Origin of the sequence: Veillonella orientalis, assembly GCF_018406505.1 — a bacterium.
Taxonomy (GTDB): domain Bacteria; phylum Bacillota; class Negativicutes; order Veillonellales; family Veillonellaceae; genus Veillonella; species Veillonella nakazawae.
The window spans coordinates 57,672-173,014 of record NZ_AP022322.1 but is presented as its reverse complement, the minus strand read 5'-3'; the positions used below and the strand labels follow the sequence as shown (position 1 = coordinate 173,014).

Annotated in this window: 95 protein-coding genes, 1 tRNA gene, 3 rRNA genes and 1 other annotated feature (2 of these 100 cut by a window edge); of the genes, 14 read left to right on the top strand and 85 right to left on the bottom strand. The window is 40.2% G+C overall.

What is annotated here, in order from left to right; translation table 11 throughout:
* The 15 genes from VEIS1202513_RS00715 to queF all read right to left on the bottom strand — a co-directional run.
* On the bottom strand, positions 1-739 hold the 5' portion of the coding sequence (locus VEIS1202513_RS00715; RefSeq protein ID WP_213467540.1) for a DMT family transporter. 203 nt of this gene lie to the left of the window's left edge; the window shows 739 of its 942 coding nt (coding positions 1-739); the start codon lies at positions 737-739; its stop codon lies off the left edge, out of view.
* Positions 740-827: 88 nt separating this feature from the next.
* On the bottom strand, positions 828-1,721 hold the full coding sequence (locus tag VEIS1202513_RS00710) for a DMT family transporter (protein WP_213467538.1): 894 nt from the start codon (positions 1,719-1,721) through the stop codon (positions 828-830).
* Positions 1,722-1,725: 4 nt separating this feature from the next.
* Positions 1,726-2,202: a NanQ anomerase/TabA/YiaL family protein gene (locus VEIS1202513_RS00705; protein ID WP_213467537.1), complete on the bottom strand. Its 477-nt coding sequence runs from the start codon at positions 2,200-2,202 to the stop codon at positions 1,726-1,728.
* A 355-nt stretch (positions 2,203-2,557) separates the two neighbouring features.
* Positions 2,558-4,624, bottom strand: coding sequence for an elongation factor G (gene fusA / locus VEIS1202513_RS00700; protein ID WP_156719389.1), 2,067 nt, complete (start codon positions 4,622-4,624; stop codon positions 2,558-2,560).
* A 134-nt stretch (positions 4,625-4,758) separates the two neighbouring features.
* Positions 4,759-5,337: a hypothetical protein gene (locus tag VEIS1202513_RS00695; RefSeq protein WP_244856277.1), complete on the bottom strand. Its 579-nt coding sequence runs from the start codon at positions 5,335-5,337 to the stop codon at positions 4,759-4,761.
* 179 nt (positions 5,338-5,516) lie between these two features.
* Positions 5,517-6,653: a [FeFe] hydrogenase H-cluster radical SAM maturase HydE gene (gene hydE / locus VEIS1202513_RS00690; RefSeq protein ID WP_229025314.1), complete on the bottom strand. Its 1,137-nt coding sequence runs from the start codon at positions 6,651-6,653 to the stop codon at positions 5,517-5,519.
* Positions 6,640-7,383, bottom strand: coding sequence for a YaaA family protein (locus VEIS1202513_RS00685; protein ID WP_213467536.1), 744 nt, complete (start codon positions 7,381-7,383; stop codon positions 6,640-6,642). The genes hydE and VEIS1202513_RS00685 overlap by 14 nt, the downstream gene beginning before the upstream one ends.
* Positions 7,361-7,963, bottom strand: a complete 603-nt coding sequence (locus tag VEIS1202513_RS00680; protein WP_213467535.1) for a hypothetical protein — start codon at positions 7,961-7,963, stop codon at positions 7,361-7,363. Before VEIS1202513_RS00680 ends, VEIS1202513_RS00685 begins: the two co-directional genes overlap by 23 nt.
* 260 nt (positions 7,964-8,223) lie before the next feature.
* Complete coding sequence (locus tag VEIS1202513_RS00675) at positions 8,224-9,483, bottom strand: Nramp family divalent metal transporter (protein ID WP_213467534.1); 1,260 nt, start codon at positions 9,481-9,483, stop codon at positions 8,224-8,226.
* 19 nt (positions 9,484-9,502) lie between these two features.
* Entirely contained in the window at positions 9,503-10,255 is a 753-nt protein-coding gene (locus VEIS1202513_RS00670; RefSeq protein WP_213467532.1) for a hypothetical protein, read from the bottom strand.
* Between the two features lie 203 nt (positions 10,256-10,458).
* Positions 10,459-10,549, bottom strand: a tRNA-Ser gene (locus VEIS1202513_RS00665).
* 96 nt (positions 10,550-10,645) lie between these two features.
* On the bottom strand, positions 10,646-11,254 hold the full coding sequence (gene epsC / locus VEIS1202513_RS00660; RefSeq protein WP_213467531.1) for a serine O-acetyltransferase EpsC: 609 nt from the start codon (positions 11,252-11,254) through the stop codon (positions 10,646-10,648).
* 100 nt (positions 11,255-11,354) lie between these two features.
* Positions 11,355-12,269 (bottom strand): cysteine synthase A, encoded by a 915-nt coding sequence (cysK, locus tag VEIS1202513_RS00655; RefSeq protein ID WP_155086845.1) that lies wholly within the window; start codon positions 12,267-12,269, stop codon positions 11,355-11,357.
* A gap of 213 nt (positions 12,270-12,482) precedes the next feature.
* Positions 12,483-13,169, bottom strand: coding sequence for a hypothetical protein (locus tag VEIS1202513_RS00650; RefSeq protein ID WP_244856274.1), 687 nt, complete (start codon positions 13,167-13,169; stop codon positions 12,483-12,485).
* Positions 13,170-13,344: 175 nt separating this feature from the next.
* Positions 13,345-13,842 carry a preQ(1) synthase gene (gene queF, locus VEIS1202513_RS00645; protein WP_213467529.1) on the bottom strand — a complete coding sequence of 166 codons (498 nt, stop codon included), beginning with the start codon at positions 13,840-13,842 and terminating at the stop codon, positions 13,345-13,347.
* Between the two features lie 300 nt (positions 13,843-14,142).
* Between queF and VEIS1202513_RS00640 the strand changes: the two genes are divergently transcribed.
* Positions 14,143-14,889 carry a stalk domain-containing protein gene (locus VEIS1202513_RS00640; protein WP_213467528.1) on the top strand — a complete coding sequence of 249 codons (747 nt, stop codon included), beginning with the start codon at positions 14,143-14,145 and terminating at the stop codon, positions 14,887-14,889.
* A 137-nt stretch (positions 14,890-15,026) separates the two neighbouring features.
* Here the strand turns inward: VEIS1202513_RS00640 and VEIS1202513_RS00635 are convergent, their stop codons facing one another.
* From VEIS1202513_RS00635 to VEIS1202513_RS00525, 23 genes are all read right to left on the bottom strand, one after another.
* Positions 15,027-15,422: a hypothetical protein gene (locus VEIS1202513_RS00635; RefSeq protein WP_005387504.1), complete on the bottom strand. Its 396-nt coding sequence runs from the start codon at positions 15,420-15,422 to the stop codon at positions 15,027-15,029.
* A gap of 119 nt (positions 15,423-15,541) precedes the next feature.
* Positions 15,542-17,155, bottom strand: coding sequence for an AsmA family protein (locus VEIS1202513_RS00630; protein ID WP_213467526.1), 1,614 nt, complete (start codon positions 17,153-17,155; stop codon positions 15,542-15,544).
* Positions 17,156-17,442: 287 nt separating this feature from the next.
* Positions 17,443-17,805 (bottom strand): P-II family nitrogen regulator, encoded by a 363-nt coding sequence (locus tag VEIS1202513_RS00625; protein WP_105086369.1) that lies wholly within the window; start codon positions 17,803-17,805, stop codon positions 17,443-17,445.
* Between the two features lie 38 nt (positions 17,806-17,843).
* On the bottom strand, positions 17,844-19,121 hold the full coding sequence (locus VEIS1202513_RS00620; protein WP_305847107.1) for an ammonium transporter: 1,278 nt from the start codon (positions 19,119-19,121) through the stop codon (positions 17,844-17,846).
* 246 nt (positions 19,122-19,367) lie between these two features.
* A complete protein-coding gene (locus tag VEIS1202513_RS00615) occupies positions 19,368-21,200 on the bottom strand; it encodes a carbon starvation CstA family protein (RefSeq protein ID WP_105094545.1) in 1,833 nt (610 codons plus the stop codon).
* A gap of 246 nt (positions 21,201-21,446) precedes the next feature.
* Entirely contained in the window at positions 21,447-21,839 is a 393-nt protein-coding gene (locus tag VEIS1202513_RS00610) for a HisA/HisF-related TIM barrel protein (RefSeq protein ID WP_105086366.1), read from the bottom strand.
* Positions 21,840-21,851: 12 nt separating this feature from the next.
* Positions 21,852-22,478 carry an imidazole glycerol phosphate synthase subunit HisH gene (hisH, locus tag VEIS1202513_RS00605; RefSeq protein WP_213467524.1) on the bottom strand — a complete coding sequence of 209 codons (627 nt, stop codon included), beginning with the start codon at positions 22,476-22,478 and terminating at the stop codon, positions 21,852-21,854.
* Positions 22,479-22,531: 53 nt separating this feature from the next.
* Positions 22,532-23,608, bottom strand: a complete 1,077-nt coding sequence (gene hisC, locus VEIS1202513_RS00600) for a histidinol-phosphate transaminase (protein WP_213467523.1) — start codon at positions 23,606-23,608, stop codon at positions 22,532-22,534.
* Between the two features lie 66 nt (positions 23,609-23,674).
* Complete coding sequence (gene hisE, locus VEIS1202513_RS00595; protein WP_213467522.1) at positions 23,675-24,001, bottom strand: phosphoribosyl-ATP diphosphatase; 327 nt, start codon at positions 23,999-24,001, stop codon at positions 23,675-23,677.
* A gap of 95 nt (positions 24,002-24,096) precedes the next feature.
* Complete coding sequence (hisI, locus tag VEIS1202513_RS00590; protein ID WP_213467521.1) at positions 24,097-24,411, bottom strand: phosphoribosyl-AMP cyclohydrolase; 315 nt, start codon at positions 24,409-24,411, stop codon at positions 24,097-24,099.
* A gap of 127 nt (positions 24,412-24,538) precedes the next feature.
* On the bottom strand, positions 24,539-25,297 hold the full coding sequence (gene hisF / locus VEIS1202513_RS00585; RefSeq protein ID WP_213467519.1) for an imidazole glycerol phosphate synthase subunit HisF: 759 nt from the start codon (positions 25,295-25,297) through the stop codon (positions 24,539-24,541).
* 94 nt (positions 25,298-25,391) lie between these two features.
* Positions 25,392-26,111, bottom strand: a complete 720-nt coding sequence (gene hisA, locus VEIS1202513_RS00580) for a 1-(5-phosphoribosyl)-5-[(5-phosphoribosylamino)methylideneamino]imidazole-4-carboxamide isomerase (protein WP_213467518.1) — start codon at positions 26,109-26,111, stop codon at positions 25,392-25,394.
* A gap of 26 nt (positions 26,112-26,137) precedes the next feature.
* Entirely contained in the window at positions 26,138-26,728 is a 591-nt protein-coding gene (hisB, locus tag VEIS1202513_RS00575; protein WP_213467516.1) for an imidazoleglycerol-phosphate dehydratase HisB, read from the bottom strand.
* Between the two features lie 121 nt (positions 26,729-26,849).
* Positions 26,850-28,127, bottom strand: a complete 1,278-nt coding sequence (gene hisD, locus VEIS1202513_RS00570) for a histidinol dehydrogenase (RefSeq protein ID WP_213467514.1) — start codon at positions 28,125-28,127, stop codon at positions 26,850-26,852.
* 47 nt (positions 28,128-28,174) lie between these two features.
* The gene (gene hisG / locus VEIS1202513_RS00565) at positions 28,175-29,776 is read right to left on the bottom strand and encodes an ATP phosphoribosyltransferase (protein ID WP_213467513.1); all 1,602 of its coding nucleotides are present in this window, start codon (positions 29,774-29,776) and stop codon (positions 28,175-28,177) included.
* A 474-nt stretch (positions 29,777-30,250) separates the two neighbouring features.
* Positions 30,251-30,643: a hypothetical protein gene (locus tag VEIS1202513_RS00560; protein ID WP_213467512.1), complete on the bottom strand. Its 393-nt coding sequence runs from the start codon at positions 30,641-30,643 to the stop codon at positions 30,251-30,253.
* Positions 30,644-30,672: 29 nt separating this feature from the next.
* Positions 30,673-31,074: a hypothetical protein gene (locus tag VEIS1202513_RS00555; protein WP_233188355.1), complete on the bottom strand. Its 402-nt coding sequence runs from the start codon at positions 31,072-31,074 to the stop codon at positions 30,673-30,675.
* A gap of 67 nt (positions 31,075-31,141) precedes the next feature.
* Positions 31,142-32,005, bottom strand: a complete 864-nt coding sequence (gene hisJ, locus VEIS1202513_RS00550) for a histidinol-phosphatase HisJ (RefSeq protein ID WP_213467511.1) — start codon at positions 32,003-32,005, stop codon at positions 31,142-31,144.
* Between the two features lie 125 nt (positions 32,006-32,130).
* Complete coding sequence (locus VEIS1202513_RS00545; RefSeq protein WP_213467510.1) at positions 32,131-32,631, bottom strand: GNAT family N-acetyltransferase; 501 nt, start codon at positions 32,629-32,631, stop codon at positions 32,131-32,133.
* A 339-nt stretch (positions 32,632-32,970) separates the two neighbouring features.
* Positions 32,971-33,642 carry an energy-coupling factor transporter transmembrane component T gene (locus tag VEIS1202513_RS00540; protein ID WP_213467509.1) on the bottom strand — a complete coding sequence of 224 codons (672 nt, stop codon included), beginning with the start codon at positions 33,640-33,642 and terminating at the stop codon, positions 32,971-32,973.
* Positions 33,643-33,651: 9 nt separating this feature from the next.
* Positions 33,652-34,464: an energy-coupling factor ABC transporter ATP-binding protein gene (locus VEIS1202513_RS00535; protein WP_213467507.1), complete on the bottom strand. Its 813-nt coding sequence runs from the start codon at positions 34,462-34,464 to the stop codon at positions 33,652-33,654.
* Entirely contained in the window at positions 34,457-36,058 is a 1,602-nt protein-coding gene (locus VEIS1202513_RS00530; protein ID WP_213467506.1) for a tryptophan transporter, read from the bottom strand. The genes VEIS1202513_RS00535 and VEIS1202513_RS00530 overlap by 8 nt, the downstream gene beginning before the upstream one ends.
* A gap of 103 nt (positions 36,059-36,161) precedes the next feature.
* On the bottom strand, positions 36,162-36,470 hold the full coding sequence (locus VEIS1202513_RS00525) for a nucleoside triphosphate pyrophosphohydrolase family protein (RefSeq protein WP_016476084.1): 309 nt from the start codon (positions 36,468-36,470) through the stop codon (positions 36,162-36,164).
* Positions 36,471-36,666: 196 nt separating this feature from the next.
* Here VEIS1202513_RS00525 and VEIS1202513_RS00520 point away from each other — a divergent pair, with 196 nt between their 5' ends.
* The 7 genes from VEIS1202513_RS00520 to rbsB all read left to right on the top strand — a co-directional run bounded on the left by VEIS1202513_RS00520 (position 36,667) and on the right by rbsB (position 42,643).
* Positions 36,667-37,323 carry an NAD(P)H-binding protein gene (locus VEIS1202513_RS00520; RefSeq protein WP_213467505.1) on the top strand — a complete coding sequence of 219 codons (657 nt, stop codon included), beginning with the start codon at positions 36,667-36,669 and terminating at the stop codon, positions 37,321-37,323.
* A gap of 35 nt (positions 37,324-37,358) precedes the next feature.
* Positions 37,359-37,541, top strand: a complete 183-nt coding sequence (locus VEIS1202513_RS00515; RefSeq protein WP_060925011.1) for a hypothetical protein — start codon at positions 37,359-37,361, stop codon at positions 37,539-37,541.
* A gap of 315 nt (positions 37,542-37,856) precedes the next feature.
* On the top strand, positions 37,857-38,744 hold the full coding sequence (rbsK, locus tag VEIS1202513_RS00510) for a ribokinase (RefSeq protein ID WP_213467504.1): 888 nt from the start codon (positions 37,857-37,859) through the stop codon (positions 38,742-38,744).
* Positions 38,745-38,771: 27 nt separating this feature from the next.
* Complete coding sequence (gene rbsD / locus VEIS1202513_RS00505) at positions 38,772-39,185, top strand: D-ribose pyranase (protein WP_213467502.1); 414 nt, start codon at positions 38,772-38,774, stop codon at positions 39,183-39,185.
* 129 nt (positions 39,186-39,314) lie between these two features.
* Entirely contained in the window at positions 39,315-40,796 is a 1,482-nt protein-coding gene (locus tag VEIS1202513_RS00500; protein ID WP_213467501.1) for a sugar ABC transporter ATP-binding protein, read from the top strand.
* A complete protein-coding gene (locus tag VEIS1202513_RS00495) occupies positions 40,796-41,731 on the top strand; it encodes an ABC transporter permease (RefSeq protein ID WP_004697939.1) in 936 nt (311 codons plus the stop codon). Before VEIS1202513_RS00500 ends, VEIS1202513_RS00495 begins: the two co-directional genes overlap by 1 nt.
* A 9-nt stretch (positions 41,732-41,740) precedes the next feature.
* Positions 41,741-42,643, top strand: a complete 903-nt coding sequence (gene rbsB, locus VEIS1202513_RS00490; RefSeq protein ID WP_005387469.1) for a ribose ABC transporter substrate-binding protein RbsB — start codon at positions 41,741-41,743, stop codon at positions 42,641-42,643.
* Positions 42,644-42,699: 56 nt separating this feature from the next.
* On the opposite strand, the gene VEIS1202513_RS00485 is transcribed toward rbsB, so the two are convergent.
* The 17 genes from VEIS1202513_RS00485 to VEIS1202513_RS00405 form a co-directional block, all read right to left on the bottom strand.
* Positions 42,700-43,098: a hypothetical protein gene (locus VEIS1202513_RS00485; RefSeq protein ID WP_213467962.1), complete on the bottom strand. Its 399-nt coding sequence runs from the start codon at positions 43,096-43,098 to the stop codon at positions 42,700-42,702.
* 226 nt (positions 43,099-43,324) lie between these two features.
* Positions 43,325-44,653, bottom strand: a complete 1,329-nt coding sequence (locus VEIS1202513_RS00480) for an S-layer homology domain-containing protein (RefSeq protein ID WP_213467500.1) — start codon at positions 44,651-44,653, stop codon at positions 43,325-43,327.
* Positions 44,654-44,685: 32 nt separating this feature from the next.
* Positions 44,686-45,339, bottom strand: a complete 654-nt coding sequence (gene pcp / locus VEIS1202513_RS00475) for a pyroglutamyl-peptidase I (RefSeq protein WP_213467961.1) — start codon at positions 45,337-45,339, stop codon at positions 44,686-44,688.
* Between the two features lie 114 nt (positions 45,340-45,453).
* Positions 45,454-46,383: a DUF979 domain-containing protein gene (locus VEIS1202513_RS00470; RefSeq protein WP_178884145.1), complete on the bottom strand. Its 930-nt coding sequence runs from the start codon at positions 46,381-46,383 to the stop codon at positions 45,454-45,456.
* 1 nt (position 46,384) lies between these two features.
* On the bottom strand, positions 46,385-47,134 hold the full coding sequence (locus VEIS1202513_RS00465; protein ID WP_101928628.1) for a DUF969 domain-containing protein: 750 nt from the start codon (positions 47,132-47,134) through the stop codon (positions 46,385-46,387).
* A gap of 232 nt (positions 47,135-47,366) precedes the next feature.
* Positions 47,367-47,852, bottom strand: a complete 486-nt coding sequence (locus tag VEIS1202513_RS00460; RefSeq protein WP_119208347.1) for a GNAT family N-acetyltransferase — start codon at positions 47,850-47,852, stop codon at positions 47,367-47,369.
* A 349-nt stretch (positions 47,853-48,201) separates the two neighbouring features.
* A complete protein-coding gene (locus VEIS1202513_RS00455; RefSeq protein WP_213467499.1) occupies positions 48,202-50,169 on the bottom strand; it encodes an S-layer homology domain-containing protein in 1,968 nt (655 codons plus the stop codon).
* Positions 50,170-50,851: 682 nt separating this feature from the next.
* On the bottom strand, positions 50,852-52,039 hold the full coding sequence (locus VEIS1202513_RS00450; RefSeq protein WP_060925001.1) for an oxygen-binding di-iron domain-containing protein: 1,188 nt from the start codon (positions 52,037-52,039) through the stop codon (positions 50,852-50,854).
* A gap of 280 nt (positions 52,040-52,319) precedes the next feature.
* Positions 52,320-52,859: a hypothetical protein gene (locus tag VEIS1202513_RS00445; RefSeq protein WP_213467498.1), complete on the bottom strand. Its 540-nt coding sequence runs from the start codon at positions 52,857-52,859 to the stop codon at positions 52,320-52,322.
* 94 nt (positions 52,860-52,953) lie between these two features.
* Positions 52,954-53,283 carry a DMT family transporter gene (locus VEIS1202513_RS00440; RefSeq protein WP_213467497.1) on the bottom strand — a complete coding sequence of 110 codons (330 nt, stop codon included), beginning with the start codon at positions 53,281-53,283 and terminating at the stop codon, positions 52,954-52,956.
* 75 nt (positions 53,284-53,358) lie between these two features.
* On the bottom strand, positions 53,359-54,429 hold the full coding sequence (gene leuB, locus VEIS1202513_RS00435; RefSeq protein ID WP_118354226.1) for a 3-isopropylmalate dehydrogenase: 1,071 nt from the start codon (positions 54,427-54,429) through the stop codon (positions 53,359-53,361).
* A 204-nt stretch (positions 54,430-54,633) separates the two neighbouring features.
* A complete protein-coding gene (locus VEIS1202513_RS00430) occupies positions 54,634-55,125 on the bottom strand; it encodes a 3-isopropylmalate dehydratase small subunit (protein WP_105094022.1) in 492 nt (163 codons plus the stop codon).
* Position 55,126: 1 nt separating this feature from the next.
* Positions 55,127-56,386 (bottom strand): 3-isopropylmalate dehydratase large subunit, encoded by a 1,260-nt coding sequence (leuC, locus tag VEIS1202513_RS00425; RefSeq protein WP_213467496.1) that lies wholly within the window; start codon positions 56,384-56,386, stop codon positions 55,127-55,129.
* A 1-nt stretch (position 56,387) separates the two neighbouring features.
* On the bottom strand, positions 56,388-57,926 hold the full coding sequence (locus VEIS1202513_RS00420) for a 2-isopropylmalate synthase (RefSeq protein ID WP_213467495.1): 1,539 nt from the start codon (positions 57,924-57,926) through the stop codon (positions 56,388-56,390).
* Between the two features lie 180 nt (positions 57,927-58,106).
* Positions 58,107-58,310: a binding site (T-box leader), on the bottom strand.
* Between the two features lie 96 nt (positions 58,311-58,406).
* On the bottom strand, positions 58,407-58,814 hold the full coding sequence (locus tag VEIS1202513_RS00415; RefSeq protein WP_213467494.1) for a hypothetical protein: 408 nt from the start codon (positions 58,812-58,814) through the stop codon (positions 58,407-58,409).
* Positions 58,815-59,019: 205 nt separating this feature from the next.
* Positions 59,020-60,138: an IS1249 family transposase gene (locus tag VEIS1202513_RS00410; RefSeq protein WP_213466934.1), complete on the bottom strand. Its 1,119-nt coding sequence runs from the start codon at positions 60,136-60,138 to the stop codon at positions 59,020-59,022.
* A 668-nt stretch (positions 60,139-60,806) separates the two neighbouring features.
* Positions 60,807-61,439, bottom strand: a complete 633-nt coding sequence (locus VEIS1202513_RS00405) for a hypothetical protein (RefSeq protein WP_213467493.1) — start codon at positions 61,437-61,439, stop codon at positions 60,807-60,809.
* A 184-nt stretch (positions 61,440-61,623) separates the two neighbouring features.
* Between VEIS1202513_RS00405 and VEIS1202513_RS00400 the strand changes: the two genes are divergently transcribed.
* A complete protein-coding gene (locus VEIS1202513_RS00400) occupies positions 61,624-61,905 on the top strand; it encodes a type II toxin-antitoxin system RelB/DinJ family antitoxin (RefSeq protein ID WP_213467492.1) in 282 nt (93 codons plus the stop codon).
* Positions 61,906-62,200: 295 nt separating this feature from the next.
* Entirely contained in the window at positions 62,201-62,548 is a 348-nt protein-coding gene (locus tag VEIS1202513_RS00395) for a hypothetical protein (protein ID WP_213467491.1), read from the top strand.
* A gap of 150 nt (positions 62,549-62,698) precedes the next feature.
* On the opposite strand, the gene tnpA is transcribed toward VEIS1202513_RS00395, so the two are convergent.
* The 18 genes from tnpA to VEIS1202513_RS00305 all read right to left on the bottom strand — a co-directional run bounded on the left by tnpA (position 62,699) and on the right by VEIS1202513_RS00305 (position 79,195).
* Entirely contained in the window at positions 62,699-63,163 is a 465-nt protein-coding gene (gene tnpA, locus VEIS1202513_RS00390; RefSeq protein WP_105085059.1) for an IS200/IS605 family transposase, read from the bottom strand.
* A 197-nt stretch (positions 63,164-63,360) separates the two neighbouring features.
* Positions 63,361-63,834 (bottom strand): hypothetical protein, encoded by a 474-nt coding sequence (locus VEIS1202513_RS00385; protein ID WP_213467490.1) that lies wholly within the window; start codon positions 63,832-63,834, stop codon positions 63,361-63,363.
* Positions 63,835-63,860: 26 nt separating this feature from the next.
* Positions 63,861-65,756, bottom strand: coding sequence for an AAA family ATPase (locus tag VEIS1202513_RS00380; RefSeq protein WP_213467489.1), 1,896 nt, complete (start codon positions 65,754-65,756; stop codon positions 63,861-63,863).
* A gap of 238 nt (positions 65,757-65,994) precedes the next feature.
* On the bottom strand, positions 65,995-66,225 hold the full coding sequence (locus VEIS1202513_RS00375; protein ID WP_213467488.1) for a hypothetical protein: 231 nt from the start codon (positions 66,223-66,225) through the stop codon (positions 65,995-65,997).
* Positions 66,226-66,446: 221 nt separating this feature from the next.
* On the bottom strand, positions 66,447-67,193 hold the full coding sequence (locus tag VEIS1202513_RS00370) for an oxidoreductase (protein ID WP_213467487.1): 747 nt from the start codon (positions 67,191-67,193) through the stop codon (positions 66,447-66,449).
* Between the two features lie 255 nt (positions 67,194-67,448).
* Positions 67,449-67,751, bottom strand: a complete 303-nt coding sequence (locus VEIS1202513_RS00365; RefSeq protein ID WP_213467486.1) for an ArsR/SmtB family transcription factor — start codon at positions 67,749-67,751, stop codon at positions 67,449-67,451.
* A gap of 193 nt (positions 67,752-67,944) precedes the next feature.
* Positions 67,945-68,685 carry an ABC transporter ATP-binding protein gene (locus VEIS1202513_RS00360; protein ID WP_213467485.1) on the bottom strand — a complete coding sequence of 247 codons (741 nt, stop codon included), beginning with the start codon at positions 68,683-68,685 and terminating at the stop codon, positions 67,945-67,947.
* Position 68,686: 1 nt separating this feature from the next.
* Complete coding sequence (locus VEIS1202513_RS00355; RefSeq protein ID WP_213467484.1) at positions 68,687-69,454, bottom strand: ABC transporter ATP-binding protein; 768 nt, start codon at positions 69,452-69,454, stop codon at positions 68,687-68,689.
* On the bottom strand, positions 69,447-70,970 hold the full coding sequence (locus tag VEIS1202513_RS00350) for an ABC transporter substrate-binding protein (RefSeq protein ID WP_213467483.1): 1,524 nt from the start codon (positions 70,968-70,970) through the stop codon (positions 69,447-69,449). The genes VEIS1202513_RS00355 and VEIS1202513_RS00350 overlap by 8 nt, the downstream gene beginning before the upstream one ends.
* A 68-nt stretch (positions 70,971-71,038) precedes the next feature.
* Positions 71,039-71,848, bottom strand: a complete 810-nt coding sequence (locus tag VEIS1202513_RS00345) for an ABC transporter permease (protein WP_105094013.1) — start codon at positions 71,846-71,848, stop codon at positions 71,039-71,041.
* On the bottom strand, positions 71,841-72,791 hold the full coding sequence (locus tag VEIS1202513_RS00340; RefSeq protein ID WP_105094041.1) for an ABC transporter permease: 951 nt from the start codon (positions 72,789-72,791) through the stop codon (positions 71,841-71,843). Before VEIS1202513_RS00340 ends, VEIS1202513_RS00345 begins: the two co-directional genes overlap by 8 nt.
* A 231-nt stretch (positions 72,792-73,022) precedes the next feature.
* On the bottom strand, positions 73,023-73,616 hold the full coding sequence (locus VEIS1202513_RS00335; RefSeq protein WP_213467482.1) for a hypothetical protein: 594 nt from the start codon (positions 73,614-73,616) through the stop codon (positions 73,023-73,025).
* A gap of 46 nt (positions 73,617-73,662) precedes the next feature.
* Positions 73,663-74,265 (bottom strand): hypothetical protein, encoded by a 603-nt coding sequence (locus VEIS1202513_RS00330; protein ID WP_213467481.1) that lies wholly within the window; start codon positions 74,263-74,265, stop codon positions 73,663-73,665.
* Between the two features lie 136 nt (positions 74,266-74,401).
* Positions 74,402-75,160 (bottom strand): SDR family NAD(P)-dependent oxidoreductase, encoded by a 759-nt coding sequence (locus VEIS1202513_RS00325; protein ID WP_213467480.1) that lies wholly within the window; start codon positions 75,158-75,160, stop codon positions 74,402-74,404.
* Positions 75,161-75,620: 460 nt separating this feature from the next.
* Positions 75,621-76,622, bottom strand: coding sequence for an electron transfer flavoprotein subunit alpha/FixB family protein (locus tag VEIS1202513_RS00320; RefSeq protein ID WP_060924160.1), 1,002 nt, complete (start codon positions 76,620-76,622; stop codon positions 75,621-75,623).
* Positions 76,622-77,608: an electron transfer flavoprotein subunit beta/FixA family protein gene (locus VEIS1202513_RS00315; RefSeq protein ID WP_213467479.1), complete on the bottom strand. Its 987-nt coding sequence runs from the start codon at positions 77,606-77,608 to the stop codon at positions 76,622-76,624. Before VEIS1202513_RS00315 ends, VEIS1202513_RS00320 begins: the two co-directional genes overlap by 1 nt.
* Positions 77,609-77,612: 4 nt before the next feature.
* Entirely contained in the window at positions 77,613-77,891 is a 279-nt protein-coding gene (locus VEIS1202513_RS00310; protein ID WP_213467478.1) for a ferredoxin family protein, read from the bottom strand.
* Positions 77,888-79,195 carry an FAD-dependent oxidoreductase gene (locus VEIS1202513_RS00305; RefSeq protein WP_213467477.1) on the bottom strand — a complete coding sequence of 436 codons (1,308 nt, stop codon included), beginning with the start codon at positions 79,193-79,195 and terminating at the stop codon, positions 77,888-77,890. Before VEIS1202513_RS00305 ends, VEIS1202513_RS00310 begins: the two co-directional genes overlap by 4 nt.
* Positions 79,196-79,585: 390 nt before the next feature.
* Here VEIS1202513_RS00305 and VEIS1202513_RS00300 point away from each other — a divergent pair, with 390 nt between their 5' ends.
* Positions 79,586-80,047 carry an ArsR/SmtB family transcription factor gene (locus VEIS1202513_RS00300; protein ID WP_213467476.1) on the top strand — a complete coding sequence of 154 codons (462 nt, stop codon included), beginning with the start codon at positions 79,586-79,588 and terminating at the stop codon, positions 80,045-80,047.
* 141 nt (positions 80,048-80,188) lie between these two features.
* Here the strand turns inward: VEIS1202513_RS00300 and VEIS1202513_RS00295 are convergent, their stop codons facing one another.
* From VEIS1202513_RS00295 to VEIS1202513_RS00280, 4 genes are all read right to left on the bottom strand, one after another.
* Positions 80,189-80,467, bottom strand: coding sequence for a type II toxin-antitoxin system Phd/YefM family antitoxin (locus VEIS1202513_RS00295; protein WP_005387370.1), 279 nt, complete (start codon positions 80,465-80,467; stop codon positions 80,189-80,191).
* 122 nt (positions 80,468-80,589) lie between these two features.
* A complete protein-coding gene (locus tag VEIS1202513_RS00290) occupies positions 80,590-81,906 on the bottom strand; it encodes a pyridoxal phosphate-dependent aminotransferase (RefSeq protein WP_105094005.1) in 1,317 nt (438 codons plus the stop codon).
* Between the two features lie 327 nt (positions 81,907-82,233).
* Entirely contained in the window at positions 82,234-83,523 is a 1,290-nt protein-coding gene (locus VEIS1202513_RS00285) for a M48 family metallopeptidase (RefSeq protein WP_213467475.1), read from the bottom strand.
* A 217-nt stretch (positions 83,524-83,740) separates the two neighbouring features.
* Positions 83,741-84,112: a CGGC domain-containing protein gene (locus VEIS1202513_RS00280; protein ID WP_213467474.1), complete on the bottom strand. Its 372-nt coding sequence runs from the start codon at positions 84,110-84,112 to the stop codon at positions 83,741-83,743.
* A gap of 407 nt (positions 84,113-84,519) precedes the next feature.
* Here VEIS1202513_RS00280 and VEIS1202513_RS00275 point away from each other — a divergent pair, with 407 nt between their 5' ends.
* Positions 84,520-84,915 (top strand): type II toxin-antitoxin system RelE/ParE family toxin, encoded by a 396-nt coding sequence (locus VEIS1202513_RS00275; protein WP_244856271.1) that lies wholly within the window; start codon positions 84,520-84,522, stop codon positions 84,913-84,915.
* The gene (locus VEIS1202513_RS00270) at positions 84,893-85,168 is read left to right on the top strand and encodes a helix-turn-helix domain-containing protein (protein ID WP_213467473.1); all 276 of its coding nucleotides are present in this window, start codon (positions 84,893-84,895) and stop codon (positions 85,166-85,168) included. Before VEIS1202513_RS00275 ends, VEIS1202513_RS00270 begins: the two co-directional genes overlap by 23 nt.
* Positions 85,169-85,868: 700 nt before the next feature.
* Here VEIS1202513_RS00270 and rrf read toward each other — a convergent pair.
* The 8 genes from rrf to VEIS1202513_RS00230 form a co-directional block, all read right to left on the bottom strand.
* Positions 85,869-85,985, bottom strand: a 5S ribosomal RNA gene (gene rrf / locus VEIS1202513_RS00265).
* Between the two features lie 75 nt (positions 85,986-86,060).
* Positions 86,061-88,995 (bottom strand): 23S ribosomal RNA (locus VEIS1202513_RS00260).
* Positions 88,996-89,333: 338 nt separating this feature from the next.
* A 16S ribosomal RNA gene (locus VEIS1202513_RS00255) occupies positions 89,334-90,896 on the bottom strand.
* Together the 16S, 23S and 5S rRNA genes form the textbook arrangement of a ribosomal RNA operon.
* An 808-nt stretch (positions 90,897-91,704) precedes the next feature.
* On the bottom strand, positions 91,705-92,589 hold the full coding sequence (locus VEIS1202513_RS00250; RefSeq protein WP_213467472.1) for a YadA C-terminal domain-containing protein: 885 nt from the start codon (positions 92,587-92,589) through the stop codon (positions 91,705-91,707).
* 616 nt (positions 92,590-93,205) lie between these two features.
* A complete protein-coding gene (locus VEIS1202513_RS00245) occupies positions 93,206-94,006 on the bottom strand; it encodes a hypothetical protein (protein WP_213467471.1) in 801 nt (266 codons plus the stop codon).
* An 88-nt stretch (positions 94,007-94,094) separates the two neighbouring features.
* Positions 94,095-104,168, bottom strand: a complete 10,074-nt coding sequence (locus VEIS1202513_RS00240; RefSeq protein ID WP_213467470.1) for an ESPR-type extended signal peptide-containing protein — start codon at positions 104,166-104,168, stop codon at positions 94,095-94,097.
* 776 nt (positions 104,169-104,944) lie between these two features.
* Complete coding sequence (locus tag VEIS1202513_RS00235) at positions 104,945-105,733, bottom strand: hypothetical protein (RefSeq protein ID WP_005384742.1); 789 nt, start codon at positions 105,731-105,733, stop codon at positions 104,945-104,947.
* A gap of 164 nt (positions 105,734-105,897) precedes the next feature.
* Positions 105,898-113,613, bottom strand: coding sequence for an ESPR-type extended signal peptide-containing protein (locus VEIS1202513_RS00230; RefSeq protein WP_213467469.1), 7,716 nt, complete (start codon positions 113,611-113,613; stop codon positions 105,898-105,900).
* Positions 113,614-114,397: 784 nt separating this feature from the next.
* Here VEIS1202513_RS00230 and VEIS1202513_RS00225 point away from each other — a divergent pair.
* On the top strand, positions 114,398-115,343 hold the 5' portion of the coding sequence (locus tag VEIS1202513_RS00225; protein ID WP_213467468.1) for a methyltransferase regulatory domain-containing protein. The gene runs 713 nt beyond the window's last position; 946 of the gene's 1,659 nt are visible here — the first part of the coding sequence; its start codon is at positions 114,398-114,400; its stop codon lies off the right edge, out of view.

The following is a 115,343-nucleotide window of genomic DNA, read 5'->3' as shown; positions in this document are numbered from 1 at the left end:
CACCAATGAGTGTAACCCCTTCCATATAAGCATTAAAGGATACGACTGTACCAAGTATGATGATGGCGAATAATCCTAACCAGGTCATGCCATCCCAGAGGGCTTCCGATTCTACTTGTTGAAACATAGCTAAGGATAAAATACCACAGATAAACATGGCAAAGCCCACAATGGATGTGGAGCCATATTTCTTTAATAGCTCAATAGGTTGCAATGTATATACACAGATACTAGCTGCCGATACAAGCCCCCAGAATAAAGCAAGCACATTAAAGTTCGAAACATCTAGCCCTTCTTGCATGACGATACAGAGTGTTCCCACCAAGGCTAATACAATACAGAAAAACTCTGGTACAGATGGCTTTTTAAAGTATCTCAAAAACAAATAGATAATGATCAGCGTAGGCGCAACATTTTGAAGGACCGTAGCAATACCGACGCCTGAAATGGCAATGGACTTGAAGTATGAGTACTGAGCTAAAGCAATACCTAAAATACCAAATATTAATAATTTCCCTATATCCTTAGGTTCTGTAAAGATAGCGAAAATACGCTTACCATCCCTTATATACGCAAGTCCTATCGTCAATATACCTGCTATGAGCAAACGCGCTTCTAATAGCCACTCCACATTGATATGCTTTGCACTTTCAAGGAATTGTACAGATGTGCCTGAAAGCCCCCAAAGTAGGGTACCTAAAATGGCAAGGGCCATACCTTTCCATTGTTTTTCCTCCATACAACCTCCTATAACAACTACTTTCACATTATGTACAATCATAACAAAGAGGCCTCTAAACCGCAATATACAGCAAAGAGACCTCAAACTATGTGCGTTTTTCTAGAGCAATTATAATAACTGTAGCGATGATCATGGCCATGCCAATTAGCCCTAATGCACTAAATTGGTTGCCTAACAAAGCCCATCCAAAGAAAGCTGCCGAAATCGGTTCAATAGATGACAAAATGGATCCTGGAACGGCACCTATTCTCTTAACACCTTCTAAATAAGCATTAAAGGATACAATGGTCCCCAAAAAGACAACATTGAAACAGCCAATAATAGTCCATACATCCCACATAGCATACGAATTTGGCTGATGAAATAAAATAGCAGCCACAATACCACTGAGAAGCATACCAAATCCTACAATCGGCAAGGTTCCATATTTATATAGTAAATCTACAGGAGAAACACTATATACAGCGACCCCTACAGCAGATAGAAGTCCCCATACGAGCACTGCCAGTGGGAATCCCTCCATAGAAAAGCCATCATTCCCCATCAAACAAATCGTACCTACTAAGGCTAGTATAACGGAAATAATTTCCCCTTTAGAGGGCCTTTTACCATAACGGGCAAGCATATAAATAATAATCATTGATGGCGCCAAGTATTGAAGCACCGTCGCAATACCAGCCCCAGCTAAAGCAATGGATTTAAAGTATGTATATTGGCATAAAGCCATGCCAAATACGCCAAAAACGATAAGGCCTACCGTATCTTTTAAACTACGAAAGACATGGAAGATAGAATTACCATATTTAAACCATGCATAGATAACAGTTAATAGTCCTGCTGTAATTAATCGCATGGTAACTAGCCATTCCAAATTCATATCCCTAAAGTTACTTAAGAACTGTACTGAAGCACCTGATACGCCCCATAAAACAGCTCCTAATAGGGTTAGTAAGACACCTATAATTTCATATCGCTTCATAGGATTAGTCGCCTAAGAGATCTACATGTACTTTTACAACAACCTTGCGAATTTTAATAGGCTTATCATTAACAGCTAATAGTGGTCTATGGATATCAGATGGGAAGAATACTGCATAATACCCTTCTGGACAGTGGATGTGTCCTTCATCAACAGATTCGTTTGGATAGAAATAGCAATCTCGTTCTGGATAGGATTCTAGCGGTTTAACAAGACCTTTATCTACGAAAAAGCCCATATTTTCTTCCCCATCTACCATGAATTGAATATCTACATAGTTGCGATGAGACTCAGGTTTTGTAATTTCAAACAATTTTGTTTCTACATCGTCTACATTGGCGTACATCATGTCCCCTTCAATGGCATGACGGCCACCTGGCAATGCTTTCAAATCTGTATTTTTTAAGAAATCTAAAGCTCGTACGATGGCTTTAGGATAGCCCATTTTTGTATAATCTGCAGTAATGCTAGAGAAAAACATATACGATCCTTTCCCGATATATGGAAATAACACCCGATACATAAGCAATTATATTATCTTAATGTTAGCACATATATACATAAAGGACTAGCAATTCTATGATTTCCACTGCATCTATACATACCAATGATTAGGTCCCTATATTCTCCGTTATCGATTAAGCCCATCCTAATCTATTTCAAATATAGTAAAAGCCCTCCATACGCTACATATATGGAGGGCTCGTGTAAAATACTATTCAAATTTATGACTTACGTCAATTGTTATGCTATTAAGTTGTTACGATATGCAATTATCTATTCAGTTGTAGTGATTCTAACTGTATTTGATACAGTACGTGGACATGTTCTTAACTTTATTCTTGAGTCTTACGAGCAGCGATAATTTCTTCCGCTTGCTTATGTGGAACCTCTTCATAAGTATAGAACTGACGGTTAAATACGCCTTGTCCTTGAGTGATAGAGCGCAATGCAGTTACATAGTCGGCCATTTCAGCCAATGGTACTTGTGCTTTAACAACAGAAATACCTGTTCTTTCACTTTGTTCCATGCCTAATACACGACCTCGACGGCTATTCAAATCACCCATGATGTCGCCCATGAAAGCATCTGGTGCAAACACGTTAACTTCATAGATTGGTTCTAATAGGACTGGTTTCGCCTTAGGAATTACATCCTTGATAGCTTGTGACGTAGCTACTTTAAATGCTAACTCTGAGGAGTCTACGCTATGGTAAGATCCATCCAAGAGTGTCACTTGCACGCCAATCATAGGATATCCCGCAATTAAGCCTTTATCTAGGGTTTCTTTGGCACCCTTTTCCACTGCTGGTATGTATTGTTTAGGTACAGCACCACCAAAGATTTTGTCTACGAATGCAAATTCGCTTCCATCGTATAATGGGTCCACTTGAATCTTAACGTGACCATATTGACCATGACCGCCACTTTGTTTCTTATATTTAGACTCGGTTTCAGCGGAGCCTTTAATTGTTTCGCGGTATGGAATATATGGAGTCACAAGTTTAGCTTGTACGCCATATTTACGATCCATTTTGTTGAGGATATGCTCGAGATGAACCTCGCCCATACAATCGATTTGTAGTTGACGGGCCTCAGCATTTTTCACTACTACGCAAGTAGGATCTTCTTCTGCTACTTTTAGAACAGCACTAGCTAATTTTTCCTCCTCACCTTTTTTCACAGGTTCTAATGCTACTGTGTATAGAGGTTGAGGGAAACGGATAGCGTCGTATGTCACTTTAAAGTCAGGAGCAGTTAATGTATCGCCAGTCTTAGCATTAGCCAATTTCGGTATCACTACGATATCGCCAGCTTTAGCGGTAGATACAGGGATTTGTTGCTTCCCGATAAGGGTAACCATCTTGCCCCATTTTTCTTCTACACCTTGGTTTACATCATAAAGGCGGTCGCCTTCTTTTAGTTCACCAGAGAAGATACGTACAAAGCTTTGTTTGCCTGCGAATGGGTCTAACAATGTTTTAAATACAAATGCAGTTAAAGGTTTATCTACATGTACTACACATTGTTCGCCGGTTTCCGCATCAGTTGCGGTCATCACTTTTTTAGTTGCATCCGGCATGTAACGGATCATACGATCCAATACTTGATCTAGGCCAATACGAGATGTGGCACTGCCACACATGATTGGGCACACACGGCCACTAATCATCCCTTCACGCAAGCCTTGGCGAATTTCCTCTAAGGATAATTCTTCGCCTTCTAAATATTTTTCCAACAATTCATCGCTACCTTCAGCCGCGGCTTCTACGGTCATTTCCCGAATTTCTTGAGCCTTTTCGATAAGGTGAGCTGGTACAGCAATCTCTGTTGGTTGGCCGTCCTTGTAAGTAAACGCAGTCATTTTTGCTACGTCTACGACGCCTTCAAAGTTGGCGCCTTCACCGATAGGAATCTGCAATGGCATAATGCCTTTGCCAAATAATTCCCGCATTCTTTCAATAGTACCGAAGAAATCGGCACCATCCACATCCATTTTATTGATAAATGCCATGCGTGGCATTTGTAATTCAACTGCATAATCCCATGCGCGAACTGTGTCAGTTTCTACACCAGATGTGGCGGATAGTACCATCAACATACCATCGCACGCACGCAAAGCGGCACGAACTTCACCATGGAATTCATTATAGCCTGGAGTATCTACGAAGTTAACCTTGTGGTCATGCCATTCACATGGAGCCATGCCCAATTGGATTGTTACGTTACGTTTAATTTCTTCAGGTTCAAAGTCCATAATATGTTTATTGTCTTGGCCTTTACCTACGAAATCAACCGCACCAGAGGTTAACAACAAAGATTCGACAAGAGCTGTTTTACCCGCACCATCGTGGGAAACAACAGCAACATTTCTAATTTTATCACTACTGTACTCTTTCATCGGAATCGCCTCCTTAATGGCAAATTACGGCTTTTGCTATTACATTTCGACACCCAAATAGAAAAGTCCTCTTTTTCCGAAAAAATTTATCAAAAAAAGAGGACTCTTTATTAATATTAATTTATAAATCAGTATTATCTACCCACTAAAGAGGCACAGCCACTAAGAAGTGCCATGAAAAGTGCCCAAATTATAGCGAAGATTATGGACGTTAAGATACTAGCAATGAATACTTTCATCTTCGTAAGCATTACTTGTGTTGCCATAAGTTCTAAGGATACCCAAATGGATATAACAAGTAAGGCTATTGTTCCTACAAAATAGATAACACCAGCAAAAGCTCTACTATCGGATGCTAGACCTAATATGCCCATTAAAACCAAGATTATCGTATAACCAATACTAAATAATAGTACCCCATACCCTTGTAGATACCAACTAACTTTCATAATCGCCTGTACATTGTCGGTACCACCCATCTTAGTGATAACCCAGTTATATACATAGGAACCGATGGCAACCATCACAAAGGACCAGCCGATACAAATAAGCCATGCAAAGATGAACATAAAGCTGGCACCGATACCGAGTAAATAGGTTAAACCAGTAAATTCATTATGAGGGAGAAATGGAATTAACATAGTCCCAAATAAAGCCAATATAATATATGGAATAGCCCATAAGAATACAGTGCCCCAGAAACCTTTTTTCAATGTACCAGACTGTACAACTTAATCAATACCGCCTTTAAAAGGACTCGCAAATAACCGCCAAAAATCAGAATACCATTTTGTCTCCATAATACACCTCATGTAATGGGGCCCCATCTATATATAGGTAAAACTACCCCAAAACTTATAATAGAATCAATGAATTAGCTACACAGAGAAAGCTAAAACTCTCCCGTCCGTTTACCGTAGTGTTTGGAGTCACCATTTTGCTTCCACCCAACGGTATCACCGATGGACATAACGCGGCGCGTTAAGCAGTCTTTACATTTATCTGCATTATCATCTACACAAGGTTTGTTATCATATAACAAATACTTTGCCCGATGTTCCGGAATGGTAATGATAGGCATCAATATATTGGCACCTGCAGCAAGGCCTTTTTCACGGCCCAGTTTATCCAAAGCTTGTAATGCAGTAGTAGCTGCAATATTGACATCTTTCAAGAATAAGCGGGTTAAAGCAATCATCTTAAGGCCTAATTGAATACGGCGCAATTTACCAGCTTCATCATCGATGCCCATCGCTAATGCTTCTTGGCCTAGGGGCGTATCATGATGTACCACATACGGACCCATGCCGATCATGTCGATATCCATATCACGATAGAATAAGATATCGTTCACTAAATCTTCCTCTGTTTGGCCCGGCAAACCAATCATGACACCTGTACCTACTTGGAAGCCTACACGACGCAAACGACGTAAGCATTCAACGCGCGTTTCAAAGGAGTGCAATTCATCTTGAGGATGAATTTTATGATACAGTTCTTTATTTGTTGTTTCAATGCGCAATAAATAACGGCTCGCACCGGCTTCACGCATGCGGCGGTACGCCTCTTCGCTTTGTTCCCCTACGCACATCGTAATGCCCAGGGAACCATCGCCAATGGCTTTAATATCGCGAATGAGATCTACTACATAATCGACGAATATATCATCACTGCGTTCACCAGATTGGAGTGTAATAGAGCCATATTCATGGTCATAGGCCCACTGTGCCATCTTAATGATGTCTTCACGATTCATATCAAAGCGTTCCGTCTTATCATTTTCACGACGGATACCGCAGTAATTACAGTTTTTGATGCATCGGTTCGAGAACTCAATGAGGCCCCGATAATACGCTACAGGCTGTACATATTTTGCCTTTACTTCATAAGCCTTTTTATATATTAACTGCAACTCGTCTTCATCAGTTACAGACATGAGAAATCGCAATTCTTCCTCGGTTAGCCATTCATCGCCAACGAGATCTTTAGCAAGAATATCTTGCACTTGCAAACAATCACTTCCTTTCATAACGAACCGTCATCGATTCGCTTGGTATAGTAATGGAATCTATGTCAGTGACACAGGTAAACCCATTCACTTCGCGCGGCAAATCCCGCACATGTTTCACTTGTCGAGTTAAACATTCGTGAGCCATCACACCGCGACTCATTTTTGAGGACGTACTCATCTGTTTAAATGCATCGCCTCGTAACTCCCAAAATTCAACGGTCACTACCTTTGGATGGTTTACCATTTTGGCATATTCTTTAGATGCTAGATTGAGAATCCAATCTTCCTTGTGAAAGTAGGCATCTACCGCTTCACGCCACGTGTCATATAAGTTAATGCCTATCTTATCGACCATATCGAGACGATAGTCTCTAACACCCATTGTTGGCTCTACAACGCCGTACAAGGCAGACATTACAACAAGATGGCTTTCACCGAAGACCTTAGCCTCATCAGATAGGTTGCCCCAATCCAAATATTTGAAAGCAATACCATCGTAGCTTTCACAAGCAAGCCCTACAGGATGAGACGCAAAATCTTGATAAAAATCAAAGAGAGCCTGCGCCTTATCATCCTTGAGTTTCAAAGCCTTACCAAGGGCCGCCACATCTAGGGACTGTACATGTTTTACAAGGTCTTGCGTAATGTGCGGTTGAAATTGACCGTCTTGAACCGCAGTATGTACTGCCCCATTATTGTCAACAGTAGTAATCGTTTTAGTCTTACTAGGAGAGAGGACGATTTTCATGGGATAATTCCGCCTTGATAGTTTCCTCTGTCAAATTGTCGATCAACTCAGGATTCCACAACATAAGAGGCACAGCCACTACATGGCTAGCTTTCATTTCTTTACATAAATTAATGCATTCTTTAAGGTAATCAGAATCTTCATCTACAAGATCGCATACGATAACAACGTGACGACCTTTTAAATTTACACCTTCGTAGTCGATGCTGCCAGCAGATACTGTAAGCATGCCAGTTTCTAGACGACCTTCGCTCATGTCGTTCAATCGAGACATTAGAACGTGTTCGAGCATAGTAGATACAGGTGTTACCACGCGACCAATGCCGATAAGAGCCTCAGGTTGGGCGTGAACAATAACTGTTTTCTTGCGTTTATCAGTTCTAAAATCAACGAGAGCTTTTTCTAAAGCGCCAAAGAACACGAATAATTGCCAAGGATCAAAAGAACCTGTTTGGAACATGTCGATAACAGAGCCATCCTCATCCATATTTAGGCGCGTTAATAATTCCTCTGCAATGTCGTTTACTACAACACTAAAATCAGATTGCATTGCATCTTGTACTTTTACTTCGTCTGCCATTAGGTCCTCCTAATTTCTATCTATTACACTGGTGAGGGAATGTTCCCTACAGGATTTATACTATCTTTAATTGTAACATATTTTACAGCCCACATGGTTATTCATGGATACACTTTTTACATAACAACTATACCAGTTATATGACAAAGTAATTCTAATAAAACAATGTTACATGATTAATGTAACTTTATGATTAATGTAACTTTATGATTTTTGAACATCTATTATACAAAAAAGACCGCTAACGCGGTCTTTTCCTATTACCCTACAATGAGTAGGTAAATATTCATAACAGTAACAACAATACCAATGCCCCATAATAGTACATTCGTATATTTATGGTTCGCATATTGCCCCATCACCTTACGGCTACTCGTCATATAGAGCTGCAAGAAAATTGTAATAGGTAGTTGCAAACTCAAAAACATTTGAGAGATCAACAATGCTTGGAATGAATCAGTAACAAATACAATCAACAGCAATGCCGGAATGTATGTTAAAGCCAAGCCTAATCGAGTATGGAAGTCTTTCATATCGTAAGACTCACCAAACATGCCGGCAAAGATACTCGCCCCTGCCATACCTGCCGTAGCAGACGATGCAAAGCCCGCAAAGAGCAATGCGATAGCAAAGATAGTACCTGCTGCAGGGCCAATGAGAGGTCGTAACAACTCCTCCGCCTGTTCAAGCTCGGTTACTTCAATGCCATGAGCAAAGAACACGGATGCCGCCAATAAGATCATGGCAGAGTTAATCATCCATCCAATACCCATAGATAATAGAGTGTCTAGAAATTCATAACGCAATTGGCGCTTCATTACAGAAGGATCTTGCGTGTTGAACTGGCGACTTTGGATAATTTCTGAGTGCAAGAACAAATTGTGAGGCATAATAACAGCCCCTAAGATACTCAAAATAACGAGCATCGATTCATTCGGAATCTTAGGATCTACCCACCCAATGCCTGCTGCCGCCCAGTCTACATTGACCATATTGACCTCAACGAGGTAGGCCAATGCAATAAGGGATACAAAACCTGCAATAATCCGCTCCAGTTTTCGATAGGAGTTTGTAATGAGCATAACAGTACATATAACGGCCGTTAATACACTACCTATCAGAAGCGGAATGCCAAAGAGCATTTTCAATGCAATAGCAGCGCCGATAAATTCAGCCAATGCCGTCGCCGCAGCTGCAATGCCCGCTGTACTCAACACAAATCGCGATACATAGGGAGGCAAGAATTCATAGGCACATTCTGATAAGCATTGGCCCCGTACAATGCCTAAATGAGCCACATTATGCTGCAATAAAATCAGCATAATCGTAGATAGTGTTACTACCCATAAAAGTTCGTAACCATAACTGGCCCCAGCCGCAAGATTAGCCGCCCAATTGCCAGGGTCGATAAACCCTACAGTTACGATAATGCCAGGCCCTATAAATTTAAAGACCTCGCTCACCTGGTGCTTACCATTTTGGTGAACAGTAAACAACTGTTTCTTTAAGAAATCAATCATTATAACTCCTTATAAAGGGTTATAGAGTAAAGGTCATCTCCGTTTGCATGCGAGCATCGGTTTTGGATTTACTATCCTTACCACCTGTATAACGGATGCGCACATTATTATTTACTTTAACGCGAGAATCATCAATTTTGAACTTCTTCATCTTTTCTTTGATTTGCTCATCAGTTAAAGCGCGCTCCTCTGGTTTTGCTACCTCATCATTAGCCGTATCTAAAGCATCTTGTTGAGATTTAGATACTTGGTATGTTTTACCAGATTTCTTAGCCTTTTCAGCACGCTTTTCGTCTAATTTTTGACGACGGTCTTGAGTAATTTTCTTATCGCGAGCAATCCGATAGTCCATCACATCACGCATATTTTCTTGGTAAATACGCAATGCATATTGACGATCGTTTTCATTCATTTGTTCACGTTTTGTTACTACCTCATCAATAAGAGGCATAAGCTCATCTTTTGTATAGCTTGTATTACCATCAAAAACAAAACCATGTGTATCTGTAATAGCACCGTGCTTAATTAGTGTTTGTAACGCTGTATACGTCCAATCACTTGGTGTAATTACACCTGTACTCACATGGTGTTGTACTTTGCTAGAGCTACTAACCGTTTCTACATCAGCACTCACACCGTCCATCATAGGACGTGCACTTGGAATAGCAATGCTTTCAGCATGAACGAAACCAACAGAGGCAACGAGACATAATGTACCGATGCCAACAGCGCGACGAAGTAAATGTATGTGACGTGTATATTTTGTATTCATAAGAGTCTCCTTAAAATTACATTTTGTACAATCTATTATATGAAACCCCTTGTCATACGTCAACTCTATAACCTTACACGCCTGTATACATCAATATTTACAAGACCTTAAACTCATTTGAGTTCTTACACATTAAGGTCCATACCTAGTAAATATTACAATAAACAAAAAGACCTCACATCGCGTGATGTGAGGTCTCAGCATGGCGGAGGATTAGGGATTCGAACCCTAGCGACGGTAACCCGCCCTAACGATTTAGCAAACCGTCCTCTTCAGCCTCTTGAGTAATCCTCCATGCTTTACTGGGTAATCATATCATACCCAATAAGGCATTGTCAATTGTATTATTTCAACATGGATTCGATGAACCAGATTTGTTTTACTACTATATTAAATATAGTATTCTATGTAGCCATCGGGAATTTTCTTTTCCTCCGACTTACCGTTATTAGTACGACGAGGTTTACGGACATACATATTTTCTGGATCTGTTTCAAAGATAACCATGTCTTTAGGGATATCATGTTTAATAACAAGATTACAACCGATTTTTGTGCGCGCACCAATGGTAATATCCCCTAAGATTTTTGTGCCTGTACCGATGAGCACTTCGTCTTCGATTGTTGGATGACGTTTTACCTGTTTAGAGGACATCCCCCCTAGTGTAACTTGGTGGAATAGTGTTACATTATCCCCTACGATGGCGGTTTCACCGATTACAACGCCCATACCATGGTCAATAAATAAACCGCGGCCAATCGTTGCCCCTGGGTGAATTTCAATGCCCGTTACGTGACGAGAATGTAATGCCACACGACGCGCCAAGGTTGGCCACCCCGCCTTATAGAGGCGGTGCGCAAAGAAATGCCAGAATAAGGCCGTAATATGTGGATACGTCCAAATAACCATCCACACACTTGTTGCGGCTGGGTCAGAATCCATTACGCGCTTAATATTATATTGAATTTTGCCCCATAATTCACGCAAACCTTGCATCATAGTGACTCCATCTCAAATAACTCTACTCATATAACATATAGTATACAACATATGTGGTCTGTATTCCTATACATATGATGTTTTATCTATGCGAAATCCGTTATTTTACATATTCGTTATTAGCAAAATCCAAGAGGGATAAATATTTTTCTACCCCATCTGGTGCAATAACCACTATATTCGCCTTTGGTTCTTCTCGTGCAATGCGCTTAGCTGCTACGATGGCTGCCCCCGCTGAAAGTCCAATAGAAACACCGCTTTCACGCATAAAGGTTTGTACTTCGCCAAAAGCTTCTTCATCACTTACAGTTTGTACGCCGTCCATCAAGCTTTGGTCGAAGTTCTCTGGAATGAAGCCCGCACCAATACCTTGAATTTTGTGAGGACCACCCTTGCCTTCTGTAATAGCCGGAGATCCTGTTGGTTCCACTGCGATAGATTTTAGATTCGGATTATGCTCTTTCAATCGTCTAGTAACACCTGTGAAAGTACCACCTGTACCGATACCTGCCACAAATACGTCTACATTGGGCACTTGTTCTACGATTTCAGCGCCCGTAGTACGGTAATGTATATCTGGATTCGCAGGATTTACAAATTGGCCTAAAGTAAACGCATTAGGATATTTTTCTAAGATTTCATTTGCTCGTTCAAGAGCGCCCTTCATGCCCGTTTCTTTTGGTGTTAAGATGAGCTGTGCACCGTACGCCTTAATAAGTTCACGACGTTCTTTACTCATGCTTTCAGGCATAATAATTACAGTTTTAATATGTAAGATAGCGCCCACCATGGCAAGAGCAATACCTGTATTGCCACTTGTAGCCTCTACGATGATGCTATCCTCGTGAAGGCGTCCTTTTTCCTTAGCATCTTGCAACATACCAAGTACTGCGCGATCTTTCACAGAACCGCCTACATTATATTTTTCAAGTTTTACATAAATATTGGTATTTGGTAATTGATATACCGGAGTTTTACCAATCAGTTCAGTTGTTTGATTTGTGACTATACTCATCTGATTCTCCTTTTGGTGATAGATGATAAAAATCGTCCTCAGGAACATCCCAAGGACGATATGAATTTCACCTTGTTATTCTCTATACACTGGATATAACCATTTGTGTATTCTCATAAATACAATCATACTCTATCACCTGCATCTATGCATTGTCAAGAGAATGAGAACCGCTTTTAAAGCCCTAAAAATATAGGAAATAACTAGGTTTATTTATAATTTTGTCAGTGTGTCTACCACCATACCCCAAGTAACAGGCACCATAATAATAACTAGCGCGAGTCCGATAAAGATGACTGTCCCTAGTATAACGGTAAGTCGCGGAACGATAGCTATCACGGTACTATTCGCTACATTATACGCCTTATCTATGTCATAGTGTAGCGCTACATAGCCCCACAGGAATCCTGCTATCACATATATCGCTACATAAGGGTCTAGTATGATATGCGTTGATGTCATCGTTTCAACATGCATTAACCGATTGATGACTGGTGAAAGTAGCACATTAGCAAGCATCGCTATAAGCTTGAACCATATAAGGCATATAATATAAGGCCACATAGTTCTCATGGTCATCCGCAACATGTAAATCAATCCTACAATAGCTAAGCCCAACCCGCCCTTTTCATGGGCCATGTACTGTTCCATCCAGGAAGGTTGTTCTTTACCTTGATGCAGTTGGTCATAGTGAAACGATAAGTTTCTTTCACCATGAGCCAAATCGACGAGACCTAACACTTGTAGCAACACTAGAACAAAGACGATAACAACGCCTATTTGGAAGCTTTCACTAAAGAATATAGCCATCGGATCAATAGCCAGCTCACGCAGAACAGATAGATTGCCATACACATCATAAAATACAGCATATAGGCCATTCGTTATGAGTACATCCACAATAAACAGGGTCAATATAAAAATAAGATACCCATTCCACCGAGTCCATCGACTCAGATGTGATAACTTCGTATGCTCCCCTACGATTATGGATGCAGGGTGTATAGACAAGATCACACCGATCATAAAAAACATTATGAACGATGTGACCATTGTTAAATATTCGTATGCCATATTAACGGTATGCTACGCGCTCAGGCTGCATATCATGGAAATGAAGGCGCTCTTTTGCCGTCTTTTCCCAATCTGTACCAGGCTTGCCGTAGTTTGCGTATGGATCGATGGACAAACCACCACGCGGCGTAAACTTGCCCCATACCTCGATGTACTTAGGATCCATCAACTTCAAAAGGTCTTTCATGATGATGTTGATGCAGTCCTCGTGAAAGTCCCCGTGATTGCGGAAACTAAATAGATATAATTTCAAAGACTTGGACTCTACCATTTTCTTATCTGGTACGTAAGAAATGTAAATGGTCGCAAAGTCTGGTTGACCTGTCATAGGGCACAAGCTTGTGAACTCAGGACAGTTAAATTTAACAAAGTAATCGTTATCAGGGTGCTTGTTATCAAACGCCTCTAACACCTGTGGTGCATAATCAGTTGGGTAATCGGTCTTGTGACCTAACATCGTTACCCCTTGTAACTCTTTTTCAGATCTGCCGGATGCCATAAGGAACCTCTTTCTATACATTCTAGAACTCTATAATTAGATATATTGAATAATTCATGTAACACTTAATTATAGCATATAAAAGAATACACAACTTATAGAGATAAACGATTTCAGACTATAGTTAAATGACCAGTCCATCCTACATCTCTAAATAAACTATCCTATCCCCATAATCTAGTTCAATTAGATTGCGCCCACATATAGATTGTATAAAATTAAAATTTATAATAAAATATTCATATACATTTGGTAAGGTTAATACATTCAGAGAAATATAACACCTTATGGAGGTCCCTTATGAAATTAAAACAGCTTATTTTATCTAGCATCGCTGTAGGTGCACTAGCTTTCACATTTGGCGCAGTACAACCTGCACAAGCAGCCATCGGCATGGAGAATCCAGGTCCAGCTATGAACCTTGAAAAACCAGCATCTGTTACCACTGCTCATCATATCAATGTAGATGGCAAGGTTGTTGAACCTATCAACGGTCAACAAAACGTAATCTATGTAGATGGTCAACCACTCGTAGCATTGCGCCAAGTATCTGAAGCTTTAGGCTATAAGGTAGCATGGGATGAGCCTACTAAAACAGCATTAGTAGACATGAATATCGCTACATTAGCTATCCAACCTGATTCTGCAGAGGTAGTGCGCCATGGCAAATTGAAGATTATCAACCTTGATACTTCTGAATCCTTCTTGCCTGCAGCTCGCAAGGTAGATGGTACTATCTTTGTAAAACCTCAAGTATTCAAATTATTATTGAACGATGTAAAAATTACAAAGGACGAAATCTTCATCGCCCCTCAACGCGCACAATTAGCATCTACTACAAATACAGAGGTAACTCACAAGAATGAACTCAACACATTCTTGCCACCATCTCAAAATGATGTAAAGAAAAAAGAAGATCCAAAGGCTACAGAAAAACCTCTTATTAAAATTAAGAAATCCTTAGCTAAAGATACTGTAACTACAGACGATCAAGCTCAATCTACAGACAAATCTGAATACCAACGTGCTAACGGATTAGATCGATAACCGAAATTAAGAGATTGTTGAGCAAGCTCTCAACGCATTAAAAAATTTATGCAAATAAAAAGGTCCCATACGGGACCTTTTTATTATATAGCATATATAGTTATCCGAAATTAGTTTTACTAAATTTGATGGCTATATTATCTGCCAAAACCATAACGGTTAAGAGCTGTATTACCATTACCATATATAGCCATAATCTTCGCCATGAAATAGTCAGCTACTGCTAGAGAGTATGCTGCAATATCATTGTAATCAGAGTATTTTGGTGCAACATTAGTCACAGTAATGTTTTCAATAGTAGTACTAGCTTTAGGAGTAGTCAATTTATTTGTAGTAGGTGCAGGATCTGTAACAGTTACTGTAGAACCCATGGCTGGATTAACATAACCTGTTGGAGTAGATACTGGTGGACGTTGGGAATCAGTATATTTGTAGCCATAAGAAGCGTCTGCTTGTTGTGGTGCTACTGTAACAGCGCCAAAAGCAAGTACAGCTGCGGCCAAAACGATAGAGAATTGTTTTGATGCTTTCATAAAAAACCTCCAAATAACACAAAAGTATTTTATCAAAAATTATGATAACGGAGATTTATTATAAACTATCTAAATAAACGCACAATGAAAGAGAGTTAATATCATTTATCTTTCATTTATCACTTTATTTTGATACCTTTGAAAGCATCTTTCACCTCATCCATTTGGCGTTTTACATCACCAACAGATTCTTTTACATCATCGGGAACCTTGATGCTATCTATACCTTTAGCTGACTCAGAGGCACGTTTACTATTTTCACCAGCTTGCTTCATCCCCGCTTTAATCCGGTCCATATTCTCATCGATCTCATCGAAGGATTCGTCGTAGAGGATAAAATTACTACCCCCATGGGATGTAATGTTGAGAGGCCCCATGGTGAGCTGCCCATTATCGATACGCAACGCATCTGTAGAAATAGTCGTAATATTCGTATTAACTGTCACATCACTAAAGGATAAATGACGTCCTTTATTGTGAAAGTTTCCTGTAATATTTTTAATAGGAATGAGCATATAATGGCCTTCACCAGACCAGAAATTTCCCCACACCTCCATGTCACGAGGCTGGCCCTCGCTTTTAAAGTTCAAATTAGCCGACACCGGTACAACAAATTCAGGTGTTTTAAGAGCCTCACTACTATCAAGGTCCTTTGCTATCCCTGTAATCGTATAAGCTCGAGTATCTAAGTTATATATGCCCTTTGCCTCTAGCTTTCCACCGTATACATTGGCATTTACATTTTCAAAGTTCAAAATGCCGTCTTGGTACGTTACATCGCCTACTACATTTTCAAAGGTAAGCGCAGGAATTCGTAAAACAGGCATCGTTACACGACCTTTAGCCAATGGACGATTAAAATCACCTGTTACTTTTGTCAGCAAGGTCATTGCATCGTGGATATTATCGCCAAAACCGAGTGATGATGGGTCCACACCCTTTACATCAAACTGCAAGTCTAACTGAGGCATGCGATGCTTTAATACATCCTTTAGATCAATACGACCTTTTAGTGTAAGACCATCACCAATGGCTGTGCCACCGAACTTCCCCGTTTCCATATCAATACGAATAGCACGGTTACTATCAAGATGTATCTTAGAATTCACGTTCCTCATTACATAGTGACGATTTTTCTGAAAGATTTCCAGCTGGTTATTTCTCAATGTAATCGTAAGATTTAAATGTTGACCGTTCCAATTAAAGTTACGAACCTTCTTGCCCAGTTCCTCCTGCCGCTCTTGAGTCGTCTTTTTAGGAGGTTTAGGTCGCGGCCCTACCTCATTGATTGGCTTGTTTACATCAGGTGAAGCAGGCACAAAGTCAAGACGGTTGTTATCGTCTAAATCGACTACAATGGTCGCATCATTTAGCTCGATTCCGTTTATAGCAGAGGCCTTAAAATTCCGTGTTATTACGTCCCACATATTAACGCGAATCTTTCCGTCTGGAACTGTGAGTAACTCTCGGCCTTCTGGATCCTTCCATACCAAGTCAGTAAAGGATAATGTCCCCCACGGTGTTGCAGTTAAACTCTCTACCGTTACAGTCCCTCTCATCATCGTTTGACGAGCCATTACCTCGTTAAAAATAACGCCCATCCCACGGCTTGCTATCGTAGCGAGCACAAAGACTATAATCGCTCCAATGGCAAGAAAAGTAGCAATACCTTTTAAGCCTTTCTTATACAATTGTTTATATTTTGTCCAATAGGAACGTATATAATGTTTCATAGCCTTATTATATCATGTTGAGGATGTGAGTTTTATTTTGATTGGTCTTGTAATATTACTACATTTAGATTGAAAAGGAGAGCCTATACCTTCTTCGCTCCAAAGCGAGCTAAGTCGCTTATCCGGTATAGGCTCTCCTTTTCATAACATTAGTTATAAAGATGTCCAATCAAAATAAAACTATTCTCTAAATGCTAATAATAAGGCTATGAAGTATTATCTAGAAAAGGGAAATAGAAAGGAGACGAGATTAAATCTCGTCTCTTTTCTATTTAAGAATTCAGTTGTTATGCTTCGTCATCGGTTACGGCTTTGGTACCTCTTGTGCCTGTTCGTATACGCATAGCGTCTTCTACATCGTATACAAAAATTTTACCATCCCCTACTTCACCTGTTTGCAATGTGTTTCGCGCTGTGTCCATTACAAGATCCACAGGCACATCACACACAACGGTTTCTACTTTTACCATAGGGATGAGATTCACATCGTATTGTTGGCCCCGATATACTTCGGTATGGCCCTTTTGTAGACCACAGCCAAAGACTTGTGATACTGTCATACCTTGAATACCAATCTTGTTTAAGGCCTCTTTTAAATCCTCTAGTTGCTCAGCACGAGCAATAATATCTACCTTTTTCATCCGTTTCATATATTTATCTCCTACAAGTACTATCTATCATTCACAAATCATAACAAGGACGTTTGATTGGACGAAATAAAACGACCTGAGCTTTTAAATTCAGATTGATTATAAGCGCCTTCTCCATGTTCACTAATATCAATACCTAGTGATTCAGAACCAATGCTAACACGCATGTCCATGAAAGCGCTAACGATTTTAAATAGTATAAATGTACCTACAATAGCAAATACATAGGCAATCACGAGTGAAAGCAATTGAGGACCTAACAAGAAACCACCATAGAACAACCCATTCGCCCCATCTGGATTAATAGTTGTGGTAGCCCATAAACCGGTAGCAATAGCGCCCCATGTACCGCCTACACCATGAATACCAAAGGCATCAAGAGAATCATCATAGCCAAGGCGATTTTTAATGATCGCTACCGCTAGGTAACATACGACTGCCCCAATAAAGCCAATAATAATGGCGGCCATAGGCGTTACAAAGCCTGCAGCTGGTGTAATAGCTACTAACCCAGACACCCCACCAGAGGCAGCCCCTAACACAGTAGGTTTACCGCGATGCATCATTTCTACTAGCACCCATCCTACAATACCAACAGCTGCAGAGATTTGTGTAGTTAACACTGCATTAGCCGCAAGGAAGCCTACGCCAAGAGCAGATCCTGCATTAAACCCAAACCAACCGAACCATAAAATAGCGGCCCCAAGAATTGTCATCGGCAAATGGTGAGGCAGCATAGGCATGCGTCCATAGCCGCGACGACGGCCTAGCAGCATACATAATGTCAAACCAGATACACCGGACAACACGTGAATCGCAAGCCCTCCGGCGAAGTCTAATGCGCCTAAATCGCTGAGGAATCCACCGCCCCAAATCCAATGGGCCATCGGATTATATACAAAGATAGACCATAGTAAAGCGAATATTACAAAGGGGGCAAAGCGCATACGCCCTGTAATAGAGCCACTCATGATGGCTGGCGTAATAACAGCAAACATGCATTGGAATGCTACAAAGGCAAGTTCAGGAATATGTGTATCACTTAAGACTGCTGTCTCCGCACCACCAAGGCCAAATTTACTAAAGTCGCCAATGATGCCATGTAGATCATCACCAAAAATCAATGTATAGCCTATCAAAATAAACTCAACAGAGATGACACCAATCAAAAAGAAGCTCTGCATGATCGTACCTAGCACATTTTTACTACGCGCCATCCCACCATAAAACAACGCTAAACCAGGTGTCATAAAGAATACTAAGGCAGTGCATAACAAGACCCATGCTGTGTTGCCCGTATCAATCATATTGACCATAAGAAACTCCTTTCCATACAAAAAGCGCCTTGCTCGCAGAAACTCTGCATGCAAGGCGCCGTTACCTAACTATTTTATTGTAGTAATATACATCACTACATACATCGTATATTAGATTATAATGTATGTCAACAAATTCTATAGAATTTTATTTTCAATCCCATAAATTTCTATGAAACATACTAATTATCTAAAAAAAGAGCACTCATAACGAGTGCTCTTTTAAATATTTAATAAAACAAGCTATTATGCTTTTGCTTCTTTACCGTATTTTACAAGGCTTTCAGCTTCGATTTCAGCTTGTGTACGATAATCTTGAGGAATATTGGACAAGCGAATCCAGCTGCGTACAGCTTCTACCAATACGATAAGGATCATGAGGAACATAGCAGCACTGAATGCTACTAGGATCCATTTACCAGCTGGGATATAGCTGTTAAATACGTTTTCAAAGTCCGCAGCGATAGCAACGATAGCCATAAGGATACAAGGAATACCTGTTACCCATGCATAACGTTTGCGGCCAAGTCGCATGATAACTGTAGTACCTACAGCTAATGTCATAGTACCTAATAATTGGTTAGATACGCCGAATAAAGGCCAGATAATACCGATGTTACCTTGTAGAACTAGGTAGCCCCACAAAATACAAATTAAAGCTGCACAACCATAAACGCCAGGAGCCCAATGTTGGTCGTTGAATTTAGGATGGAAATGACCTAATAATTCTTGAAGTAAGTAACGACCTACACGAGTACCAGCATCGATCAAAGTCATGATAAACAATGCTTCGAACATGATACAGAAGTGATACCAGTAACCTAGCAAGTGATCCATGTTAGGCAATCTGGAGAAGATATGAGCCATACCTACTGCAAGGGATACGGCGCCACCAGGACGGTGCATCAAATCTTCGCCAACCATCGCAGACAATGCTGGCAATTCATGAACTTGAAGGCCTAATGCTTTGAAGGATTCAACAGTGGAGTTGATTGCAAAGTAATCATCTGGATGCAATGCAGTTGCGGCAATCAACGCCATCATAGCGATGAAGCCTTCTGTTAACATTGCACCATAACCGATAGGCAAGATTTCTTTTTCATTAGTAAGCATTTTAGGTGTTGTACCTGTTGCGATAACAGTATGGAAACCAGATAACGCACCACATGCGATAGTAATGAAGATATAAGGGAATACAGAACCTTTCAATACAGGACCGCCACCCCAGATGTAAGGAGTTACAGCTGGCATTTGAATTTCAGGCATTACGATGATAATACCAAGAGCCAATGCGCCGATTGTACCGATTTTAAGGTATGTGGACAAGTAGTCACGAGGAGCAAGCAATAACCAAACTGGCAATGCTGCTGCAAAGAAACCATACACGGCAAGCATGATTTCGATGGTTTGCAAGTCATATGTAAACCAAGAAGCGTATTCACTAGCTGCTACGTTTGGACCGTAGATAATAGCTGCGAAGATCAACGCTACACCGATAATAGTTGCTTCTTGAATTTTACCAGGACGCAACCATTTCAAATAAATACCAATGAAAATAGCGATTGGAATTGTAGCAAATACGGAGAAGAAACCCCATGGGGAGTTATGCAATGCGTTAGCTACTACTACGGCCATACCAGCAAGGGTGATGATCAATAGGAACAATGTAGCTAGCATAGCACCGAAACCAGCGAATTTACTAATTTCTTCCCGTGCAATATCCGCAATAGATTTACCATCATAGCGAACGGATGCGAATAAGATAACCATGTCATGTACAGCGCCGGCTAATACAGAACCGATAAGGATCCATAATGCACCAGGTAAATACCCGAACTGGGCTGCGATAACAGGACCTACAAGAGGGCCTGCACCAGCAATCGCTGCAAAGTGATGACCAAATGTTACCCATTTGTTAGTTGGCACGTAATCGTGACCATCATTGTGGACCATAGCTGGCGTTGGACGATATTCATCCAATGTTAATACTTTCGCCGCTATGAAAGCCCCATAAAAGCGGTACGCTAAAATTAGAATACACGCGGAGGCTATAACTAAGTAAATACCATTCATAACCATATAAACACCTCCAATTGTCTTGTGTGACATGGTGTTATATAAAAATATCTGATAAATCTTTTGCACATCCATGCCACATTGGCTCTCAAAACTTTTAGTACTTACAATAATATTGTATATCTAAACATAGAAGTGTCAATTATCAATTTCTCATTTTAGATGTACATTATGAGTTAAAGACATAACCAAAAAGCATTCTCCGTTACTTAGAGAATGCTTTTATCGTTTTATTTTGATAGTAATTATCTATTGTCTTACTACGACTCCTGATTCATGAAGGGCCTTTTTAATATCTTTTATAGTTAAAACTTTGTTATGTAACAACGCCCCTACAAGAGCTTCAGTTACATTCGTCTTTGTAAATAAATCCACAAAATGCTGTATATTTCCAGCACCACCAAAGACTGTTACAGGTACATCCACAACCTCTGCTAAAGCTTGATATAATTCAATATCAAAGCCAAGCCCCATGCCATACCTATCGATACTCGTTACCAATAACTCACCTGCATCATGGCCTACCGCTTCTTCTGCACATTTTACAGGATCGCCGGCATCTACCATATCACGGAATTGAACGCCATTCTGAACACGACCATTTGCCACACTGAGGCAAGGGATAATACATTTCGCTAACATAGAGTTACCCTCTTATTTTTTCGCCGCTACACAGGCTTCCGTAATATTGCCAAATGCACGCAATAGATTTAGACCTACCACACCACTTTTTTCAGGATGGAATTGCATCCCATATACTCTACCACGCTCAACAACACCTGGTACATCGATACCATAGTTTGCAGTAGATGTAATAAACTCAGGGGCAGTATCTACATAATAGGAATGAACGAAATAGGTATATTGATCGTCTACATTGCTGAAAGCACTATCTGGATGGTGTACTGTATTTTTGTTCCACCCCATGTGAGGCACGCTAAGACCAAGGTCGCGAGGAATTTCTTTTACCGTTCCTGGAATGAGACCTAAACCTGGAGTGGGTCCATATTCTTCGGACTCTTCAAATAGTAGTTGCATACCCAAGCAAATACCTAATAGCGGTATTTCTCGTTTTACCACTTCCTGAATGACATCGACGAGGCCTCGATCCTTGAGAACGGCTACAGCCGATGCATAGGCACCTACACCTGGTAAGAGAACACCATCAGCATTTAATATGACATTCGGATCTGCTGTTAGCACTGCATCTAGTCCGATATAGGCCAACGCTTTCTGGACATTAAATGTATTACCCGCATCATAATCTATAATAGCAATCATAATACGCTCCTTTCAACAGCCTTAATTAGTATATCTGATGTATCCTATACAGATTAATTCATGAATTCTTTTAATATACCGCGCATAACAGCTCCATCTTGAGCCATAGGAATGGTAAGTCTCAACCAACCATCCCGTTGTCCCCGGCGCACTTGATATCCTTCTTTTAGCCAAGCATCAGCTAAGCCTTCCGCATCAGGTACAGTAAAGAAAATAAAGTTCGCTTCACTCTTATAGTAGTGAATGTTTAATTCATCAAATAGACTCTCCCATTTTGCCCGTTCCTCTGCATTTTGAGAAACTGTTCTTCTTAGGAATGCTTGATCCTCAAAAGCAGCTTCTGCAGCCACTTGGGACAAGGTATTGAGATTATACGGCAAGCGGATAGTTTGCATGTAATTAGCCAACTCTACAGGTGTCATCATATAGCCTACGCGATAATTAGCAAGGCCATATGCCTTGGAGAAGGTACGCATGATAGCTACATTAGGGAACTCATCTAAAAGCGCTCGTGCTGTAGGAACTGCTACAGCGGTAACAAAATCAATATATGCCTCATCGATGATGACCAATGTTTCCTTAGGTACAGCAGCTACGAATTTACGAATATCTTCAACAGACTCATAGGTTCCTGTTGGATTGTTAGGATTACAAATCCACACGAGGCGTGTTGTTTCATCCACTGCTTTCACAAGGGCAGAGAAATCATAATGACCTGTTTCAAAATCGGCCTCAACCTCGCGAATTTCAGCACCTTCCACAAGGCCATTTAATGCATACTCGGAGAAAGCAGGTACGCTTACCACGATGGAGTCGCCAGCGCTTATCAATGTTTTATTGACCATAGCGATGACCTCATCGAGGCCTACACCAATAACAAGTTGTTCTGGTTGTACCTTCCAATACTCTGCTAATTTTAGGCGCAAATCAGTGGCATTCCCATCAGGATAATAGTTAGCATCATTATATGTTACATAGCTAAGGATAGCTTCACGCACCAATGGAGAGGTCCCATATGGGTTTTCGTTGGCAGACAAACGCACCAAGCGCTCCACACCGAGGCGTTCCTTCACCGCTGCAGCCGGTTCCTCAGGTATATAAGGTTTCAATGTGCGAATTATCTCTTTCATAAGCTATCCTTTCTAACTATTTTCTTAACTCATATGAACCTATGTAAGCTCACAATACGGTGTTCATTATAAATTCGTAATTTCTGGGCGATCTGTAGTCTTGCTCACTACCCCTTCACGGCTCGCAAGCTCTGTCTCGATGGCTTCGTAAGGAATATTTTTCTCTGCTAGTAATACTAGCAAGTGATACAACACATCTGCGGTTTCGTAAATCAATTCTTGAGGGTCTTCGTTCTTTGCAGCGATGACAACTTCAGTAGCCTCTTCGCCTACCTTTTTCAAGATTTTATCGAGCCCTTTATCAAATAAGTAATTCGTATAAGAACCTTCCTTAGGTTGAGCCTTGCGGTTCTTAATAATTTCGTATAATTCGTTCAATGTTTGCTGTGCCATATCTAACTCCGTTATATCTCTTATATTTATATTCTCTTTTGTCTATCCTATTATGCCGATTCCATTGACTGCCATTATTGTTCTCTTATGGACCGCTATGACTCTACATCATTAAAGAAACAGCTTGTACGCCCCGTGTGACATGCAGGGCCTTCCGGTTTCACTTGAATGAGCAAGGTATCGCCATCGCAATCGAGGGCCATACTCACCACATGTTGCACATTGCCGCTCGTACCGCCCTTGTGCCATAGCTCCTGACGAGAACGAGACCAAAACCACGTTTCCTTTGTCTCTAGTGTTTTGTGAAAGCTTTCTTCGTTCATCCACGCCACCATGAGGATATCTTTTGTATCTGCATCTTGCACAACCGTTGGCAATAAGCCATTTCCCTTTTCAAAATCCGGTTTCATATTGTAATCCTTTAATACAAGTAATCTTTTCAAAATTCAATATTTTATTTAGTACCTTTAACATACGGTAGGTATTCAATCTCTTTACCGTAGTGTAATTATTTCAGCTATAGTTATAGAACATTCTTTATCGTACAGTAATTCCTCGAGCTCGTAATTCATTTTTAAGATCAGGAATTTTAATTTCTCCAAAGTGGAAGATAGATGCCGCCAGTGCACCAGTAACGCCGGTTTGTTCAAAGAGGTCTATAAAATCTTGAACCTTGCCGGCACCGCCTGATGCGATGATAGGTACATCTACAACGGCTTCAATGTCCTTATATAGTTCAATATCAAAGCCAGATTTAGTACCGTCCTTGTCCATGCTCGTTACGAGCAATTCACCTGCGCCACGAGACACGGCTTCCTTCGCCCAATCGAGAGCTTTCCATTCAGTGCGCTTACGTCCACCATGCGTGTACGCATACCATTCGCCAGTTTCTTCGTCTGTTTTTACGTCGATAGCCACTACCATACATTGGTTACCAAACTTTTGAGCTCCTTCGGTGATGAGTTCAGGATTTGCAAGAGCTGCCGAGTTCAAAGACACCTTATCGGCACCAGCTTTCAGCAAGGCCGTCATATCCTCAACGGTCTTGATACCACCACCAACAGTGAGTGGCATAAAAACCTGAGAAGAAATCTCTTGCACCACGTCGCGCATGGTGGTCCGTGCATCAACGGTAGCCGTAATATCTAAGAATACTAATTCATCAGCCTGTTGCTGTTCATAGGAGGCCGCAATATCTACGGGGCTACCTACATCTATGAGGTTAACAAAGTTAACCCCTTTTTTAACGCGCCCATCATCCACATCTAGGCACGGAATAATCCGTTTCGCTAACATAAATCTCCTCTCCATTGAGTATTACTCAATATATTTCCGTCCATCATGCTATACAATATAGTATAAAGCAAACACAATACTGTCGTATCTATAATTATCGTTGGTTATACTCAGCGATTTCCTCTAATGTAATCGTTCCTTCATATAGCGCTTTACCGACGATACTATCCATGACGCCTTTTGCTTCAAGGGATTTAATATCTTCTAAATTACGAACACCACCAGAAGCGACGATGCGAGCTGTAGGGAATGTTTTTTGCAAATCACCGAGCAAGTCTTCGTTAGCCCCCTGCATGGTACCGTCCCGGTCCACATCGGTAACGATAAAGTACTTTGCTCCGCCTTCAATCATGGCACCGATTAAATCGGTCATAGGCACATCGGATTGATCGAGCCAACCTTCAGCAGCGACCTTTCCATTTTTACCGTCTACACCGATAACGATGCGCTCTGCACCATATTCAGCGATAACCTGTTTCGTAAGCTCAGGATTTTTAAGGGCTACAGAACCTAAGATAACTCTGTCTACGCCTAAACCTAAATAGAGGTCAACAGCCACTTTATCGCGGATGCCACCACCGATTTCAAGGATGCCTGTGAAAGCCTGACGCACTGCTTTTACAATGTCTACGTTAACAGGCTTACCCGCCTTAGCACCATCTAAATCGACGAGGTGGAGTGCGCCTACCTTGGCATCTTCATATTGTTTTGCTTGGTCCACTGGATCAGGATTGATAACCGTTTCCTGCGCGAAGTCACCTTTATAGAGGCGAACGCTGCGACCATCTTGTAAATCTATAGCTGGAAAAATCATAGGTTCTCCTTTATTAAATGACTATATTAAATAACGCCCTTTGTAGAATTTACCCCTTGAATATCTGGGTTAATAGTAACAGCCTTGCGCAACGCACGGCCTGTAGCCTTAAACATGCTTTCAATAATGTGGTGCGTATTGCGACCATATAAATTACGAACATGTAAATTCATAGCTCCGCTCATGGCTAACGCTTGGAAGAAATCCTCCACTAGCTCTGTTTCAAAGTTGCCCCCAAGAACTGGAGTGCTCCATTCGCCTTGGAACACGAGGTATGGACGGCCGCTCAAGTCGATTACAACTTGTGTTAGTGCTTCATCCATAGGAACCCATGCATCGCCGTAACGCTCGATGCATGCCTTATCGCCAAGGGCTTTCACCAAAGCTTGACCTAACGCCAAACCGATATCTTCAACCGTATGGTGAGCGTCCACATATGTATCGCCCTTTGCCTCAACTACAAGGCCAAATCGTCCATGTTTCGCCAGCAGCGTCAACATGTGGTCAAAAAATCCAATCCCTGTGGAGATGGAGCTCGTTTGCGCCCCATCAAGGGTAAGTTCTACTGTAATATCTGTTTCTTGCGTGGTGCGTTGCACCGTACCTGTGCGTATCATAACGACCTCTATACTCCAAATCTATTGTTACAATCTATATTTCTAATTGCTATTTCAATCTATGTTTAAATCAGTATTTAAATATAGACTCCAAATATATAATCTAATCTATTTATATACACTATTTTTCAAAGCGTACTTCGATGGCGCGAGCATGTGCTTCAAGGCCTTCTGTACGAGCTAATGTAGTAATGTGTGTTGCCACTTCTTCTAACCGTTCTTTTGTAAATTGTGTAAAGGATGTACGTTTCACGAAATCATATACACCAAGCGGAGAGGAGAAGCGTGCTGTACCACTTGTTGGCAACACGTGATTTGTACCGCCTACGTAGTCGCCCAATGGCTCAGATGCATAGGCACCAAGGAATACAGAACCTGCATTTTGAACGAGGCTCATATAGTTCATTGGATCTGGTAATTGGATTTCTAAATGCTCTGGCGCCACTTCATTCATAACCGTAAACATGTCTTCAACGCTGTCCATAACGGCAATATAACTGTTATTTTCAATAGCTGGACGAGCGATGCTTTCACGAGGCAACAATTTCAATTGACGTTCTACCTCATCGGATACAGCATTTGCTAGGCTTTCACTAGTAGTAACCATAATAGCTCGCGCCCGAGGATCATGTTCCGCTTGGGACAAAAGATCTGCTGCAAGGTGTACTGGATTAGCACTATCATCAGCGATAACGCCGATTTCACTAGGGCCAGCAATCATGTCGATATCAACTTGGCCGAACACTTGGCGCTTTGCTGTAGCAACGTAAATATTACCAGGGCCTACGATTTTATCCACCTTTGGAATACCTTCAGTACCATATGCAAGGGCCGCCACGCCTTGAGCACCACCTACTTGGTATACCGCATCAACGCCAGCAAGCTTGGCAGCACCCAAAACAGCAGGATTGATGCCGTCCTTTTGAGGAGGTGTGACCATAACGATTTCTTTAACGCCTGCAATTTTAGCTGGTAACGCAGTCATGATAATAGTAGAAGGATATGCTGCTGTACCACCAGGAACGTAAAGGCCAACGCGAGCCAATGGAATCACCTTTTGACCGCGGATGATGCCCGGTGTATCCATGTCCACAAAGCCTTGCTCGATTTCACGACTGTGAAACTCTGTAATATTAGCCTTTGCTTTTAATAATGCGGCCTTTAAATCATCAGATAAGGACTCATAAGCGGCATCGATTTCCTCTTGAGGCACCTTGAAGTCTTCGATAGATACACCATCGAATTTTTCAGAGTATGCCTTTAAGGCCGCATCACCATTAGTGCGAACATCAGCAATGATATCGTACACGCGGCGTTCAATTTCCATATCTGTAGTTTGTTGTGTATAATCTCGTACGATACTGAGCATCGTATCTAATGATTCCTTATAAATTTTCATCAAATGTCCTTCTTCCTATATGCTATTCGCACTATTAGTTCTATCTCTTATTTATTAATGGCTTCTGAAAGCTGATCTATAAGTTTAAAAATGGTATTTCTCTTTTGTTTTAGTGCTAATGGATTAGCTACTAAGCGGGTAGAAATCTTTTGTAGCCAGTCAAAGATTTCTAAGTTGTTTTCACGCAATGTTGTGCCCGTTTCTGTAATATCTACGATAGCATCCGCGAGACCTACGAGAGGTGCTAACTCAACGGAACCTTCAATTTTGATGATTTCTACATCTTGCGCTCCAAAGTACTGTTTCGTAATGGTTGGATATTTCGTACCAATTCGTTGACGGCGCCCTTCTTTAGGGTTATAGCCAGCCAAAGAGGCCAATATAAATTGGCATTTGCCCGTTTGTAGATCAAGCATTTCATAGCTCGTATCATCTTGCTCATCTAGTACATCACTACCAACAATGCCGAGGTCTACTACACCATTTTTCAAGTATGTTGTTACATCAGGCCCTTTAGCGAGGATAACCTCAATGGCATCGCCCAATGGAATGATGAGCTTACGCGCCTTGTTGCGCAACGGCTCACAATCGATACCACAAGCTTCTAAGAGAGGAATAAAATCCTTCTCTACACGACCCTTTGTAAGAGCGATACGCAATTTGCCATTATCTTGATTGTTGCTTTCACCATTCAAGGTCACATCTGTCAACACATCAATATTAAAAGCCATCCCAACGGCCGGCATCGGTGTACCATCAAAGCTAGATAACAAGCCATCATAACGACCGCCGCTGACGATGTATTGGGACACACCATCCACATAACCTCTGAAGGTGAGGCCTGTGTAATAAGATTGAAGCGGTTCTGTAGACACGTCGATACGAACCTGTTGGCCTGTTTGAGCCACTTGGTTAGCCATATCGATGAGATTATCTAATATACGTTGCGCCGCTGCTGGCAAGATGATTTGGTTGAGCTCATCCTTAATATCTCGGACCGTCCCAAACAAGCGAGGCCATACAGTTAAGAATGGATATAACGCACTATTTTTAAAGTCAGAAATCAACTCGTTGTAGCGTGGTAAATATTTAGTAAACAAAGCGTCTAATAGCTCTGTTCTTTCCTCATCACTAAGGCCTAACGCATCGGTGATAGCACGAGAGAAACGAGCGTCCCCAATCTCAAGCAATAAGTTATTACCAAGCTGGGTTTCGTTTACCTCTTTGATGATGGCAAAGCACTCTTGCTCTGCTTCAATACCTTCATAGCCAACCATCTCGATGCCGCCTTGTGTTACTTGGTTCACATCGCCGCGGTGCTTTTTATTTTTCATAAACACATCGCCTAAGTAGTAGAACGTGCGAGGCAATTCAATATTAGTGGTGGCCAAGAAACGCCCAATCGGCATGGTCAAATCAGGACGAATTACGACGGACGCGTCCGAACTATCCATGAACTCGTACATATGCTGACCGCGGCCCATTGCATAGCCATTGAATACATCCTTGTACTCTACAAGAGGCGTAGAGATCTTAGTGTACTGGCGGCTACGACATAAACCGAGCACATATTGGCTCACATCATCCTTGCGCTCGGCTACGACCCCTATATCATCACGGAACCCCGTAGGTAATTGCTGCTGTTCCATCGTAAACATCCTTTCTATCATTTGATCTATATCATTTCTCATGTTTTTGAATGCTATATGTCATCTGTATTAACCACTTAAGTTATATGACGGTTTAAGTCATCTAGCTATTCAGTTTGTTATGAGAAAAAATTTACCTATATCGATACTTTTCTATTTTATCGCTTTACTTTGTTAAAGTATGAAATTATAATATAACGGTTCTATAGAATTGTCAATAGAACCGTTAGTATTACTCAAATTTAATTATGGGTCATTATAGGTAATAAACCTAGTTGTTCAAGTATTTATACCGTTTATTTTATCATATTAACACAGTTTAAAGTATAGCATAAAGAATTTCCCTGTTAATAAAGTGTAGTTTTCCTTATTAATAACTAAAGGGGCACCTCCTTCGAGATGCCCCTTTGCTATGGTTTCTTAAAGAATTCCATATCATTAGTCTAATATAGTAAAACAATATATATTTTCTATTTAAAAAAGGACTTTTCTAAACGCATAAGTAAATACGATAATCCCCCATAATGCAGAAAACGCTGCAATAAGGCCCTCTTTAAAATATATACTATCTCTTTTTTGACAAAATCCCGTGAGTATTGTAAAAAAGAAGAAAATCAACCAAATACTGCCATAATCTACTATAAATTTATAATCTTTATCCATTAAAAATTTAAGATTTAATACCACTAAACTTATAATAGAGATTATAGATAAATACTTTGTTAGGCTACCAAAAATTCTATGTTTTTTCATATATTCATATTTTTCATCAAATGAACATTTACGGATCTCAATTTTATATAACCCTATAGATAATGATATAGATATAAAAACAAAAAAATATCCTAATATTCCAAGTTTACTCATTTTCTCCCCGTTTTCCAGAGTTTTAAGGATTAATTTTGACTTTGTAACGATAGATATATAGACCTATCAACTTCATCTAAGTCTTCAATCTTATACTTCGTTTTACTTGCATCAAAATGATAATATTTCTTTACATGATCTAATAAAGCTTTGGACTCTTGATTTTGTTTGGAGAAGAATAGAATACAATTCATATTATTATCAAAGACAATCATATTATCCTTACATAATAAGTATAGATACGAGCTGCCAGCCTTATCTTTCTCTACAAAGGCATCAAAGAAATAAGGAAATTTAGAGTTAGAGAAACTAGTATCAGATACAATAAATTGGCTACCCAATTTGCTAATATAAATTTCATTCTTAGGCCCAAACTCTAAAACTACACTACGGCCAACCAGCTCATCTGATGATGGTTCATGATAAAACATAAAAGCTATAAAAGCTGTTATTAAAGTTATGAGAATAATAATCCCAAGAAAAAACTTTCTCATCAATCTAGCCCCAAATTTTTTCTATATCAGCTATGCTATGTGCATCAGAGCCTAGTACGAATGGCACCCCAATGATAGCAGCCATGCCTTGAATAAAGCGGCTTGGATACATTTCACGGCAGTCTGGTTTAAAGAAGCCACTCATGTTGTAGTCTAGTTCGCGCCCTTGTACGCGCATAATATGTAAGATATCGCTTACCACCTGCGCATTGCGGCGATCCAAGTGACGCTCAAAGCCAAAGTGGTGTTGGTATTTCTTGATTAAATCAAAGTGACCAATTCGTTTTGGCGTATATTCACCGAGGTCAGCACGTACGGCTTGGCGCACTGTGGAGTAATATTTGTAATACAACTCATATTGCTTTTCAATCCACGGACCAAAGCCCTTTTCAAATTCTTCAGGGCTATAGTCTAAGCAGTAAAAGGCATTATTAACGCCTTCCATAAAGTGAACGGATAAGATATTATCATCCGTCAACGGACCATAACGGTCGAGGAACTCTTGAATATCCGTCTCAAAGCCTGGAATGTAATCCACTTCAAAGCCAAGGGAGATGTCGATATGCGTGCCATAAGCACGTTGCAATTGACGGCCTAATTCTAGATAGGAATCTACTTGATTCAATTTCAAAGACGCCGTGTTATAAGCCTTTTTGTCGCCACCGTATTCAGCAGCAAAGCCCGCAGGCAATGGTGCATGCTCAGTGAGGCACACCTTTTCAATGCGCAACTCGATGGCCTTTTCAATCATCAACGCTGTGCGATCGCCACTACCATGGGGACACAATTCTGTATGTACATGACCGTCCACAAGTCGGCTGCGATACTTGCTATAGCCAACGAACTGTCGTTCATCTTTCATGTTCATTCAATCACCCTATTCGCCCTAACCCGTAACGAACCCTTATCTATCATCTGTACTTTATTAATATATCTAATTAATATTTCCATTTATATATCGTTTATTATATATGTATTATTATCTACGTTTTATTATACCAATAATGCGTATGTTTCGGTATCCTGATATTTACCATGTTTAAAACCAACTTGAGGTGTTAGACCACAATAGGTAAATCCAAAGCGCTCATGCAATGCCGTACTCGCTGCATTTCCTGCAGTAATAACAGACACTACCGTATGTAATGTGTCCGTTTCTTTGGCATGTTCTAATATATGGGCCATCAATTTAGACGCCACGCCTTTGCCGCGATATCCTTGATGAATGTAGATAGATAATTCGACGGTACTTTTGAAAGCATCCTTTGTTCTATATGGTGAAAGCGATGCATAGCCTACCACAACATCGTCCATAATCCCTACAAAAATGCAGTGCTCCGCTGTCTGATGCGCCGCAAACCACTCCTGCCATTCTGGCAACGTACGGGGTTCAAGATCAAGGGTGGCTACACCATTTATGACCTCGTAATTATAAATATCTAAACAAGATGCTACATCATCCTGTGTAATTGGGCGTATTAATAATTCACTCATAAGAATTCCTCAAAAAGTTGGTATCTCTATATAAATTAACCACTTATATCTATTATAAAATGATATAATAAAATCACCTCCAGAAGAAAGGAGGTGTTATATTGGAGGCGTTATTTTGTACGCTTTGGGGTACCTTGCTTGCCCCTCTTATTGTATCCTTAGTTGTAACTACCTATAGCTATTGGTTACAAAATAAGAGTAAAAAATAAGCAAGAAAAAGGACGAGCGGCAACTCGTCCTTTTTTGTTATATTGTAGGTAATCTTGTACGCTTTACTACCTATCTGTAGTATAACATAAATAGATTTTTTTACAAGATATATTCTTGATTAATCAGAGGTTAAGCTACAATAGCAAACAAAGCAATTGTTACTACTACCAGTACTGAAATGACACCGTAATCAATTGTTTTCAAGCCTACAGACGCTGCAAAGCTATGTGTAGGTCCACCGAAGCCGCGTAGTTCTAGGGACAACGCCATTGTTTCGGAGCGGCCCAAGGATTTTAAGAGCAATGGTTGGATTACGGATGCGTAAGATTTCATGCGTTTAATGAAGTTTCCTTCTAAGGATAAACCACGGCACGCTTGCGCCTCTTGTACAGCATGGCTTTCAGCAATGAAATCAGGCACAAAGCGAAGTGCTGCCGTGAACATAAATGCATATTCATAAGGAATTTTGCATTGTGTTACGAGCGCTGCTGTAAGGTCTTGCAATTTTGTAGTTGCCAATAGACAGATAAACACAAGCGTCATAGCAAGCATACGCAAGCCGGATACGATGGCAGATGTTATATCGCCACTGCCGAGGAATTGAATGATGCCAAGGAATACGGCAAAACTAGTCAATGCCGCTACGGCCTTACGTTGTTTGATCAATAAACCTGCAACAAATAACACGACAAGTTCTACAACGACTAAGGCCAATAGAGATACCCAGTCGCGTAATAGAATGGCCCACACGGATACAGCGAGGGTCATCAAGATTTTTGTTAACGGTACTAAACGTTCCATATGTCCCTCCTATTTTCTGCCCAACTGAGCCACTAACTTAGATTTCAATTCATCCATGGATTTGCAATAGCCTAGGGATGGTACCGCTAGTGAAAGTTCCACACTTGGCGGTTTTGTGAGGCCTAGGTCTTGCAATTCATCCGTAGATTTCTTGAACAGTTCTTCTGGACTGCCATCAAAGGCAACGGTTTGGTTACCCATGATGAGTGCACGGCTACATTCGCTAGCCATGATTTCCATATCATGTGTAATGAGAAGGATCGTAATGCCTTCTTGATTAAGTTGACGCAATAGTGCTAACAACTCTTTAGTTTCCTTACCATCTTGACCACTTGTTGGTTCGTCGAGGATAAGGATTTTAGATTGCATTGCTAGTGCAGAAGCAATAGCAACACGTTGCTTTTCGCCGCGGCGCAATGTTGGAGGATAGGCTTCACGTAAGTGAGCGATACCTGTACGCTCCAACACTTCATCAACGATGCGTTTCACTTCGGATTTACTGCGACCTAGTGATTCAGGACCAAAAGCAACCTCTGTGGCTACTGTTGGTCTAAACATTTGGCGATCTGGTTGTTGGAATACATAACCAATAAATTGACCACGTTTAGATGGCGGCATAGATGTAATATCCGTACCATTATAGTACATGCGGCCTTCGCTCGCCTTTTCAAGACCTACAAGCAAACGAGTGATAGTCGTTTTACCACAACCATTGCGACCACCGATGGCAATATATTCGTCGCCTTCGATGGTGAAAGTCACATCACGGAAGATGTCTACAGATGGCACATAGCCAAAGCGGATATTTTCAACCTTAAGCATGAGCGCCACCGTCCTTTCCTTGTACATCATCAACGCGTTGAATAGGTTTTCTATCTTCTACTACAGTAGTATTTGTTTGGTTATTGGTAGAGTTGCTTTCACCATGCACCTCAGTTTGAATAGCATGAGCCATTTCAATTTGGTGCAAGCCCTTGATAGCAGACTCGATGCTGAGCCAAGGCTCATCGCTGTGGAAGCCCGCTTGCTCAAGTTCCATATACGTAGTGAACACGGATGGCAACGCATCTACGTGAATATTGTGTTCGTACATGTAACAAAGCGTAGTTGGTACATCGTCATCGCACGCAATAGAGCCATCCACCATGAGAGCCATGCGATTTGCATACGGCAATACAGCGTGCAAATCATGATCGATAACAACAACGGTAATACCATGTTTCTTGTTCAAATCACCTACGAGGCGATATAATTCGGCAGTCCCATCTGGGTCGAGGGAGCTCGTTGGTTCATCAAGAACAAGAACAGTTGGGTTCGTAGCTAATACGGAAGCAATCGCCAAACGTTGGCGTTGACCACCGGATAGACTAGTAATCTTGCGGTCTTCTAAGCCGACAAGACCAACTTGTGCAAACACCTCTTCAGAACGAGCTTTAATGGTTTCACGGTCATAACCGCGATTTTCCATAGCAAAGGCCACTTCTTCACGAACTGTCATCGTTACGAGTTGTGTATCGTAATCAGCGAGAACCACACCGATGTGATTAGCCAATTCAGGAATTTCCATTTGCGTAGTCGCTTTACCATCTACGAACACCATGCCTTCAAGGCGGCCGCCGTAGAATTTAGGTACAGCCCCTACCATAGCCATGCAAAGAGTACTTTTACCACAACCAGCAGGACCTGTCACAACGAGGAAGTCCCCATCATGTACGTCGAGATTGATGTTTTCAAGAGATGGTGTAGTCGCCTTTGGATGGTAATAATTTACGTGTTCAATGGAAATCTTAGCTTGGCTCTCAGGCAAGATCGTCATATGACTATGGTCAGATGTCAATTGATCTGTACTTGGCAACATTCCGCGTTTGGAGAATAGACGTTGCGCAGGAATGTACAAGATTGGCGTAATAGCACCGTTCAAAGCGCCTACGATAAGAACCATCGGCCACATACCATACATATATACATTGTCTGGTAGGCCCAATACTTTCCACAAAATGGTAACAAAGATACCGCCAGATACAACAGTCGCTAAGAAGCCAGATAGGATTGGCGTCAAATCAAAACCACCGATTTTGCGGAACTTCACGGACAACATAGCGCGCGTCACGAGAGCTGCCGTCAAAGCACCGCCTGGTTCAGACAACAAGTTGCCGTAAGGGAATGCTGACTTAGATGTCAAAACATTGATGAGGGCCGCTACAAGGCCAATCCCCAACGTTTGACTTAAACTTGGACGAGTCAATAAAATAGCTACGCAGTATGTAGCAATCGTCCAGTTCGGCGTTACCCCAGCCACACTAGGGCTCACCAAATGCAATATCGTGCCCAATGCGAGCATCAATGTGCTGACAGTGACCCATCTAAACTGGCCACCCTGCACATGCGTGTACACAAGATCTTGAATCCGTTCCATAATAGCCTCTTTTCTAAAAATGAATATATAATCTATATTTTATCACTCTTCGAGGACTTTTGCACGCATGAGGGTTAAGAATAGCATATTGACTGTTATAAACTTACTTCAGATCTTTTAATCTTTCAGTGAGAAACGTTTCTACACATTCCTCAAAGCTTAGATCCATGCGTTCCGCAAGGATTGCTAACCACCACACACATTCGCCGATTTTAGATGGTAACAATTCTTTGTCTGCACTAGGCCAACGACCTTGATTATCCATAGTCAATCGACCCACTAAGCCCGCATCAGTTAAGAATGCCAACGCATCTTCTTCTACGGACCAAACAGAACCATGTATCTCTTTTTCTAGTTCAAAATATTTATTTCTTATTTCTTTTGAAAGTAAGTTTACTTCTTTTAAATCCATGACGTCCTCCTAGAAAGATTTCTTAAATACATAAGTCTTACATAACAATATATATTTTAGCAATTAATATCTCTATTTTATTATATCAGTCACATAGCTCCTTTCATCAGGAAAATACAAATGCCTCTCACATTTTAGTCATATACTTGTGATATAATGCCTATAAATACTTATGCCTAGGACATAGGAGGTCTATATGTACAAATATATTACAATTTTAGGGGCCGCTGGCCAAATTGCACAAAAGTTGACTGCTACATTATTAACATATACAGATATGCACCTTACATTATATGGTCGCCAATTATCTACTCGTTTGCATCCAGAAATCTTAGAACATGAGCGCGTTACTGTCATCGAGGGTTCTTTCCAAAACCCTGCTAAATTAGAACAAGCTGTAACAAATTCAGAAATCGTATTTGTAGGTGCTATGGAGTCTGGCAGTGATATGGCATCCATTGTGAAAGCATTGAGCCGCAAAAATGTACGCCGCGTTATCGGTCTTTCCATGGCTGGTCTCTCTGGTGAATTCCCAGCAGCACTTGAAAAATGGACCTTCGACAACTTACCGATTAGCTATGTACAAGGCGAACGCCAAGCACGCAATGTGTTGCGCGAATCCAATTTAAACTACACAATCTTGCGCCTCACATGGCTCTACAATGATCCAGAAAACACAAATTATGAACTCATCCCTGAAGGCGTTCAATTTAACGATGCCCAAGTTACACGGGAAGCTGTAGTAAAAGCCATCTTCGACATCTTGCATGTAGATGATGAAACACCATTTCACCGCGCAAGCATTGGTATTGGCGAACCAGGCACACACTACGACAAACCAAGCTTTCATTAATATATAACTATATTAACAATAAAGGCCTAAAGACTATGAATATAGGTAAAAGCTACAGTAATACAATAAATATTAATGATACTACAACTAGCATTCTACAAGCTAAGATAGATATATTATCTGCTATTGTAGAAGGCCAAAATGATATTATCCAAGGGCGTACTCTATCTCTAGAGAAATCCTTTGATAGCATAGATAAAATGTTAGAAAAAATATAAATAGTATAGTCTATTAATTTTTAATATAAGGTATATCCAAAATCAAAAGAGTACATTTTTACTCATATAACACAGATTTTGAATATACCTTTTCTTATACCCATATTTTATAGTTATTTATATAGATAAAGTTCTGTATTTAGGCTATACTAATAAATGATTAAGTTATACTAATATGTGAAAGTAAACGCCTATGCGGTTATCGATTACATTTATATACACTTTGCTGTATAAATCACCGTAATTTTTGTGTATAAAAATTAACGATATCCATTTTTGGTCCCACTTAGGGCTGAGGCTGATTAAGGAGTTATTATGAATCGCATTGTTGTTATAGGCAGTTGCAACATGGATATTGTAGTCCTAGCGGACAAACGCCCTACTGCAGGTGAAACAATCATGGGCAACGAATTGCACATCGCACATGGCGGCAAAGGTGCCAACCAAGCGGTAGCTGCTGCTCGTCTCGGTGCAGAGGTGACTATGGTTGGTTGTATCGGCGAAGATGCATACGGCCAAATGATTATGGATAACCTAAAGGAAAATCATATCAATACAGACTACATCGTTACCGTTCCAGATACTACAACTGGTACAGCCCACATTACATTGGCCGAAGGGGATAACAGCATTATCGTTATTGCAGGTGCTAATGCTAAGGTGGATCAATCTGTAGTAGATAATGCTTGGTCTGCTATCGAGCAAGCAGATCTCGTAATGGTACAAAATGAAATTCCTATTCCAACCATCGAATATATCGTTCGTCGTTGTCACGAAGCTAATGTGAAAGTCCTCTTAAATCCAGCTCCAGCAGCTGACCTCAATCCTGAATGGTTAGAATTGGCTACGTACATCACACCAAATGAACATGAATTATCTGCTCTCTACCCTAACCAATCCACAGAGAAAACATTATTGGCAAACGAAAACAAAATCATCGTTACTCTTGGCAGTAAGGGTGTAGGCTACGCCGACAACGGTGAAATCCACACCGTATCTGGCTTCAAGATTGAACCAGTAGATACAACAGGCGCAGGCGATACCTTCAACGGGGCCTTTGCAACAGCTATCGTTAATGGTAAAAGCTTAGCCGATGCGTTGCACTACGGTAATGCAGCTGCGGCCCTCTCCATCCAACGCTTGGGCGCCCAAGGTGGCATGCCTACGAAGGACGAGGTCGCTGCATTCTTGGCAAAGAGTTAGCATATTGAATAGAAAAAGGAGTTATCCATGCAACGACACGGCATTTTAAATAGTCATATCGCTAAGGTGCTTGCCGATTTAGGTCACACAGATACGATTTGTATCTCCGACTGCGGATTGCCAGTACCTGAAGGGGTTCAAAAGATTGATTTAGCCTTAGATTTTGGTGTACCAAGCTTCGAGCAAGTAGTATCCATCATCGCTAAGCATATGAAATCCGAAGCGGTTCATGTGGCAACAGAAATTAAGGAATATAATCCTGAAGCTTATGACTTCTTGGAGTCTACCTTCCCATCCAATCAATATGAATGGATTGAAACGAGCCATGAAGCTTTCAAAGAAGCAACAAAACAATGCAAATGCATTATTAGAACTGGTGAAGCATCTCCGTATGCAAACATTATCTTGCGCGCCGATTGTATTTTCAGCGATCGTCCGTAGAGCAATAGATTAACCGACTAGTTTTATAAGCATCCAAACCTGTAAATTAGGCAGTTCGGCTTGCAAAAATCAACTATCAAATCTATTACATACATTAGAGATACTTTCACCAATCATATAGGAGTAGTTATGGAAATTGTTATGTCAGGCATTGCGAAGGCATTTGGTACAAACCAGGTACTGCGCGATGTAAGTATTACCCTCAAGGAAGGCAAGGTTCACGCCTTGATGGGCGAAAATGGGGCCGGCAAGTCCACCCTCATGAATATCCTTACGGGTATTCACAAGGCAGACGCTGGTACTATCACCATCGACGGCGTAGAGCGCACCTTCCCGAACCCGAGAGAGGCCGAGCTAAACGGTGTGGCGTTCATCCACCAAGAGCTCAACATTTGGCCAAATCTAACATTGTTAGAAAATCTATATTTAATGCGACCGAAGCGCAATAAATTTGGTATGCTCGATAAAAAAGCGATGCTCACTGAGGCAGAAAATACATGCCGCGAACTAGGCATCGAATTGCCCCTCACAACTGAGGCGGGCCTGTGCTCCGTCGGTCACCAACAGATGACAGAAATCCTTCGTATCTTGATGTTAGATACCAAGGTTGTCATCATGGACGAACCGACAGCAGCCCTCACAGAGCGTGAAACGGCGACATTGTTCAAAATGATGCGTAAAATGAAAGCCCGTGGCGTGGCTATCGTATATATCTCTCACCGTATGGAAGAGGTATTTAGTGAATGCGATACCATCACGGTTATGCGTGATGGTCACACCATCATTACAAAACCAACAGCTGAGATTTCTGTAGACGAAGTGGTACGCCACATGGTAGGTCGTTCTATTGACGAGTTCTACCCTGCTCGTACTACTACACCAGGCGAAGTTGTGATGAGCGTCGATAACCTTAAACCAGAAGGTTTCGACAACGAAATCTCCTTCTCCTTGCGCAAAGGCGAAATCCTCGGCGTAGCAGGCCTCATGGGCGCGGGCCGTACAGAAATCATGCGTGCTATCTTTGGTGTAGATAAACACAATGGCGGTACCGTAACAGTTAACGGCTCCATTCTGAACTGTAAAAAACCAGAAGATGCCATCAAAGCTGGCATTGCTTTCATCACAGAAAATAGAAAGAGCGAGGGCTTGATCCTCGATTTTTCCATCGGTTCCAATATTACATTGCCGAACCTTAGCGAAATTTGTCCATCTCATGTACTGGATAAGGGCAAGCTCAATTCCTTTGCTGACGAATTGTCTAAAAAACTAGGCGTTAAAACACAATCTATTCACGAACCGGCATCGTCCCTATCTGGTGGCAACCAACAAAAGGTGGTTATCGCGAAATGGGTTGGTAAAAAGCCATCCATTATCATCATGGACGAACCGACGCGAGGTATCGATATCGGCGCAAAACGTGATATTTATGATTTAATGAACGAATTAACGAACGATGGTGTGTCCATTATCATGGTGTCCTCTGAGTTACCAGAAGTGCTCGGCATGAGCGACCGCGTTATGGTCATTCATGAAGGTCGCGTAGCAGGTATCTTGGATCGCAGCGATGCAACACCAGAATCGATTATGACATTAGCCACAGGAGGACAATAATGGACAGCAAAGCTCTACAATATGTAAAAAAATTAGGCCCCCTCATCGGCCTCATCCTATTATTTATCATTATCTCTGTCATGAACGACAGTTTCCTTGAATTCTCTAACTTGCGTAACTTATTGCGCCAAGTATCCATCAATGCAATCATCGCCTTTGGTATGACCTTCGTCATCTTAACGGGCGGTATTGACTTATCCGTCGGTTCCATCCTTGCCCTCTCTAGTGCAGTGATGGCCAACCTCATCGTAACTGGTACTGACCCTGTATTGGCTATCGTATTAGCAGCCGGTGCAGGCCTTGTATTGGGCGGTATTAACGGTCTCGTTATTACCTATGGCCGCGTAGCTCCATTTATCGCTACCTTGGCGACCATGACAATCTATCGTGGTGCGACACTAGTATTCACAGACGGTAACCCTATCTCCGGTCTTACACAAGACCCTCTATTCCACGGCTTTGGCCAAGGGGATATTGCAGGCCTTCCAGTTCCAGCCATCACAATGTTCCTTGCTTTCATCATCCTTTGGTTCGTATTGAGCCGCACATCCTTAGGCCGTAAAACATACGCCGTAGGTGGCAGTGAAAAGGTAAGTTACATTGCTGGTATCAAGATTGACCGCGTTAAAATCTTCGTGTATGCCTTGACTGGTATGCTCTGTGGTATCGCTGGTGCAATCATCACTTCTCGTCTTAACTCTGCACAACCTACAGCAGGTGCAGGCTACGAACTTGACGCTATCGCAGCCGTAGTTCTTGGCGGTACAAGCCTTGCTGGTGGTCGTGGTCATATCGTTGGCACATTAATTGGTGCCCTAATTATCGGTACCCTCAACAACGGGTTAAATATTCTCGACGTTTCCAGTTTCTATCAACAAGTTGTAAAAGGTATTGTTATTTTACTGGCTGTTCTTGCAGACCGTAAGAAAGCCTAGGAGGTTCCTATGAAAAAACTATTGTTACTGTTGGCGATGGCCGTTATGGTTATCGGTCTTGTAGCAGGCTGTGGTAAAAGCGCTGATAACGGCGGCGACAAAAAATCTGGCACTATCGGCTTCTCTGTTTCCACATTGAACAACCCATTCTTCGTAACTATGAAGGAAGGCGTTGAGGCTCAAGCTAAAGCGCTTGGTCTTAAAGTTAAAATCGTTGATGCTCAAAACGATCCTGCAAAACAAGCAAACGATATTTCCGACTTGCTTGAAAGCGGCGTTTCCGTGTTGATCATCAACCCTGTAGACTCTGCAGCTATCTCTACTTCTGTAGAAGCAGCAAATGCTAAAAACATTCCTGTAATCACTGTTGACCGTTCTGCTGACAAAGGTAAAGTAGTAGCTCACATCGCTTCCGATAACGTAAAAGGCGGCGAAATGGCTGCACAACTTATCGTTGATAAAGTAGGCAAAGCTGCGAAAGTAGCTGAAATCGAAGGTATCCCTGGTGCTTCCGCAACTCGTGAACGCGGCCAAGGTTTCCATAACGTAGCTGACAAAGACTTAACAGTAGTAGCAAAACAAAGTGCTGACTTCGACCGTACAAAAGGTTTGAACGTAGCAACAAATATCTTGCAAGCTAACCCTGATGTACAAGCTATCTTCGCTCATAACGACGAAATGGCATTGGGCGCTATCCAAGCAGCTAAATCCGCAGGCAAAACAATCTTCATCGTAGGCTTCGACGGTACTGCTGACGCAGACAAAGCTGTTAAAGACGGCACATTGGCTGCAACAATTGCTCAACAACCAGACCAAATGGGTAAAATCGCTATTGATACAGCTCAAAAAGTTATCAAAGGCGAAGCTGTAGAAGCTAAAATCCCTGTAGATCTTAAAGTTGTTACAAAATAATTGTATATAGAAACTGGGTACAGAAAAAGAGTCGCATCTTAAAGACGCGACTCTTTTTATTTCGGCTCTCGTTCCAGAAATTCTTTGAAAAATTCAATGAATTTTGGCAAATATGTTTGATCTAAACTTTCAATTGTCATATTACATTTGTAATTGTAAGTAGTACAAATAGTAACATCTATCGTCAAAGCACCCTTTTGATCTAACGAGAATGTGAGGGTATCCCCTTCTCCAGTTAATACATAAGTGAAGGTTGCTGTCCCTTTACAAGTCTCATACAAATCTACTAATTCTTTATAGCCAGTACGAATGCCAGACCAGTCACTAGGGTCAATGTACCCAGCACAGATATTGTAGCCCTGTTTAATATATACGCCAAACACACCAAATTGAGATAACTCCGTATCCATATCAAAAACAATGGTTAAATTTGGTTCATTTACAATTTCATACATCCTATTCACACTCCACAAATAGTAACATTTTCATTTATTATAACATTACATGCATTAACAAAGTAGTAACTATAGGTAAAAAAAGCCCGAGCTATATCTTTTCTAGATATAACTCGAGCTTTATTTAGATTATGTGTTACGTAAATGTTATACGCTATGTAAACATGAGCTGTTATATAACTATTATGTATCATATAACTATTATGTGTTATGCAAACAACATATATTAGAACATGAAGTTTACATCTGTACGCCAGTAATCACCTAATTTATTACCGTCCATATCTTTATTACCAAAGCCATAGTAAGCGCCGATAGATACATTTTGGAATGGTACGTAGTTTACATTAGCTACAAAGCCTTTGAAGCCATTACGTACATGGCCGACACCTTTATTATCTACATAGTGTTGATTGTAGAAGCTATAAGCAGGTGCAAAGGCACTACTGAAGATTGGAGAATTTGCTTCTTCATAGTAGTATTGACCGCGAACGCTATAAGTATGAGCTTTCTTAATGTCATAGTTACCATAACCAAGGCTAGCCATCCACGCATGAGAATCAGATACGCCTGGTGCTGTAAGCCATTCACCGAAGACGTTCCAACGTTTAAAGTTCATGTTTGCGTTGAGGCCCCAAATGTTTTTGTATGGAGAATCAATAAAGGATTTAACTTGTTTACCAGTAAGTGCATCCACATCTTGGCCTTGGTACAATTTACCATTATGGAAGCGACCATACATACCGCCAAGGGTAACATGTTTATTGAGTTTACCCTTAACTTCAACCATAGCGGCAGTAATAGTATTGTCTTTAGTTTGGTATGTAGGAGCGCCGCCCAACCAGTAACCATAACTAGCGGACACATCAAGCTTGCCATGTTTGTACATGAGGCGGGCACCATCAACGAGATCATCATACATGAGGCCTAAACCTGGTGTATATAATTGACGACCTACGCGCAATGTTGTGTCTTTACCAAAATGATGATCTGCATAGGCAAGATTAATTTTACCTTGTGTAGCATTGCTATTGCCGAATTCGCTAGAACCTTGAATACGTACAACAGCATCAGTTTTATCGTTAACTTTAGCATTAAAGATAACACGGGCACGATAATCAAAGGAGGAATGTTTACCATACGCATAGGTATCATTTTTCAACTCGCTGCCGCGGTAACGCAAACGGTAATTACCAGTCACCTTCACATTCCCTACTTGATTTTCTAATTTTGCTACTCGTACACCTAATGTGTTGAGTTCATTTCCAAATTCGTCGGCCAATCGATTAATCATCGCTTGTTGTTCCGCATTAGCTTTATCTTGGTTAGCCATCGCTTTAGCCACCATTTGAGCCATTTCGTAACGCGTAATAGGATTGCTGCCTTTGAAAGTTCCATCAGGGTATCCATTAATAATACCTGCATTTGCTAATTGCTCAACAGATTGATACGCCCAACTAGAAGCATCTACATCGGAAAATGGATTAGCTGCATACACACTTACAGAACCCAATACCATACAGGAAACTAAACTTGCTACCAACTTTTTATTCATTAAAAAGACCTTCTCTCATATAGATATCACATTTATTCATGCGGTGTTGTATAGTTAATATCTTGTGCCTTGTAACTTTCACCATGAGCTAATACGTGAACGATGGTTTCCAATGTGGCACGTACAGTTTCAACAGCCATACTTGGTTGATTTGGTTTATCCACCACTTGAGATGGCAAGTACGGAATATGCATGAAGCCCGCTTTGATATTGCCCTTTTGTGCCGCATAATGACATACACCATACATCAAGTGATTGCATACAAAGGTACCCGCTGTATTAGAAACCTTTGCAGGGATGCCATTTTGGTGCAATGCATTGACAATATTTTTAATTGGTAATGTCGCAAAGTATGCACTAGGGCCATCAGCTACAACAGGTTCATCTTCAGGTTGGTTGCCTCCATTGTCTGGAATACGGAAGTCATCGCAGTTAATAGCAACACGTTCCACTGTAATATCTGGGCGCCCCCCTGCTTGACCTACACATAGAATAAAGTCTGGTTCGCATTGTTCAGCCGCTGCTTTCACAGTATCAACAGATTTGTAACGTACAGTAGGAACCATTTGAGTCACTACCTTATAATCACCATCGGTATAGCCATCCATTGTTTTTACCGCTTCCCAAGCTGGGTTAATAGGTTCACCGCCAAATGGATCAAAACCGGTAATCAAAATTGTTTTCATCACACTACCTCATAACGATATCTTATGGTGCATTAGAATAATCAAACATGACACGTAACCTTAAAAGGATATATCATATAGTTTCATAAGAATATCGTACTTTCACAAAATGAGTTAAATAAAGTAATACATCAATAAGATGTTTAATACGAGCATAATCAATGCAATTGGAAGTTGAGCTTTAATAACGCCATATTGGTCGCGCATTTCAAGGAGCGCTACCGGTACGATGTTAAAGTTTGCCGCCATAGGTGTCATCAAAGTACCGCAATAGCCAGCAAGCATTGCGATAGCACCAACAGCAGCTGGGTTTGCACCATGAGCTACAACGAGCATTGGAACACCGATAGCACTTGTAATCATCGCAAAGGCTGCAAAAGCGTTACCCATGATCATTGTGAAGATGACCATACCGATGCAGTATGCTACAACTATGAGGAATACATTATCTGCAGGCACCACACTAGCTACAGCACTGGAGATAATTTTACCAACGCCAGCTAAATTAAATAAATAGCCTAGAGCCGCTAATAATTGGGATAAGATAGCAGTCCAACCGATAGCATCGATAAGACGACGACCTTCATGGAAGCCTTGATTAAATGAACCCTTAGTGATGTAAAGAGCAGCACCCATAGCAATGATGGCCGCAATACCAATGCCTACAAGAGCCCCTAATTTAGTAAAGAAGCCAATGATGAATGTGATGATACCAACAAGTAAAGCCGGTACGAAAATAACATTACCAATACGGACTGCTTCGTCTTTTTTGAATTCAATAGGAGATTCAAAGTAATGACCTTTGCCGAGTTGTTTTACCAAGACGATAGCAGCCATGGCGATAACGAGCCAGCCATTGATTTCCTTTGATAGATAAGAACCAAAGATAAAGGACACACTGTACAAGAGCCAGAATAAACCTGTACCGATACGATATTTATGTTCTTTATCTAAAAATGATTGAATGGCAAAGATAAATAAGATGATCCCTACGAGAAGATATACATAATCTAAGGGCTGCATTTTATAGATAAGTTCTAACATATTATTCAGCCTCCTTCTTTAATTCTTCTGGTGTAACAAGGATATTAAATTCATTAGGTACTAATTTACCAGCTTTCATATCCTCTTCGTCACGAGCTACAGAGGCTTGAATTGTTTTATCAAAGATAATAAAGCGAATGAAGTTAACGATATAGGCACAAACAGCAGTTGGCAATCCGTATAACACCATATCTGTTAACTCTACAGAATAGCCTAATTGTTCCATAACACCTTTGATAAGCAATAACCCACCAGCAGCAAGGAACAAGTTTTGACCGAAGAAATTGCCTATATTATCTGCAGAAGCAGCTATACCACGCACCTTATCAAGAGTACGTTGAGATACTGGGCGACCTTGAGCTACTGCAGCTTCACTCATAGGTGCGATCAACGGACGTACCATGGCAACCATACCGGACATGTTAATACCAAAAGCTACAGTTACTTGGCGCACAAATAAGTAAATCATAAAGATACGACCAGCCGTAGCAGCGTTGATCTTGCCGATCAAAATTTCTGCCCGTTCACGTAAGCCATGACGTTCCATAAGACCAATAACAGGTAAAATCAAAATAAATAATGACATATAACGATTTTTAACGAAAGCCTCCCCAATGGCACCAACTATATCGTTGATACTGAGACCACCTGCAAGGCCCGTTACAAAACCTGCGGCTACGACAACTAACAAGGCATTAAAGCGCAGCATCAGACCGATGACCATCACTAAAATACCAGATAAGACTAACATAGTCTCACATCCTTTCTACAAACCATCTATAAACTAGTTCTATAGTCCATAGATATAATATATATGTTTACATTATATAATATATATGTTTACATTATATACCCCAATATGTATTTTTTGCATAAACAAATAAACCTTATACATTACTCTCATTTGATACAGTTATTATGTCACATTAAGTACACTCTATATCAAAATAGTTATGTATAAGGTTTGATTAGTTACTAGGCAACTATAATAAATCTTTTTTGAAAAGTATAGTAGTATGTTGTTTGCCTCTAAAATGAACTTTATCATAAGCTTTAAACCCAAAAGATTCATACATTTTAGGCAACCATGGATGCTCTTGTGCTGTACCTAATGTAACAGCAGGAGTTTTAAATTGATTAATCAACAACTCTTCCGCATAGCCTAATGTTTCCCGAGCATAGCCTTTACCTTTAAACTCAGGTGCCGTTACAAAGTGAGCAATGTGTGGAAATTTATCCGGTGTAGAATATTTAATCCACGGCATACAGAACGTAATAGAACTAACAAGTTGCCCATCAATATACAATCCATATACAGGATAGGTTTCGATCCACTCCTTGGATTCTTCTTCTGTAAAATCGATAGCATCGAATGTAATTGGATAGTCTTTAATCGCCGCATAGCCGTCGATTAATACCTTATGATATTCTGCTGTATCCGCTACTGTTAATTGTCTAAATTCTTTCATGGTCTTTCCCTCATATTTATATTTTATTCACTAGTTTTGTATATTTATTACTTATAAACGTTATTATACACCAATATGTATTAAGTTGCAATATATTTACATAAATATTGCATGAAATTTTGATGTCTAATAAGAAAATAGAGGATGATATATTGTAATATCAATATATCATCCGGCATCAACACTTCTCTATTATAAAAGTTATCCAATATACATAGACTGTATAAATATTAATATTTTAGAGGCAATATATTAATATCTATATAAGTACAAAAAAACAGGATGTATCACAAGGATACATCCTGTTTTTGAGCTTTCACGAGCTCGAGGGGAAGTTGTTATCAACGTATTATTGGTTAATGCGGGAACCGTATACGTCACGTTGATTTTTTGGTTCGTTGTTAACACGAACACGTTCTGTTTTATGACGATCGTTGTCAGCACCAGAAATACGGTCAACACGGAAGTGGTTAAGACGAATATTTTGTAATTCAGGACCAAATTCGTTCATAGCACGTTTCATGTTGTCATCGATAGGAGCACCATTTTGAAGTGCACGGTACAACATAGTAGCGAATTCGTAACGAGTCATCTTAACGTCGCCTTTGAATGTGCCATCAGGGTAGCCAACAAGGATACCATTACCAGCCAATTGGCTAATGTATTGGTAAGCCCAGTGGTTACGAGGAACGTCTGGGAATTCAGCAGTTTTGCTAGGATCAATTGCATGTGGAGTCAAGATTTGTAACAAGTTGTTATATTTGTTTTCCATGTCTTGAAGACGTGCGTTCAATTCAGCAATTTCACGGCCCATAGCTACACGAGAGCGGGACTCAGGAGAACGTTTACCAAGACGAAGAGATACGCCAGCGTTCAATTGAGTTTCGCCAGTACCTACAGTACCACCAACGGAGAACATTGTGTCTTCGTTAGGACGGTAGAAAGCGCCCAATGCAGCGGAGTTAGCATTGTGGTAGTGACCATAACCAGCAGCGATTGTCCATTTGTCATCTGGGTTGAAGTCCAATGGATGTAAAGCAGCCAATGCAGCAGAACCTGCACCTACTTTATTAACGCGTTTTTCAACATTACCAACACGGTTGTTCAAGTTAGTAATATTGTTGTTGATTGCGCCTGGTGTAGAATTGTTAATTTGAGTTTGTAAATCATTTGCTACGGAGTACAATTGGCTACCGTTTACAGCATCTGTAGAGTCAGCAGAAATTTTACCAGCTGCTACGTTGTGAATTTGGCGTTCTTGGCCAGCTTTACCAACGGATACAGAGCCTACAGGGCTAGTACCTGCGAAGCCACCATATGTATGACCAGCTACAGTTGCGTTAGTTACATTTGTTGCAGAACGAGTAGTAGAGTTAGCACCTAATGCAATGGAGTTTGCAGTGGATGCATTAGCTTTGTTACCGATTGCAATGCTGTAATCAGCAGTTGCAGCTGCATCGGAACCGAATACGTTAGTACGTACGCCTGTTGCTTGAGCACCAGCACCGAATGCTTGTGCATGATCACCAGTAGCTGTCGCAGAGGAACCAATAGCATTAGCATGGTTGCCATTTGCTGTAGCATCAGCACCGATAGCATTAGCTTTGTAACCAGTAGATTTTGCTTGGTGACCAAGTGCTAAAGAACGTACATCAGTAGCAGTTGCACGAGTACCGATTGCAATGCCCCAAGTTTTATCAGCTTGAGCTTCATGGCCGATAGCAATTGTTTCGCTCATATTTGCTTTTGCTTCATTACCTACTGCCAATGCGGAGCTACCTTTTGCAGTATTTTTAGAACCAATAGCTACGGAGTTGCTATTCCAAGAACCGTTTAATAATGTAGCAGAATCAGGCTCATTATCGAAAGTACGATCACGGAAGTTTGTAGTTGTACCTTCTACAGTATTGTTATAACCATAACCGATAGCATTTGTACCACTGATCACGTTGCTATCACCGAAAGCTTGTGCGAACGCACCTGTTACAGTGTTGCCATCACCGAAAGCATTAGCTTGGTTACCATTAATAGTGTTTTGGTTACCATATGCACTGCTAGAACCGTTAGCGCTTGTAATTGTATTACCTTGACCAACTGCAATACTAGTAGCTGTGCCATTCGCAACAGTACCATAAGAAACACTATTATGTGTAATATCTGGAGTTTGACCAGCTTGATCACCTACGGCTGCAAAAATAAAACCATCTGCTGTAGATACAGGTGTTGCCGCACTAACAGGAGCAACAGCAGTACCTACTGCTGCAGCTGCAGCTAATACAGCAAACGCTAATTTTTTGGAATGTTTGTTTTCTCTCATCTTACACCCTCACTAAATTAAAATTCTTAACCAAACACAATACAATTTTTCATTCTCTCTAAGTTCCGCCTCTCTCCTCGGGCTGATAAAATATACTTCTTATTCTAAGCTAAGAAATATATTCAATTCATTTTAAGAAAAATTTATATTGTCGATTACCCGCATAGCATATCAAAGTTTTACGATATAAACAAGCCTTTTTCCATATAAAGTTCATTAATAACTCTTCATAATTCCAAAAAATAGCATGATTACTGGCATTCTTTGTTGTATTAATATACTTATCATTTTTAATGATGAGTAAGAAAAATCACACCTTTTTAAGGATTCTACAGAATATATTTTATATAACTTATAAATAATCGTCGCTTTAATAAGTTTTATAAATATTTCAAATAGCCTATCAACCCTTATTCATATTAACTTCATGAACACTTTCTGAATTTCCAATAAGAGAATAATTAATCATTTTTCTGAATTTTATAATAATTTTATTTTTATTCTTAATAGTATTCTACATCTATTTAAATAAGTTGATAAGTATGCACATATCACCTAAAATATCTGCATAAGTTTACAAAACAAGGCTTAATCTATATATACAGCATCCATATTCTTTCCATAGCTATCATAAAAACCAAAAAGCTCCTACGTTATATGAACGTTAGGAGCTTTTTGTATATTATGCCAACAAGGCTTTTACAAGTTCTTCTGCTTTACCAAAATCATCTGTATCTGGATTCCAGTTACATTTAATTTCAGGTTCTACCACGGAGAAACCATATTTAGTTAATTCTTCACGAAGGACTTTCGTAGATTCACCAGACCAACCGTAGGTACCAAATACGGCAGCCTTTTTATTTTTGAACTTCAATTCACGCAAAAAGTCGAGCCAACCAGCTACAGAAGAGATAACACTATTCCCTACTGTCGGAGAACCAACAGCAATCGCTTTTGATTTGAATACTTCTGTCATGATGTCGTTTTTATTTGTTTTACTGATGTTAAAGATCTTAACCCGTGTATCAGGAGATTGTTTAGCAATCTCATCAGCAATTTTATGGGCTAATTTCTTTGTACCATCCCACATAGTGTCATATACGACTGTAATTTGGTCTTCTTGGTATGCTTGAGACCACTCATAATATTTCTCTACGATTTGTAATGGATTTTCACGCCAAATTGCACCATGGCTAGTAGCGATAATATCGATTGGCAAGTTGAGCTTTTGAATTTCTTCAACCTTAGCTTTTACCAACGGAGAGAATGGATTCAAAATATTAGCGTAATATTTCATCGCCTCTGCCCATAGACGACATTGATCAGCCTTATCGGCCCACAATTCTTCTACCGCAAAATGTTGTCCGAACGCATCGTTAGAGAATAAAATATTATCGCCGGTCATATAGGTTGCCATAGAGTCAGGCCAATGGAGCATACGCATTTCTACGAATACCAAGGATTTACCGTTGCCGATATCTACAGAATCACCTGTCTTCACAGTTTTAAAATTCCATTCTGGATGATGATATTGACCAACCAAGGATTTAACGGCATTTTCCGTACAGTAAATTGGCGTATTAGGGATTTTTTCCATCAAAGCTGGCAAGGAACCGCTGTGATCGACTTCGCCGTGATTACATACGATGAAATCAATCTTGTTTAGATCAATTTCAGATTCCAAATTATCGATAAACTCTGAGGAATGAGGTTTCCATACGGTATCGATGAGGACGGTTTTCTCCTCTTCAATCAAGTACGCATTTTGACTAGATCCATTATTAATACTGTAATCAGAACCATGGAATTCTTGCAATTCCCAATCAATTTTACCAACCCAAGATACGTTATTTTTTATATGCTTTCTCATAATAACCTCCATAATTCTTGTGAAAGTCTTTCACAATTAACAATATGTATGGCCTATGTGGTATCTGTGTATATGTACCTATGTATATACCTATGCATATATCACAACTCGGTCATTAACTATGATTTTATTATAACCATATCGCATAGTTAAGTCTGTATCTGTAGGTACAGATTTGATAATTATTCTAAAAAACCACTCAGGGTTAATCAAATACTTTATATTAGTATACCGTTGATACACCATGAGTGGTTAAGAGCATATGCAATTATCGGTGTAGTTATTTACTACCCTCTTTTGATAGTCCTGGAATTGCTTTATAGATATATAGCGCAATATATCCATCAACCATGCTATGAATGATAGTACCACCGCCTACAAGAACGAATACAACGTAGATAAGATCAATATTAGGCATCGTAGTTGTCGTATAGAATAATAGGCACGCAAGCACTTCACCAATAGCGTGAACGATAGCACAAGCAAGGTTGAAAGCAGCAAAGGATAAGGCTCCTGTTAAGACACCTGGATGATGTTTTATATAATAAGCACCCATCAAGGCAAAGATGATATGAGATGCAGCGCGCATAACGATAACAAGAGGGAACCCTGCTACGAAGAATCCTAGCGTCGAACCTATTACGACACAAGCCGCCATCTTACGAGATAAGAACATGGCTAAGAATATAGGCACGTGACTGGCCAACGTATACGAAGCCGGCGGTATGACGACTTTCAGAGGCATCACAATAGGAATCATGATGGCTAACGCCATCAATAATGCAGTAATGGTTAAATTTCGATACATGGAAGAATTCATAAAGGCCTCCTTGGAAATGTTTTGCCCACTGATTACATCTACAATATTCTAATGCATAAGTTTTTAATATATTAGATACAGACTACAAATATCGTTAATTTCCTACACTTCCCCACAAGTTAAGGATGACAACACCAACTACAATAAGACCTATCCCCAAAATGGTGTACATATTATAGCCCTCACTAAAGATAAAGACTGAAATGAGTGCTGTCACCACGAGGCCTACGCCAGACCAGGTAGCATAGGTAACGCTGAGTGGAATATATTTCAAAACATGCGTCAATGTATAGAAAGATCCTACATAGCCAAGCACACAAGCAACAGTCTGTAACGGCCGCGTAAAGCCATCAGATGCTTTCAACATAGTTGTAGCAAATAACTCAAGCCCTATGGATAAGGCAAGTAAAAAATAAGATAACATAACGCCTCCCACAAAAAAGAGAGGGCCTTACTACCCTCTCTTCAATACATAAGTACGTACTAACTCGCACTGATCTTATAATCGTTCGATTACAGCTTGCGCCATTTCTGTTGTACCTACCCGTTTTAACCCTTCACGGTAGATATCGCCTGTGCGGTAACCGTCAACGAGCACTTGTTCAACAGCTTTTTCAATTGCGTCAGCCACTTGAGGTAAATCAAGGGAATGACGGCACATCATCGCAGCGGACAAGATTGTGCCCAATGGGTTCGCCAAGTTTTGGCCCATAATATCTGGTGCAGAACCGTGGATTGGTTCGTACAATGCCGTGCCAGTCCCCATGGATGCAGATGGTAAAAGCCCGATGGAACCAGAGATTACAGCGCCTTCGTCAGACAAGATATCACCGAACAAGTTTGTTGTCACGATAACGTCGAATTGTGCAGGATTTACAACGAGTTGCATTGCTGTGTTATCTACGTAGAAGTAATCTGTTGCGATGTCTGGATTAGCTGCCGCTTTCTCTTGAGCGATTTTACGCCACAAACGAGAAGAAGCCAATACATTTGCTTTATCTACGGATACAACCTTTTTGTTACGCTTGCGAGCTGTTTCCATAGCGATGTCCATGATGCGCTCTACTTCGTAACGGCTGTATGTTTCTTTATCCCATGCGAACTCATTAGCACCTTCCCCTTGTGCCTCTTCGCGTTCGCCGAAATAAATACCGCCAGTCAACTCACGAACGATAACGAAATCTACATCTTGTACGAGTTCCTTTTTAAGAGGAGAATACTCTTGTAAAGATGGATAGATTTTTACAGGACGCAAGTTACAGAACAAGCCAAGCTCCTTACGAAGACCTAGGATTGCTTTCTCAGGACGAATAGAAGGATCTACATTATCCCATTTAGGACCGCCTACAGCGCCAAGCAATACAGCATCAGCCGCTTTACAAGCCTCGATAGTATCCTCAGTCAAAGGCACACCGTATGCATCAATAGACGCACCGCCCGCTTTTTTATCAATCCAATTAACCTTTACATTAGCTTTCTCAAAAGCCACATCACACACAGCCTTCGCTGCAGCAATAATCTCAGTACCGATACCATCACCAGGAATCAATACGATATTCTTTTCGCTCATATTACCTCTCCATATAGTAAATGCTCATAGATGAGCCACAAACTCATCAGCCTTTATTGCACTATTCAGGTCTATATAGCCTGTGTCGAACCTTCACACTCCCAAGAGCCGAATGCTCGTCGAAAACGACTTTGGCCCTGCGGAGGCCGCAGGCCGAAGTCAGACCCGGCCAGTGGAGGCTTGAGACGAGTGTTTGGCTCGCCCTTATTTGCGGTTTTTCGCAAAGTTCACAAGACCGCCAGCTGCCGCAATATCTTGAATGAATTGTGGCAACTCAGTCCCTTGGTATTGTTCGTTTTTAGTCAAGTTGTACACGATACCTTTAGACAAGTCTACGCCGATAGCATCGCCTGCTTCAATGCGATCAACTTGTTCACCGATTTCAATTACTGGTAAACCGATGTTGATAGCATTGCGGAAGAAGATACGTGCAAAGGAGTGTGCTATGATAACAGGCACGCCTTTCGCTTTGATAACCCCTGGTGCGTGTTCACGAGAGGAACCGCAACCAAAGTTTTTGCCAGCTACCATGATTTCGCCAGCTTTCACATTAGGAGCGAAAGTAGTATCAATATCTTCCATCGCATGTTCAGCCAATTCGTTCCAGTCAGCAATCGCCAAGTAACGAGCCGGAATGATTACGTCTGTATCTACATCGTCGCCGTAGCGCCAGATTTTTTTGCTTTCAAAATCCATATTAAACCTCCTCAGGGCCTGCAATGCGGCCTAACACAGCACTTGCTGCCGCCACGTAAGGGCTTGCCAAATATACTTCAGAATCAACGTGACCCATACGACCACGGAAGTTACGGTTTGTTGTGGAAACTGTGCGTTCCCCTTCAGCCATGATACCCATATAACCGCCAAGGCATGGACCACATGTTGGCGTGGACACAGCGCAGTCAGCTTGAATGAAGATATCCAATAGACCATCTTTCATAGCCTGGTCATATACATCTTGGGAGCCAGGGATTACGATACAACGAACGAATGGAGCCACCTTGCGACCTTTGAAGATTTCTGCAGCTGCCACCAAGTCTTCGTAACGACCATTTGTACAGGAACCGATGATAACTTGGTCGATTTTAATGTCTTTGTCGATTTCGTTGATGTAATGTGTATTAGATGGCAAGTGAGGGAATGCTACCACTGGTTGCAATTTAGATAAATCAATTGTAATCGTTTGAGCATACACTGCATCAGGATCAGGATTGATAGGTTCTACAGGACGATTTACGCGGCCTTTGATGTATTCTTCAGTAATTTCATCGTAAGGGAATACGCCACATTTACCGCCTGCTTCGATGGCCATGTTACAGATTGTAAGACGATCTGCCATAGTCATGTGTTGTACGCCATCGCCACCAAATTCAAGGGCCATGTAACGAGCACCGTCTACGCCGATTTGACCGATTAAATCGAGAATTACGTCTTTACCAGTTACCCATTTGTTAGGTTTACCGATAAGCTCAACCTTAATAGTTTCAGGCACTTTGAACCAAGTTTTACCTTCAGCCATAGCAACGCCCGCATCAGTGGAGCCTACGCCTGTGGAGAATGCATTCACCGCACCATATGTACAAGTGTGGGAGTCAGCACCGATCATCATTTCCCCAGGACCGATAAGACCTTTTTCTGGCAAAATAACGTGCTCAATACCCATACGACCAACTTCAAAGTAGTTTGTAATGCCATGTTCGCGTACGAAGTCGCGCATTACTTTCGCTTGTGTAGCGGATTGAATATCTTTGTTTGGTGTGAAATGGTCAGGCACCAAGTAGATTTTATGACGGTCAAATACAGGTTTGCCGATCTTCAAAAATTCTTTACGCGCTGGTGGGAATGTGATGTCGTTCATCAATACCGCGTCCAAATGACATTCGATGATTTGGCCTGGTTTTACCACATCAAGACCTGCGTGGCGAGCCATATTCTTTTCAGTAATGGTCATACCCATATTATTGTTCCTCCTGTTGTTCTAGCTCCATAGCTAGGAATACTGAGTTAACTGCATTAATATATGCATTTACACTTGATTTAACGATATCGGTGCTGATACCACGACCATGATACAAGCGACCGTTGTATTCTACCTTAAGGGTTGCTTCCCCAAGGGCATCTTTACCGGCTGTGATAGCACGGATTTGGTAATCTTTTAAGCTGATTGGCAAGCCCACAACACGTTCAACCGCTTTAAGGGATGCGTCAACTGGACCATCACCTACAGCAGCATCGGCCTTTTCACCTTCTGGTGTCATGAGGCGTACGTCTGCATAAGCATAACCTTTTTCACCTAATTTATAGTATTGAGCCACAAGCTCGAATGCTTTTTTGTGATGTAAGTTATCTACGACAAGCGCAATAATATCATCATCGTATACTTGTTTTTTACGGTCTGCCAATTCTTTGAATTTAGCGAAGAGGTCGTTGATTTTCTCTTCTGTGAAAGATTGGAAACCAAGTTTTGCCAAATGATCTGCAAAGGCATGACGGCCAGAATGTTTGCCCAATACGAGGTCTGTTTTTTCAGCCCCTACGGACTCAGGAGTCATGATTTCATACGTTTCAGGGTTGCTCATCATGCCATGTTGGTGAATACCGGATTCATGAGCAAAGGCATTAGAGCCAACGATTGCTTTATTGGGAGGTACTGCTACGCCTGTCAAACGGCTTACAAGTTTAGACAATTTAGTAAATTGTTTTGTATCGATGTTCACTTGAAGATCGCCGAAGTATTCGTGGCGTGTTTTAAGAGCCATTACTACTTCTTCGATACCCACGTTACCAGCACGTTCGCCAAGGCCGTTAACTGTACACTCAACTTGACGAGCACCTGCTTCGATAGCTGCCAAGGAGTTTGCATTAGCAAGGCCTAAGTCATCATGACAATGAACGGAGATAATTGCATTTTCAATGCCTGGTGTATGTTCTTTGATGTAACGGATTTTGTTCGCAAATTCGTTAGGGATCATATAACCTACTGTGTCTGGCACATTAAGAATTGTGGCACCGCCAGCAATAGCTACACCGAACACTTCACACAAGAAGTCTAAGTCTGTACGAGCTGCGTCTTCACCGGAGAACTCGATTTCATCGAATTTGCCTTTTGCAAACTCTAAGATAGATTTAACGCGGTCCAATACCTCTTGGCGAGTCATTTTCAATTTATATTTCATGTGGATTTCGGATGTAGCAATAAACACATGCAAACGGCTACGTTCCGCATCTTTCAATGCTTCAACTACCTTTTGTACGTCCTTTTCGTTGGCGCGCGCCAAGCCACAAATGGTTGTGCCTTTTACTTCGCGTGCAATCGTTTGTACTGCTTCAAAATCCCCTGGGGATGCTGCTGGGAAGCCAGCCTCGATTACGTCGATGCCGAGGCGTGCAAGGCCTTTCGCAATTTCAACCTTTTCTGGTGTTTGTAATGCTACGCCAGGTGTTTGTTCCCCATCACGAAGGGTTGTATCGAAGAAATATACGCGATTTTGATCCATAATCTTCACCTTTTCTATTCTAATAAAACATAACACTGTATTATATCTATCCATTGTGAAAGTTTAGTAAAACCGCCGATTTCAATACTATTTCAGCTAATGCCAACACAGATACATCAAATCAGTAATTTTACTAGACTTTTACAATAAAAAAAGCCCCTCAGAACAACTGTCGTTGCTCAAAGGGGCGTTATATTCATAACACGGTACCACCCTAATTGGGACTCGTTGCGGGTATAACGGAACCACCGTCGATGACTACTGCTGCATTCGCCACCAAAGCTCACGGGAGAGTGTCAGCGTACAACCTCTATTGCCTCGCACCAACCGGCAACTCTCTGAAAGCAGGATCTGTAAACCTTTATACCCATTCATAGCTTGTTTTAAGATATAAGGGTATTGTACTGTATTCTATAGACTTATGTCAATTAAAATAAGATGAATATAATATATTCTCGTTAGTAACTAGCACAATCAATCTTAAAAGCTTATCCACTCTAAAGTCTCAAAATTATTTAGAATGCGTTTATCCATTTTTACCACTTGATTAGTAAGCTCTATTCGATGATTAACAAACGAAATATCTGTATACCATTCCTTTAAACTAGCATACACTTCATTCTCTAGATCAATAATCATGGTTTCAATGGGATCCCAAGTTTTACATCTTACAGACTCCACCATAACCATACTACTACCTATGAAAGTAACATCCCTACCATAAATCCAAAACGGCAATGATTTCCCCTTTATAGAAATAGAATATATAGCATCACCATGAGGCGGTTCCGTTTCATATTGTGCGCGTATTTGGTATCTTTCCATAATTTCATTACTACCTTTTTCTATATATGACAGCTTTGAAATCTTGTAATTTTCTGCGTTCATAAAAACTCCGTTATTTTTAATATCAAGCACAACAAAGAGGACTGTATATCGCTATTTGTGTAAAGTATATTTTGCTATACTATAAGTGTTGCTAACCCTAATCTGGCAACAGAAAGGGGGTGTAGTTATTGCACAACAACTATCAATTTTGGCTAGCCGTCATGGTAAATGTAATCGGGGTTATAGGACAAAAAGTGTTGCTATTTCAGTCCCAAAGATTGGTAAATAGGCGATCATAATTATGCAAATCGCTCCAAACAATAGCATCACCCCAAGTTGGAATAGAGGCTTCTAACCTAGATTGTTCATGTATGGTATGATATATATCAGAAATACTCTTGTTGGTCGGCATAACCTTAAGTATTTCTGCATTAGAAAGCGGGTTCGGTGAGTGCATATAGCACCACCAGAACACCGCTTTTATTCGTCTTTCAATAGACATTCCTCTATGATTACGTAACATAGCGCGTAACTGAGCATTTACGCCACCTTCTATACGATTATTAGTAGCCGGACAGGTACATGTTAATGATGTATCTAAGTAAGTAAACAAACATCTTTTATTGATTAATTTAATTAAGGAATTTTCTGCTTTTATGAGTCGTTCGTGTTTAGGTCGTATCGTACCATTTTCGTCAACGGTCATTTCTGATAGAAATACTCTATGTCGTACTTTCCATGACATAACGTTTTGTACCCACTTTACGGCATGATCTTGTGTGTGTATCGTTAATAAATCCCTTGCAATTCCATATAATTCACGGCCAGCAATCGTTTTAGGACGTATTGTTGTATAGCGTTTTACTTGTTGAAATGCGTGAAATAAGCATCTTTGTAGTTTGGCCTTCGGCCAAACTTTTTTTAATGCCTTTTGAAAGCCGGTACCACCATCGGATACAACTACTGTAGGTGGTGAAATACGTCGTAATAAAGCCTCCCAAGCCTTAGAATGTTCATATCTACAAACATACCAGCCTAAGACATGCGTCTCATTACAACAGATTAAAATGCAAGCATTTCTAGCTAAATAAATACCATCAACAAATACTACGCTACTTGATGATTCAACTTTTGGTGGTAATGGCCAAAGTTCCCAAAACTGTGATGTTTTTCTCCGAAATGAACGTCCATCACCAGCCATATCTAACTGTGTGTGTTTACCAAATAACCAATCCAAAAACATCTGTAAATTATTGTTAGTTTTATTCACTTTATTTGTGAATGAGCAAGAACATTGATTACAATACCAACGTTGAGAACCCGCATTTGTTCTACCATTTTTCTTACAAATGAAACCACAACTAGGGCATCTGACTAGTTTCATAATTATACTCCTTCTAAAAAATATATCTTTCTAGAAAGATAAAACCTTATTTGAGTCAGTAAAATCAAGGGAGTTCAGACTTTTTAGCAACACTTTTTGTCCTATATGTAAAAGTTACTCAAAAAGATAAAATGCCGATAGAGCCAGTATTTAACTACCTCCATCGGCATTAACAGCAACACTTTTTGTCCTATAACCCTGTAATCGCCTACTACATTTGCAAGTGGTTAGACGCTTTCCTAGCCCTTTTATTTAGCAACTAGCCCAACGCTCTAGCATTAGCGTAATAATGTAAAAAATCCCTCGGAGTAGCCGCTCCGAGGGATTTTGTAGTTAATTGCACAACTATCAATTGCCTATCTATAATATACTACACTTAAAATAGTTTTTCAATAAAAATAGCAGGGCTACCATCCTGCTATTTTTCGTTCATATGTTACCTCTGTAATCATCATAGTTCTGTTATCAGTAGTCACTATCATTGCACTAGTTAAGTAGTACAACGATAAACGCCTAACGTATAGAGGAGTGCAGTCCTCTAACACGTTAGGCGCCATCATAATTTTGTTCAGTTTTAGATGAGCCTAACGCCCTAGTCACGTTAATGGGCTCTCTTTATATGTATATTATAAGCTAATCTTACTTAAAAAGATAGTACGATAAATAACTCAATTTATGCTTATACTGTTAATCAATTCTCTAATTCGCTCAACAGAAACTGGTTCATTAAATAAGAACACATGGTTTTGCCCCTCATGTTCCCAAGATGCTAAATAAACGTCGTCATCCACCATTCGATAGGTTACCGTCATCCCATTTACAACATCTGTTTGCTGAGGTAAGTAATCCTTATAATCGCCTGCGATATTACCTGATAGAATCGATACACGATACTTAATATATTTCGGCATATCATCGACTCTGTCGAAATACTTACCTTTTAAAAGCTCATGATAAGCATACACGACTTGTAATACATCGTAATCCACAACGGATACATGTACAGGACGTAACCCCTCTAATCCACTTGGCAACTGCGGTTTAAAGTTCAAATGTTGCTTAGCCTCATATACAGTATCAAACACCTCTAGCGATTGACCTTTACGAGTACTTTTATAATCACTATCAGTAATAGTACAACTACCAAGTCTGTCAGGACATGGAAACTCATTTCTGTCACCATAGGGCTGGTCATAAATAGAATTACCATTAAGACGAAACCGCATCAAGTCATCTGCAGACACAATATTGATAGAACCTATGAAAGCTATCATAGCTAACGCGCATACAACCTTTTTCATGATACAATCCCCTGTAAACAAACTACATATAGTAAGTTAATTATATCACCTAAAATCCTAATACTCTTATATTTGTAAGGATTTTTCCTCCAGAAAAAGAAAAGCATTTTGCTTCCAAATCGTAATCAAATGATTGCTAATTTAAAGCATAAGCATTACATTATAAGTAACAGGAGGTGATACTATGGTTAAAACGGCCTCTATCAGTTTGCGTATCGAGCCAGCTGTAAAAGCACAATTAGAAGCACTATATGCTAGCTTTGGCATATCCGTAACTGATGCGATTAATATTTTTCTCCACACATCACTAATGGAAGGTGGATTTCCATTTCAACCTAAACAACCTCGTTATAATGCAGAAACAGAAGCTGCTATTCAAGAAACGAAAGATATATTAGCAGGAAAAGTAAAAGCAAAATCATATGCTAATGTAAAGGAAATGATTGAGGATTTAGGATTGGAGTAATCGCTTATGTTGAGATTAGTGCTTAGCAGTAAGTTCAAAAAGGACCTAAAGCACTCAGATTTATTCTAACTAAGCTAAAGAGGAATGTGAAAGCATTCCTCTTTTTTATGCCCCCAAAAATTAAACCAGCTATTATCATAAATCTATCACATTTAATAGTATCTATCGTAAATCATTCTACTATTCAAAATAATTGTAGATGTTATAATGAAATCATCAAAAGGAACAGGTGCTCATATGATACTAAATGCACTATTCCAAAACTATAGTTAGTACTTATATGGAGGAAATAATCATGACACATACACAATTAACGCAACTCGTAAAAGCATTATTAGATGCACCACAAAGCAATCCTAAAGTAAAAGAATTTGCTCAATCTTGGCTCGATGCAGAAGGCACAGAAAAACAAGCAGAGCTTACAAAGCAACTCGTATCCGTAGCAGAGCAAAACATTGCACTTATCGACGAAACTATCGGCTTTGCAGGTTCTGAACTCGCTATACAAATCCTCGGCGAAGAAGGTGCTGCTAACCTATTACAGCACGCTAAAGACATCAAAGCAGAAGGTGCAGAATTCTGTGACTGCCCTGGCTGCGTAGCCGCAAAAAATATTATCGATTTGAAAGCGGAAATTGAATAATCAATAATCATAACCACCCGTAGAACGGGTGGTTTGCTCTGACCCTATAAGGGTCTTTCTCTAGTGGTGGCCCTCTAAAGAGGGCATTGAATGATCTGACAACCACTCTATTACCACTGGCTGCCCCCTACTCGGGGGCTTTTATTATGCCTATTTTACTGGCTCACCCGTAAACGGGTCAGTATACTCTTTAAAGTTTAATGTATCTTGCGCTATATCTTCTTGTAATTGATTGCGAATATACTCTTTTATCGCTCCTTCATATCGTCCTACCGTATCCACATAATATCCTCTACACCAGAAATGTCTATTTCCATACTTATATTTTAAATTTGCGTGTTTATCGAATATCATGAGGCTACTTTTACTTTTTAAATATCCCATAAAACTCGATATGCTTAAATGTGGTGGTATTGTTACTACCATATGAATATGATCTGGGCAGCATTCCGCTTCTATTATCTCTACATTTTTTCTCTTACATAGATCTCTTAAAATTTTACCTACATCAGCTTTTATCCGACCATAAATTATTTGCCTTCTATACTTTGGAGCAAAAACAATATGATATTTACATCTCCATTTACTATGTGATAAGCTTTTTACGTCATTCATTGACATTGAACCTCCTATATTAAAATGTTGTGGTTGCCAGACCAACTTCATTTTATCACTAGGAGGTTCTTTCCTTTTCTCTAAGAATTTTTACCGACCCCCAGTTTAACTGGGGGTTTAGTCATGCCTATTCGGCGTACAAAAATGAAAGTAGCTCCTTATATAAGGAGCTACTTTTTACATTATAGTCATTGTCTTTATATTTTATGATAAATATCATCAGTTTTACCATCAATAAATATTTTTACTTTGCTATCTTCTCTATACTTATTAATGATTAAACTTAAACCATACTTATATCTATACTGATTGTTATAATTGGTCAAGTATTTTAGTTTATTCTCATCGTTTATAAAATCCTCTCTCTTATCATTCCACCAAGGTTTTACTTCAATAACAATATAATTATCGTCATTACTCCCTCGCTTATGAATAATAATATCAGGAATAATCTTATCATCGCCCATTTTCTTAACAGCATCTAAATCTCTATTAAATTCACAATCAACATCATATTCATTAATTAAACCTGATAAATAACACCCTAATTTATGAGTAATAGATCTTTCACTAACATATTGATTCACTTCATTATTTATTAGATATTGATCCTTTTCATATAAAATATCTAGCCCCAATTTTAAATTATTCCAAATATGCTCATCTATCATAATTCTTATCACCTTAATTTATGTTATCATGCTTCCATATCCTGCCAATAACCATTAAAATGCGAAATTGCATTATGTGACTCAAAAAGAGCCCTAACTAAATTCATAAGGTCCTCTCGTGTTTTTCCATTGATATCCATATTAAAATCATCAATTCCATGAGAGTTAACATTTAGTAATTTTTCTAATTCCTTATGGTTACTATATATATCACTTAAATTATTAAAATTACTAAATGTCTCAATAATACATCTTAATGGATTCGCCATATACTCGGGCTTATCTTGATCATATAACCATTTTAATTCAGCCCATAAAGCATCATAACTATTAGTTAAATCATCTTTTTCCTTATAAATATATATGGGCTTTGTTTTGGTATCATACTTCCTCAAATGAATTGTACATTTATCATATTCAGCTTTTGTACATCCTTTCCACCATCTATATCTACAATTCAAATAAAAATGTATATTGTGCGTTAAAATAAATATCTGATATTTCTTATTCTCAGCTTGTTTTAATAAATCCTGTATCAACATAATTATGAAATACTGCGCAAAATCATCATTACTACTCATAGGATCATCTAAAACAATAACTTTATCTTTATCCGCACCTTTAGTGATATTTGATAAATCTTGAACAAACCACAAAAAGGCCATGATATTTTTTTCACCAGTACTTAAAGATTTAATATCTCGCTGATTTCCATTACTATCATAAAGCTTATAGGTTCGATCTTCTCCTACTTGCTTTAAACTAAAAGAATTATGCCCCAAGATCACTAATTGATTATTGATAAACTCCATTGCAGTAGATTCATCAATAATCTTGGCTCTTAACTCTACCAATTTCTCTTGTTTTTCTTTAAGTGCTTTGTATTTTTCTTGTTTTTTACCTTCTAATTCATTATATATGTTCTTTTTTTGACTATAATCACTTTCTAAGCATTCATAATTATATTTTTGATTATATTCAGCAATATAATTGAACTTTAGCTTATTTTTAGCCTCTTTTTGTTTGATATAAAGAGAGGTCTTCTCTTTATTATGCTTTACAATAATTTTATTGATCTCAATAATTTTGCTGGTTAATTCTAATGGTTCCTCTATTAAAGGCATTTCCATACTAGAGTATGCATCTTTTTTATCTAGAATATTAAGAATATCATCGAAATATTTATCATGTATAGCAATTAGATCTAAAAGCTTTAATCTGGCAGAGTTATATTCTGATTTTAATGTTGGCAAAAGGTCTTCTTCTATATTATTAGTCTTTAAATCACTTAAATAAACAACATATTTGTTTTCTATCATCTCTTTTAATTTGACAACTCTATTTTGAATCTCAACTGCTTTGTTTGAGATTAAACTTTGTAACGCCTCCAACCGTCTAGGTTCTATACTACTACCACAAAATAAACATGTACATGATTCTGATAAATTATGAATTCGAACACCTTCAGAAATCCATTCCCGTTCCTTATTATTCGAAAAGCTTATAACGCCACTTTTTACAGCACTTTCTTTTAAAAGGCTACTTAAACTTTGCATAAATGATTTTATATCATAAACTGGGCTAGGTATTTCTCTAATCTCATTTAAATTAGTCTTACTAAGTATACTTTTATTTAATTCTACTGAAGAATCATCCAGTAAACATGCCTGCTCCTTATCAATCTTATAATTGCTTTTGTTGTAACTAGGTCCTACTATATCAGAATAATTGTCTTTTAAAAATTTTGCTCCATCTTTATATAACTTTTCTAAAGTATCATTTGCCTGCTTATATTGATCATAAGAGTTCTTCCACCGATTACCTAAAGTGTTTATTTCAGTCTCATTAAATTCAGCATTTATATCATCAATTTCTTTTTTTATTTTATCAATTTGTGGCTGAACCGCTGCATATATAAGCATAATTAATTTATAAAAGTAATAAACAAAATATAATAAGCAAAGAGGCTGTAGCAGAATTCGTTATTATTGCATTCTGCTACAGCCTCTTATTTTACAAACTTGCTTTCACAAGTCGTATATGAGTGTATAGTTTTAAGGTATTGTGATTCAATTATTTAACTAAAAATTTTACTTAATAATCTGTATTTTTACGAGTTCATTTACGAAGTTATTTACTAATTTAGTTGGTGTTTGCTTTTTATTGTTCCGCATATGGAATTGCCAGTGGATGGTTATCATATGTGCCTCTATGTTGGTCATAGATGGATTCTGCACCAGGTAATGGCGGCAAACCCAAGGAGTCAGTGCGTGTGAAGGCTTCAAATAGGCCTGGTGTTAGGTGCATGTTTGGAACATGTTCTGGAGTTACTTCGTGAACGATGGTATCGCCTTTACCGTTCATGATTTTATGACCAAATTCAGGATCCACCAAAGTGCCACGGCCTACTGCGATGATGTCAGTATAGTTTTCTACGGCATCACGAGCTGATTCTTCGCTGAAGACATCGCCTACAATAATAAGCTTTGTTTCATCATCGAGGGCTGCTTTAAATAAAGAGCCAAAGGATTGATCTGCGCCTTCTGGTTTAGAATCATAGCCACCCCATAAGGATAAGTGGATGTAGTCTAACTCTTCTTTTACAATAGCCTCTACGAGTTGAAGGGATTCTTTATAAGTATAACCAATATCTGTCCGTGGATTTCTTCTGGGCTCAAACGGTAGCCAATGATGAAGTTTTGTGCGCCAGCTTCTTCTACTACGCGTTTTACTTCACGCACAACGGCTAATGGGAATCTCATACGATTTTCTAAAGAGCCGCCCCATTTATCTGTACGGTGGTTTGTTAATACAGAGAAGAATTGTTGCAATAAATAGTGGTTAGCACCATGAATCTCTACGCCATCGAAGCCAGCTTCGATAGCTCGTTTTGTAGCGCGACCAAAATCTGCAATGATCTCTTCAATTTCACTTTCAGTAAGAGCACGAACAGGGAACTTGCGGTGTAAGTCGCTAGGGGCTACTACATCTTGATGATTAATATAGCGACCAATCGCCATGCGACCACCGTGATGAATCTGCATAACCGCTTTATTGCCGTCTTTCTTTAAAGCTTGTGCAATTTTCTTAGACCCTTCTAAGTGAACATCAGAGTAAATGCCCATTTGGGATGGATAGCCAGGCATGTACGCTGGGCCACCATTTTCACTAACATAATGAAACTCAGTAATCAATAGGCCTGCTGCCTTAGAACGATGATTGTAATAACGGATCGTATCATTACTTGCATAGCCACCCTCTAAAGAAGATTGACTTTGCATGGGAGCCAAGGCAATGCGGTTAGGAATCGTCAATCCACGACGGAATGTAATTGTATCTGTTAAGTTATGTTGTGCCATTATAGCCTCTTTCTCCTACTTTTATAGGTACTATATTAAATAATTTGGCTGATGACTGAAAAGTAATATCACATTTACATATTGCGAATTACCGATATGTTAAGTGAATAAAAAAGCAATCCTATATAATCATGCTCACAAGATAGTACACATCGTATCAATATACTGGTGTTATCAATATACTAATATTACCAATACAATCATTTCACTAGTAATTCTGTGACACATACTTATGTGTTATATATTCATGCTCTTTTATAATTTAGTTTCTACCAACTTTGCTAACTCTGCAATGGTTTTCTCGTTGCGACGGTAATAGGTCCATTTGCCAATTCGTGTAGCAATCACCAAATCTGCCTTTTGCAATACAGACAAATATTGCGATGCCGTCGATTGGGTAACACCTAATTTGAGCTGGATTTGACCTACACAGACGCCGACTTCCACCATGTCTACCGGTTCTTGATGCGTAAAGTAACGCTTTGGCTCTTTTAACCAAAATAGAATCTGTAGACGTGATTCATTAGCAAGTGCTTTAAAGACCTCTAATTGATTCATCTTTAGTCACCTCTAAAATGATTATATCGTAATTTCGCGATATGTCAATCTGTTATGCTTTCTACAAAACCTATATGTTTCAAATTAACTTTGACTTCTTATATAAGTTATTGCAATTGCTTTACCAACACTTACGTACTTAAATAATAAATATATAGCAAAAGGCCCCTGTTCAAACAGGGGCTCTTTCTTTTTACTCACTCGCTTCCACAAGTGCTTGTGTATATGGATGTACCGCTTCTTTGAGTCGTTTTGATTCGATGGTTTCCACGATTTGTCCGTCTTTCATGACGATGATTCGGTCTGTTACAGCTTGTAATAGTCCGATGTCATGGCTGACAAATACGTAGCCGAAGGGTTGTTCCGTATATAGTTTTTGTAGGAGGTCTAGCACCAACTTTTGATTCACCGCATCAAGGGCCGATGTAGGTTCATCAAAGAGTACTAATTTAGGATTCATCAGCATGATCCGTGCCAATACAACACGTTGTAGTTGACCACCGCTGACTTCGTGCGGGTATTTATGAACCGTATTTTCCGGTAAGTCGACCCGTTGTATCCATTTACGGATATCGTCCTTTGCTGCCGCTATATCCATAAGACCATAGTTAATATACGGCTCTAAAAGAAATGCTTCTAAGTTCATCCTTGGAGGAATCACCGCCAAGGGATTTTGGAACATCATCTGCATAGAACGATATATTTCTGTATGGTTTTGAATGGATGTTACGTCTTCACCAAAGAGTCGCAGACTCCCAGAGGTAGGTTTTTCTAACATAGCAATCAGTCTAAGGAGAGTACTTTTACCAGAACCACTGCCACCTGCAATACCTACGCGTTCATTGGGAGCCACGGAAAAGGATACGTTATCAACGGCATGGACCGTATGATGGTGGTTCGTATATTGTTTACATATATTCTCGAGTTGAATCATACTACACCACTTTCGTTACGGAATCTAACAAGATACGAGTATACTCATCCTTTGGATGGGCCATGACCTCTTCGGATGATCCCACTTCAACGAGTTGCCCCTTATTCATAACTCCAATGCTATTGGCAATACGAGCAGCCGCCTTGATGTTATGAGTTACGATGATTACTGTTGCCCCAAGAGCCTGCGTAACCTCTTTCATAAGGTCTAGTACGGAAGCTTGTATTAGCATGTCTAAGGCACTAGTCGGTTCGTCAGCAAACACGATGCCAGGCTTTAAGATGAGGCTTAAGGCTATTGCTAACCGTTGTTGCATACCACCGCTCAACTGAAACGGATAGGACTGCAAGATACGTTCTCCATCGGTTAAGTGAACAAGATTAAGCATATCTATAACGCGACTTGCATCATAGCTTTCACCATGAGCACGGAACAAATCCTTGAAGTGATTTTCTACGGTGCGATTTGGATTTAAGTAGGCGCTAGGATTTTGAAAGATCATGGAAATCTTCGTGCCCCGCAATTGCCGCCAATCACCATCACTTAAGGTGGAAACATCAGTGCCATTTAGCAAAATTTGGCCGCTAATGTTAGCTTGTTTCAACATGCCAAAGGCGGCACGAACTAACGTAGATTTACCAGAGCCACTTTCACCAACGATAGCAAAGACCTCACCAGTAGGTACGGAGAAGGATACATTCCGTACCGCTTGCTCCGAACCATATGAAATCGATACATCATCAAATACGATACAATCAGATTTATTCAATAGTAGAATCCTTTGTTAATAAGTAGTAATCGATTGGATGTACTGGTACATTTTTAACTTTTGTAGTAGATACAACTGTTGCACTTGGGTATAACAAGTAGATATCTGCTACGTCATCAACTAAGATTTGTTGTGCTTGTTTAGCAATATTAGAGCGTTCGTTTTGATCAAATGTTACGGACAATTGGTCGATTAACGCGTCTACTTGAGGGTTAGAGTAGCCACCAACGTTTGCTTTAGCACCAGTTTTGTAGAATAAGCTGAGGAACCAATAAGGATCATTTGTAGACATAGTAATAACATTACGTTCTACCAAATCAAAGCCATCTGTACCAAGTGTATCTACTTCATCAGGACTTTGTAATTTTTTAAGAGTTACTGCGATACCAGCTTTTTTCAACTCTTGTTGAATTTCTTCGTATAAACTTGTGTCTTTACCCCAAACAGCAAGAGTAATCGCTAAGTCTTTACCGTCTTTTGCGTACATGCCGTTTGCGTTCTTAGCATAGCCAGCTTGAGTCAAGATTTGATCGGCTTTTGCTAGGTCTGTCATCGGTTTATTAGCAATCGCATCAAAGCCCAAGTTTGCAGATGGAGGGAATGGTGCCCCACCTGGTGTAGAGCCATTACCAACAATTTTTGCCATAGAGTCATAGTTAATGATATGAGCAATCGCATTACGTACAGCTTTATCATGCAATGGAGATGCTTCTGTATGATTTGCTTTCAACATAAGCACACGAACACCTGCGATATCTTGAATATTGAAACCGTCTTTGAACAAGCTGCGGTTAGCAGAGTCCACTTTTTGAATCACGTCTACGTCTTTAGATTGTAACGCCATAGCGCGTTTATTGTTGTCTTCGATGTCTTTTACAGTTACAGAATCAAGAGCTGGTTTGCCGCCCCAGTAATCTGCGAAGGCAACGAGTTCAATTGTTTCACCTTTTTTGAAATTAGTGATTTTGTAAGGGCCTGTAAGAACTGGTTTAGACGCTACGTCTTTAAGATCTGCAGTATCCATGATAACGAAAGCAGGTTCAGTCAAGCTAGATAACAAGGAACCATTAGGCTCTGTAGTTTTAATGATCAAGTTTTGACCATCTACTGTGATGGACTCGATTTTAACTGCTTTAGCGGAACGAGCACTTTGTTTCATCGTATACTCGATGGACTCTTTTACCTTTTGAGGTGTCATCGGTGTACCATTGTGGAATTTAACGTTTTCACGGATGTGGAATTTCCATGTTGTAGGGTCCACATTTTCCCAAGAATCTGCCAATTGTGGGGCAAATTTCATATCCGGTGTTACAACGGCTAAGTTTTCACCTGCACCGATACGAGTCAATGTCCATGCATCCCATTCGTGAGTTGGATCTAATGTTTCACCAAACCAATACAAACCAACATTCATATGCTTCCCTTGTTTGCCGTCTTTAGCAGTATCGCTACCGCAACCAACCAAGAGAGCCACCATGCACAGCATTGTGAGACATGCTAATAACCAACGTTTCATAACTTCTCCTTTTTGAACATCGCCTCTGTGAAAGAGGCTTTCACCATAAAAATCTATACACAGCACGGTTAACGAGATACATCGAGGGCATCGCGCAACGCATCGCCAATATAGTTAAATAAAACAACAGTAATGAAAATGGCGAGCCCTGGGTAAATCAACAGCCACGGCGCCGTTTGTAGGAAATCTCGGGAACTTAACAAGATAGCACCCCACTCCGGATCTGGCGGTTGAACGCCGATGCCGATGAGTGAGAAGCTAGCTACCAAGATGATAGCATCCCCTAGATGTTGTATAATGACGATTACCAATGGTGGCAGTACATTCGGCAGAATATAGCGCCATAGGATTCGTAGGTTTGAAGCGCCCGACATGCGAGCAAAGGTAATATACTCCGCGTGGCGTTCAATCTGTACGAGGCCTCTCGTGATACGGGCATATTCCGCCCATTTCGTAATGCACAAGGAAATGATGACATTCGTAATGCTCGGTCCCATGATACCAATGAAAGCAATGGCAATCACCATGTTCGGGAAGCCAAGTACTAAATCGATTAAACGAGATAACCAACGGTCAACGTGAGGTGTAGAGAATCCTGCTAATCCACCAATAGCGATACCGATGGCCCCACTAATGCCAATGATGGTGAAAGCAATCCCTAAAGAGGCTTTACCACCGTAGAGAATACGAGACCACACATCACGACCGAGTTGGTCAGTCCCTAATAGATGGGTACTACTAATGTCTTGTAAGCGGTCCGCAACACTCGTCGTTTCAGGATCAAAGGGTGCTATATACGGAGCACACAGGAAAAATACAATCCACAAAGCGGATAATACCAACATTACATATAAAGTATAAGGCTTTCGTCTACTCATAGGAGCCTCCTTTTATAGCGGCTCTTCGCTTCGGATTCAGCCAAACACTCAATACATCAATGATAATATTAATCACGATGAACACCATAGTAATCCAAATAATGTAGCCTTGCATCAATACATAATCACGAGCCATAATACCTTGCACCATCATGTAACCAATACCTTTTATTGCGAATACCGTTTCAATAACGGCAGATCCACCTAGCATAGCGCCCATCGTTACCCCCATCATAGGCAACAACATAAGTCCTACATGAGGGAATATGTAACGGGTGTAGACCATCCATTCTGGCAAGCCTAATGCTCGCGCCCCCTGTACAAAGGGCTGTCGCGACACTTCTAAAATAGCATTGCGCAATCGACGAATGTAGAGACCACATATCCATAAAGCAAGGGTTACCGCGGGCAGAACATAGGCAGAAAAGCCAGTGGTATTCGTTACCGACACTAACTGCAATTTAACACCGAATAAGTACAGTAATAATAAACCGACCCAGAACCCAGGGATTGCTAACGCTAAGAATGTAACGAGACGAACCCCATGATCAATCCATGAGTCTTGATACTTTGCAGATAGCATACCGAGCGGTATGGTCACCACTATCCCTATAACAAGAGATAAGGATACGAGCCCTAAGGTATTAGGCAAGGCGCCACCAAGAATGGTCGCTACTGGTAAAGCGTACAGAATGGACTCACCAAAGTCCCCTTGTACAATTTGACCTAACCAACGTAAGTATTGCTGCCACCAAGGATCATTGAGCCCCAACTGCTCTCGTATCTGTGCAACTACAACTGGATCTGGTGTAGCTCCTAGAAGATTAAACTTCATCGACACGGGATCAATAGGAGATAATTTTATCAATACAAATGTACCGATGGTAACAACCAATAAAATACCTACAATACTTGCCAAACGCTGTAGTATTAATCGATACAATACATCACCTGCCTTCTTTATCAAAAAACAACTATATTTAATTTTAACAATGATTCTAATTTTTAGATATACCCATATAGGTATGTTAGAATGATTCTCATTATGAAATTTTAGCATATATACTAAAACGGCCCCTCATGAGAGGGGCCGCTTCTTATATAACCCTTACAGTGTCCATGCGAGTGCTTCACCACAGCTCGCATGCCTATCCCACTAGGCTGGACTGTTATATTATTTTGTATATGCTGCATGTGCTGTAGGTGCAACAGTGTTAGCAATAATCGCTTTTGCCATATCACGAGTTACAGGGCGCTCAAAGTACATCGCATGTGTTTGACCATCTTTCGTCCAACCTGCGAGGTATACCATTTTTTCGCCACCTTTGAAAGTAACCTTTGTACCGTTTACTTTTTCTGTAGCTGTGACACGATAATTGTTATGATCACCACTGATATCACCTGTTGTATTAGCTACGCGATAAATGATGCGTTTGCCTGCTGCTTGGTTGCGAGTCGCATCTTCACCAGCTTGGTAAACATACACAACTTGCAATACATCTTTATTGATTGTGCTTACAGACTCAATATTATAGCCCACAGGCAATACCTTTGGCAATTGAGGTGTAATATTCATATATTTAGCGGCTTCATCAATAGTGCTGAACTCATGCATAGGACTTGGCATGCCAACCATAGGCGCTTCCTGTTCTACTGCCATAGGTTTAGCTGGATCAGGTGGCACATCAAAAGTTCCTTGTGCACCAGCAACAGTATAAGAACCTACACACGCACACGCAACTGCTAGTAATACAAATTTTTTGACCATGGGTATAATCTCCCTTCGCGTAACATAAAAATTATTAAAAACACATTTATTTTGTATGTGATTTTTCCTCAACAATATTACGGATAATAGCCTTCGCCATATCTCGTGTAACGGGGCGCTGAAATCCTAAAGAGTGATTTTGTCCATCTTTCATCCACGATGCAAGATAGACCATTTTGTCACTCCCTTTGAAAGTAACCTTTGTACCGTCTACACTTTCAGTTTCTATCACCTTATGAATCTTATGGTCATCGCTGATATCACCTTTTAATGTAGTAGATGTACGATAAAAAATAAGAGCACCACCGGCCTTATTTACGTACGGATCTATACCGGGTTCATACACGTACACAACCTGCAAAATGACTTTCTCTAAAGTAATGACAGATTGAATATTAAATCCTACTGGCAACAGCTTTGGCATTTGAGGTCTAAACCCTATATATTCAGACGCTGCTTCTACAGTGGTAAACACATGTACAGGACTTGGCATAACAACGCCAGGAACAGCTGCTTCAACAGACATTTCTAGGGGGCCAGAAGTTTTAGTTTGTGCATCCGTAGCACCTTGAGCCGCAACAACTCCATAAGAACCTACACAGACGCAAGCTAAAGCCATCAACAAAGATTTCTTTAGTAGTGAGGTCATAATAATATACTCCACAAAATACATTTTGTAAAATTATATTTATTAAAATACGCTTAATAAGTATATCCTAAATGATATAGGATTTCAAGTAATAAATGCTACCTATATCATTTTAACAAGCTTAGTATTTAGCCTATTATTTCTTATGTACCATAAAGCCTGCCGCTTGTTGGTTCGCCATGATGGTTACATCAGAGATTTGTAAGCGTTTAGGTTGGTTCGTTACATACAATACAACATCAGCCACATCCTCTGGTTGGATTGCATCAATACCAGCGTACACAGATTTAGCTCGTTCCGCATCACCGTGGAATCGTACTTCACTAAATGGAGTTTCGACGATGCCTGGTTGAATGGTGGTAACCTTAATATCTGTAGCTATGGTATCCATGCGAATGCCATCGCTTAATGTCTTTACCGCTGCCTTTGTAGCGCAGTATACTGCGCCATTAGGATATGCATAAATGCCTGCCGTAGAACCCATATTTACAATATGACCTTCATTTTTATCAATCATAAAAGGTAGTACTGCTTTTGTTACATATAAAAGACCTTTCACATTGGTATCAATCATAGTCACCGCATCATCAACAGCACTATCTTGGAAGGGATCAAGCCCTTGTGCAAGCCCCGCATTATTAACGAGCACATCGACGCCACCAAAAGCCTCGATAGCAGCAGGAACCTTGCTTTCAACATCCTCGCGACTACGCACATCAAGAACTAAAGTCTCAACACGCACGCCATATTCCTTAGACAAACGAGCCTGTACCTCGTCCAATAACTCAGCACGACGACCAGAAATCAACACATTATCGCCATACTTGGCATAAGCCTCAGCAATACAAAGACCGATACCAGACGTTGCACCAGTGACAAAAATATTACGAGCCATAAAAGCCTCCTCATCATCAATCCGTTCTATTCTAATAAGTTAATTATACCATTATAAAAATCAAAAAACGCTACCCTACCACCTATAAACGATAAAAATAGTGTATACATTGGAGCCCTCCGCGTAGCATTCTCTCCTTTTCCCCTAAATGATATGTCGGCGCAGATAGGATTTAAAAGAATACATAAAGTGGCTTATAGATTTATGAATATGATAATAAAAAGAGGATACCCTTTCTGAAAACGACTTAGCTCGCTTTAGAGCCTTCTACTATTTCCTAGAATAATATGCTGGCGCATCTGTATGTAAGACAAAATATTTGAGCTCTACTACAGTTAGAAAGCAAATAGGGATACCTATTCGAAGCCGCCTTGGGCGCTACGCGTACCCATGAAGGCTGAGGATAGGTATCCCTATTGTTTTATTTAATTTGATTTATAGAGCTCAAATACGCTAGCTTTTATTTCAGATGCGCCAACATATCATTTAACACTTCCATGCAATCCCCCACGATGCCATAGTTAGCGTGCTGGAAGATTTCTGCGTTTGGATCGTTGTTAATAGCCACAATTGTGTCAGCACCGGAGATGCCGCTCACGTGTTGGATAGCACCGGAGATACCGAATGCCAAGTATAGTTTAGGGCTTACAGTTTTACCTGTTTGACCTACTTGATATGGCAATTCAATCCATCCTTTTTCAACGAGTGGGCGTGTAGCCCCTACAACACCACCGATAGCATCGGCTAGTTCGTAAAGCTTATCAAAGTTTTCTTTAGAACCCATGCCACGGCCACCAGCTACAATGATATCTGCTTCTTGGATATTGTAGCCATCTTTACTGAACGGAATGAAGTCTAAACGCTTCATGCGAATATCTTCAGGCTTGAGGTCGAATTGCTCAATTTGGATACGACCCCAGCTATCTGCGATTCGTTCAGGTTTTTTAAATACGTTAGGACGTACAGAACCCATTTGAGGACGATGGTTTGGAGAAATAATCTCCGCCAAAATATTGCCGCCCAAGGCAGGACGTGTCCATTCTACAAGGCCTTCATTCGTATCTACCGTCAAGATTGTGCAGTCCGCAACAACGCCGTTTTGCATACGACCAGACATACGAGGTGCCAAGTCACGGCCATTGTTTGTGGCACCAATTAAGAGGATATTAGGCTTATGGTCTTCAAAGAAGTCTGTTAATACCTTAGTGTAGCCATCCGTTGTATAGTATTTCAAAAGGGGGCTTTCAAAAACATGAACAATATCAGCACCATGTGCTACCAGTTCCTCTGCTTCGGTTTGCACATTCTCACCCAATAACATAACTTGAACGAGCTGGCCCAATTCCTTAGCAATGCGGCGAGCTTGACCGATTAGTTCATACGTAACCGGATGTACCACGTCATCGATGGTATCGGCTACAACAAAGACGTCTCTATATTCATCAAAATTTGTTACGGCCATTACCGGTCACCTCCTTTAGAACCTTCATCACCTTTAGCGGCAGCTACCGCCTTAAACTCACTAGGGGATACGCTTTCAACAGACGCAGCCCGTTGCACAGGATCTTTTACATCTACACCCTCATCATTATCCTCAACTACATCAACAGGTACATCATTTGGCACCAATAGATGAGCAAATTTTTCAGGCTTAATATGATAAGCCAATTCAAGAACCTTTTTAGCCCCTTCCTCGATGGATGGCAACATTTCTACCTTGCCACGAAGAGGTGGTTGGTATACCTTGCGCACCCGCGTAGGAGAGCCGTTAAGACCGATACGACTTTCATCAATATGTGGCATATCGCGCAATGTAATGTGAGTAATAGTGTAACGTTTCGCATAAATAGAGCTCCAAAGGCCTGGTTGGCGCGGCTCGTTGAGCTCAGCTGTAGCCGTTACAAGCAATGGTAATGGAACCTCTACGATTTCGTAACCATTTTCGTGCTCCCGTGTTACAGTTGCTTTTTGAGCCGCTGTATCTACAGCAAATTTACAAGCATACGTTGCTTGTGCCATACCGAGTTCCTCTGCAATTTGAGGACCTACTTGTGCCGTATCGCCATCGATAGCCTGCTTACCGCAGAAGATAATTTGGAATTGACGGTTCATAGTCCGTTGAATATGACGGATGGCAGACGCAATGGTATAGCTAGTAGCCAATGTATCGGCACCACCGAACGCGCGATCTGTAACGAGTACTGCATCATCGGCACCGAGGGATAAACACTGGCGAAGCGCTTCTTCAGCCTGTGGAGGGCCCATGGATAGAACGGTCACACGACTACCTTCATATTGGTCTTTCACCGCAAGAGCCGCTTCTAACGCATGCATATCGTCAGGGTTTACAATGCTAGGCAAGCCTGTGCGGATGAGATTATTTGTTTCCGGATCCAGCTTAATCTCAGATGTATCTGGAACCTGTTTGATACATACTAATAACTCCATACACTCACCCCTGTCTAAATTCTACGCCCTTAGCGTTACGCGGATATTTCCATGTTTTTACGATTGTTTCGCCACAAAGAACGCGGCATGTACCGCACTCTAAGCAACCAGCAAAATCAAAGGCTAAATCGCCATTCTCTTGTAATGTATATAGACCGGCAGGACAGCCGTTTACGAGTTTCATTTTCTCTTCGTGGCTAAAACCAGCGCCATCCACAAGGATATGAGGAGACGTTTCATCTACATAATATTTATTGGTGCCCAAACGCTCTTCTAATTTCATAGGGAACGCACCCCTTTCCAAGCATCACGAATCAAGGTAAATAGGCCAACGTCACCAACGCGACCCATCAATTTTTTCATCATTGGTACTGCACCATCACCGTTAACAGTGAATACATCGCGCATCACATTGTTTACGAGAGATGGATATTCCTTGAATATACGAGGATTGGATGCAAGGAATGCAGGCATATTTTTATACAATTTCAAATCCTTATGCAACCAAGAGTTCTTGATTTGACGTTCATATAATTTAGCTACACGATCCATATTTTCGTCACGTAATGCTACGTTAACTGCATCGGCTGCACACATGCCAGACTCGATGGCAAGGTCCATACCACGAATAGTATAGCCAAGATTCATACACATACGCGCCGCATCACCAACGATAATATACCCATTACCGCCCAACTTAGGCATAGATTTATAGCCACCTTCAGGTACGAGATGGGCACTATGCTCTTTCAATTGGCCATTTTTCAATAATGGTGCAATTCTTGGATGGCTTGTGAAAGCTGACAGCATATCATCTACAGAACGATCAGCTTTGCCAATATCTTCAAGGCCTACAACCATACCTACAGAAAGGCTATCTTTATTTGTGTAAATAAAACCACCGCCTAATAAGCCAGAGGTCATATCGCCTAAAGTAAGCCATGCCATACCGTCATCGCCAGATAACATGAGGCGATTTTCGAGGTCTTCTTTTTTAAGTTTGTATACCTCTTTTACACCTACTGCCATTGTACTTGGATCTGTAGGGCCTGTAATGCCAGATTTTTCCAATAGTAATGTATTGGAACCTTCTGCGATGATAACGAGTTTTGCATACACTTCATCATCGTGGCACCGAACGCCTACAACGCGTTGTTTTTTGCCTTCTCCTTCAGTAATGAGGTCTGTCACTTGTACATTGGATACGAGAAGAGCCCCTTTTTTCTCAGCCTCTTCAGCGAGCCATTTATCGAATTTAGCACGTAATACTACGTAGGATTCTTCATTCGGTTGACCATCTTGATAACTATACTCGACAGTCGTCATTTCATTGCCAGTACCAATAGAAATGCGCTCTTTTGTCACTTTGCGTTCCAATGGTGCACGTTCTCTAAAGTCCGGTACAAGACGTTCTAAAGAATGCGTATAAATACGTCCACCCATCATATTTTTAGCGCCTGGTGCAGTACCACGTTCAATGAGCAGTACTTTTACCCGCTGTTCTGCGAGGCGTAGTGCCGCCGCAGAGCCCGCTGGTCCTGCACCAACGACGATAACGTCAAATGTTTCATTGCGATCAATTGCCATATACTCAGCTCCTTTAAATGAAAGCTTAACTTACATAAGTTTATACAGTATATATATATTCTCTATGAAGAACGAAAACACCTTTAAAAAATCGGCAAAAAAAATAAATATATTCTATATTTTACGAAAATGTGTTATATATCACTCTATATGATGTATATATACTCATTATAAACTCATACTATTGCATACTAGGATTTTTAATTAAGTGCAATAAAATTCATCAATTCGTGAAATTTATAAGTTTTTCTAGCTTTCACCGTGAAAGTAGCGTATGATAAAAGTAGGAAAAACCCTATACGGAGCAACACGCGTATAATACGACCGCATAATGCAAGACCACGGTCAAGGTTAGGCACTCATTATTTTGGAATTACCAGAGGAGGCCATATGGACCCGTTAAGAATCTTGAAAGCATTATCAAATCCACATCGGTTAGATATTATATTGTGGCTAAAGCACCCAGAGAAAGAATTCGGTGTACAAGTACACACTAAAACTCTTATCGATTTCCCTAACAGTGTAAGTGTTAAGAGTATTCAAAAGCGCTGTGGTGTATCTCAATCTTCCATCTCTACATTTATGAGCATCTTAGAAAATGCGAAACTCGTAGAGTCTCGCAAGATTGATCAGTATACCTATTTCCGCCGTAACGAAGAAGTAATTCGTGAGTTCGGCGAATGGTATAACAAAGAGGTATCCATCCAATCGGATGGTATCGATAAATTATTAAAAACGGTTAACTTAGAAGACACTTCGTATCCTATAACAGAGGAAACCTCTGCGCTTGGCGAGCAACTCGCTGCCGAAATCAATACTAAGGGATCCGATCATGATGAAAACAGAAAATAAAATTCTCCCTTATTCACTATACTTAGGGATAAAAGAAAAAGAGCTATAACACATGTAATTATAGCTCTTTTTGATTTTTAATCATCTAATATATTTTGTAAATCTCGCCGATTATAGTAAATTAATGGTAAAATCGTAAGTTTATATTTCCGCTCCATCGATTCTCTCCCTTACGCGACGAAATACATCGGCACCAGAGTATCGAATTTTACTTTCTTTTGCTGCAGAATCGGCTTCATCCAAGGCATACTCAATAGGATCTGTTAATGCTGAATATTGTTCAATACTCATTAACACCATAGTTCCATATCCATTCTTAGTTAAAAATACAGGCGAATTCGTTGTAATAACGGTTTCTTCAACTTCAGGAAATTTATTACGCAAGTCTGATACAGGTCTAATATTAATCAATATATACACCTCCTTATATCATAATTCTATCATTATTTTATTAATTTTACTAACAATATTATGGTAATAATAATTCAACTAAAAATGCCCTCCAAAAGGAGGGCATCTATTATATTGGAATTATACTTCTTCTATCGTTGTGCTTCGTAAGCTCTGAATAGTTTAGATAGTAATTCAGGTGCCAAGCGCAATAGGTCTGGATTTTCACAGAATGATACGCGCAATTGTGTTTTGCCGGGATTCTCTTCACCTTTTTTGCCACTATAGAAACCATTGAGTGGAGCCATGAGAAGTGTATACTCTTTGCCGTCATCAAGGCTTACTGCACCATGTTCAGCACACCAAGAAGCAAATTCTACACCATCAAAGCCAGGTTTTGCTACCTTCCGTACGTCGATAACAAAGTAAATAGACGCTTCTGGACGAGATACGATGAAATCAGGTTCTACCGCTTTAAAACCTTCATGGAGTTCAAAGATCATCTTACGATAGTAGTCCCGTTGTTGCTCATACCAGTTATGAAGCTCTGCGTGGCTTTCATGAGCCAAAGCACCAAAGATATATTGGCCTAGTGTATTAGCACTAAGGTTTGCTGTATATTCAGCTACAGATTTTTCATAGCATAATTTATTATCTGTAATGATGGCGCCAATGCGTAGACCACAAGCATTCCATACCTTACTAGCCGTTTCAAGACTGATACGACGGCCTTCAATGCCAGGCACATCCTTATCGGTTAAAGCCCAGATACTAGATGTTTCTTTCCCTTTTTCGTAAGCCAATTCGCGGTACGCTTCGTCAGAAATAATCCACAAATTATGTTTAACACATAATTTTGCATATTCAATCAACGTTTCTTTACTGAATAATTGACCTGTTGGATTATCGTAAGGAATGATGAGCAACGCACCTGGTTTTGTATCGATAATACGTTGTTCTACTGTTTCAACGGATGGTAACTCAAACTCACCATCTTCGTTAAGTCGACGTTCAACAGTTACAGTTTTACGACCGATACGAAGACCAACCGCATCATAGTTTGTATAAGATGGGTTGAACATTAAAAGAGGACGTTCCTCTTCGCCTGCACCACCACACACGCCAAGCATGATGATTTCCATCGCCATGGATGCACCGTCGGTTACGAGTACATCAAGACCAGTTGTATCGAAACCTTGGCTGCGTAAAATGTGAAGGAATGCTTCGCGACATTCATCAGTCCCCGTAGTTGGTACGTATGGCACGATACCATTATGGAACGGACTATTCACACCGCCCAAATCGAACAACCGACGCTGCATGGCGGGATGCATAGGACGCATTACATTACCAATAGAACCATTCACCAAAATTGGTGGGTTCTTACGTTCCAAGAATTTAATTTGTCCTAAGCGAATGCCAGATGGCTTTCGAGCCATCATATACGGCGACAATTCTGGTTGTTTCATTCAGATCCAACTCCTCTAAAAAAGAAACGGCCTCTATGGGAGGCTATGCTAACTGTGAAAGTAACAAGCGCAATGTTAGACGCACAACTACGGGTAACAAGCTTGCACATCACAAAGATAATATTCTTATATAAAAAAAATTCCCAATATATTGATATATATAGATACTTAATATTATAGTGCTTTTGTTATAGAAAATCTATAGTTTTATAACATATACAGACTAACGTATATACTATTCGTTCCATACAGTAATACAGTAGCCTTCAAGGCATACAAAAAAGACCGAGCTATTTATAGCCCGGTCTTTTATAGCTGTAACAATTATTATCTATCGATTGTTTTACGTCCACTGTTCGTAGAGTTTGAATGATTTGTAGCTTTAGCTGTATGTTTTGTTGTAGAAGCCTTAGTAACGGGTTTTACTTCTTTACCTTTAGCAGATTTAACTTTTTCAGTTTTTACAGGTTTAGCCTTTTCTTGTTTTACCTTTTTAGGTTTCTCTTGTTTTACCTTTCCAGGATTTTTAGCATTGACTGCTGCCCCTGCTGGTTTTACAAATGCATTATTAAGGTTTGTCGCCACTTGTAGTGCTACGTCAGAACTTGGAGTAGATACGATGGATTGGCCTGCAACCGTTACAGTGCCACCGCTGTAAGATGCAGCGCCTGGCGTAATTTGGTTGTTATGGTACAGACGTGCTAATTTACCAGCCATGTAATACGCACGTTCTTCCCCTGTATAGCGGCCGCTACCTGCTGGGCTATAGATATTATCGCCGTTCACGTAAACTGCGCCATTAGACACGTTTACGTGGTTTCCAGAGTATGTGTACATGCGGGAAATATTGTTATTTACACGATCAGACAACTTAGGATGGTTATTAGGTGCCACTACTTGTGAAAGCCCTTCACGATAGTGTTCCCCCACTTTGTTGCGTAATACCGCCATAGAACCAGCTGCACCGCCTACATTGTATGGAGATTCACTTAAAATCTTGAAGCCTAATTCATCGGCTGCTTTTTCTTGGCTCATTGTAAATACTTGGTTAGACAAGTAGTTGCCGGCTACATTAGATAATAATGCAGCACCTTCACTACCACCAGCTGCAATACCGACTGCTGTAGAAAGGCCAATTTGCTTTTTAGCGCCATTAATAATATCTTTATGCTCACCATGAGCAATTTCATGGGCCATTACATAAGCCAATTGATCATCATCAAGAGTATCTAAAGCACCTTTATTAACAGACATAACGCGACCAAGCGTTGCAAAGGCATTAAACTCTGTATCAGGGTTTGCATAGACAACATAAGAACGTTTTACGCTAGGAGAAGCCTCTAAAGTTTTCAGGATACGTTGTACACGTGCTTGCGCTGCACTATCGTTCAAGTAACCAGTTTTCTCCTTAGTACGTGCCAAACTTTCTTGTTGGCCTTGTTCGGAATTATCCATTTTATTTAATGCAGTCGATACATAAGCCATAGCAACAGCACCACCTGCCAATGTTTGTACTGCACTAGATGCAGCATTCACAGGAGCTGTTTGCATAATAGCAGGTGCCATTGTCGCTGCCATAGCTACAGATAACGTAGCTGCTGTAAGTTTCTTGTTCATTGTATTAACCTCTCAAATGTCTCAATTCTATATATAGATACCACTATCAATCGTATTTTACGTATTGTAACAGTATCACCATTCTCTCAATCACAATATTTACACACTGATTACATCTTATATGTTCAGAGTAAATACAAAATGAATAGTGGAACAATTATTCATCTATTTTAAATTGTTCCGCTATCACAGATTTAAATTATTTCGCTATCACAGATTACTCATCACCTACTACAGATTTTGCTGAAAGTATAACGGCTTCTTTACCGTCTTTAGAAACGGCAGCACCATGGGTATAGCCCACTACATCAAAGCCTGCCTCTGCGCACTGCTCTGCGATGCTTTCATAATTTTCATTCTTACCACGCGTACATGTAGAAAGATGGACGGTAGTAACACCTTTTTTCTTGAAAGACTCGATTTTCTTGGCAAGATCACCACCGCTATGGGTGAAACCTACCAACTCAATATCCTCATCTGCATAACGCTCAAAGGAATCCGCTTTATTCATAAATGCTTTTAAGCAACCGCCACAAGAACAGCGCTGCATTGTATCCTCATTCACGAGAACCGCAATTTTCTTAGTCATAAGACCTCCTATGAAAATATAGTATTAGAATTAGTATAACATAGCTATAAGGAAAAAACGTATCCTAAAGCACGTTCATTAATGATAATTATAGATAGGTAAATTTAGACAAATTCTTAATATCTCCCTTTCGTATCCCCTTGTTTTACCAACATAATCCAATGTCTTAATGAATATAAACTACTAAACGTATTTATAATAATAAATGATACAACTTGATTTCTTCTATTTATAGACCTTTAAGGATAGTTAAATACCTTAAGACTTGAATAGTGATTACAAGCCTAAAGAACTATGCTCATTATTTCTTTAAGCTACAAAAGTCTAACAATTTATCTATATAGTAAAAGTAAGAATTCGGATGAGCAATTACTTTAAAATTGAGGTTTGAATGCATATATGCTATCATGAAAGAAAGAAGGATTTGGATGGAGAAACCGAAGTTTATATCTTATACTAGACCAAATGGTCATAACGAGTTTGAAGAGTTTTATAACTCTCTTCCTGTTAAAGACAGAAATAAATTACGTGCCACAATAGAAATGATTGAAGAAGCTGGTATACAAGCAGCAATTCAACTTGAATGGGTAAAAAAATTAGATAGCGAAATAAACGAGATACGATCAAAAGTTTCGTCAAATATTCAAAGAGTTTTATACTTCCATGTAAAAAACAACCAATATATTATCACTCATGGATTTACTAAGAAAACGCAAAAAACACCGATAAAAGAAATAGAAAGAGCAAAACAAATAAAATACGAATTTGAGGAGGAGTATTATGCCACTAAAAACATTAGATGAGATATTTGAGAAAGATAGAAATAATCCTGCTTTAACAGAAAGCTATTTAGAAGAAAAAGCTAGATTAGAAAATGCAGTAGCAGTATTAAAAGCGAGGGAAGCTGCGGGTTTAACACAACGTGATTTAGCGAAAAAATCTGGTGTGCCACAGTCTACAATCGCACGTATAGAGAAAGGTGCAAACACTAGTTTAACTACTATGTGTAAAATTGCATTTGCTTTAGATAAACAATTAAAGATAAGCTTAGTATAAGAAATAACCCCTATAAGCCGGTATGATGGATTATAGGGGTTTTATACGTTTTTAAATAAATACTTCAATAGGAGTTTTATTTACATAATGTAGAGTTACTCAACTACTTTACGGTTTGGTAACATTGGCACGTTGTGCCGCGTTAGCGTGTAGATTTAGTTTGCCTCCTACCACTAGCCACGGCTTCCTATCAATCCTCACTGTGGATTTTCCATCTCTGCTTCGTAGTTCGGAAAATCTTACGTTCGGAAGAAGGTGATGTGTGGGCCCCATACGTCGCATAGATCTAGTTACTTTTCGGTGGCCCTACTTGCTTCCTCACTGTGGATTTCCCTTCTCTGCTTCGCAGTTCGGTAAATCTTACGTTCGGAAGAAAGTGATGTGTGGGCCCCATACGTCGCATAGATCTAGTTACTTTTCGGTGGCCCTACTTGCTTCCTCACTGTGGATTTCCCTTCTCTGCTTCGCAGTTCGGTAAATCTTACGTTCGGAAGAAAGTGATGCAGTGAATCTGTCGTCGTTTCACTCCTCCATCTTCTACTGCCCTACTTTTCCCAACGCCGACTCTATTGATTAACACACATAGATAAAACTTGTACAACCTTGACTGGAGACGGCTCTAGCAGGTATAAAAGCTGTGCTCGTTAGAGCACAAAAATAGAGGGCCAACCTTTTAGGGTTGACCCTCTATTTTATGCTTAATCAGCGGCTTCCTATCCTCCCAGGCCGTCTCCAGCCAAGTACTTTCGGCGTTTATGAGCTTAACTACTGTGTTCGAGATGGGAACAGGTGGATCCTCATAGCCATCGCCACTGAATCTGTCAGAGTTTGTACTCTGAAAACCACATAGAAGTATATATATTTGTTTGCACATGTCTGCTTAATGTTTATTTAAGTAAAGCCCTCGATCTATTAGTACCAGTCAGCTCCAAACCTCACGGCTCTTCCACACCTGGCCTATCAACCATGTCGTCTACATGGGATCTTACTAGCTTATGCTATGAGAAACCTCATCTCAAGGCTGGTTTCACGCTTAGATGCTTTCAGCGTTTATCCGTCCCGAACGTAGCTACCCAACTGTACCCTTGGCAGGATAATTGGTACACCAGCGGTTCGTCCACTCCGGTCCTCTCGTACTAGGAGCAGCCCCCTTCAAGTTTCTTGCGCCCGCGATGGATAGGGACCGAACTGTCTCACGACGTTCTGAACCCAGCTCACGTACCACTTTAATCGGCGAACAGCCGAACCCTTGGGACCTACTTCAGCCCCAGGATGTGATGAGCCGACATCGAGGTGCCAAACCTCCCCGTCGATATGGACTCTTGGGAGAGATTAGCCTGTTATCCCCAGGGTAGCTTTTATCCGTTGAGCGATGGCCCTTCCACTCGGCACCACCGGATCACTAAGCCCGACTTTCGTCCCTGCTCGACCTGTCCGTCTCGCAGTCAAGCTCCCTTCTGCCTTTACACTCTTCGAGCGATTTCCGTCCGCTCTGAGGGAACCTTTGGGCGCCTCCGTTACTCTTTAGGAGGCGACCGCCCCAGTCAAACTGCCCGCCTAAGACTGTCCGGCCGGTCGTTACTCGGCCCGTTAGAAATCAATTAATGAAAGGGTGGTATCCCAACAACGACTCCTCTAAAACTGGCGTCCTAGATTCTAAGTCTCCCACCTATCCTGTACATTCATTAACTAAGTTCAATCTTAGGTTGCAGTAAAGCTCCATGGGGTCTTTCTGTCCAGTCGCGGGTAACCTGCATCTTCACAGGTACTTCAATTTCACCGGGTCCCTCGTTGAGACAGTGCGCAAGTCGTTACACCTTTCGTGCGGGTCGGAACTTACCCGACAAGGAATTTCGCTACCTTAGGACCGTTATAGTTACGGCCGCCGTTTACTGGGGCTTCAATTCAGAGCTTCGACCGAAGTCTAACCCCTCCTCTTAACCTTCCAGCACCGGGCAGGTGTCAGCACCTATACATCAGCTTTCGCTTTAGCAGGCACCTGTGTTTGTGGTAAACAGTCGCTTGCGCCTCTCTTGTGCCACTCATTCATGCTCCATGCGTTGCTGCACTTCACACTACATGAGTCCTCCTTTTCCCGAAGTTACGGAGGCATTTTGCCGAGTTCCTTAACGAGGGTTTTCCCGCGCACCTTAGGATTCTCTCCCCGCCTACCTGTGTCGGTTTTGGTACGGGCGATGTGTCTCTACCTAGAAGCTTTTCTCGACAGTGTAGGATCAATCACTTCGTTACTATCGCTAGTAACTCGTCATCACATCTCAGCTTTTAGAGCTACGGATTTGCCTATAGCTCAACCTACATGCTTAAACACGCACTTCCAATCGCGTGCTGACCTACCTTACTGTGTCACTCCATCGATCAAACGATTCACACCGGTACAGGAATTTCAACCTGTTGTCCATCGCCTACGCTTTTCCGCCTCGGCTTAGGTCCCGACTTACCCTGAGACGACGATCGTTGCTCAGGAACCCTTAGGCTTTCGGTGGAATGGATTCTCACCATTCTTTTCGCTACTCATACCGACATTCTCACTTCTCATCAGTCCACAACTCCTTACGGTACTGCTTCAACCCAATGAGAACGCTCCCCTACCCATATACATTGCTGCATATGACACGACTTCGGTTTTACACTTTAGCCCCGGACATTTTCGGCGCAGAGTCTCTCGACCAGTGAGCTATTACGCACTCTTTAAATGGTGGCTGCTTCTAAGCCAACATCCTGGTTGTTTTGGAAATTCCACATCCTTCGCCACTTAGTGTAACATTTGGGACCTTAGTCGGTGTTCTGGGCTGTTTCCCTCTTGACAATGGACCTTATCATTCACTGTCTGACTCCCGAGTATAAGTATAGCCATTCGTAGTTTGACTAGGTTCGGTAACCGGTATGGCCCCTAGCCCGATCAGTGCTCTACCGCCTATACTCTCAACCTCGAGGCTAGCCCTAAAGCTATTTCGGGGAGAACCAGCTATCTCCGTGTTCGATTGGCATTTCACCCCTATCCACAACTCATCCCAAAGCTTTTCAACGCTCACGAGTTCGGTCCTCCACACAATTTTACCTGTGCTTCAACCTGGCCATGGATAGATCACTACGGTTTCGGGTCTACTATTACTAACTGAACGCCCTGTTCAGACTCGCTTTCGCTGCGGCTCCGTGTTTTCCACTTAACCTCGCTAGCAACAGTAACTCGTCGGTTCATTCTTCAATAGGCACGCCGTCGTCCTGATATATATACAGACTTCGACTGTTTGTAGACATACGGTTTCAGGTTCTCTTTCACTCCCCGCCAGGGGTTCTTTTCACCTTTCCCTCACGGTACTATGCGCTATCGGTCGATATCAGTATTTTGGCTTGGAGGGTGGTCCCCCCTGCTTCCCACAAGGTTTCACGTGTCTCGTGGTACTCTGGATACAGTCCCATGTATGCAAGGTTTCGATTACAGGGCTTTCACCTTCTGCGGCTGAGCTTTCCAGCTCGATTCTTCTACCTCATTTACACTTGATGACTGTCCTCAACCCCGGTGCGGTTGCCCGCTCCGGTTTGGCCTCTTTCCCGTTCGCTCGCCGCTACTAAGAAAATCTCGTTTGATTACTTTTCCTCTGGGTAATTAGATGTTTCAGTTCCCCAGGTGCCCTCCTCATAGTCTAAGCTATGGGTGACAGTGCATAACCACTGCCGGGTTCCCCCATTCGGAAATCTACGGGTCAAAGGTTGCTTGCACCTCTCCGTAGCTTATCGCAGCTTACCGCGTCCTTCTTCGGCTGATATCGCCAAGGCATCCACCGTACGCCCTTAAAATCTTTACTTAAGATTTCATTGACATGCATTAGATACATTGTCGTTTATTTTGTAGCCGTACATTTTCATGTACGTCACCATTAAGTCAGAGAATTATTTCCTATGTGCTCGGGTCAACCTACTTAGAAATTCTAAGAGATGACCTTACAAATATATATTAATTCTTCTATGCAGTTTTCAAAGAACAAAACTCCTTTATGGAGTTGTTTGAGAGTCTTTACAGATCTCTCAAAACCGAACAATGTTAGGTTGTAAGTACAGCTAGCGCATATGCTACGTCTACTTACTGGCCAAAGTGTCGACCTAAGTGACATCCAAGCTCTTGGCCTGGTGTATGTCTCCCTAGAAAGGAGGTGATCCAGCCGCACCTTCCGATACGGCTACCTTGTTACGACTTCACCCCAATCATCGACTTTACCTTAGACGGCTGGCTCCCGAAGGTTACCCCACCGGCTTTGGGCACTTCCGACTTTCGTGGTGTGACGGGCGGTGTGTACAAGGCCCGGGAACGTATTCACCGCAGTATGCTGACCTGCGATTACTAGCGATTCCGACTTCACGTAGGCGAGTTGCAGCCTACGATCCGAACTGAGAGAGTGTTTCTCGGGTTTGCTCCACCTCGCGGTATTGCTTCCGTCTATTAACTCCCATTGTAGTACGTGTGTAGCCCAGGTCATAAGGGGCATGATGATTTGACGTCATCCCCGCCTTCCTCCGCATTGTCTGCGGCAGTCTCTCATGAGTCCCCACCCAAAGTGCTGGCAACATAAGATAGGGGTTGCGCTCGTTGCGGGACTTAACCCAACATCTCACGACACGAGCTGACGACAACCGTGCACCACCTGTTTTCTGGCTTCCGAAGAAGAGGAACTATCTCTAGTTCTGTCCATCAATGTCAAGACCTGGTAAGGTTCTTCGCGTTGCGTCGAATTAAACCACATACTCCACCGCTTGTGCGGGCCCCCGTCAATTCCTTTGAGTTTCAACCTTGCGGTCGTACTCCCCAGGCGGGGTACTTATTGCGTTAACTCCGGCACAGAAGGGGTCGATACCTCCTACACCTAGTACCCATCGTTTACGGCCAGGACTACCGGGGTATCTAATCCCGTTCGCTCCCCTGGCTTTCGCGCCTCAGCGTCAGTTTTCGTCCAGAAAGTCGCCTTCGCCACTGGTGTTCTTCCTAATATCTACGCATTTCACCGCTACACTAGGAATTCCACTTTCCTCTCCGATACTCTAGATTGGCAGTTTCCATCCCATCACGGGGTTAAGCCCCGAACTTTTAAGACAGACTGACCAATCCGCCTGCGCGCGCTTTACGCCCAATAATTCCGGACAACGCTTGCCACCTACGTATTACCGCGGCTGCTGGCACGTAGTTAGCCGTGGCTTTCTATTCCGGTACCGTCAATCCTTCTAACTATTCGCAAGAAGGCCTTTCGTCCCGATTAACAGAGCTTTACAACCCGAAGGCCGTCATCACTCACGCGGCGTTGCTCCGTCAGACTTTCGTCCATTGCGGAAGATTCCCCACTGCTGCCTCCCGTAGGAGTCTGGGCCGTGTCTCAGTCCCAATGTGGCCGTTCATCCTCTCAGACCGGCTACTGATCATCGCCTTGGTGGGCCGTTACCCCTCCAACTAGCTAATCAGACGCAATCCCCTCCTTCAGTGATAGCTTATAAATAGAGGCCACCTTTCATCTATCCTCGATGCCGAGGTCAGATCGTATGCGGTATTAGCAGTCGTTTCCAACTGTTGTCCCCCTCTGAAGGGCAGGTTGATTACGCGTTACTCACCCGTTCGCCACTAAGATTGACAGAAGCAAGCTTCCATCGCTCTTCGTTCGACTTGCATGTGTTAAGCACGCCGCCAGCGTTCGTCCTGAGCCAGGATCAAACTCTCCAAGATATCTTGAAGCTATTTGAATAGCTCATTATTTGTTGTCGTTACATTTAAGTAACTTTGAATTATGGTTGGTTTTGACTTTGTCAAAACCCGCACTCTGGCATATGTTCAATCATATGATTGATTACCTATCATTGTTCAGTTTTCAAAGATCTGTACCAGTTAAACTAGATTTTATCTAGCTCCGATGCACTTTCTTTCGAAGTGTTTCACCAACTGGCGACTAGATTATAATAACATGTTGTCACTTTCATGTCAACACCTTTTTATAATCTTTTTTTAGAATTTTGTAATTTCTGTTTCAACCAGGAATTACGTTTTTATTCTAAAACGATTATCAACAAACATAGATTTTATCTAGTGTTTGCTAACTAATAAACAGTCGCTTCGAACGACTGCATAGCTATTATAGTACAAAGAATCGAGGGGCGCAACCCCTAATTTTAAAATTTTGCAAACTTTTTTCTGAATCACCTTATATAGTATATTTCTCCACCATATATACTACATATAGTAGTTATTAGTTTTATAAATAGTCTATTCAATTTGAGTTTATAACCCTAATTAAGTATATATTATCCTTTTTATACTAATATATTTATCAGAACAACATATATGATTATATATGATTATATATGATTATATATGACTATATATGACTGTATATCATTCTATGTCACTATATAATACTATATATTGTTCTATAATAATCTTTCCAGTTGTTATAATTTGCTGTGGTTATTCAATGCCCAATATTTTGTTATCTATATCAATGTAAAAAAGAGAAGCCAAAGCTTCTCTTTTTTATTAATTATTTCTTACGTGCTTCTTCTAATTCAGCTTGTAATTTAATTACCATTTGTTTTAAGTCTTCTACATCTTTTGCTAATGAAGCTTGGCTTTTATATGTACTATCTTTAGCTCCAACTTTATAAGATACACCTGCATTTACAGAAGAGTCTTTACCATTTATAGCTGTTCCAACTGTAAACATTAAGTTTTCATTAGGGCGATAAGCTGCACCTAAAGCTGCTGCTGTTTTTCCACGATAATGACCTACGCCACCCATAACATCAACTTTATGATCAGGGTTATAGTCAAGCGGATGTAATGCTGCTAACGCAGAGGCAGATGCTCCTACTTTTGCTATTCGTGCATCAGTATACTGATTAGCTTGTTTTAAAGTATTGCTACTAATATCAACAACTCTATCTTCTAAATTTTGAATTCGTCCTTCATGATTTTCTAACCAATCCATAGAAATTTTACCAATTACTTTATTTTTTTCTACATCTTTAGAAATATCATTAATTACTTCTTCGTTATTTTTTGCAATAGATTCTACATCTTTTAGTTGGAATACAGTGACAACATCATCTCCGGCAATGCCATTGGCAACATGATGAATAATACTGTTGCCAAAACTAACATAACCAATGCCATCGTTTTCAGCTAAATGAGGATTATTAAAACCAATATAAATATTGTTTACATCGTTATTACGATTAATCACGATTCCACTATGATTAATTGTAGTTTTGTCATAAATATTGCGACCAGGATCTAATACATGTTCTGCACGATAAACCACATCGCCATTTGGCTTATTTTCAATTACAGTATTTTCATTAGCTGCCATAGTAGTAGAACCAATAATAGATAATACTCCAACCATTAACAGTAATTTTTTATTCATTTAAATTGTCTCCTTATTTGTTTTCTAAATAAATAATATTGCCTTTTTAAATGTGTCGACAAATAATCGACTTAAAAATATTAAAAACGGCAAAGATGTAATAAAAGAAATAGCATAGCAAGTATACATTAAATATTTCTTATTTACATCTTCACACCATTTTGCTCCGAACATATACAGAGTATTAATTACAAACGAATTTTAGCAATTTATCGTCATTATATGGGCTTTTAATTATAAAGTCAATGTGAATTTCATTTTATTTTCATTCCTATAGAATAGTTAAAAATCAAAAGCTATTAGTTGATTTTATGTAGTTAACTAATAGCTTTTAATAGCTTTTAAGCATAAGTCTAAACACTATATACCAAAATACTATATAAAATAAAAACAACGCCATCCAACCGGATGGCGTTGTTTAATAAGGATTTGTGTTCCCTAGTCGGGGGTCCAGGGTATAGGGCCCTCATAAACTCAATATAAGGGCCAATGTGTCATTTTAGATATATGTGTATGTAAGGGATACATCATATATCATCAGTATGTATTAGAGATCAACTAAGCCTTTTAACGAGAGAAGAAAAGGCTACAACACCTACATTACTATAGATATCGTTTATTGTTGAATCGCACTGCGTAAATCAACTTTATTGTAGTCATTGCTACCCATTGGTTCGTTAATAGCTTTGCGAAGGTCTACTACGTGCTCATCAGCAGTAGTTGGTTCTTCGCTCGCTTTGTTTTTAACGGTTTCTTTAGCAGCGAACCAAATTGTTTCGTTCATGTAGTGACGAAGTTCTTCGTTAGATACATGTTCTTGCTCTTGCGCAAGGATATCCAAGATTGCATCTTCTAATGCTTGTGCTTCGTCGTCAGTCATAGGACCGCCTACTTGTTTTTGCTTTTGTACAACTTCGTTAACACGATCTACCATGCCACGCAATACGTTGTAACCATAGCTATTTACGAAGCCATTTTTTTCATTGTATTTAGGCATTTCAAAGTATTCGTATTCGTTTTTGTTGCGGTTTTCGCCGTTCCAATTTAAAGCTGTTTCAAAGCCATGTACACGACCTAAAGAATGTGTACGGAAGTAATCAGCATAGTTATGTTTATCTTTGGAATGCAACCATTTTTTATCAGCTTTAGTCAATTGTTCATGATTGTTGCGTTTAGCTTCTGCTAAAGCGATTTTTTGTTCAGCATTTTCCCATGCTTTCACATAATCATGAAGAGATTGTACTACTTGTGGGCTAGCCACAGGTACCAATACAACATTGCTCAAACCAGGTGCGGATGCAGGGTTTGGCAAGATCAAGTTATCATCATATGTTGGTGCGCTTGCTGCGTGACCAGTAAAGGATGCTGCGCTCAATAAAAGTGCCGCTGTGAAAGCAAGCATTGTAGATTTTTTCATATCTATTCCTCTTTTCATAGTCGAATTAATGTGCTGGTTCAGGGCTCCCGAAGGAACCCGTACCAGTTGTATCCATTTGCTAACTAAATTACATACCCATTTTCGCCATCATTGCAGCCATTTGAGCTTTCAATACTTCTACTTCACTTTGTAGACCAGCGTTTTGAGCTTTAATTTGTTCGTTTTCATATTTCAAGTCAGATACTTCACCTTTTAATCCGGCATTTTGAGCTTTCATTGCTGCCATTTCAGTTTGTACTGCGTATGCAGAGCTGATAGGGCCTTTGCGGTAGCGATCTGCTACAGCTGCTTCAGCATCTCTGTTACCAACTTTCCAAGTTACACCAGCATTCGCCATCATATGGCTAGAACCGCCAGCCCAGGACAAGCCACCATGGAACATTGTGGATTCGTTTTTGTAATGAGCTACGCCCACTGCAATCGCGGAATTACCACGGTAGTTACCGTAACCAGCCATAATTTGAGTTGGTTCCAATGGATCATATTGCATAGGTTTCAATGCGGACAATGCTGCACCTTGAGCACCTACACGGCCGATTTCTTCGTTCAATTGATCAACGCGAGGGTCAACTGCGCCTTTTACAGAAAGGTCATAGTTCAAGCCACCGTCAGCAGATTCAGTTTTCTTCAATACTACGGAATGATCATCAGATGTCAATGTAGTACGGGAATCTTTCAATTGTTTAACGTTTACTGCATCAGTATCATTAGTGCCTTTTTGAACATTAGTGATTTTGTTACCACCCATGTTGAGGTTGCCACCAGTGATATTTACAGTATCGCCACCGAAGGATACTTTAGGACCATTGGAGTTATTGGAAATGGAAGTGATGTTAGTGAGGTCACCTTTCACGTCGAAGGATACTTTACCGTTCGCATCAGTGTGAGCAGTAGTATTTACGCCGTTAGAGAAGTCTAAACCATCAGATAACATTACTGTTCTAGCGTTGCCACCATTTTCTTTATAAGTCAATGGAATTTGTTTAGCTGCTTCCTTACCATTGAAGTTAACTTGGTAGTTAGTTGTATGGTTAGTAGCATTTGGTTGAACGTCTACAGTGATCGCTTTGTTGTCACCTGTTACAGTAACTGCTTCACGAGCTGCATCTTTAACGTCATTTTTATCTACAGATACTTCATATGTTGCACCAGCTGCACCAAATGTATCGCCAGCTTTAGGAGCTACTTTAGCGATGTTATTAGCATCAGCTTTAGCTTGTACTTTTTCAGTAGATTTCTTAGCTGCTTCTTGTTGAACAAGTTTCAATTGTTCTTCAGTTGCGGCACGACCTTTAGTTGCGAAGTCAGCGGAATCAAGAGTTTTGTTAGTTAAGCCAGTGATGTCACCAGTTTTACCATCAAGCTTGATTGTGTTGTCGCCAGCTACGTTAACTACTTGGTCACCTTTGAATTCTAATTTGCCATCCCCTTCTTTGTTAGTGATGGAAGTAATTTTGTTCAAATCGCCTTCAACATTAACTTTGTAAGGGTTAGCTTTAGAACCGTCGCCAGTCACTTTAGTGTTTTGACCGTCAACAAGGTTAGTTTTAGCTGCTTTCAATTGACGTACGTTAACCGCATCAGTGTCGTTTACACCGTCTTCAACGTTAGTAATTTGTTTATTACCAGCATTGATGCCGTCTTTAGTTACGGATGGGCCGTTGTTGATTACCAAGCCACCATCGGTGATCTTAGTATCGCCAATTGTTACGGAACCTTTATTAGTAAGATCTACATTGTTGCTCAATGCATATTCTACTTTAGCACCGTTTTCGTCGCTAGTTTGTTTTACAGTGAGGTTTTTACCGCCGGAGAATTCAACAGTTTTACCATCAGTAATTCTCTTAGCTGCTGTTTCAGAATCAGCAGTAGTATTACCAGAAGATTTAACGTTGAAGCTGTTCATTGTACCAAGGCCAGCACCGCTAATTGTCATTTCGCCATTAGCAGATTTGGATACTGTGATACCGTCAGCACCTTTAACATTTACTTTACCGCCGTTAGCTGGAACATCTGTGCCATTAGCTTGGATTGTCCAAATATCGTCAGTGTTAGCGAATGTTTTGTCGCCGTATTTAATGCGGTCTCCATCTTTCTTAATTGTTGTGTAATTATCAGGTGTACCTAAGTGGATTTCCTTAGTTTGGATGGAGTCGATGCCTTTGATGTTTTTATTCAAGCGAATGTTCAAAGTATCGTTACCATCAGCAGTTACAGCGATGTTACCTGCAGCAGATTCAAATGTTTTTTCTTGCTCTTCAGTAACGCCTTCACCTTTAACTTTAACTGTGGAGTTAAGTTTGTTTTTGTTTACAACGCTTTCATTGTTACCAGTGAATTTCAAGCCGTCATCAGTAGTAGCAACTTCGTGTTTGTTCTTGTTGCTATCTTCGTAAACGATACGAGTCATACCGTTAGTACCGTTTTTACCGTCTACGCCGTCTTGACCGTTAGCACCTTTGAAAGTAAGACCATCTTTACCGTCTTTACCATTCAAGCCGATAGAGCCGTCTTTACCGTTGATTACAACAGCAGAACCGTCTTTACCGTTTACACCGATCTTACCGTCAACACCTGGTTTGCCGTCTTTACCATCATTACCAACTTTGATATCGTCGGACAATGCATAGTTATAAGTGTGGTTGCCAGTTACTGCATCAACGATTTGTTCAACAGTTAAGTTTTTACCTGCACCGAAGTTTACAGTTGTGCCAGGTTTTACGATTGTTGCACTGTGATCGCCTACTGTGTTACCAGTAACGTCACCTTTCCAACCGGAGTTGTTGATTGTATCTACTACAGTTTTAACTGTTGCGATACCATTTTGGCCATCTACGCCTGGTTTGCCGTCAACGCCGTCTCTTACTTTACCAAGTGTTACGTCGTATTTAACAACACCGTTTGCATCAACGGAAGCTTTAGTGTAGTTACCGTCAACGAAGTTCAAGCCTTCAGACAATTTAACTTTTTGTTTAGCACCGCCGTTAGCTGTGTAGTTAAGTTCAGCATCGCCAAGGTTAGTTGCTTTTGCATTTACTGTGTAAATGTTTTGACCATCAGCACCAATTGTTTTATCAACTGTTACGTTGTCACCAGCTTTAACTTCTGTCTTAGCGGATTTCAATTGTTTTACGTTAACTGCGTCAGTGTCATTTACGCCAGCTTTCACGTTAGTGATGTTCAAGTCACCAGCATTGATGCCACCTTTAGTGATGGATGGACCATTGTTGATTACCAAACCACCGTCAGTGATCTTCGTATCGCCAATTGTTAAGGAACCTGCTGGAGTCAAGTTGATGTTTTGAGCCAATTGAACTTTCAATTTGCCATCTACGTTGTTCACGCCGATGTTGTTTTCAGTCAATTTAGAGCTATTAGCACCACCAGTGATATCCAATGTTTGGTTCAATTTCTTAGCGATAACTTTAGTGGAGTCAGTTTGACCATCGTCGCCAGCATATTTCATGCCGTCGTCAGTAGTTGCCACTTCGTGTTTATTGTTATTTTTATCTTCGTATACGATACGAGTGATACCATTAGTACCATTTTTACCGTCTACGCCGTCTTGACCATTAGCGCCTTTAATAGTAATACCGTCTTTGCCGTCTTTACCATTCAAGCCGATGGAACCGTCTTTACCGTTGATTACAACAGCAGAACCATCTTTACCGTTTACACCAATCTTACCGTCAACACCGTCTTTACCATCTTTACCGTCGTTACCAACTTTGATGTCATTAGACAATGCATATGTATAAGTTTGTTCACCAGTTGCATTATCGATATTTTGAGTAATTGTCAAATTATCGCCTGCTGCGTAGGATACAGTTTTACCGTTGCCTACTGCTGTTACAGCGTGGTTACCAACTACATTACCTTTCGCATCTGTGGAGAAGGAGTAGCCGTCTTTAATTTGATCAGCCAAACCAGACAAGTCGATTTTCGCGATTGTATTAGCTTGGTTAGCGCCATTGCCATCGTTGTATTTCAATGTAACGGATTTGTCTGCTACATTGTAGGAGTAAGATGTAGTAGTTTCACCTGCACGATCAGATTGAGTTGGTGCAATGTGTAAATCGTTAGCTTTGGAAATACGTTTTACATCGCCGATGTTAGCAGCGTTATCGATTACATCGCCACCAGATTTAAGGTTAGTGATGTTGTTGCCACCCATGTTCACATTGCCGCCATCGAATTTGAATTCGTTACCGCCAATTGTGAAAGTAGCATTACCACCATTCTTAATTGTGTTGATGTTGTTCAAGTCTTTAGCCAAACCGATATTGATTTCACTGTTACCATCAGCACCTTGAGTGATGCTAGTTTTGATGTTAGAGGAATCATATTCGGAATCAGCTTTAGCGCCAGTACCTTTTACAGTTACTTTAGAGCCAAGTTTATTTTTCTTTTCGCCACCAGAGTTAGCGTCGAAGCGTAAACCATCATCTAATGTAGCTACTTCATGTTTGTTGTTAGTTTTATCTTCGTAAACGATACGAGTTACACCGTCAGCACCTTTTTCGCCTTTCATAGTAAGACCGTCTTTACCGTCTTTACCATTGAGGCCGATGGAGCCGTCTTTACCGTTGATCACAACGGAAGAACCATCTTTACCATTTACGCCAATTTTACCATCAACGCCGTCTTTACCGTCTTTGCCATCATTACCAATCTTGATATCGTTAGCCAAGTCGAATTCAACTTTAGCGCCGTCGTTGTTGCTAGTTTGCTTAACAGTCAAGTTTTTACCTGCTGCCATTTCAACTGTTTTACCATCGGAGATAGTTTTTGCAGTAGTTTCGGAATCAGCAGTTGTATTACCAGTGGATTTCACATTCCATACGGATTGTGCCGCACCTGGAGCTACATGCAAGTCGTAAGTAACTTGGTTACCGTTTTCAGTTTTGTTAACTGTTACGGAATTATCGTTGGAAGTTACTACTGTACGAGAATCTTTCAACTGTTTAACGTTAACTGCATCAGTATCATTTACACCAGCTTTTACGTTAGTGATATTCAAGTTACCAGCGTTGATACCAGTTTTAAGAACAGATGGACCACCAGAGATAGTCAAGCCACCGTTATTAACAACAGTATCACCAATAGTTAAGGAACCAGATGGAGTCAAGTTTACGTTGTTGTTAAGATCGTATTTAACTACGCCATCAGCAGCTACGGAAGCTGTTGTGTTGGAACCATTAGTGAAGTTCAAACCTTTATCCAATGTAACTTTTTGGTCGTTAGAGCCATTCGCTTTGTATGTCAAAGGAATTTGTTTAGCCGCTTTATCGCCATCGAATGTTACTTGGTAAGTTGTGTTATGGTTTGTTTCATCTTGAACAGGTGTAACAGTGATTGGGTTGTTGCTGTTGTTTGCATTGTTTACAGTCACTGCTTCACGAGCTGCATCTTTAACAGCATTACGGGAAACATTTACTTCGTATTTAGCATTCGCATCACCAGTTTGTTTACCGTCAGCTACAGTGATGTCAGCGATGTTAGTGTCGCCTGCAGCAGCAGATTTTTTAACTACGCTTTCAACAGCAGCTTTATCGCCTGTTGGCAAGTTGCTCAAGTCGATCTTAGCTGTTTTGTTCACTGCATTATCATTGCCATCAACATATTCCAATGTAACTGTTTTATCAGCGTTCACTGTGTATGTTTTGTCTTTGATATGAATGTCGTTAGCTTTGGAGATACGTTTAACATCGCCAATGTTAGCAGCGTTATTGATCACATCGCCACCAGATTTAAGGTTAGTGATGTTGTTATCACCCATGTTCACATTGCCGCCATCGAATTTGAATTCGTTGCCGCCAATTGTGAAAGTAGCAGGGCCTTCGTTTTTAATAGTCTTGATGTTAGTCAAGTCACCAGCTAAACCAAATTCAACTTTAGCGCCATCTGTGTTGCTAGTTTGTTTTACAGTCAAGTTTTTGCCTGCTGCCATTTCAACTGTTTTACCATCAGTGATAGTTTTTGCAGCTGCTTCGGAATCAGCAGTTATATTACCAGTGGATTTCACATTCCATACAGATTGTGCAGCGCCTGGAGCTACATGCAAGTCATAAGTAACTTGGTTACCGTTTTCAGTTTTATTAACTGTTACGGAGTTATCGTTAGAAGTTACTACTGTACGAGCATCTTTCAATTGTTTTACGTTAACTGCATCAGTATCGTTTACGCCAGCTTTCACATTAGTAATGTTCAAGTTACCAGCGTTGATACCAGTTTTAGTTACGGATGGGCCACCTGTAATTGTTAAGCCACCATTGTTAAGAATAGTGTCACCAATTTTCAAGGAACCATTTGGAGTCAAATCAACATCATTGGACAATGCATATGTGTAAGTATGTTCACCAGTTGCAGCATTGATATCTTGTTTTACAGTTAAGTTATCGCCTGCAGCATAGGAAACAGTTTTACCATTGCCAACAGCTGTAACAGCGTGGTTACCAACTACATTGCCTTTAGCGTCAGTGGAGAAGGAGTAACCATCTTTGATTTGATCAGCCAAACCGGACAAGTCGATTTTCGCTACTGTACCAGCTTGATTAACGCCGTTACCATCATTGTATTTCAATGTTACAGATTTGCTTGCTGCATCGTAAGCGTAAGATGTAGTAGTTTCACCTTGACGATCAGAGGATGTTGGAGCAATGTGCAAGTCGTTAGCTTTGGAAATACGAGTTACGTCGCCAATGTTAGCTGCGTTATTCACTACATCGCCACCAGATTTAAGGTTAGCGATGTTTTGGTCACCCATGTTGATAGGGCCATTTGTGATGTTGATGGAGTTAGGACCAAATTCCATTTTTGGACCATTTGTAGTATTGGAAATGGAATTGATATTAACTAAATCTTTATTCACATCGTATTTAACAACGCCTTCAGCATCTACAGAAGCTGTTGTGTTTTTACCGTTTGTGAAGTTCAAACCTTTATCCAATGTAACCTTTTGTTCGTTTGTGCCATTCGCTTTGTAAGTCAAAGGAATTTGTTTAGCAGCTTTGTCGCCATCGAATGTTACTTGGTATGTAGTGTTATGATTTGCTTCATCTTGTACAGGTGTAACAGTGATAGGGTTGTTAGTTGTGTTTGTAGTATTTACAGTAACTGCTTCACGAGCTGCATCTTTTACGTCGTTACGGGATACGTTTACTTCGTAAGTTGCGCCAGCTTCGCCGAATTGATCGCCTGCTTTAGGAGCAACTTTAGCGATGTTTTTGTCGCTAGAACCAGCTACGTCTGCTTTAGCTTGTACTTTTTCAGTAGAAGCTGCAGTAGGTTTTACGTTGTTAACATCTACAGTATATACAGTTTTTGTGCTGCCATCTGCATTTTGAATTACATTGCTTGTTACTTTCGCAGCATTTTTACCTTCTACTACAACAGTGCTGTTCAATTTATTTTTAGCGCTGTCGGATAAGTCAGCTACTACATTGCTACCGGATGCAGTTGTTTTAATGTACTCACCATTGTTAGCACCAACTACACCAAAGCTCAAGCCGCCTTGTTTGTTCAATTTTTGTAATTCAGTAGCGCCTGTGTTACCAGTCAAACCAACTGTGTTATTGAAACCGTTGTTAACGATGCTCAATTGTTCTTCAGTTGCTGCACGACCTTTTTTAGCGAAGTCAGGGGCATCCAAAGTTACGTTAGTTAAACCAGTGATGTCACCAACTTTAGCATTCAAGTTAATGTTGTGATCGCCTGCAACGTTTACAGTTTGGTTACCACCAAATACAACTTTGCCGTCGCCACCTTTATTAGTGATGGATGTAATGTCAGTCAAATCACCTTCAACATCTACTTTGAAAGTTTTAACGCCATTGATTTCACGGTTGCTAACCTTTGTATTCTTACCATTTTCCATATCGATGGATTTTTTAGCAAGATTTTGGATGACTGTTTCGCCACCCTTGTTGATATTGGAAAGATCTTGTTTAGCAATACCTGTGATAACAGCAGTTTCGTTAGCAACGTCTTTGTTGTTACCATCAACGTATGTCATAGTTACTTTGCCGTTGTTATCAACTGCGTATTCACCTGGTTTAATGTGTTTATCATTAGCTTTGGAGATACGAGTAACATCGCCGATATTTGCAGCATTGTTGATTGTGTCGCCACCAGATTTAAGGTTAGTAATGTTATTACCACCAAGATCTAGGTTACCACCAGTGATGCTGATGTTATTAGGACCAAAGTTTAATGTAGTACCACCATCCTTATTAGTGATGGATGTAATTTCTTTAAGATCCTTGTTCAAGGAGTATGTATATGTTTGTTGGCCAAGAGATGTTTCAATATCTTGTTTAACTGTTAAGTTCTTACCAGCTGCGTAGTTAACAGTGTTACCGCTTTGAACTTTTGTAGGTGTTGCTTCACCGTCAACTTTACCACCGTTTGCTGTAGCATTTGTTAAGAAGTCATATTTAGCAGCTGTATCAGCAGCGTTGATTGTGTAAGTAGTACGACCGTCTACAGTTTTTTCATCAACAGTAACATTTTTACCAGCTCTCACCATACCAGTATCATCAAAGCCTACAGTAATTCTGGAGTCTTTTGCACCGTCATGAGCCGCTACAGTAGATACACGACCTGTACCGATAACGTTCAATTTACCGCCATCAGTTAAGAAATCACTTTTACCAGTGTTACCAGTTACAGCAACGCCAACGTTTTTCAATTGAGCCACGTTAACAGCGTCAGTATCTGCAGTACCTGCAGCAAGACCAGTCAATTGACGAGTCATTTGTTGACCATTACCGATGGATACAGCAGCTGTAGTAGCTGTTTTCACATTACCAGTTAATGGAGCGTATTTACGTTCATGTGGATCGGATGGGTTATAACCTACAACACCTTTGTCTGTAGTTGTAACAGAATTAGAGCCTAGTGCTACACCATCCACTTTATCAGCTTTTGCATTATAACCTACAGAAATAGCATTTGTTGCAGTCGCTGTAGTTTTATTGCCTAAACCATCGTATGTATTAGGGCTATCATTGAAAGCAGCGCCTTTACCATCACCACCAATTGCAATTGCATGGTCACCTGTAGCCTCTGCATTAAAACCTACTGCAACAGAACCATCATTATTAGCTTTTGCAGTACGGCCAACAGCAGTGGAACCTACACCCTTAGATTGTGCGCCATTACCTGTAGCAAGAGCACCATGTGCAGTCGCTTGTGTGGCTTGACCAAATGCAAGTGCACCGGAAGCAGATGCTGTAGCTTTATTACCAATTGCAGTAGAGTTGTTACCAGTTGCTTTAGATAATGTTCCAATAGCTGTTGCAGCATTAGCAGATGCAGTTGCTTGATTACCAACAGCAATCATGTCATATGCACCAGTATCATTACCATATGTAGCTTGTGCATTAAGGCCAATCGCAATTGCTGCAGAACCAGTTTTGCCTGGAGCAGATTGTGCCTTTGTTCCACCAGAACCGATAGCAATGTTGTGACCTGCCAAAGCAGAAACATCAGCACCAATAGCTACAGAATCATCATGTTCAGTTTTTACATTATTACCAATCGCAACATTTTGATTGCCTGCAGCATGTGAATAACTACCAACAACGATAGAGTGATCGCCAGCTTGTTTTGGTGTTGTTTGCCAAGTGTTAGGTGTATAGTTGACATTATTATAGGAACCAATAGCAATAGCACCATTTGCATTCGCATTACTTACGTTACCAATAGCTACCGTTGCAGCACCATTTGCTCTGTTGCCAGCACCAATAGCAGTAGAAGCGCCACCGCTAGATTCGTTTTGATTACCTATCGCTAAACCAGAGTTACCATAAGCTTGGTTATTAGCACCAAGAGCTGTAGTACCATCTTCATTATCAGTTGTATTTTGGTAACCTACAACGATTGAATTAACGCCAACACTGTTAGCAGGTTTAGCATTAGCCGCAATATTGATACGACTGTTATCTGTATTAACGCTTCTATCTGGACTAGTATACGCTTCTACAGGAGTGCCCATATGAGCACCTGCACCAACAAGTGCCAAGCCAGCCAATACGCTAGCCAAAACTTTTTTCTTGCCGTTATTATTTTTAGCAGTTTCAGGAACTACTACGTAGCAACCTTTAGATTTGCTATAAACGACCTTAAAAACCTTATTCATAGAAACTATGAACCCCTTTCTCTCTTATAAAGAAAACACTAAATGCCTTATATACATTTTTTGTTTCATGAATTGTTTATGACACACGTTCACATACCATTCATTAAGATATTAATATGATAACAATTTATAAACTAATTGTAAATAGAAATTCCTAAAATAATTAAAATAAATTTTATATTTCTAAATAATATAAATCGAGTTTTCTAGATATGTGGAAATATCTCCACATCCGCATAAAATAAGGCTTTTCTTTATAATAGTATTATATATAATATAATACATTATATATATAAGAGTATAAAACAGAGCACCCCAGTTTATATTTACATTATATTTGAATATCTTATGCAAGATCATCTTCATCTTACATATATAAACATTCTAAATTAGATGAAGTCATCAACATAGCAAACAAGCGTTTCTTCATAAATGAGTAGAAATAGGTAGTTAATATAATCAGTCTATTATTTTATAATTGTTTATAATTACACAATTATAGAGTCATCTTATTGAGTCATATACGTATAGAAAACAATATATAAACGCAAAAAAACAACGCCATCCTTTCGGATGGCGTCGTTTCGCATAAGGATTGTGTGCCCTAGTCGGGGTCCAGGGAACAGCAAGGCCCTCAAACAATCGCCGTATGAGGGCCATATGTAGTTGTTCATTATATACACTGTGCGTCACACATCATCTTCCTAATTCATTGTATATCGTTTATGCCGAGCTCTCAGTGTGTTAATGATTTATAGTTAAATTTACAAACCTTATTATTGAATCGCAGCGCGCAAGTCTACTTTTTTAGTTTCTTGGTTAGCTGGACGATTGATCGCTTCACGAAGATCTACAGTGTGTTCATCTTGAACAGTAGGTTCTTCACTAGCTTTATTTTTTACAGTTTGTTTAGCTGCGAACCAGATTGTTTCGTTCATGTAGTGACGAAGTTCTTCGTTAGAAACGTTTTCTTGGTCTTTAGCCATTACATCCAAAATAGCATCTTCTAATGCTTGTGCTTCGTCGTCAGTCATAGGACCGCCAACTTCTTTTTGTTTTTGGATGATTTCGTTAATACGATCTGTCATGCCGCGCAATACATTGTAACCATAGCTGTTAGTGAAGCCATCTTCTTTATTGTATTTAGGCATTTCGAAATATTCGTATTCGTTTTTATTACGGTTTTCACCATTCCAGTTCAAGAACACTTCTTGACCATGTACACGACCGATGGAATGTGTACGGAAGTAGTCAGCGTAATTATGTTTATCATAGGAATGTAACCATTTTTTCTCAGCTTTAGTCATACGCTCATGGTTTTCGTATTTCACTTTAGCTTTTGCGATGTTGATCTCCGCATTTTGCCAAGCTTTTACATAGTCATGAACAGCAGACACTGTTTGTGGACTAGCCACTGGAACCAATACTACATTGCCCAATGCTGGAGCAGATACTGGATTACGTAAAATCAAATTATCGTCATATGTTGGAGCGGATTGTGCACCTACAACGCCTGTAGAAATAACAAGAGCCGCTGCACAAGCAAGTAATGTAGATTTTTTCATTCTATATTCCTCTTTTCTATCGTTAGATTATGGTGAAAGTATCTCTCACGCGTTTCACGTTTATATTTAAAAGCATTATTTTCATAAACAATAGGGAGAGGTAAGCGCTACGCTAGGTAGCGCATACCTTCCTTTGTTCATTCAGTTCTTACACTCACAAATGATTACATACCAAGTTTTGCCATCATAGCAGCAATTTGAGCTTTCATTTGTTCGTTTTCAGCTTTCAAATCAGATACTTCTGTTTTTAATCCAGCGTTTTGTGCTTTAACGGAAGCCATTTCTTGTTGCATTGCATAAGCAGAGCTGATAGGGCCTTTGCGGTAACGATCTGCTACTGCAGCTTCGCTATCACGGTTGCCAACTTTCCAAGTTACACCAGCGTTTGCCATCATGTGACGGGAACCACCTGCCCAAGCTAAGCCAGCATGCATCATTGTGGACTCGTTTTTATAATGAGCAACGCCCATTGCAATAGCGGAGTTACCACGGTAGTTACCATAACCAGCCATGATTTGAGTTGGTTCTAATGGATCGTATTGGATAGGTTTCAATGCTGCAAGAGCTGCGCCTTGTGCACCTACACGACCGATTTCATCAGTTAACTCATCGAAACGAGGGCTTGCACCAGTAGACAAGTCGTATACTTTAGCGCCATCAGCACTTTCAGATTCTTGAACACCTACAGTACCATCAGTGGATTTAACGATTGTACGGGAATCTTTCAATTGTTTCAAGTTAACCGCATCTGTATCGTTAGTACCTTTACCAAGGTTAGTAATTTTGTTACCACCCATGTTGAGGTTACCACCAGTTACGGAAAGGTCACCAGCGTTGAAGTTCAATGCAGGACCATTGTCGCTATTCTTGATGGAGTTGATACCTTTAAGGTCTTTGTTCAATTTAACAGTTAATGTATCGTTACCATCAGCTACTACGTTGATGTTACCAGCAGCGGATTGGAATGCAGTGGATTGAGCTGCAGTCACACCTTCACCTTGAACTTTAACAAGTGTATTCAACGCATGTTTGTTTTCAGTATCAGTGTTGTTACCTGTGAATCTCAAACCATCGTCCATAGTTGCTACTTCACGTTTGATTGGGTTACCATCAGTATCTTTCAATGGGTTACCATCTTTATCTTTTGGTACGTATACGATACGTTCAGATTTGTCGCCATTGTTAGCTTCTGGTTTAACAAGAGTTTTGGAACCGTGATCTGTAGAGATATCTACACCAGTACCATCTGCACCAGCAGGACCTTGAGGACCAGTCAAGCCAATGTGACCTACACCGTCTTTACCAGCGATGGATACAGCATCTTTACCATCTTTACCGATGGAAACTTTGCCGTCGATACCGTTAGCGCCGTCTTTACCGGAGATGGATACACCATCTTTACCAGCTACGCCATCTTTACCAGGAACGCCAATGGAGTTCAAGCCGTTAAGATCTTTATCAAGACCGATTACAACTTTACCATCTTTAGTCATAGTTTTGATGTTGGATGCGCTGTAGTTATCATCAGCTTTAGTGCCTTCACCTACGATTTCAAGTTTTTCACCCAAGTTTTTATGGATTTCACTATTAGCACCAGTAGATTGTGTACCGAAGTTCAAACCTTTGTTGCCGATTGCATCAGCAGTTTCTTTAAGGTCGGATACGTTTACAGCACCAGTCTTAGCATGAGGATCAGCAGCAGCGTTGTTAATCTTATCTAAGTAAGTATCGCCAGTTTTATCAGCAATAGAGGAGCCAACGTTTTGTAACTTAGTAGGATCTGTAGAAGAGTTAGCAGCATTGTTCATGGATGCAATAACTTGGTTTGCAGGAACTACGTCGCCAGTACCATCAACATTTGTTGTGAAAGTACCATTTGGTTGTTTGTAAACTTTAGTACCATCTTCTTTAGTGTATACTACTGGAATTTGAGCGTTGTTTACAACACCTTGGTTATTGATCTTGATGTCATAAGCATGACCTTTAGCAGGATCAGTGTTAGTGTCTGTTACAGAGATAGAGTTATCAGAAGATGTAACAGTTGTAGCGTTATCTTTCAATTGTTTAACGTTTACAGCATCTGTATCGTCTTCACCAGCTTTAACGCCTGTGATTTTCTTATCGCCAGCATTGATGCCATCTTTCTTAACAGATGGACCACCACTGATAGTCAAACCATCGTTGTTAACTGTAGTATCGCCAATTTTTACGGAACCATCTTTAGTAAGATCAAGGTCTTTAGACAATTGAACTTTCAATTTGCCATTGTCGTTATTTACACCGATGTTGTTATCAGTCAATTTATCTTTATCAGCACCACCAATGATATCTACTACGTTGTTAAGATGTTTCTTAATAACTTTAGTATCATCAGTTTGACCGTCGTCACCAGCGAACTTCATGCCATCATCGTGAGTTGCTACTTGATGTTCGTTACCATCTTTGTCTTGGTATACGATACGAGTCATAGTTTCACCAGGTTGGCCGTCAACACCAGGAACACCATCTTTTACAGTGATGTCGGCAGTTGCATTTTTACCATCTTTACCAGCAGGGCCAGTCAAACCAATGTGACCTACGCCGTCTTTACCGGAGATAGATACTGCATCTTTACCGTCTTTACCAGAGATGCCAACTTTACCGTTGTTACCATCTTGACCAGCTGTACCAGAAGGACCAGTAATAGTTACGCCGTCTGTACCATCTTTACCGTCTTTACCATTAACAACTACTTTATCAAGGTTAGTTAAGTCTTTGTTCAATGCATAAGTGTAAGTTTGGTTACCATCAGTACCGATTTCTTGTTTTACAGTCAAGTTTTTGCCTGCGCCGAAGTTTACAGTTTTACCGCTTGCTACTTCAGTTTCAGTAGAGTTACCGTCAACGTTACCAGCTGCATTTGTTTTGAAGCTGTAAGCTGCTGCAGGAGTTGGGATGTTCAAGTCGGAGAAGTCGATAACTGCTTTAGTATCAGTTACAGCATTACCATTGCCATCATTATAAGTCAATGTAACTTTCTTAGTAGCTGCATCGTATTTGTATACGTTTTCAGTACCGTCAACTACACCGCCTTTAGTTTCAGTGCTACCAGCTTTAACTGCTGTAGGAGCGATATGAAGCTCTTTACCGATAATAGCATCGGATGTAGATTTAAGGTCTTTAACGTTTACTGCTGCATTTGGAGTTGCAGTAGCTGCATCGTCAAGTTTAGTTAAGAATGTATCACCAGTAGCTGTACCAGTTTTATCGATAGCAGAACCAACGTTGTTGATGATTGTGTTACCACCAGTTGTGTTACCGTTAGAATCTTCGAAAGATACGATAACATCATTTGCAGGAACAGCAGTACCTGTACCATCTGGTTTTGTATTGTATGTAACAGCACCTGTTGTAGGATCTACAATTTTGTATACTTTAGTGCCATCAGCTTTAGTGTAAACAGCTGGAGTTACAGCATTTACAGTGTAAGTTTTTTGGCCTGTAGTAGCATCAGATGCTTCAGTTACGTTAACGTTTTCGCCGCCTTTAACAATGGAACCAAGACCAGTGATTACTTTCTTACCTGCATCAGTGATGTTGGAAAGATCAGATTTAGCAACGCCTTTGATTTTTGCAAATGTATTTGTTTTTTCAGTACCATTACCATCAGTGTATGTCAATGTTACTTCATCATTTTTAGCATTAGCATCTTTATCAGTTGCACCTACTTCATAGCTGCCAGGTGTGATGTGTAATTCATCATCAAGGTTAGCTACTTTGTTTACAGTTGTACCACCATCATTAGTGTATGTAATGCGGTCGCCATCTTTCTTGATTGTAGTAGTGTTACCAGCTGCATCTTGTAAGCCGATTTCTTTAGTAGTAACTTTGTCAGTTGTTACACTTGTAAGATCTTTAAGGTCTTTATCAAGAGCGTATGCAACTTCTGTATTACCTGCACCGTCGTTAGTTTGTTTAACAGTCAAGTTTTTACCAGCTTGCATTGTAACGGATTTACCGTCTGCAATGTTTTGATCTGTGTCACCAGAATGTGTACCTTCTGTAGCAGAAACTGCACCAGATTTCAAATTCCAAGTAGATGCTGTGCCAGTAGCTGCATTTACATGCAAGTCATATGTTACTTGATCGCCATTTTCTGTTTTGTTGATTGTTACAGAATTATCTTTAGAAGTAACAACTGTACGAGCTGCTTTCAATTGATCGTAGTTAACAGCGTCTGTACCATCAGTAGCAGGAGCTAGGTTAGTAATTTTCTTATTACCAGCGTCGATACCAGTTTTAGTTACAGATGGACCACCAGTGATAGTTAAACCACCGTTGTTCATTACTGTATCGCCAATAGTTAAGGAACCACCGTTAGTCAAATCAACGTCTTTGTTCAAGTTGTACTTAACAACGCCATCATTATCGATTTCTGCTGTAGTATTTGTACCGTTTGTAAAGTCTAAACCTTTTTCTAATGTAACTGTTTTAGCGCCAGCACCATTAGCTTTGTATGTCAAAGGAATTACTTTAGCTGCTTTAGCACCATCGAATGTTACAGCGTAAGAAGTGTTGTGGTTAGTAGCATCATCTGTAGGAGTTACAGTGATAGGGCTATCAGTATTACCACCATTATTTACTGTTACTGCTTCACGAGCTGCATCTTTAACTGCGTTACGGGAAACATTAACGGAGTATTGAGCATCTTGATCGCCAGAGTTTTTACCGTTTTCAACAGCAATGTCAGCCATGTTAGTATCACCAGCTGCATCAGCTTTTTTAACTACACTTTCAGTAGAGGAAGCACCACCAGGTGTAGCAGTATTAGTTACACTAATTTTGAAATCTGTGTTATCACCAACAGTTGTTGGAGTTACAGTTACATTAGTGGAACCAGAGGATACTGTATATGTTTTATTTAATTTAGTTTTAGCGTCATCGGACAAATCAGCTACTACATCTGTACCAGAAGCAGTTGTTTTGATGTATTGACCGTTGTTAGCACCAACTACACCAAAGCTTAAACCACCAGCTTGGCTCAATTTTTGAGTATCTGTGTTGCCAGTGTTACCAGCCAATTTAACTGTGTTGTTGAAGCCATCGCTTACTTTTTTCAATTGGTCTTCAGTTGCTGCACGACCAGAAACAAACGTTGGGTTAGTAATATCCCAATCTTTGTTTTGTAAGCCAGTTACATAGCCACCTTTACCATCTAAGGAAATAGGGTTGTCGCCTTCAACTTTTACAACTTGATCACCAACGAAGGAGATTTTACCAGAACCGTTACCATTTGTAATGGAGGAGATGTCTGTCAAGTCACCTTCTACATTTACTTTGTAAGGAGTAGCTACTGTACCATCACCTGTTACAGTAGTATTTTTACCAGCTTCAACTTTAGAAGGATCTGTGTTACCAGTAGCACCAGTGGAGCTTACAGTGTAGATATCTTGACCTTCAGCACCTTGAGATTTAGCTACAGTTACGCCTGCACCAGCTTTAACTTCTGTCTTAGCAGCTTTTAATTGTTTTACGTTAACTGCATCAGTATCATCTGTACCAGGAGCTACATTAGTGATTTTGCTACCACCCATGTTAAGTGGACCGCCAGTAATGTTGATGGAGTTGCCACCAATTGTCATTTTAGGACCACCGTCAGCATTGGAAATGGATGTAATACCTTTCAAGTCACCTTCTACATTAACTTTGTAAGGAGTAGCTGTGGAGCCATCACCTTCAACAGTAGTATTTTTACCATCTACAAGTTTAGTTTTAGCGTCTTTTAATTGTTTTACGTTAACTGCATCAGTATCGTTTTCACCAGCTTTTACATTAGTAATATTTTTATTACCAGCGTCGATACCAGTTTTAGTAACAGATGGGCCACCAGTGATAGTCATACCATCTTTGTTGATTACAGTATCACCAATTGTTAAGGAACCATCATTAGTTAAATCAACATCTTTATCCAATGCGAATTCAACAGAAGCGCCGTTAGCTGTAGCTGCTTGTTTCACAGTTAAGTTTTTACCTGCTTGCATTTCTACAGTTTTAGCATCAGAAATGTTTGTTGCAGTTGTAATACCCTTGTTTTTACCGTCTGTAGCAGAGGATTTAATGTTCCAGCTAGAAGCTGTGCCACCAGTAGCAGTTGCATTTACAGTGTAGATATCATGGCCATCTGTACCTTGAGTTTTATCTACAGTTACGTTAGTACCAGCTTTAACTTCAGTTCTTAAACCTTTAATTTGGCTGTAATTAACTGCATCAGTATCGTCTGTACCAGGAGCTACATTAGTGATTTTTTTGTTACCAGCGTTGATACCAGTTTTAGTTACAGATGGACCACCAGTGATAGTCATGCCACCGTTGTTGATTTTAGTATCGCCAATTGTTAAAGAACCACCGTTAGTCAAGTCAACGTCCTTGTTCAAGGAGTATGTGAATTGTTTACCAGCTTGGTCTAATACAATGTTTTTACCAGCGCTGAAAGTAACAGTGTCACCAGGGCTTACTTTTTCGGAAGTAGTGCCGTTTGTAGTACCACCATTGTTAGCGGAAGTTACTTTCCAACCAGAGTTATTGATTGCTTGAGTTACATTGTCAGTTGTAGCAACACCATTTTTAGTAGGAGCTACAGCTTTACCATCAGCATTAGTAGTAATATTGCCGCCTTCAGTCAATTTAACTGTAACGCCAGTAGCATCAGCAGTTGTAGAGATAAGGCCTTCACCTTTAAGGTTCAATGTACCATTGTTCAACAACACATCGCCACTACCACTATTACCAGCATATTTTAAGTTAACGTTTTTCAATTGAGCCACGTTAACAGCATCAGTATCTTCTTTACCTGCAGCAAGACCTGTGATTTGACGAGTTGCATTTTTTCCATCACCTACGGAAACAGCTGCTAATGTAGATGTTTTTACATTGCCAGCTAAACCAGCATATGTATTTGTACGGCTATCAGCAGGATTATAACCTTCCACACCTTTATCTGTTGTTGCTTTAGACTGTGAGCCAAGAGCAACGCCATCTTTTACAGATGCAACAGACTCTTGACCTAATGCAGTCGCACTTTCAGCAGTAGCATTCGCTTTATAACCAAGAGCAGAGGCACCTTTAGCAGTTGCTTGTGAAACACCACCTACTGCAGTAGAAGCAGTGCCTGTGGAGTTAGATTGCATACCAATTGCAATAGAACCAAAGCCTGTAGATGTAGTTTTGTAACCATCACCATTACCAGCAATTGCAATAGACCCGGAATTTGTTGCTTCAGTACGGGCACCAATTGCAAGAGAAACATTACCAGATGCTGTATTTTCACGACCAAGTGCTAAAGTATCTTCTTTGGTCGCTTTATTATCACGGCCGATAGCAATTTGAGAGTTACCATCAGCTCTACCACCATTTGCAGTAGAGTCGGCAGTATTCCCTTTACCAATAGTGATACCACCACCAGTATTAGAATTGTTAGAACTACCTACAGAAATTGTATCTTCTTTTTTAGCATTAACATTTTCACCAATAGCCACCGCACGATCACCTACGGCAGTAGATAATCTACCAACAGCTACTGCACCAGTACCAGTTGTTAATTGTTGACCAATGGTAACAGAATTATCACCCGCAGTATTTCTTGTGTTAGCGTTAGTTACACCAGGACCACCTGGTGTAGGTGTATCAACTCTTTTCTCAGACCAGATATTAACCGCAGATCCAGCATTATCAGCACCCGCTTGTACTGGAGTACCCATTTGCGCACCAGCACCCATAATTGCCAAACCAGCTAATACGCTAGCAAGAGCTTTTTTCTTACCACCATTGTTTTTTGCAACTTCGGAAACTACTACGTAGCACTCTTTAGTTTTGCTCCAAACAACTTTAAAGATTTTATTCATATTACTATGAACCCCTTTCTTAACTAGACACAATTACAATCCTTATAATTAAATCATTTAAATACAAAAGAAGGAAAAGCCTAAATTTCCCATACCTTTACGCCTTTCTGAGTATCTTTCATATTTTTTTCATTTTGTGTCATGAACAGAATATCATATATCGAAAATGTTGTAAATAGTCTTCTTCATGTTTTTATCATAAACAGCACGATTTGTTGTCAGAACCTTTATTTTGTTAAACAAAATTTAATATATGAGTGTTTTTTTACTCATTTTTTCGGTGTTTTATACGTATTTTATAAAATATAATCTATTTTTCTCGATGCAGTACTAGTTTTTTCGATAATAATATTATTGTAAGTTATAAATAAACGATTAATTGATTTAATCTCATTGATTTTTCTCGATTTTGGCATCTATTTATATATTATCTATAAAATATGGATCATAGAAAAATATGAATATAATCATCTAACAACCTTTTAAAGGTACTTTCATATTTTTTTCACATATAAGCTCATAAATGAAATAACTATGAATTTTTCGGCCGATTTTGATAAAAATTATGATATACTAAATCATAATGCGGTATAATTGGGTCATCCCATAGGAGATGATACTAATCATTTTAGAAACTGTATAAATAGGTAGTTCATATAGATATAGATATAGATATAAATAGAGATATAGATAGAGATAGAGATATAAATATAGTTATAGATATAAATATAGTTATAGATATATAAGTTGGTATTTACCCATAAAGAATAAGAAAGGACTCGTTATGGATACACAAACTAAAGAGCCATCAAAAAACACTTCTAATGAAGTATATAAAGAAAATAAAGAAAACAATCATAATGAATCACAACAAATAATTAGTGCTCCACCGCATCAAAAGTCTACGGATCAAAAAGAGATTGATGCATTGAAGGACTCTTACGATGATTTTCTTTATGTATCAAAAGCATTTTCTAATTGTGCTATCAACTCTTTAATCGCCAAAGCACGTCTATACGGTCTCAATCCAGAGCCAATTAAGGGTGCCCGTGTCCTCGAGCTTGGTTCCTCTTGTGGTGGTAATATCATTCCTCAAGCGCTGTACTATCCAGAAGCAACTTTCACAGGCATCGACCTATCCCCTGTCCAAATTAAGCATGGTAACGAGTTAATCAAATCTATCGGTCTCACTAATATCACACTGCTAGAAAAAGATATTATGGACATTGATGATGATTTCGGCACCTTCGATTACATCATCGTCCATGGCATCTGGTCTTGGGTGCCAGATATTGTAAAAGATAAAATCTTATCTATTTGTAATCGCAATTTATCAGACCGCGGTATCGCCTATGTATCGTACAATACATATCCTGGTTGGAAACGATTGGAACAAATTCGCGACATTATGCTCTATTCTGAAACACAGGCTAAAAAAGATAGCTTGCAAGAACGTACGATTTACACAAAGAATGTGCTAAAGCTAATTGCGGAAACCATGAAGATGGACGATGAAATTCAAAAACAGTCTGGTTATAAAATCGATAATATCAATCGTGTGTTGCAATCCAATAACTATTATGTAGCCCATGAATATTTAGAAACCTTTAATGATCCTGTTTATGTGGCTCAATTTATTGAGCGTGCAGAGCATCAAGGCTGCGTATATATTGGTGATGCACGATTAGAAAAATCCTTTATTACTTGGTTAGATGACAGCATCGTAGATA

Excerpts from the sequence above, each read along its gene's own strand:
- VEIS1202513_RS00415 (WP_213467494.1), bottom strand. The coding sequence starts at position 58,814 with ATGAACGCAGAAAATTACAAGATTTCAAAGCTGTCATATATAGAAAAA.
- VEIS1202513_RS00350 (WP_213467483.1), bottom strand. The coding sequence starts at position 70,970 with ATGAAACGTTGGTTATTAGCATGTCTCACAATGCTGTGCATGGTGGCT.
- rbsK (WP_213467504.1), top strand. The coding sequence starts at position 37,857 with ATGAATCGCATTGTTGTTATAGGCAGTTGCAACATGGATATTGTAGTC.
- hisC (WP_213467523.1), bottom strand. The coding sequence starts at position 23,608 with ATGAAAGAGATAATTCGCACATTGAAACCTTATATACCTGAGGAACCG.
- VEIS1202513_RS00420 (WP_213467495.1), bottom strand. The coding sequence starts at position 57,926 with ATGGATCAAAATCGCGTATATTTCTTCGATACAACCCTTCGTGATGGG.
- VEIS1202513_RS00540 (WP_213467509.1), bottom strand. The coding sequence starts at position 33,642 with ATGGAACGTTTAGTACCGTTAACAAAAATCTTGATGACCCTCGCTGTA.
- VEIS1202513_RS00675 (WP_213467534.1), bottom strand. The coding sequence starts at position 9,483 with ATGATTGATTTCTTAAAGAAACAGTTGTTTACTGTTCACCAAAATGGT.
- VEIS1202513_RS00610 (WP_105086366.1), bottom strand. The coding sequence starts at position 21,839 with ATGTTAGCGAAATGTATTATCCCTTGCCTCAGTGTGGCAAATGGTCGT.
- VEIS1202513_RS00620 (WP_305847107.1), bottom strand. The coding sequence starts at position 19,121 with ATGGTCAATATGATTGATACGGGCAACACAGCATGGGTCTTGTTATGC.
- VEIS1202513_RS00430 (WP_105094022.1), bottom strand. The coding sequence starts at position 55,125 with ATGGATTTTGAAAGCAAAAAAATCTGGCGCTACGGCGACGATGTAGAT.
- VEIS1202513_RS00465 (WP_101928628.1), bottom strand. The coding sequence starts at position 47,134 with ATGTTAGTCTTATCTGGTATTTTAGTGATGGTCATCGGTCTGATGCTG.
- leuB (WP_118354226.1), bottom strand. The coding sequence starts at position 54,429 with ATGAGCGAAAAGAATATCGTATTGATTCCTGGTGATGGTATCGGTACT.
- VEIS1202513_RS00360 (WP_213467485.1), bottom strand. The coding sequence starts at position 68,685 with ATGATTCAACTCGAGAATATATGTAAACAATATACGAACCACCATCAT.
- tnpA (WP_105085059.1), bottom strand. The coding sequence starts at position 63,163 with ATGAATGACGTAAAAAGCTTATCACATAGTAAATGGAGATGTAAATAT.
- VEIS1202513_RS00670 (WP_213467532.1), bottom strand. The coding sequence starts at position 10,255 with ATGAATACAAAATATACACGTCACATACATTTACTTCGTCGCGCTGTT.
- VEIS1202513_RS00495 (WP_004697939.1), top strand. The coding sequence starts at position 40,796 with ATGGACAGCAAAGCTCTACAATATGTAAAAAAATTAGGCCCCCTCATC.
- hisB (WP_213467516.1), bottom strand. The coding sequence starts at position 26,728 with ATGATACGCACAGGTACGGTGCAACGCACCACGCAAGAAACAGATATT.
- rbsB (WP_005387469.1), top strand. The coding sequence starts at position 41,741 with ATGAAAAAACTATTGTTACTGTTGGCGATGGCCGTTATGGTTATCGGT.
- hisA (WP_213467518.1), bottom strand. The coding sequence starts at position 26,111 with ATGATTTTTCCAGCTATAGATTTACAAGATGGTCGCAGCGTTCGCCTC.
- hydE (WP_229025314.1), bottom strand. The coding sequence starts at position 6,653 with ATGAAAGGAAGTGATTGTTTGCAAGTGCAAGATATTCTTGCTAAAGAT.
- VEIS1202513_RS00230 (WP_213467469.1), bottom strand. The coding sequence starts at position 113,613 with ATGAATAAAATCTTTAAAGTTGTTTGGAGCAAAACTAAAGAGTGCTAC.
- VEIS1202513_RS00555 (WP_233188355.1), bottom strand. The coding sequence starts at position 31,074 with ATGTTTTATCATGAACCATCATCAGATGAGCTGGTTGGCCGTAGTGTA.
- VEIS1202513_RS00485 (WP_213467962.1), bottom strand. The coding sequence starts at position 43,098 with ATGTATGAAATTGTAAATGAACCAAATTTAACCATTGTTTTTGATATG.
- VEIS1202513_RS00440 (WP_213467497.1), bottom strand. The coding sequence starts at position 53,283 with ATGTTATCTTATTTTTTACTTGCCTTATCCATAGGGCTTGAGTTATTT.
- VEIS1202513_RS00370 (WP_213467487.1), bottom strand. The coding sequence starts at position 67,193 with ATGGCACAACATAACTTAACAGATACAATTACATTCCGTCGTGGATTG.
- VEIS1202513_RS00250 (WP_213467472.1), bottom strand. The coding sequence starts at position 92,589 with ATGAATAAAAAATTACTGTTAATGGTTGGAGTATTATCTATTATTGGT.
- VEIS1202513_RS00710 (WP_213467538.1), bottom strand. The coding sequence starts at position 1,721 with ATGAAGCGATATGAAATTATAGGTGTCTTACTAACCCTATTAGGAGCT.
- VEIS1202513_RS00330 (WP_213467481.1), bottom strand. The coding sequence starts at position 74,265 with ATGACCTCACTACTAAAGAAATCTTTGTTGATGGCTTTAGCTTGCGTC.
- VEIS1202513_RS00500 (WP_213467501.1), top strand. The coding sequence starts at position 39,315 with ATGGAAATTGTTATGTCAGGCATTGCGAAGGCATTTGGTACAAACCAG.
- VEIS1202513_RS00545 (WP_213467510.1), bottom strand. The coding sequence starts at position 32,631 with ATGAGTGAATTATTAATACGCCCAATTACACAGGATGATGTAGCATCT.
- queF (WP_213467529.1), bottom strand. The coding sequence starts at position 13,842 with ATGGCATCCGGCAGATCTGAAAAAGAGTTACAAGGGGTAACGATGTTA.
- VEIS1202513_RS00445 (WP_213467498.1), bottom strand. The coding sequence starts at position 52,859 with ATGAATTCTTCCATGTATCGAAATTTAACCATTACTGCATTATTGATG.
- VEIS1202513_RS00530 (WP_213467506.1), bottom strand. The coding sequence starts at position 36,058 with ATGGAACGGATTCAAGATCTTGTGTACACGCATGTGCAGGGTGGCCAG.
- VEIS1202513_RS00630 (WP_213467526.1), bottom strand. The coding sequence starts at position 17,155 with ATGAAACATTATATACGTTCCTATTGGACAAAATATAAACAATTGTAT.
- VEIS1202513_RS00680 (WP_213467535.1), bottom strand. The coding sequence starts at position 7,963 with ATGGCAGACGAAGTAAAAGTACAAGATGCAATGCAATCTGATTTTAGT.
- VEIS1202513_RS00380 (WP_213467489.1), bottom strand. The coding sequence starts at position 65,756 with ATGCTTATATATGCAGCGGTTCAGCCACAAATTGATAAAATAAAAAAA.
- cysK (WP_155086845.1), bottom strand. The coding sequence starts at position 12,269 with ATGAGTATAGTCACAAATCAAACAACTGAACTGATTGGTAAAACTCCG.
- hisH (WP_213467524.1), bottom strand. The coding sequence starts at position 22,478 with ATGATTGCTATTATAGATTATGATGCGGGTAATACATTTAATGTCCAG.
- VEIS1202513_RS00310 (WP_213467478.1), bottom strand. The coding sequence starts at position 77,891 with ATGAAATTAGAAGAGCGTTTGGGCACCAATAAATATTATGTAGATGAA.
- VEIS1202513_RS00480 (WP_213467500.1), bottom strand. The coding sequence starts at position 44,653 with ATGAATAAAAAGTTGGTAGCAAGTTTAGTTTCCTGTATGGTATTGGGT.
- VEIS1202513_RS00640 (WP_213467528.1), top strand. The coding sequence starts at position 14,143 with ATGAAATTAAAACAGCTTATTTTATCTAGCATCGCTGTAGGTGCACTA.
- hisF (WP_213467519.1), bottom strand. The coding sequence starts at position 25,297 with ATGTTAGCGAAACGGATTATTCCGTGCCTAGATGTGGATGATGGGCGC.
- pcp (WP_213467961.1), bottom strand. The coding sequence starts at position 45,339 with ATGAAAACAATTTTGATTACCGGTTTTGATCCATTTGGCGGTGAACCT.
- VEIS1202513_RS00315 (WP_213467479.1), bottom strand. The coding sequence starts at position 77,608 with ATGGAGTTATTAGTATGTATCAAACAGGTTCCAGATACATCTGAGATT.
- hisI (WP_213467521.1), bottom strand. The coding sequence starts at position 24,411 with ATGAAACCGGATTTTGAAAAGGGAAATGGCTTATTGCCAACGGTTGTG.
- VEIS1202513_RS00400 (WP_213467492.1), top strand. The coding sequence starts at position 61,624 with ATGGTTAAAACGGCCTCTATCAGTTTGCGTATCGAGCCAGCTGTAAAA.
- VEIS1202513_RS00470 (WP_178884145.1), bottom strand. The coding sequence starts at position 46,383 with ATGTTAGAACTTATCTATAAAATGCAGCCCTTAGATTATGTATATCTT.
- rbsD (WP_213467502.1), top strand. The coding sequence starts at position 38,772 with ATGCAACGACACGGCATTTTAAATAGTCATATCGCTAAGGTGCTTGCC.
- VEIS1202513_RS00615 (WP_105094545.1), bottom strand. The coding sequence starts at position 21,200 with ATGGTTATGAATGGTATTTACTTAGTTATAGCCTCCGCGTGTATTCTA.
- VEIS1202513_RS00305 (WP_213467477.1), bottom strand. The coding sequence starts at position 79,195 with ATGGCAATTGATCGCAATGAAACATTTGACGTTATCGTCGTTGGTGCA.
- hisD (WP_213467514.1), bottom strand. The coding sequence starts at position 28,127 with ATGAAAATTTATAAGGAATCATTAGATACGATGCTCAGTATCGTACGA.
- fusA (WP_156719389.1), bottom strand. The coding sequence starts at position 4,624 with ATGAAAGAGTACAGTAGTGATAAAATTAGAAATGTTGCTGTTGTTTCC.
- VEIS1202513_RS00525 (WP_016476084.1), bottom strand. The coding sequence starts at position 36,470 with ATGGATTTAAAAGAAGTAAACTTACTTTCAAAAGAAATAAGAAATAAA.
- hisG (WP_213467513.1), bottom strand. The coding sequence starts at position 29,776 with ATGGAACAGCAGCAATTACCTACGGGGTTCCGTGATGATATAGGGGTC.
- VEIS1202513_RS00515 (WP_060925011.1), top strand. The coding sequence starts at position 37,359 with ATGAATATAGGTAAAAGCTACAGTAATACAATAAATATTAATGATACT.
- VEIS1202513_RS00535 (WP_213467507.1), bottom strand. The coding sequence starts at position 34,464 with ATGCTTAAGGTTGAAAATATCCGCTTTGGCTATGTGCCATCTGTAGAC.
- leuC (WP_213467496.1), bottom strand. The coding sequence starts at position 56,386 with ATGGGTATGACCATTACTGAAAAGAATATGGCTCGCCACGCAGGTCTT.
- VEIS1202513_RS00635 (WP_005387504.1), bottom strand. The coding sequence starts at position 15,422 with ATGAAAGCATCAAAACAATTCTCTATCGTTTTGGCCGCAGCTGTACTT.
- VEIS1202513_RS00245 (WP_213467471.1), bottom strand. The coding sequence starts at position 94,006 with ATGAAAAAATCTACAATGCTTGCTTTCACAGCGGCACTTTTATTGAGC.
- VEIS1202513_RS00560 (WP_213467512.1), bottom strand. The coding sequence starts at position 30,643 with ATGAGTAAACTTGGAATATTAGGATATTTTTTTGTTTTTATATCTATA.
- VEIS1202513_RS00395 (WP_213467491.1), top strand. The coding sequence starts at position 62,201 with ATGACACATACACAATTAACGCAACTCGTAAAAGCATTATTAGATGCA.
- VEIS1202513_RS00455 (WP_213467499.1), bottom strand. The coding sequence starts at position 50,169 with ATGAGAGAAAACAAACATTCCAAAAAATTAGCGTTTGCTGTATTAGCT.
- VEIS1202513_RS00285 (WP_213467475.1), bottom strand. The coding sequence starts at position 83,523 with ATGAACAAGAAACTTACAGCAGCTACGTTATCTGTAGCTATGGCAGCG.
- VEIS1202513_RS00460 (WP_119208347.1), bottom strand. The coding sequence starts at position 47,852 with ATGAAAGAATTTAGACAATTAACAGTAGCGGATACAGCAGAATATCAT.
- VEIS1202513_RS00385 (WP_213467490.1), bottom strand. The coding sequence starts at position 63,834 with ATGATAGATGAGCATATTTGGAATAATTTAAAATTGGGGCTAGATATT.
- VEIS1202513_RS00240 (WP_213467470.1), bottom strand. The coding sequence starts at position 104,168 with ATGAATAAGGTTTTTAAGGTCGTTTATAGCAAATCTAAAGGTTGCTAC.
- VEIS1202513_RS00345 (WP_105094013.1), bottom strand. The coding sequence starts at position 71,848 with ATGAGTAGACGAAAGCCTTATACTTTATATGTAATGTTGGTATTATCC.
- VEIS1202513_RS00325 (WP_213467480.1), bottom strand. The coding sequence starts at position 75,160 with ATGGCTCGTAATATTTTTGTCACTGGTGCAACGTCTGGTATCGGTCTT.
- VEIS1202513_RS00685 (WP_213467536.1), bottom strand. The coding sequence starts at position 7,383 with ATGAAAATCGTCCTCTCTCCTAGTAAGACTAAAACGATTACTACTGTT.
- VEIS1202513_RS00300 (WP_213467476.1), top strand. The coding sequence starts at position 79,586 with ATGGACCCGTTAAGAATCTTGAAAGCATTATCAAATCCACATCGGTTA.
- VEIS1202513_RS00320 (WP_060924160.1), bottom strand. The coding sequence starts at position 76,622 with ATGGCCGTAACAAATTTTGATGAATATAGAGACGTCTTTGTTGTAGCC.
- VEIS1202513_RS00290 (WP_105094005.1), bottom strand. The coding sequence starts at position 81,906 with ATGAAACAACCAGAATTGTCGCCGTATATGATGGCTCGAAAGCCATCT.
- VEIS1202513_RS00280 (WP_213467474.1), bottom strand. The coding sequence starts at position 84,112 with ATGACTAAGAAAATTGCGGTTCTCGTGAATGAGGATACAATGCAGCGC.
- VEIS1202513_RS00275 (WP_244856271.1), top strand. The coding sequence starts at position 84,520 with ATGAAAGAAAGAAGGATTTGGATGGAGAAACCGAAGTTTATATCTTAT.
- epsC (WP_213467531.1), bottom strand. The coding sequence starts at position 11,254 with ATGATGCAAGGTTTGCGTGAATTATGGGGCAAAATTCAATATAATATT.
- VEIS1202513_RS00405 (WP_213467493.1), bottom strand. The coding sequence starts at position 61,439 with ATGAAAAAGGTTGTATGCGCGTTAGCTATGATAGCTTTCATAGGTTCT.
- VEIS1202513_RS00235 (WP_005384742.1), bottom strand. The coding sequence starts at position 105,733 with ATGAAAAAATCTACATTACTTGCTTGTGCAGCGGCTCTTGTTATTTCT.
- VEIS1202513_RS00410 (WP_213466934.1), bottom strand. The coding sequence starts at position 60,138 with ATGAAACTAGTCAGATGCCCTAGTTGTGGTTTCATTTGTAAGAAAAAT.
- VEIS1202513_RS00335 (WP_213467482.1), bottom strand. The coding sequence starts at position 73,616 with ATGGTCAAAAAATTTGTATTACTAGCAGTTGCGTGTGCGTGTGTAGGT.
- VEIS1202513_RS00450 (WP_060925001.1), bottom strand. The coding sequence starts at position 52,039 with ATGAGAAAGCATATAAAAAATAACGTATCTTGGGTTGGTAAAATTGAT.
- VEIS1202513_RS00520 (WP_213467505.1), top strand. The coding sequence starts at position 36,667 with ATGTACAAATATATTACAATTTTAGGGGCCGCTGGCCAAATTGCACAA.
- hisJ (WP_213467511.1), bottom strand. The coding sequence starts at position 32,005 with ATGAACATGAAAGATGAACGACAGTTCGTTGGCTATAGCAAGTATCGC.
- VEIS1202513_RS00625 (WP_105086369.1), bottom strand. The coding sequence starts at position 17,805 with ATGAAACGGATGAAAAAGGTAGATATTATTGCTCGTGCTGAGCAACTA.
- hisE (WP_213467522.1), bottom strand. The coding sequence starts at position 24,001 with ATGGCACAGCAAACATTGAACGAATTATACGAAATTATTAAGAACCGC.
- VEIS1202513_RS00270 (WP_213467473.1), top strand. The coding sequence starts at position 84,893 with ATGCCACTAAAAACATTAGATGAGATATTTGAGAAAGATAGAAATAAT.
- VEIS1202513_RS00365 (WP_213467486.1), bottom strand. The coding sequence starts at position 67,751 with ATGAATCAATTAGAGGTCTTTAAAGCACTTGCTAATGAATCACGTCTA.
- VEIS1202513_RS00705 (WP_213467537.1), bottom strand. The coding sequence starts at position 2,202 with ATGTTTTTCTCTAGCATTACTGCAGATTATACAAAAATGGGCTATCCT.